Source organism: Rhodococcus sp. RDE2 (genome assembly GCF_020885655.1).
GTDB lineage: Bacteria > Actinomycetota > Actinomycetes > Mycobacteriales > Mycobacteriaceae > Rhodococcus > Rhodococcus pyridinivorans.
The window spans coordinates 3,553,775-3,669,117 of the sequence record NZ_AP025186.1 but is presented as its reverse complement, the minus strand read 5'-3'; the positions used below and the strand labels follow the sequence as shown (position 1 = coordinate 3,669,117).

Here is a 115,343-nt window from a genome sequence, read left to right as displayed (position 1 = left end):
GATCGTGGCGACGGGGATCCCGAAACTTTCGACCGCGGCCCGCCAGCCGGACCCGAGGACGACGGCGACGGAGTGTTCGGCGACCCCCGTCCGTTCGGCGAGAGCGGCGGCTGCGGCGTCGGCGGCCGCTGCGGGGTCGAAGACGTGATCGGGTTCTCCCATGGCATCGGACCCTAATCGCTCACAGCATGTTACTCGCGGGTAAGTAGGCGCGGTATGCTCACGCGCATGCCTTACCTCGAACGTGACGGCGACGTCTTCGTCCTGCATCTCGGTGACCGCGATGTGGAGGTCTCCGAGAACCGGTTCCACCCCGACCGCCTCGTCGCGATCCACTCCCTCCTCGACGAGGTGGAGGCGCACGACGGGCCCGCAGCTCTTGTGACCGCGGCGACCGGCAAGTTCTGGAGCAACGGACTCGACATCGACTGGGTCGGCGCGAACCTGCCGGATCTGCCCGGCTATCTGGACTCCGTCCACGACCTCTACCTGCGGCTGCTCACCTTCCCCGCGGCGACGGTCGCGGCCGTGCAAGGACACGCCTTCGGTGCCGGCGCGATGCTCGCGCTCGTGCACGACTTCCGGGTGATGCGCGCCGATCGAGGCTACTGGTGCCTGCCCGAGGTGCAGCTGAACATGCCGTTCACCGTCGGAATGTCCGCGCTGATCCGTTCCCGTCTGCCGATCCAGACGGCGGTCGAAGCCATCACCACCGGTCGTCGCTACGGCGGTGAGGACGCCGTGACCGCGGGCATCGCCGAGCAGGCCGTCACCGGTGACGACGTGCTCGCCGCGGCGGTCGAGCGGGCCGCGGCGCTCACCGCCACCCGCGGACCGAATCTGTCGGGCATCAAGCGCGGTCTGCACGCACCGCTGATCTCGGCGCTGGAGATCCGGACCGACGCGTCGAACTTCCGGCTGGGCTGATCGCCCCCGCCGCGAAGTCGACGAACCGGTCGCACGCGCCGATCGATCGGGGCGCGGTGAGCATGACAGACTGGACCCCGTGACGACCGACTACGCCACGGCGATCGAGGCTGCTTCCGACACCCTCGTCGGCCTGTCGCATTCCATCCACGCCGAACCGGAACTCGCGTTCGAGGAACACCGGAGCGCCGCGAAGATCGTCGAGGTGCTGCGCGCCCACGATTTCGAGGTCACCACCGGCATCGCCGACCTGCCCACCGCCTTCGACGCGCGGTTCGGCAGCGGCGAACTCGTCCTCGCGTTCTGCGCCGAGTACGACGCGCTGCCCGGCATCGGGCACGCGTGCGGCCACAACATCATCGGGGCGTCGGCCGTGGGTGCCGGGATCGGCCTCGCCGCGCTCGCCGACGAACTCGACGTGACCGTCCGCGTCATCGGAACCCCCGCGGAGGAGACCGGCGGCGGCAAGGTCCTCATGCTCGAACGCGGCGTCTTCGACGGCGTCGGTGCAGCGATGATGGTGCACCCCGGCCCGTTCGACATCACCGGGGCGACCTCGCTCGCCCTCGCCGACATCGCCGTCGAGTACGACGGCCGCGAGGCGCACGCCTCCGCGGCCCCCGAATACGGGCTCAACGCCGCCGACGCGGCGACCGTCGCCCAGGTCGCGGTCGGACTGCTGCGGCAGCACCTGCATCCCGGGCAACAGATCCACGGGATCGTCGCGCAGGGCGGGACGGCCCCGAACATCGTGCCCAGCCACACCGAACTGCTGTACTACCTGCGGGCCGGGACGAGCGAACTCCTCGACGACCTCGTCGAACGCGCACGCAACTGCTTCGCCGCCGGGGCGCTGGCCACCGGATGCAACCACCGGATCCGGACGGTCTCGCCGACCTATACCGAACTCACTCCCGACCCGTGGCTGGTGCAGGCATATCGTGAGGAGATCATCGATCTCGGGCGCCGACCGCTGCCCGTCGAGGAGGAAGGAGCGCGCCCCCTGGGCAGTACCGACATGGGAAACGTGACGAACGTGGTGCCGGGAATCCATCCGGTCATCGGACTCGACTCCGGTGTCGCGGTGACACATCAGGCCGCATTCGCGGCCGCGTGCGTCACCGAGTCCGCCGATCGGGCAGTACTCGACGGAGCGCGTGCGCTCGCAGCGACCGCCGTACGCGCGGCGACAGACCCGGTCCACCGGGCACGGCTCCTCGAACAGGTCGGCCGCCGATGAACCCGTACGTCGAGAAGTGGTTGGACCGCCACACCGAGGACCTCTCGCTCTGGCGCCGTCACATCCATGCGAATCCCGAGCTCGCCCGGCAGGAGTACGCCACCACCGAGTTCGTCGCGAAGCACCTGCGCGCGGCCGGGCTGGACCCGAAGGTCCTGCCTCGCGGCACCGGCCTGATCTGCGATCTCGGCCCCGCCGACGGACCGCGCATCGCCCTGCGGGCCGACATGGACGCCCTGCCGATGCAGGAGGCCACCGGCCTGCCGTTCGAATCGACCGTCCCCGGCGTCTCGCACGCGTGCGGACACGACGCCCACACCACCGTCGTCCTCGGCGCGGGCCTGGCCCTCGCTTCGATGCCCGAACTCCCGACCGGTGTCCGGCTGGTCTTCCAGCCCGCCGAGGAGGTCATGCCCGGCGGAGCGCTCGACGTCGTCGCGGCGGGCGGGCTCGACGGGGTCTCGCGGATCTTCGCGCTGCACTGCGACCCGCGTCTCGAGGCGGGCAAGGTCGGTATGCGGGTCGGGGCGATCACCTCGGCCGCAGACACCGTCGAACTCGTCCTCGACTCACCCGGCGGGCACACCTCCCGGCCGCACCTGACCGGCGATCTCGTCTACGGCCTCGGTGCCGTCATCACGGGTCTTCCCGGCATGCTCAGCCGCCGCATCGACCCGCGGACCGGCACCGTGATGGTGTGGGGTGCGGTCAGCGCCGGCAAGGCACCGAACGCGATCCCGCGCACCGGCATGCTCGCGGGCACCGTGCGCACCGGCGACCACGAGACCTGGGAACTGCTCGAACCGATGGTCCGCGAGATCGTTCACGGTCTGCTCGCGCCGACCGGCGTCAGCTACGAACTGAACTACCGCCGCGGCGTCCCGCCGGTGGTCAACGACGAGGCGTCGGCGCGCATGTTCGAGGACGCGATCCGCGCGACCGGCCCCGACGCCCTCGCGGACACCCCGCAATCCGGTGGGGGAGAAGACTTCTCGTGGTATCTCGAACACGTCCCCGGCGCCATGGGACGGCTCGGGGTGTGGCCGGGGGTCGGGCCCGAACTCGACATCCACCAGCCCACCTTCGATCTCGACGAGCGGGCGCTCGCCGTGGGTGTGCGGGTGATGACGAATCTGGCGCTCGGCGCGAGCCGAGAGCGCTAGAAGCTGTCGGGCCGTCCCGGTCCGACGTTGCGGCTGTTGCGGGTCCGCAGATCCCGAACGTAGTCGGCGGGCGCTCCGGCGATCTCGGCCGCGTCGGCCATCACACCCAGATAGCGTGCCGACGGCAGGCCGCCCTCGTATCCGTCGACGACGTACAGCCACGCGAGGACCGGGCCGTCGGCCGTGTCGACGCGCACGCGGATCTTGCGGTGGAAACCGAGTTCGGCTCCCTCCCAGCGGTCGAGACTGCGCTCGTCGTCCTCCGGCACGTCGTAGAGCACGACGAACACCTTGGAATCGGGATCCTCGACGACCGTCGCGAGGGCACCCTCCCAGCCGATGTCGGCGCCGGCGAAGGTCAGTCGCCAACCGTGCAACCACCCGGTTCCCGCCATCGGCGAATGCGGGCAGCGCGTCAGCATCTGCTCCGGATGCATGTTGGACCCGTAGGCGGCGTAGATCGGCACGAGGATAAGGCTAACCCGTCGTCCACCGGAGTCGTCGGAGGGGCGGCGCAGGGACAGGCGAGGAGTGTCGGAGGACTCCGGCGGGCCGGGTCCACCGGTCCCTGTGCGCGAGGTGGGGGCATTGGCATAGCGTTAAGGCCGACGTGTGTGCCCACCAGGCGCCCACGTGCAGCCCGACCCGGCACCCTTCGGAATCGATACAGAGGAGAACAATGACCCGGATCGTCATCATCGGCGGCGGCCCCGCAGGATACGAGGCGGCGCTGGTGGCATCCCAGTACGGCGCGACGGTGTCACTGATCGATTCGGACGGGATCGGTGGCGCCTGCGTGCTCTTCGACTGCGTCCCCTCCAAGACGTTCATCGCCTCGACCGGCGTGCGCACCGACATGCGCCGCGCCGCCGACCTGGGCATCGAACTCGAACGCGCCGAGGTGTCGCTGCCGCAGGTCCACAGCCGTGTGAAGAGCCTGGCCCGCGCGCAGTCCGCCGACATCCGCACCAAGCTCGAGGCCGCGGGGGTGAAGCTGTACTCCGGTTACGGCGAACTCGTCGACACGCAGCCCGGCATGGCCGCCCACCAGGTGCGCGCCAAGCTGCTGACCGGTGAGGAGAAGGTGCTCGACGCCGACGTCGTGCTGATCGCGACCGGCGCGAGCCCGCGCATCCTGCCTGGTGCTGAGCCGGACGGGGAGCGGATCCTCACCTGGCGTCAGCTCTACGACCTCGAGAAGCTGCCCGAGCACCTCGTCGTTGTGGGTTCGGGTGTCACCGGTGCCGAGTTCGTCTCCGCCTACACCGAGGTCGGCGTGCAGGTCACCGTCGTCTCGAGCCGCGACCGGATCCTGCCGCACGAGGACGAGGACGCGGCCCTCGTGCTCGAGGACGTCCTCACCGAGCGTGGTGTGACCCTCGTCAAGCACGCTCGCGCCGACCGGGTCGAACGCACGGAGGACGGCGTCCGCGTGCTCCTCGCCGACGGCCGGATCGTCGAGGGCAGCCACGTGCTGATGACCGTCGGCTCGGTACCCAACACCCGCAATCTCGGTCTCGACAAGGTCGGACTCGAACTCGACCGGGGCGGTTACCTTCCCGTCGACCGGGTCTCCCGCACCGCCGTCCCCGGCATCTACGCCGCGGGTGACTGCACCGGACTGCTGCCGCTAGCGTCGGTCGCGGCCATGCAGGGCCGCATCGCGATCTACCACGCGCTCGGTGAGGGTGTCAGCCCTATCAAGCTGAAAACCGTTGCCGCCGCGGTGTTCACGCGACCCGAGATCGCCGCCGTCGGTGTCAGTCAGGCGACGATCGACAAGGGTGAGGTGCCCGCCCGCACCGTCATGCTCCCGCTCAACACCAACCCGCGCGCCAAGATGTCCGGCCTGCGGCGCGGTTTCGTGAAGATCTTCTGCCGCCCGGCGACCGGTGTGGTCATCGGCGGTGTGGTCGTCGCCCCGACCGCGTCCGAGCTCATCCTTCCCATCGCGCTGGCGGTGCAGAACAACCTGTCGGTCAACGACCTGGCGCAGACCTTCTCGGTCTACCCGTCGCTGAGCGGATCGGTCACCGAGGCCGCCCGCCAGCTGATGCGCCACGACGATCTGGACTAGACGTCGGACGGGGCGGGATCCGCAGCGATCCCGCCCTGCTCAGGCCCAGTCGTAGGTGCGTTCGACCGCCTTGTTCCATTCGCCGAACAGACGCTCGCGTTCGTCGACGGGCATCGCCGGTTCCCACGTGCGGTCCGCGGTCCAGTTGCGGCGGATGTCCTCCTCGTCCTCCCAGAAACCGACGGCGAGACCGGCCGCGTAGGCGGCACCGAGCGCGGTGGTCTCGGAGACGGTGGGCCGCACGACCGGCACACCGAGGATGTCGGACTGGAACTGCATGAGCAGATCGTTGGCGACCATGCCGCCGTCGACCTTGAGGGTGCGCAGGTCGACGCCGGAGTCGGCGTTCATCGCCTCGATGACCTCCCGCGTCTGGTAGGCCGTCGCCTCGAGTGCCGCCCGCGCGAGGTGGCCCTTCTCGACGAAGCGCGTCAGACCGGCGATGACGCCCCGCGCGTCGGGTCGCCAGCGCGGCGCGAACAATCCCGAGAATGCCGGCACGAAATACGCCCCGCCGTTGTCTGGGACGCTCGCGGCGAGCGCCTCGATCTCGTCGGCGGACCGGATGAGCCCGAGATTGTCGCGCAGCCACTGCACGAGCGAACCGGTCACGGCCACCGAACCTTCGAGGGCGTAGACCGCGGGGGCGTCGCCGATGCGATAACACACGGTGGTGATCAGGCCGTGCTCGCTGCGGACCGGGGTCGTGCCGGTGTTGAGCAACAGGAAGTTGCCGGTGCCGTAGGTGTTCTTCGCCTCGCCGGGGGACAGGCAGCCCTGACCGAAGGTCGCGGCCTGCTGGTCGCCGAGGATGCCGGCGATCGGAACCCCGGCGAGCGGCCCGCGTTCGCGGGCGTGCCCGTAGACCTCCGACGAACTGCGGATCTCCGGCAGCATCGACTCCGGGATGCCGAGTTCCGCGCAGATCTCCGGATCCCACTGCTGCGTCCCGAGATTCATCAACAGCGTGCGGGAGGCGTTGGTCACATCGGTGATGTGCAGTCCGGGCGGCTGGCCCTCCTCGCCGACACCACCGGTGAGGTTCCACAGGATCCAGCTGTCGATGGTGCCGAAGGCCAGGTCGCCGGCCTCGGCGCGCTCGCGGGCACCGTCGACGTTGTCGAGGATCCACCGCACCTTCGGCCCGGCGAAATAGGTCGACAGCGGCAATCCGGTGACCTCGCGGTAACGGTCGGGCCCGGCGTCACCGGCGAGCTCCTCGACGAGCCTGTCGGTGCGGGTGTCCTGCCAGACGATCGCGTTGTACACCGGTTTTCCGGTGGTGCGGTCCCACACCACCGTGGTCTCGCGCTGGTTCGTCAGGCCGATCGCCGCGATGTCGCTGCGCCGCAGATCCGCTTTGGCGAGCGCCGCGGCGCCCACCTCACGGGTGTTGAGCCACAGCTCTTCCGGGTCGTGTTCGACCCATCCCGACCGCGGGAGGAACTGGCGGTGTTCCTTCTGCGCGAGCGAGACGATGCGCCCGTCGTGGTCGAAGATGATGCACCGGCTGGACGTGGTGCCCTGGTCGATCGCCGCGATGAACTGGTTCACAGGTGGTCCTCGGGTGAAGGGGACAGCTCGGTTCGGCAACGCTTCCGCTGCGCGCTGCGGGTCCGAAGCTACTAGCCTTGATCGGGATACGTCGGCGACTCACGGGAGCGGGTGCGGTGACCAACCAATCGGGTGTGCAACTCCTCGGACCGCAACAGCGCGCCGACGCCTGGCGTCGTCTCGCCACCGAACAGTTCGACGTCGTCGTCATCGGCGGTGGTGTCGTCGGGGCGGGAGCAGCGCTCGACGCCGCGACCCGTGGCCTGCGGGTCGCTCTCGTCGAGGCCCGCGACTTCGCGTCCGGCACGTCGAGCCGGTCCTCGAAGATGTTCCACGGCGGCCTGCGCTATCTCGAACAGCTCGAATTCGGTCTGGTGCGGGAAGCCTTGCGCGAGCGCGAACTCGCGTTGACCACCCTGGCCCCGCACCTGGTCAGGCCGCTGAAGTTCCTCTTCCCGCTCACCCATCGGGTGTGGGAGCGGCCCTACGTCGCCGCGGGCATCTTCCTCTACGACCGTCTCGGCGGCGCGAAGTCCGTTCCGGCGCAGAAGCACCTGACCCGGTCGGGCGCCCTGCGGATGGTTCCCGGTCTCAAGCGCAATTCGCTCGTCGGCGGAATCCGCTACTACGACACGGTCGTCGACGACGCCCGGCACACCATGACCGTCGCGCGGACGGCCGCGCACTACGGTGCGGTCGTGCGCACGTCGACGCAGGTCGTCGGTTTCCTGCGCGAGGCCGACCGCGTGTCGGGTGTGCGGGTGCGCGACAGCGAGGACGGTTCGGTCACCGAGGTGCGGGCGCACGCGGTGATCAACGCGACCGGGGTGTGGACCGACGAGATCCAGTCGTTGTCGCGGCAGCGCGGCCGATTCCGGGTCCGCGCCTCGAAGGGTGTGCACATCGTCGTACCCCGCGACCGGATCGTCAGCGACTCGGCGATCATCCTGCGTACCGAGAAGTCGGTGCTGTTCGTCATCCCGTGGGGCAACCACTGGATCATCGGCACCACCGACACCGACTGGAATCTCGACCTGGCGCACCCGGCGGCGACGAAGGCCGACATCGACTACATCCTCGACCACGTCAACCGCGTGCTCGTCGTCCCGCTCACCCACGACGACATCGACGGTGTCTACGCCGGGCTGCGCCCGCTGCTGGCGGGGGAGAGCGACGAGACGTCCAAGCTCTCGCGTGAACACGCCGTCGCGCGGGTGGCACCCGGGCTCGTGGCCATCGCCGGCGGCAAGTACACGACCTACCGCGTCATGGCCGAGGACGCCGTCGACCTCGCGGCCGAGGACATCCCGGCCCGGATCGCGTCGTCGATCACCGAGAAGGTGCCCCTCGTCGGGGCCGACGGGTACTTCGCGCTGGTCAACCAGACCATGCACCTCGCCGAGCAGTACGGCCTGCATCCCTACCGCGTCAAGCATCTGCTCGACCGCTACGGCTCCCTTGTCGAGGACGTGCTGAGCCTCGCGAAGGGCCGGCCCGAACTGCTCGAACCGCTGACCGATGCCCCGCAGTACCTGCAGGTCGAGGTGGTCTACGGTGCGGCCGCCGAGGGCGCTCTGCATCTCGAGGACCTGCTGGCGCGCCGGACCCGCATCTCGATCGAGTACCCACACCGGGGCCTGCACTGCGCGGAGCAGACGGCCCGGCTGGTCGCTCCGGTCCTCGGCTGGGACGACGCGATGATCGACCGGGAGGTCGCGACGTATCGGGCGCGGGTCGAGGCGGAGATCGAGTCGCAGAACCGACCCGACGACGAATCCGCGGACGCGCTGAGGGCAGCGGCCCCCGAGGCCCGGCCGGAGATCCTCGAACCGGTGCCGATCACCTGACCGGCGTCGGTGCGCAGGTGCCGCCCCTCGCGACCGTCAGTGTGTGAGCACGACCTTCACGACGACGACGATCGTCGCGACCAGCGCGACTCCCACCGCGGCCACCACGGTCCGGTGGTTCGGTCTGCGGCCCTGCAGTCGGCGCACGACGAACACGGTCGAGCCGATACGGATCAGCACGGCGACCTCGGCGAGGATGTGCGCCGTACGGGGCTCGAGCCAGCCGATCCAGGCCGTGGCGAGCACGAGACAGGGCAACACCGCCGACGACAGGATGGGAACGGAGTCGCGGAGTTCCTCGATGCGTTCGCTGCGCGTGAGTTGTTCACCCGAACGAACGGATTGGGCGACCGACTCCGCGAAAACGTGGGCGATGAACGTCGAGAGCGCGGTGCCGACCACGATGGCGATCCCGATGTACTCGGGAGAGGTCGTGATGGGGACGAGCGCGGCCAGCACCAGGATGTTGCCGTAGACATAGGCGCTGATACGGGAGGCCGCCGAACTCGGCGGCAGGGGACGGCGCCGTCGGGACAACAGGTACGAGGGCGTGGACACCTCGATAGCGTGACACAGAACGCCCTCGTCGACGCCCCTACCGGCAGGACGCGTCAGGGTGAAACAGAAGTGGGACGGTGGTGATCCGTCACCTTCGGGCTGTAGTGCATCGGCGAGTCGCGGCGGTCGAGGGGCGGCAGGTTGCGCCCCGGTGTCTCGAGCAGGGCGATATCGGCGGGGATCCGCCCGAAGGCGCGGTCCCAGCCGGCCCGCGCCCGCGGGTGGTAGCGGTACCGCCACGGCACGAGTTTCGTGCCGAGTCCGATCGCGCGACCGACGAGAGCGTGCAGTGCCGCCTCCGGTCGGCTCCACCGGTAGCCGAGCAGCTCGCGCACCGGCGGGTCGTACAAGCCGACGGTGAGCCACAGGAAACCGGCGGTCACCGGTGGGCGGATCAACTTCCACACCCCTTCGGGGAACCACCGTAGGAAGGGCGGACGGTCGAGGTTCGACAGGTCGAGCACGTCGCGGGTGGCCTTGTTGTCCTCGAGCACGGTGCGGCACATGCGGTCCCAGTACTCGAGGAAGTCCTCCCAGGAGGCGGGGACCGAGTGCATCGGCATGCCGTACAGCCGGTACCACTGCACGTGCTCGTCGAACAGGCGGTGCTTCTGTTCGAGGGTGAGCGGGCCGTCGAACCACTCGATGGAGACGACGAGGCTCACAACAGTCGACGAGAAGCCCGATACTCCCTCATACTCACTGACACTTCTTCCGACCTCCTTCGCCCTCGAGGAGACCACGAAGTACCGCAGCATCCTGCGTAGCGCAGGTTCACATCCCCTGTTCGTCGAACCGGTTCCGATCACCGCACTATCGCAGAAACAACCCTCGTGTATCCAGGGACAACCCCGTCGCACACCACCCACGACGTAGTGGTGCGGGCCGAACAGAACATGTCGGTACCCCGCGATACCGTCACCGCCGAGAATCTGACACCGGCACTGCCGGAAAGGAACACGTGCGGCAGCCTGAGTGCAGCCCGCACCGGGGGCGACGAGGGGGGACGCGATGGCCGGCACCGACCCGACCGAGCGACGTCAGTTCGCGTTCACCACCCGCCCCCATATGGCGGTCGACGACACTACCGGCGATCCGATCGGGCTCGACGACCTCGACAGTCGCGTCCGGTGGCTGCTCGACCTGATCACCGGCGCCGAAACCGAACTGCTCACACGCCTGTGGCAGCCCGCCACCTTCGACACCCTCGCTGCCGGTCGTGAGGGTGACGGCCGGGCACTACCGAAACACGGGCACGTCGCCGCTGCCCGTCTCGGCTGGACCCCCACCTACCCCGACGACGTCTGTGTGCCGTCGCGAGTGTCGCGGGTGGTCACCGCACAGGCCACCGCGACGCTACGGACCTTGACCTACCGCGACACTGCGATCGCGTCGCTCTCGGCCCGGTTCGATCCCGCCACAGGACACATCGCCCCGCCTACCGGTGGGGAGGTATATGTGCCGTCGGGGTTCGCCCGCGGTGTACGACGGCAGTTGGTCGCCCGTACCCGCAGGGGCGACGAGGCGACCTCGGATGCTCCGACCTCGGATGTTGCGCAGCCCGAACGGCTGCGGATCACCGACATCCAAACACCACCGAAGGTCACCGCGATGGCCCGCCTCGCCGTCGCCGACAAACAACTCGCCGAGCTCACCGTCACCGACCGCACGATGGAGTTGACGGTGAAACTCCCGACCGCAGCGTCCCCCACCCGGCGAGCACACTGGCAACGAGTCCGGTTGACCGCTGTGCTTCCACCGCACCTGCACGGCCGCCCGATCACCGGGTGGCATCTGCCGACTCTGACCCTCGACGGTCGGGGGCTGTTGCTGCGCTGCGCGGCCACCGAAGCTGTCCCTGCACCGGATCTGCCAGCAGCAACGGTCGCGGTGGGGGTGGACTGGTCACCGGCCACTCTCGGAGCCGCCGCGATCACCACCGACACCGGCGACGGCCTGATCTCCGATCTGCGGGGTTACACCTACGATGACCGCGGACTCGGCATCAAACTGGCCCGCCTGCAGACCGAAGGCCAGTTCCTGCACCGCAAGGCCGCCCGCTTACGCCAACTGGCCGAGAACGCGCCACCCCAGGTGCGGTCGGAGTTGGAAGCGAAGATCGCCGTGCTCGACGAGAATCGCGCCGCGGTCGGTGCCAAGCGCGGCAAGATCAATCGGGAGCTGGCGTTTCATTTCGCGCGTCAGGTCGCCGACTACGCGGTCGCCGCCGATGCGACGATGATCGCCGTCGAAGACCTCGCGACCCTCGAGCCGCGTGGGCGTGGCCGGGTGAACAACAATCGGGCGGCGCAGTCCGCGCGCCACAAGGCCGCCGACGCGCTGGCGCATACTGCCGCACGGGTGGGTGTGGTGGTGGTGACGGTGCCGGCGAAGGGGTCGTCGGCGTGGTGTCCGGGCTGCAACGAGGAACTTGCCCGGCCGAAGGGATATCACGATGCCTGGTGCGGATCCTGCCGACTGGGTGGGAATCGTGATTATATGGCGGGGGTGAACCTCGCCAAACGCGGATTGTTGGGACGAGGGAAAGCGGTCCGCACCCGCGGCGGGGGTGTGAAGGTCCGGACCACCGAGCATGCTCCGGTGCGTAAATGTCGGGACAAGACCGGCCCGACACCGGGCAGGCCGCGGCATCGCCGTGTCCGCCATAGTGTTCCGGCCTCGACACCCGCTGAGGGGGTGAACACGTTGAAGTCTCGTCCTGCACCTGAAGCGTCGGTGTGGGACACGGTCGAGCCCGCGGCATCGGAAGATGTCTCGGGTAGCCGTGAGGAACGTGAGTCTGGGCCGCCTGGCACGTAGGTGGCAGGAAGTATCAGGTTTACGCAGACGCTGTAGAAGAAGGTCGCGTGCGCCCAGTAGAAGGTGTCGGGATCGAGCGCGTGGTACCTGCGGCCCTTCTTGTCGATCCCCTTGATGGTGTTGTGGTAGCCACGCACCTTCGCCGCGGTCTCCGGGGCGCGGGGGCCGTCGAAGACGACGCCGTAGATCGGGTACAGCGACCGGTAGAGCCGTTCCCATCGTTCGTCGAAGAACTTCGAGTGCTCCTCGACCCCGGCGCCGAGTCCGGGATGCATGTTCTGCATCGACCCCGCCCACGGCCCGAAGAGCATGCCGCGCCAGCCGCCGAAGTATCGCCAGGTCGAGGAATCGGGACCCAGGGGTTCCGGGAGGTCCGGCCGCGCAGGGCGCGGTGCCGCGTGGTGCGACGACTCGGCGGTGTCCGGCCCGACGGAACCCTGACTACGCATGTTGTCAGAGTAGGATTCGGCGGGCATGCAGTCAACGACGGGAAGCGACAAGGTGGACACCACGCGCCGCAGCTGGGCGGGCGTCGGCATCGACGAACGCCGTCGGCTGCGCAGGGAACGTCTCCTCGAGGTGGGCGTCGACCTGCTCGGAGCGCCCGACGGCGCGGCGGCGAACGTCCGGGCCGTGTGCCGGGCCGCCGAACTCACCGAACGGTACTTCTACGAGAGCTTCACCGACCGCGACACCTTCGTCCGCGAGGTCTACGCCCACGTCGCCGACCGCGCCCGCGACGCGCTGACCGAGGCAGTGCTCTCCGCCCCCACCCTCGGCCGGGCCGAGGCCGCGGTGCGGGCGTTCGTCGAGCTCATGGTCGACGATCCCGCGAAGGGACGCGTGCTCCTCCTCGCTCCGCTGCGCGAACCCGCGATCAGCCGGCGCGGTATCGAACTCGCGCCGGCCTTCGTCGCGCTGGTCCGCGACCAGCTACCACCGGGCGGCGACGAGGGGCAGCGCCACATGGTGGCCGTGGGTGTCGTCGGCGCCCTCACCAGCCTGTTCATGGGGTATCTCGAAGGCGACCTCGCGGTGTCGCGGGAGACCCTCGTCCGGCACTGCGTCGCGCTCGTCGAGGACGCCGGTAGGGCGGCGTGCCTGCAGGGCGATCAGGCCGGGGATCCTTCCGGGCGCGGCTGACATCGCGGGCACCGGTAGACCACCCGTTCGGGATCGGTCGCGGTGCCGATCTCGCCGAACCGGATCGGGGTATGGCAGCGTCTGCACGGCTTCCCGCGACGCCCGTACACCCACAGATTGCGACCCGGTCGCCGGTCGCCGGTGGTGATGCGGGTCGTCCGGTCCCGGTTCGCGACCAGCAACCGGTGCGCGAGGTCGACCCACGCTGCGGGATCCCCGGCCTGCGCGACCGGCGTCCACGGATCGACACCCCGCAGGAAGCACAGTTCGGAGCGGTACACGTTGCCGACGCCGGCCATGATGCGCTGATCGAGCAGGGCCACCCCGATCGGACGGTTCGGATCGTGCGCGAGATTCGCCGCCGCACGCTCGGGATCCCAGTCGGGACCGAGCAGATCCGGCCCGAGATGACCCACGGCGTCGTCCTCCCGGTCGCGAGCGAGTACCTCGACGATGCCGAGCTCGAAACCCACCGCCTGCACGTCCTCGGTGCCGAGCACGATGCGCGCCTTGTATCCGGGCTTGCGCCAGCGTGTTCCACGCGGGTAGACGTGCCATTCGCCTTCCATCTTCAGGTGCGAATGGATCGAGACGTCGGCTACACGGACGAGCAGGTGCTTGCCCCGCGAGACCACCTCGTCGACCGTGCATCCGGTGAAATCGGCGGTGGCGAAACGCGGCACCCGGAAGTCCGTCTCGGTGAGCACCTTTCCCTCCAGAGCGGTCCGGAGGCGGTGCGCGGCACGGAACACGGTGTCTCCCTCGGGCACGTCAGAACCTCAACCGGTAGCCGCGCGGCGTCGCCGAGAATCCCGCCTCGGCAAGATATCCGGCGAACTCGTGCCCGTGGATCGACTCACCGTCGACCTTCTCGACGACGATCTTGTCGACACCACCGCGTTTGACGGTCGCGGCGAGCGACGCGCACGCGTTGCGCAACCGGCCCGGATCGTCGTCGAAGGTGAGCAGTGTGCGTCCGCCGCGTTCGACGAACAGCACGAGCGCCCCGTCGACGAGCACCACGAGCCCACCGGCCTTGCGGCCCGGCCGGTGCCGCGGCCCGTCGTCGTCGGCCGACGACTTCGGCCACGGCAGCGCCGCACCGTACGGGTTGGCGGGATCGCACGCCGCGAGGGTGACGGCCGCGGTCTCGGAGTGCCGGCCCTCGATCGAATCCGAGAACGACCGCAGACGGTCGACGACCGACGGTGTCGAGAACTGCGCTCCGCCCAGCGAATCGACGAAATAGCCGCGACGGCACCGGCCGGTCTCCTCGAACCGGCTGAGCACCTTGTACATCGTCGCGAACCCGCCGGGCACACCCTCACCCACGACGACACCGCGGGTGACCACGCCGTACCGCTCGAGCAGCAGTTCGGCGGTGGTGTGCGCGCGGACCGTCGCGTCGGTCTCGCGCTCGGGCAGCATCGACCAGCGCCCGCTGACGGTCGGGGGCCCGGTGCGGCTCGGCAGGGTGGGCCGCGCTCGGTACATCCGGGCCCGCGGCGCCCGGCGCGGGGTGCGGTGGGCGGGCTTGGCGCGGGAGGTGTCGCCGATCAGGGCGCGCAGCGGGGCGAGGGTGTCGCCCGCGACGTGCCCGCTCCACACCAGCTCCCACAGAGCGTCGGCGACCGTCGTGTCGCTCGCCGTGGTGTGGAGGACGGTGACGGCGTCGACGAGTTGCCGGAAGAAGTACGCGCCGCCGCCCGCGAGCGACTCGAGGATCGCCCGGTGCACCGGTCCGAGCTCGATGTCGTCGACCGGAGCCAGGCTCACCGGGGCCAGATCGGCCGGATGCAGTGCCACCCAGCCGTCCTTCCCGGAGATGGACCCGGCACCCGACCACAGGACCTCGCCGGTCGTGGTGAGCTCGTCGAGCATCGTCGGCGTGTAGTCGCGCACACGCGGCGCGAGGATCAGCGGTTCGAGGGCGCTCGCGGGCACCGGTACCCCGGCGAGCTGTTCGACGACGGTGAGGACACCGTCGATGCCGTAGAGCGCACTCGTACCCGGGCCGGTGCCGAGGTGGTGCCAGTCGGGCAGGAATCGTCCGAGGGTCGTGGTGCTGACGGGTTCGACGTCCTGCCGGGCGGCGGCGAGCGACCGGCGCCGCAGCCTCCGGAGCACCTCCGTGTCGCACCATTCCGATCCGCTCGCGCCCGGACGGAATTCGCCTGCCGTGACACGCTTCTCGGCCGCCAGCCGGTCGAGGACGGATTCGACGACCGCCGTGCCCAGTCCGAACCGGGCGGCGGCCTGCGCGGTGGTGAACGGACCGTGGGTACGGGCGTGCCGGGCGATCAGATCGCCCAGCGGGTCGGGGACCGGCTCGACGAACACCGTCGGAACGCCGATCGGCAGGGGCACGCCCAGCGCGTCGCGCAGACGCGAGGCATCCTCGATCGCCGCCCACCGATGTTCACCGGCATACGAGACCCGCAACGCGCGACGCTGGGTCTCGAGGTCGGCGATCCACTCCGCCGGATCGTCGGTGGTGCGCTCGCGCAGTTCGGCGTCCGTGAGCGGACCGAGCAGGCGCAGCAGATCGGCGACGCCCTCGGCGTCTCGCGCCCGTCGCTGCGGGGTCAGTCGCTGCAGTTCGTGCTCGGCCTCGGTGATGACGTCGGCGTCGAGCAGTTCGCGCAGCTCGACCCGGCCGAGGAGTTCGGCGAGCAACGTCGAGTCGAGCGACAGCGCCGCCGCCCGCCGCTCGGCGAGCGGGCTGTCGCCCTCGTACAGGAACTCGCCCACATAGGAGAACAGCAGCGACGTCGCGAACGGTGAGGCCGTGGGGGTCTCGACCTCCACCAGTCGGATCCTGCGCTGGGCGATACTGCCGAGCAGGTCGCGCAGGGCGGGCAGGTCGTAGACGTCCTGCAGGCACTCGCGCACCGTCTCGAGCAGGATGGGGAAGTCGGGATAGCGGCGAGCGACGTCGAGCAGCTGCGCCGATCGTTGGCGCTGCTGCCACAGCGGGGCCCGCTTGCCGGGGTTGCGGCGGGGCAGGAGCAGGGCCCGCGCCGCGCACTCCCGGAAACGGGACGCGAACAATGCGGATCCGCCGACCTGTTCGGTGACGATGTCGTCGATCTCCTCGGTGTCGAAGACGAAGATCTCCGAGCCGGGTGGGGCGTCGTCGGTGTCGGGCAACCGGACGATGATGCCGTCGTCCGAGGGGGTGGGATGGGATTCGACGCCGTAGCGTTCGAGCAGTCGCGCGCCCACCGCGAGCGCCCACGGTGCGTGCACCCGCAACCCGAACGGCGAGTGCAGCACCAGCCGCCAGTCGCCGAGTTCGTCGCGGAACCGTTCGACGACGAGCGTGCGGTCGGTGGGCAGGTGCCCGGTGGCGGTGCGTTGCTCGTCGAGCAGACGGATGAGGTTGCCGGTGGCGTAGTCGTCGAGACCGCCCTTGCGGCAGCGGGTCTCGGCGTCCTCCGGTGAGGCGTGCCCCATCTCGCGGAGGAAGGCACCGAGCGCGGCACCGAGTTCGGCGGGGCGACCCTGACTGTCGCCGTGCCAGAAGGGCAATCGGCCGGGCCGGCCGTAGGCGGGGGAGACCAGCACCCGGTCGAAGGTGATCTCCTCGATCCGCCAGCTGGTGGCACCGAGCGCGAAGACATCGCCCACCCGCGACTCGTAGACCATCTCCTCGTCGAGTTCGCCCACCCGCGTGTTCTTCTCGCCGACCATGTACACGGTGAACAGACCACGATCGGGGATCGTGCCGCCGGAGGTGACCGCGAGTCGCTGGGCGCCGGGCCTGCCGGTGAGGGTGCCGGCCGTGCGGTCCCACACCACCCGCGGGCGGAGTTCGGCGAACTCGTCGGACGGATAGCGACCGGCAAGCAGGTCGAGGACGGATTCGTAGACACCGCGGGAGAGCGTCGCGAACGACCCGCTGCGCCGCACCGTGTCGAACCAGTCGTCGACCTCGACGGGTTCGAGGGCCGTGGCCGCGACCGTCTGCTGGGCGAGTACGTCCAGCGGATTCGCCGGGATCTGCAGCGCCTCGATGTGCCCCTCGACCATCCGCTCGACGGTCACCGCGCAGTGCACGAGATCGGTGCGGTGCTTGGGGAACAGCACGCCGCGCGAGGTCTCGCCCACCTGGTGACCGGCGCGGCCGACGCGTTGCAGACCGCTGGCGACCGAGGGCGGAGCCTCGACCTGGATCACGAGATCGACCGCACCCATGTCGATGCCGAGTTCGAGACTCGACGTCGCCACCACGCACCGCAACCGGCCCGACTTGAGGTCGTCCTCGATCAGGGCGCGCTGGTCCTTGCTCACCGACCCGTGGTGGGCGCGGGCGAGCACGGGGGCAGCACCGGCGGTGGTCTCGGTGGGCGACCCGAGCTGCGAAGGCGGTGCGCCCTCGCGGTCCACCTCCTCGCCGAGGCGTTCGGCGTGGATCTCGTTGAGCCGGGCGGTGAGACGTTCGGACAGTCGCCGGGAGTTGGCGAACACGATCGTCGACCGGTGCTCGGTGATGAGGTCGACGATCTGTTCCTCGACGTGCGGCCAGATCGACCCGGCCTGCGGTGTGGGGGAGAACGATTCCTCGTCGGGCTCGGAGACCCCGAGTTCGGTCATGTCCTCGACCGGTACGCGCACCGCGAGATCCCACGTCTTCGCCGAGGGCGGCGCGACGATCCGGATGGGGGCGGAACCGGCGAGGAACCGGCCGACCTCCTCGTGTGGCCGCACGGTGGCCGACAACCCGATGCGTTGGGCCGGCGCACGCAGGAGCTGGTCGAGACGCTCGAGCGACAGCGCGAGATGCGCCCCGCGCTTCGTACCCGCCACAGCGTGGACCTCGTCGACGATCACCGTCTCGACACCCACGAGGTTCTCCCGTGCGGACGAGGTGAGCATCAGGAAGAGCGACTCGGGCGTCGTGATGAGGATGTCCGGTGGCGTGCGGGCCAGGGCGCGACGATCGGCCTGGGAGGTGTCGCCGGAACGCACACCGACGGTGATGTCGGGCGGCGTCAGACCGAGACGTTTCGCGGTCTGCGTGATGCCGACGAGCGGCGAGCGCAGATTGCGCTCGACGTCGACGGCGAGGGCCTTGAGCGGCGAGACGTACAGCACGCGGGTGCGGTGCTCACGTGCGGCGTGTTCGTCGGCCGGGGTGGACGAGAGCCTGTCGAGCGACCACAGGAACGCCGACAGGGTCTTGCCCGAGCCGGTGGGGGCGACGACGAGCGTGTGGGCTCCCGAGGAGATCGAATCCCACGCGCCGAGCTGGGCCGGGGTCGGGGACTCGAACGCCCCGGCGAACCACGCCCGGGTCGGCGCGGAGAAACGATCGAGGATGTCGGTCACCATCCCATCGTCTACCCGCCGACCGACACACTCAGTCGTCGCAGGTGAACCCGCTCAGTCGTCGTACGCGAACCGGGCGATCTGCCGGCAGTGGTCGTCGGCCCAGGAGTTGCGTCCGCCGCGCATCAGTTCCGTCACGAGCGCTCGCGCCGGGGCCCGCCACGGCAACGCCTCGAACTGCTCCCGCGCGGTGGGTTCGTCGCTCCACACCACGGACACCACGGAGCCCTCGTCGACGAAGGAGAGGGCGGGGGAGTCCGCGGCGAGCTGTTCTCGGGTCGAGCCCGACGCCTTCTCCAGTTCGGCCCCCGACACGCGGACGTAGCCGGCGAGGCTGCGCTGCCCGTCCGAGAGATCGACGAACACCCCGGCGACCGCCATGTTGCCGGCGCGCACCGACACCAGCGGCTTCCGTGGGTCGTCCGGCTCGCCGGCGGGAAGGCACACGACGGACCAGTACTCGCATTCGCTCATGCGGGCGTTGGGCACGATCGACGACACGACGTCGCGGAGCCAGGCCGTCACGGAGCCGAACTCGGGATACTGTTCGAGCTCGCGGTACTTGGTCTCACGCAGCGGCAGGGCAGCCGTCGACGGGGGCACACGGGTGTTCACGCGACGATTATGACCGCTGCCGATGTGGCGCGGGCCATCAGATCACCACGCCGGGATTCAGGATCGCGTTCGGGTCGAGCGCGGCCTTGATCCGCTCGGTCAACGCCATCACGTCCGGTCCCACCTGATCGGGTAGCCAAGCTTTCTTGAGCCGGCCGACACCGTGCTCACCGGTGATGGTGCCGCCGAGTTCGATCGCGAGATCCATGATCTTCCCGAAGACCACCTGTGCCCTCGCCGTCATGTCCTCGTCGGCGGGGTCGTAGACGATCAGCGGGTGGGTGTTGCCGTCGCCGGCGTGGGCGATCACGGCGACGGTGACGTCGTGTTCGGTTGCGAGATCGGCGATTCCGCGCACCAGTTCCGGCAGTGCGGGGATCGGCACCCCGACGTCCTCGAGCAGCAGACTGCCCGTGCGTTCGACGGCCGGGATCGCCATGCGGCGGGCGACGGTGAACGCCTCACCCTCCTCGGGGTCGTCGGTCGCGAAGACGTCGTCGGCACCGGCCTCGCGGCAGGCCCGCACCATGATCTCGATCTCCTCCGCGGCGGCGCTGCCGGGTGCGTCGGAGCGTGCGATGAGCATGGCCTCGGTGGTGCGGTCGAGTCCCATACGGAGCATGTCCTCGACCGCCCCGATCGACGCCCTGTCCATGAACTCGAGCATCGCCGGTCGCAGGATCGCGGTGATCGCGACGACCGCGTCGGCGGCGGCCTGCACGGTGGCGAAGGTCGCGACCATCGTGGAGGCCGGTGGCGGCGGTGGGACGAGGCGCAGGGTCACCTCGGTGATGACCCCGAGGGTGCCTTCGCTGCCGACGAACAGCTTCGTCAGCGATAGCCCCGCGACGTCCTTGACCCGCGGACCGCCGAGCCGCACCGCGGTGCCGTCGGCGAGGACCACCTCGAGCCCGAGCACGTAGTCGGTCGTCACCCCGTACTTCACGCAGCACAGCCCACCGGCGTTGGTGGCCGCGTTGCCGCCGATCGTGCAGATCTCGAACGACGACGGATCCGGTGGATACCAGAGTCCGTGTTCGGCCGCGGCCTGCTTCACCTCGACGTTGAGCAGACCGGGCTGGACGACGGCGGTGCGGGTCGCGGTGTCGACGGTGATCGCCCGCATCTTCTCGGTGCTGAGCACGATTCCGTCGGCGAGCCCACCGGACCCGCCGGACAGGCTCGTGCCGGCACCGCGGGGCACCACCGGCACCCTGTGGGTGTTCGCCCACCGCAGTGTCGCCTGCACGTCCGCGGTGGACGTCGCGCGCACGAGCGCGAGCGGAACCGCGGCATCGGGGTCCTGCGCACGGTCCTGCCGGTAGCCGGCGAGGATGTCGGGATCGGTGACCAGCGCGCCGACGGGCAACTGTCCGGCGAGTTCGTCGAGCACCGGGGTCGTGTCGGTGTTCGGGCGGCTCATCCGCGCACCGGCTCCACGTAACGCGCCCGCAGCTTGTGTTTGACGAGCTTGCCCGTGGGAGTGCGCGGGAGATCGTCGGAGAAATCGATGCTGCGCGGCGCCTTGAAGTGCGACACGCGGTCGCGGACGTAGGCGAGCAGTTCCTGCTCGAGCTCCGGGCTCGGCTCGACTCCGTCGACGAGCTGCACGACGGCCTTGACCTCCTCACCCATCTCCTCGTTCGGCACGCCGATCACCGCGACGTCGAACACCTTCGGATGCAGCGTGAGGACGTTCTCGGATTCCTGCGGGTAGATGTTGACGCCGCCCGAGATGATCGTGAACGCGGCCCGGTCGGTGAGGTAGAGATATCGTTCCTCGTCCAGATAACCGATGTCGCCGCTGGTCGTCCACGTCGGATGCTCGGGATGCGTCGCCTCCTCGGTCTTCACCGGGTCGTTGTGGTACTCGAACGGACGCTCGTCGCGTTCCCACCACACCGTGCCGATCGAGCCGGTGGGCAGCTCCTGCCCCTGGTCGTCGCAGATGTGGACGGTGCCCAGGGCACCGTCACGGCCCACCGAGCCGGGATGGGCGAGGGCCTGGGCGGAGTCGATGAACGTCGCGCCGGCGCCCTCGGTGGAGGCGTAGTACTCGTTGATCACCGGCCCCCACCACTCGATCATCGCCCGCTTGATCTCGGGAGGGCACGGCGCCGCGGCGTGGATCGCGACCTTCATGCTCGACACGTCGTACTTCGCGCGGATCTCCTCGGGGAGCTTGAGCATCCGGACGAACATCGTCGGCACCCACTGGCTCGCCGTGACCGAGTAGCGGTCGATGAGCGCGAGCGCTTCCTCGGGATCGAAGTGGTCCATGAGGATCACGGTGCCGCCGACCGACTGGATCGTGCCGCAGAAGCGCAGTGGCGCAGCGTGGTACAGCGGTGCAGGGCACAGGTAGACGGTGCTGTCGTCGAATCCGTACATCGGGGCGAAGACCGCCGTGTAGGGGTCGGGGATGTCCTGGACCTGCCCGTCAGGGAGCTTCGGCTTGATGCCCTTGGGCCGGCCCGTGGTGCCCGACGAGTACAGCATGTCCTGGCCCCGGGGCTGGTCGTCGAGCGGTGTCGCGTCGAAACCGGCGAGCGCGGCGTCGTACTCCTCGAAACCGGCCGGCGACCCACCGAACGCCAACCGGTGGGTGACGCCGGGATACGCGCCGGGGGACAGGTCGACCGCACCGACGGCCTGCGCCGACACGACGAGGGCCTTCGCGCCGCAGTCGTCGACGATGTAGGCGGCTTCGGCCGGGGTCAGGTGCCAGTTGACGACGGTGATGTAGAGGCCCGAGCGCAGGGCCGCCCAGTAGACCTCCATGACCCGCAGGTCGTTGTTCGAGATCAGGGCGATGTGATCGCCGCGTTCGAGGCCGAGGGACCTCAGGTACTTCGCCAGCCGGATCGAGCGTTCGTCGAGTTCGCGATAGGTCAGCGACTCCCCGGTGGCGGGGCGGATGATCGCGGGTTTGTCGGGCGTGGTGGCGACGAAGTTCCCTGGATACATGCCCAAGGTCTACCACAGGATGTGTCACAGGCCACATATCCTCTGATTGGGCGCAGTGTCGTCGGGTACCCGTGCGGAAGGACCATGGAAGGAGAAGACGATGCCGAACCCGTCGATCAAGAACGAGAAGATGTACGAGGAGCTGCGCGAGGACGGCGCCTCGAAGGAGAAGGCAGCCCGGATCTCCAATGCCGCTGCGAACGAGGGCAAGTCGGAGGTCGGGAAGAAGGGCGGCAAGTCCGGCTCCTACGACGACTGGACGGTCGACGACCTGAAGAAGCGCGCGAAGGAACTGGGCATGACCGGTTATTCCGACATGAAGAAGGACGAGCTGATCGACGCACTGCGCAACCATTAGCCACCCGGACCCCGAGTTCGGATCAGCCGAACTCGACACCTTGGGCGAGCGGCAGCTCCGTCGAGTAGTTGACGGTGTTCGTCGCCCGCCGCATGTACGCCTTCCACGCATCCGATCCGGATTCGCGCCCACCGCCGGTGTGCTTCTCCCCGCCGAAGGCACCCCCGATCTCGGCCCCCGAGGTGCCGATGTTGACGTTGGCGATACCGCAGTCGGATCGAGCGAGGAACAGTTCGGCCTCCCGCTGGTCGAGTGTGAAGATCGACGACGAGAGTCCTTGCGGCACACCGTTGTGCAGGGCGATCGCCTCGTCGAGATCGTCGTAGTCGAGGACGTACAGGATGGGGGCGAAGGTCTCCTCGCGCACCACCTCGGTCTGCGCGGGCATCCGGACCAGCGCGGGCGAGACGTACACGCCACCACCGGCGACCTCCACTCGGTCGCCGCCGACGACGAGCGTGCCCCCGTCGGCCTGCGCGCGGTCGAGCGCCGCGGTCATCGCCTCGTAGGACCGTTCCGAGATGAGCGGACCCACGAGGACACCCTCGTCCAGCGGATTCCCCACCCGCAGACCCGAGTACGCCTTCGCGATGCGATCGACGAACTCGTCGGCGATCGACCGGTGCACGATCAGCCGACGTAAGGTGGTGCAGCGCTGGCCCGCCGTTCCGGCGGCCGCGAACACGACGCCCCGGACGGCGAGATCCTGATCGGCGGACGGAGCGACGATCGCCGCGTTGTTGCCGCCGAGTTCGAGCAGGCTCCGGCCGAACCGGGCCGCGACGCGCGGCCCGACGATCCGCCCCATCCGGCTGGAGCCGGTCGCACTCACCAGCGCGATTCGAGGGTCGTCGACGAGCGCTTCACCCACCGTGTGGTCGCCGAGGAGAAGATGGTGGAGTCCTTCGGGGGCGCCGACATCGGTGGCGGCGTGGCGCAGCAGCGCGTCGCAGGCGAGCGCGGTGAGCGGGGTGGTCTCCGACGGCTTCCACACCACCGGGTCGCCGCACACCAGCGCGATCGCGGTGTTCCACGACCACACCGCCACGGGGAAGTTGAACGCGGAGATCACGCCCACCACGCCGAGCGGATGCCAGATCTCCATGAGGCGGTGCCCGGGTCGCTCGGACGGCATCGTCCGCCCGTAGAGCTGTCGCGACAGACCGACGGCGAACTCGCAGACGTCGATCATCTCCTGCACCTCGCCTGCGGCCTCCGACGGGATCTTTCCCGCCTCGAGAGTGACGAGTTCGGCGAGATCCGACTTGTGTTCGACGAGAAGTTCGCCGAGCCTTCGCACCACGCGGCCGCGCACCGGAGCGGGGACGTCGCGCCACTGTTCGAAGGCCTGTGCCGCCGCTGTGATCGTCGCGTCGACCTCGGCGGCCGAGTGGACCGGGAGGTGCCCGATCACGCTGCCGTCGATCGGGCTGGTCACCGCGAGCGCCGCGTCGTCGGGCAGGGCGTCGACGCCGCACTGCCTCAGAGCGGTCGCCGCGCGATCGGCGAGATCGGTGGTCGCATTCATCGGTGAGCTCCTTTACTGCTCGGATACCCTGCGCTGGTGCCCGAATCCTCGAGAAACGACTCGTCGAAGGAGTCGCTGGACGACATCGATCGGATGCTGCTGCGCGAACTGGTCGCCGACGGTCGCGCGACGCTCGCGGCGCTCGCCGAGAAGGCAGGACTGTCCGTCTCGGCTGTGCAGTCGCGGGTGCGCCGACTCGAGGCGCGCAACGTGATCCGCGGATACAGTGCGCGCGTCGATCCCGAAGCGCTCGGGCTGATGTTGTCGGCGTTCGTGGCGATCACCCCTCTCGACCCGTCGCAACCCGACGACGCACCGGCCCGTCTCCGGCACATCTCCGCGATCGAATCGTGTCACTCGGTGGCGGGCGACGAAAGCTACATCCTCCTCGTACGTGTCGAGTCTCCTCGCGCTCTCGAACGGCTGCTGCAGGAGATCCGTGCGACCGCCAACGTCGCGACCCGCAGCACCGTCGTCCTGCAAACATTTTACGAACGATAGGCATCTACGCCGTAAGTGTTGCTGTGATACCGGGTTTGCCCCGTTGATTATCGCGTACGGTGGGGTCATGAGCACTGCATTCCGAAACCCGGACGGTGCCGAGAACCTCGCCCCCGACCGGGTACACAGCATCCTCGGCCGGCACATGCTCGCCGACGGTTTCGACCTCGTCCTCGATCTCGACCGTTCCCGCGGAGTACGCCTCGTCGACGCCCGGGACGGAACCACGTGGCTCGACATGTTCGGGTTCTTCGCGTCGTCCACGCTCGGGATGAACCATCCGGCGCTGACCGATCCGGAGGCAGCGCACGAACTCGCCGCCGTCGCGGCGAACAAGCCCAGCAACTCCGACATCTACACCGTGCCCATGGCACGCTTCGTCGAGACCTTCGTGCGCGTCCTCGGCGATCCGGCGCTGCCGCACCTGTTCTTCGTCGACGGTGGTGGGCTCGCAGTGGAGAACGCGCTCAAGGTCGCGTTCGACTGGAAGAGCCGCCTCAACGAGTCCCGTGGTCTGCCCGCCCACCTGGGCGGATCGGTGCTGCACCTGACCGAGGCCTTCCACGGCCGCACCGGGTACACCCTGTCTCTGACCAACACCGATCCGGTCAAGACCGACCGGTTCCCCAAGTTCGACTGGCCGCGGATCGACGCGCCCTATCTCGCCGAGGGACGCGATGTCGCCGCGGCCGAGGAGAAGGCCCTCGAACAGGCACGCCGCGCCTTCGCCGAACGTCCCCACGACATCGCGTGCTTCATCGCCGAACCGATCCAGGGGGAAGGCGGCGACCATCACTTCCGTCCCGAGTTCTTCCGGGCGATCGCACAGTTGTGCCGGGAGAACGACGCCCTGATGATCTTCGACGAGGTGCAGACGGGTGCCGGCACGACCGGCACCGCGTGGGCCTACCAGCAGCTCGGCGTCACCCCCGACATCGTCGCCTTCGGCAAGAAGACGCAGGTGTGCGGGATCATGGCCGGTGAACGCATCGACGAGGTACCCGACAACGTGTTCGCCGTGAGCTCGCGGATCAACTCGACGTGGGGCGGCAATCTCACCGACATGGTGCGGGCCCGCCGCATCCTCGAGGTCGTCGACCACGACAGGCTGATCGACCGCGCCCGGTTGAGCGGAGCGCACCTGCTGTCGGGGTTGCAGCAGATCGCCGCGCGACGACCGGTCGTCACCGAACCGCGGGGACGCGGACTGATGTGCGCCGTCGACCTCCCGACTCCGGAGATCCGCGACGAGGTGCTGCGACGGCTGTACCGCGACGAGCACGTCCTCGTGATCGGGACAGGCACGCGCGGCATCCGCTTCCGGCCGCCGCTGATCGTCACCACCCACGAGCTCGACGAGGCGCTCGACGCGCTCGACAGGGTGACCTCGCAGTACGAATGACGGGGCGGGTCCCCCTGTTCGGGGCCGCACGGCGGTAGCTTGTCGGATATGGCCGATTCACTGGACGAGACCGTGACCGGCGGCGAGTCCTTCGCGATTCCGTCGCTCGCCAACCTGAGGGACATCGGCGGTTGCCGTAGTTCGTTCGGCGGCGTGGTCCGCACCGGGGTGGTCTTCCGTTCCACCGACCTCAGCCGCCTGACCGACACCGACCTCGAGACCCTCGATGCCCTGAGTATTGCGACGGTCTTCGACCTGCGCACGCTCGAGGAGCAGCAGGCCCGTCCCGATCGCGTCCCCGACGGCGCCCGGCACCTCGGCCTCGACGTCCTCGCTGATCGTGAAGGCGGATCGATCGCGGCGGCGCTGCCGCAACTCGTGTCGAATCCGGAGTTGGTGTCGCAGATACTCGGCGACGGTCGCGCCACCGACTACCTACGTCAGAGCTACCGCGATTTCGTCACTCTTCCGAGCGCAGTGGCGTCGTACCGGACCCTGGCCGACACCGTCGCGCACGGCGACGTTCCGGGGCTCGTGCACTGCAGTGCCGGCAAGGACCGCACCGGGTGGGCGGCGGCGTCGCTGCTCCTGTTCGCCGGCGCCGACCAGGAGGCCGTGTTCACCGACTATCTCCGCACCAACGACGAACTGCTCCCGCACTTCGACGACTTCTTCGCCCGGTTCGCATCGCTCGGCGGTGACCCGGATCTGCTCACGCCCCTGCTCGGGGTGCGCCGCGAGTACCTCGAGGTGGCGATCGACGAGGCGCTGTCACGCTACGGAACCATCGAGCAGTACTTCGCCGCCGGACTCGGTCTCGACGACGACACCCTGCAGGCCCTGCGGACCCGGCTCGTCGATCCGGACGCGACCGCCTGACCGTCACCTCGGCACCGGTGTGCTCAGGGTCGGCACGGGGACCGGTCCGTAGCGTCGCCACCGCGGTCCGGGTGCGTAGGAGCGCAGCTCGTCGACTCGGCGTGCGACAGCGTCGGGATCGGCGAGTTCGGCGCGAGCGTCGGGGTCGCGGAGATAGTGGTCGAGCACGGCGTCGAGGAGTTCGGGTGCGATCTCGAACCGGCGCCGGTCGATGCGGGCAGTGCGGCCGGGGCCGCGCCGGGACGAGGGACGCAGGTCGCCGTCCTTGCGGTCGTCGATGATCCGCCACGGCAACGGAACTCGTGCGCTCGTCACGGCGCCCCACTGCGGCAGGGCGACCAGCACGACGTACAGGGGATCGGGTTGAACGCCGGATGCCGTGGCGTTCCAGGGTATCCAGGTGTCGGTGGCGTGATCGCTGAAGCGGATTCCGTCCACGGAGAGTGCGATCCGGCCGGGGCGCAGCGTCCGCCGGGCGACGAAGAAGTAGAAACCGACCTGCCACGAGCAGATGACGATCGTCATGATCACGTTCTCGCTCGTCCGGTCTCCGGCGTTCGGGGTCGTCCAGACGGCGGCGAGCAACATCAGCGTCAGCATCCCGATCTGAGCGGGAGCGGCCCAGAAGACCGAAGGTGACTGTCGCAGAACCAAGGCCGGGAAGTCGGTTTCGGTTTCCGCGACGATGTGCTCCGCTCGGGTGCGTGGGCTGTACATGAGGAAACCGATCACCGGATACACCAGAACCGTTGCCCCCAGAGCCAACAGGAAGGTCGTGCCGGTGGGTGCTTCGAGTGGCATTCCTACTGTTGCCTGTTCGACGAAGACGCCGACGAGAAGTGCGGGGAACAACAGGCCGACGACGGCTGTGAACACGATGACGTACAGTGCCCGCGGATTTCCGTAGGTGCGGAGGTCGGAACCGTCAGAAAACTGCATCGAGAACTCCTCGTCCCAGTCGCGTCACTCCACCGACGGTCGCGTCGAGGAGATCCGCCGTAGCGTCTGCTGCACCTCCGAGTTCGTTCACCCCGGCCATGACCGTTCCCAAGGCGGAGCTCGTGCCCGACTCGTAGATGTGGTCGACCATGCCGGATGTGAAGATTCCGCCGGCGGTTCCCGCCAGCACACCGATCACAGTGCCGACAGCGGTGCCGGCAATGGGAACGACCGATCCGACTGCGGCTCCTACCGCGGCGCCGGTCGTCATCGATGCCATCAGACCCGCGCTGTTGGAGGCCACAGCCTGTTCGAGCGACTCGCCGCCGGCGAAAAAGTCCAGCCCGACGCCGGCGACGAAACCGAGAGCGTTTGCGGCCCCTGCGACTCTGGCGGCAGTTCGGGACAGCGGTACCGCGTCGTCGAGGTGTCTGCCTGTGTCGGCGAGGTCTTGAAGCGGATGCTGAGCGATATCGAACAGACGTCGCAGTTCACCGTAGGGTGTGCCGTCCGGCAGTGCGAGAAATCGTTCCATCGACAGGAGTGCTGCGTTACGAAGACTCTCCCGAAGCTCGAGCAATGCCTTCACCCGACCACTCCGGTACAGGTCGGCGGAGTCGAACCCGGTGGTTGTCAGAAAAGTCGCGGACCACACGTGTCCGATCCAGGTGTTCACGGCAGTTGCGATTGCGACCGACCATCGAGCGTGCACCGCCTCGGCGGCTGCGCTCGCTTCTTGATACGCCGAGGTCCTTCGGAAAGCGGCTTCGTCGTCACCCGGGGGAGGATCGCTGATCGTGTTGCACACCACCGGCAGTCCCGCGGCCGCGGCGCGAGCGCGGATGTCGGCCATGTCGGACAGGGCGCGCGACAGTTCGCCCGCCAGGCCCGCGAAGACATCGGCGGTCCTCGATGTCCGCTCGTGGAAATCGTCGATGGCGTGGACGTGTTCGCTCGACCTGTCGAGGTAGGTCTCGGAAGCGTCGCCGTCCCAGGCGTCGTCGGCGATGCGACGCGCCCGGGCCGCGGCGTCGGCGACGTTCCCGATCGTGGTGCCCAGCGTCGTGCGAATCCAGTCCTCGACCCGTCGGATGTCGGTGGGGTTGCCGGCGATGAAGGTGTCGATCGGCACGGTCACTCCGACCAGGTCCGGACGAGCGCGGCGGCGGCCTCGTCGTCGGCGTCCCGGTACGTCTGCGCTGTGGTCGTCAGCAGGCCACCCGTTCCGCCGAGGAGCTCGACCATGCCGGCGAGGTCGGTGACGATCTGCGCAAGCATGCCGGTGAGCGGGCCGGTCGCGAGACCCGCGTCCACGCTTGTGGGGCAGGTGTCGACGAGATCTGCGGTGTCCGTGGCCGCACCCGTGTAGATGCCTGCGGCCCGATCGAGTTCGTCGGGATCGACGTACAGGCTCATCTCGCGTCTCCGGAGGCCGGGTGTCGACGTTCCGCTTCGGGTATCGGGACGTCGAGCAGCAGCGAATCCCACGGCTGTGCCTCACGCAGTCGCGGGAGCACGTGCGTGGGCAGCACCAGCCACGGTTGCCCGGCGCCGCAACAGGAGTGGAGACGGTCGAGTGCCGTGTAGGCGAGCAGCGCGATGCGGCCGTCGCTGAGATATCGATAGTCGACGGTGGCATCGGCCGGATCCGAGACCGCTTCCGCGCACGGTAGGTAGAGATACGGCGGGAGCACCGTCGGTAGTGCGTCCGCGACCTGTTCCTGCGACATTCGTTCCCCCGTGAGCAGCCCGTCCGATCCCCCGTCGGACTGTCGGCGCGGAGGAGGCTACCAGCGTCAGGGTTTGTGACGAATCACGGGTTGATGCTTACGGTTTCGACCGCGTGCGAGAACGTGAGCCGACGACCGCCGCGACGGCGAGACCGATCGCGACACCGGCAAGGTCGGCGCACCAGTCCCAGAACGATCCGGAACGCCGCACGGCCACCGTGGCCTGGAGGATCTCCGTCAGCACGCCGTAGAGGCCCAGCCACACGACGGTGAGCACAGGGGAGATCCGTGCGTAACGGGAGCAGAGCGCGAGCGCCACGAACATCAGCGCATGCGTGACCTTGTCGGCATGAGGAGGACCGCTCGGCACGGTTCCGCCGGGGGAGAGCAGCATCGCGGTGATGACGACGACCGCGACGATCAGCGGCAGGGCGCGGTGCCGGAGGAGCGTGGACGGCACGGTTCAGGCGTTCTTCTTCTCGTCCCGCCGGGCGTTGGTGCTGCCGTCCTCGGTACTGTGCCCGTCCCGATCGCGACCGGCGAACAGGACGATGCCCATTGCGGGGATCAGCAGGAAGAACAGCCACGAGTCGAAGGCGAAGAACAACACGAGCGCGACCAGCGGCGTCAGTCCCATCACGACCTCGCGCCAACGCTCGGGATCCTTCTTCGGAGCGATCACCGGAAGGTCGTCCCGGGTCGTGGCGGAGGAATCCGTGAGGTGGGCGGGCAGGTCGGTGAACAGCACCTGGAGATCACCCCGCGTCGTCGCGGCCGACGCCTTCGCGCTGCGTTCGTCGAACTCCGACAGCGTCAGCCGGCCGAGCGCGAAGTGCTCGCCGAGCAGGTCGAGCGCCTCACTGCGTTCTGCGTTGCCGATCCGGATGTCGGGGTGTTCGGGCATGCCGGTCACACTAACGTGTGCCGTCGGACCGGCGACAGGGACGGGTACCCCTCGGAATGCTGTGATCTCCGCGACATCCGAGGGCTGCGACCGCACACCGGAAGGTCAGGACGGGCCGCGTCCCTCACCGAGGAGCCGGTAGGCCCGGCGACCCGCCACGAACAGCACACCGAAGGCGATGAGCAGCGCGATCGGATGCCGGAAGACGACGATCACGAGCAAGGCGACGAGGACGAACGGAACCAGCGTGAGGAGTTGTTCCGCGAGATCGCGTGGCCCGGACGAGGAGGCCACCACGGCCGGCGCCGAGGGCAGGTCGGCGAAGAGGGGAACCAGGTCGCCGCGCACCGTGGCCTGCGTCGCGAGCGCGACCCGCTCGTCGAACTCCGCCAGGCTGAGGCGTCCCGCGGCGAAGTGCTCACCGAGCAGCGCTACGGCTTCTTCACGCTCGGCGGTGCCGATGCGGATCTCGGGGCGGTCGGCCATGTCTCCAGGCTAATCGCTTTCGCGCGCGGTAGCCGGATCGTGAGGCTCCCGAACGGCGAGGTCCCCCGCATCGTGAGCGATGCGGGGGACCGTCGGGGATCTGCCGTGTACTCGAGCGTCGCTCGAGCGGCGTCCTACTTGATCTCGGTGAGCACGGTGCCCTGGGTGACCGCGGCACCCGGCTCGACCGCCAGGCCGGTGACGACACCCGCCTTGTGGGCGTTGACCGGGTTCTCCATCTTCATGGCCTCGAGCACGGCGATGAGCTCACCCTCGGCGACCTCCTGGCCCTCGGCGACCGCGACCTTGACGACGGTGCCCTGCATGGGTGCGGTCACCGCGTCGCCCGACGCCTTGCCCGCGCCGCCGCCACCGCGCTTGCGGGGCTTCGGCTTCTTGCGGATCGCGCCGGCACCGCCGCCGTTACCGCCGAGCGAGAACTGGCCGGGCAGCGACACCTCGACGCGGCGTCCGCCGACCTCGACGACGACGTTCTGACGCGGCAGGGCCTCGTCCTCGTCCTCGATCGGGGCACCACCGGTGTACGGCTCGATGGTGTTCTCCCACTCGTTCTCGATCCACTTGGTGTAGACGTCGAACTTCTCGCCGTCGCCCACGAAGGCCGGGTTCTCGACGATGTGGCGGTGGAACGGGATGACCGTGGCCAGGCCCTCGACCTCGAACTCGGCCAGCGCGCGGGCAGCGCGCTGCAGCGCCTGCTCGCGGGTCTCACCGGTGACGATCAGCTTGGCGAGCATCGAGTCGAACTGACCGCCGATGACGTCGCCGGCGACGACGCCCGAGTCGACACGCACGCCGGGGCCCGTGGGCTCCTTGTAGACGGTGATCGGGCCGGGGGCGGGGAGGAAGCCGCGACCGGCGTCCTCACCGTTGATGCGGAACTCGAAGGAGTGGCCGCGCGGGGTCGGGTCCTCGGTGAGTTCGAGCTTCTCGCCGTTGGCGATGCGGAACTGCTGACGCACGAGGTCGATGCCGGCGGTCTCCTCGGTGACCGGGTGCTCGACCTGCAGACGAGTGTTGACCTCGAGGAAGGAGACGGTGTCGCCCTGCACGAGGTACTCCACGGTGCCGGCGCCGTAGTAACCGGCCTCGCGGCAGATGGCCTTGGCGGAGTCGTGGATGCGCTTGCGCTGCTCGTCGGTCAGGAACGGCGCGGGGGCCTCCTCGACGAGCTTCTGGAAGCGGCGCTGCAGCGAGCAGTCGCGGGTGCCGGCGACGATGACGTTGCCGTGCTGGTCGGCGATGACCTGGGCCTCGACGTGGCGGGCCTTGTCGAGGTACTGCTCGACGAAGCACTCGCCGCGACCGAAGGCGGCGACGGCCTCACGGGTGGCCGACTCGAACAGCTCGGGGATCTCCTCGATGGTCTGCGCGACCTTCATGCCGCGTCCGCCACCGCCGAAGGCGGCCTTGATCGCGACCGGCACGCCGTACTTCTTGGCGAACTCGACGACCTCGTCGGCGTTCTTGACCGGGTCCTTGGTGCCGGCCGCCATCGGAGCCTTGGCGCGCTCGGCGATGTGGCGGGCGGTGACCTTGTCGCCGAGGTCGCGGATGGACTGCGGCGAGGGGCCGATCCAGATGAGGCCGGCATCGATCACGGCCTGGGCGAAGTCGGCATTCTCGGAGAGGAAGCCGTAGCCGGGGTGGATGGCGTCGGCGCCGGACTTGGCCGCGGCGTCGAGGATCTTGTCGAACACCAGGTAGGACTCGGCCGAGGTGTTGCCGCCCAGTGCGAACGCCTCGTCGGCGAGCTTCACGAACTGTGCGTCTGCGTCCGGTTCGGCGTAGACGGCGACACTGCCGTAGCCCGCGTCCTTGGCGGCTCGGATGACCCGCACAGCGATTTCGCCGCGGTTCGCGACGAGCACCTTCGTGATCTGCGCGCTGGCATGACTGGGCACGGAGCCTCCTGTTGATCGATCGTTAGGTTATTTCCGTCGACGGGCAGTCTAAGCGCCGATCGGATCGACGATGTAACCGGATGCCCATATACATTACGGCGGCCGTTCGAGCGCACAATGCTACTCACCGGTAGGTGGGACTGCTGCCGTTTCCGGCCGCGCGATCCACGGCCCACCCACCGCGACCTCGTGCATCAGTTCGCGGGTGCGCGTGAGAAGGCTCGGGACGTTCTCGCCCGCGACCGTGTTGTCGGGGAATCGCGCCGACATGTTCACGCCCTCGGGCGTGCGATTGATCCACACGTAGACGTCGTGGGTGAAGCTGCGGCTCCGCAGCGCCTGGGCGTTCCATTCGGGCCACTGGGCCGCCATCGGCACGAACCGCACGTCCATGTACGAGACGACGAAACGGGGCCGGATGGGCACGCCGAGGAGTTCACCCACCCGCACGAACGGCACCCGTGCGCTCGCGCGGGTGCGGTGCAGTTCATCGCCGGCCCGCATCGCCAGGGTCTCGAAATCCGTTGTGTCCGTGAGCTTCAGATCGATCGGTCGCAGGCCGACGAACCAACCGAGCGAACCCGCCCAGATCGGCCCGGCGCGGGTGTGCGCGGGCGCGACGGTCCGGAACCGGTCCGCGCCGGTGAACTCGGCCGTCGCCCGGCCGAAACACGCCAGCACGCCGGCGAAGAAACCCGTCCCGGCGCGTCGGCAGCATGCGGCGAAGGCGCTCGCCTCGTCGTCGTCGAACCAGCGTTCCGACAGTCGCTGCTGGGGTGTGGCGTGTGCGGGTCGCGCACCGATCGGGAGGGGGAAGGCGGGCGGTTCGCCGCCGCATTCGGTGAGGGTCCGCCGCCAGATCTGCACGGCCTCGTCGTCGTCGTCGAGATGCGCGGACTCGTCGCGTTCGGCGGCGCCGAAATCGATGTAGCTGCCCACCGGGAACAGGTCGGCGGCGCGACCGGTGCGCTCCTCCTCGTAGAGCGCCGAGATCTCGTGTGCCACGAGCACCACGGAGTACCCGTCGATGATGGAGTGGTCGGCGCCGAAGAAGACCGTGAACCGATCGTCGGTGTCTTCCGTGCCGCCTGTACCGGCTGTGCCCGTCGTGCCGCCTGTACCGGCTGTGCCGTCCGGATTCCCGTCCGGTGTCCGCTCGAGCGTCGCGAAGACGTAGGACGGCCACAGATGCGGCGTGGTGTAGTCGTCGAACAGACCGAGCAGGTGGTCGTGGATGGTGTCGGGATCGGCGGGATCGTGCCGGATGGGTCGCACCGACACCCGGCCCGGGGGAGCGGTGCGCCGCACCAGACCGCCGCCGCTCTGCTCCTCGTCGAGGTGCGCGTGGCTGCGCAGCGGTTCGTGCCGGTCGATCCAGCGCTGCAGGGTCCGCCGGAACCGCTCGGTGTCGAGCGGCCCGGGGACCTCGAAGGCTGTGCCGAGCCAGGAGTCGCGGCCCCCGCCGTACCGGACCCCCGAGGTGCGCCTCAGATGCGCCTCGTGGATGTACGAGGCGGGGCGAGGGTCCTCGCGCCAGTCGTCCTCGGCCGCACACGGCAGCCATTCGGTGAGAACACCCGGGGGGATCCGGTAGTCGGCGAGCTCGGTGAACTCCATGACCGCGTCAGGTTCGGAGGTGCCGCTTGATGCGCGTGAGCATTGCGCTCATCCCTCGCAACCGCAGCGGGCTGACAGCCTCGGCGAGCCCGAGCGACGCGTAGAAGTCGTCGGGCACGTCGAGGATCTCCTGCGCGCTCAGACCGTCGAGTCCCTGCTGCAGGATCGACGCGAATCCGCGCGTGGTCGGCGCTTCGGCGGGTGCGCTGAAGTGGAGCTTCACCCGAGACCGGTCGGAGGCGTCGACGGACAGGAACAGCGGCGACTGGCACTCGGGTACCGGTTCCATCGCCGCCTCCTCCAGCTCCTCGGGAAGGGGCGGGAGTTCGCGGCTGAACTCGAGCAGCAACTGCAGCTTGTCCTGACCCTCGACGGCGGCGAAGTCGTCGACGATCTCGGCGAGCGGGGCGGGGATGCTCATACGGCCGGCACTTCTCCGGGCTCGTCGCCCTTGACGATGGGCACGCGGACGGCGTTGCCCCACTCGGTCCATGAACCGTCGTAGTTGCGCACGTTCGAGTAACCGAGCAGGTAGGTGAGGACGAACCAGGTGTGGCTCGAGCGCTCGCCGATCCGGCAGTAGGCGATCACGTCGGCGTCCTGGTCGATGTCGCCGTAGATCTCCTCGAGCTCGGGCCGCGCACGGAACCGGCCGTCCGGCGCCGCTGCCTTCGCCCACGGGATCGACACCGCGGTGGGGATGTGGCCACCGCGGAGGGCGCCCTCTTCCGGGTAGTCGGGCATGTGGGTGCGCTCGCCGGTGTACTCCTGCGGCGAGCGCACGTCGACCAGCGGGCCCTTGCCCAGGTGCGCGAGGACGTCGTCCTTGAACGCGCGGATCAGCGCGTCGTTTCGCTCGACGACCGGGTAACCGCTCGTCGTGGCGACGGGGATGTCGAGGGTGGTGTCGCGGTTCTCGGAGATCCACGCGTCGCGGCCACCGTCGAGCAGGCGGACGTCCTCGTGCCCGAAGAGAGTGAAGACCCACAGCGCGTAGGCGGCCCACCAGTTGGACTTGTCGCCGTAGATGATCACGGTGTCGGTGCGGCGGATGCCCTTGCGATCCATGAGCGCGGCGAACTGCTCGCCGTCGATGTAGTCGCGGGTGACGGGGTCGTTGAGATCGAGATGCCAGTCGATCTTCACCGCACCGGGGATGTGCCCCACGTCGTAGAGAAGGACGTCCTCGTCGGACTCTACGACCTTCACTTCGGGATGGCCGAGATGAGCGGACAACCACTCCGTCGACACGAGACGGTTGGGATCGGCGTATACCGCGAACGAAGGGTTGCTATCGGGTGCGACGGGCACATGGGCTCCTGAGGCTGTGGTGGCAGGTGCGCCGTCGATTCTAGGCGGTACCGTGACGGGACGTGACCCGCAGTGACACCCACCCCGACCGGCCGGCCCCGGTCGAGCTCGCATCGCGGGAGCACATCGACCTGCTCGTCCGGCGGTTCTACGAACGGGCCCTCGACGATCCCGTGCTCGCGCCGGCATTCGACGTCCTCGCCGTGGTCGGACTGGGCGACCATCTGGTGGTCGTCGGCGACTTCTGGGAGCAGATCCTCTTCCGCACGACCCGCTATCGCGGAGCATTCGTGCCGGTGCACCGGGCGTTGCACGGACACCACGGACTGACCCCCGCCCGGTTCGAGCGGTGGTTGCAGTTGTGGTGCGGGACCGTGGACGAGATGTTCCACGGTGTGGATGCCGAGCGCGCGAAGGCCAAGGCCGAGGCGATGGCGGGCTCGTTGCAGAAGACCCTGTACGGCGACCCGAGCCGATAGTGCCGGGTACGGCTCAGTTCTCGAGCGCCTCGACGGGGATCGCGGCGTTCTCGGCCCACAAGCGTGCGACGGAGATGCCGATTTCGGCGAGAAGACGCCGCACCAGCGGGAGCCCGATGCCGATCACCGACGACGGATCGCCCTCGATGCCCTCGACGAACCAGCCCCCGTGACCGTCGAGTGTGAAGGCCCCGGCCACCTCGAGCGGCTCACCGCTGTCGAGATACGCCTCGAGCTCCTCGTCGGTGGGGGTGCCGAAATGCACGACGGTGCCGCTGTGGTCGGCGGCCTCCGCGACGACCTCGTCGTCGCGGATACGGAGCACGGCATGGCCCGTGAGCAGCTCGCCGCTGCGGCCGGCCATCGTCCGCCAGCGCTCGCGGGCCGCCTCGACGGTGCCGGGCTTGCCCTGCAGAGCGCCGTCGACCAGCAGCATCGAGTCGCAGCCGATGACGACGGCGTCGCGCAGCTTCTGCTCGCGCAGGACGGGCAGGATGTCGGTGGCCTTGGCGCGGGCCAGCTCGGTGACGACCTGCGCCGGTGGCGTGCCGGGGCCGAGGGACGCGATGAGTGCGTCCTCGTCGACCTCCGACACCTGCACCAACGGCTTCACGCCCGCCGCGTGGAGAACCGCGAGGCGGGCGGGTGAAGCCGAGGCCAGGACGAGCCGGGGCATGTCAGCCGCGGTTCGGGTACGAATACGGCGAGAACGGCGCCCACTGCCGGTGCATCCGCGTCGGATCGCCCCAGGTCTCGGGCGGCCGGGTGTCGACCACCTCGTCGCCTGCCGACGCAGCGGCAGCGGCGAGCACGGCGACGAGAGCTGCGATCTCCTCGTCGGCGGGGTTGCCCTTGACGATGCGGATGGCGGCCGCGGTCTCAGCGACCGCGGTGCTCTCCTGGGCGGCTTCGGTCGCGTCGTCGGCGGCCGTGGCCTCGGCCGCGGGCGACTGCTCTTCGACCTCGAACTCGGTGATGATCTTGTCCTCTGCCGTCGCTGTCACAGGGCACCCCCCGGGTACGCGTCCACACGGGCATCGGATGCCCACCGGGTCGCTGTCATGTCGATCCCTCTCTCGGGTTCATCGCACGTCGTCGGCGACGTGCTACGCCGTACGGTCGCGGCAGGACCGAGCTGAGCCCGGTCCTGCCGCCGAGCGTCACAGCGGAATGTTTCCATGCTTCTTCGGCGGGAGCGAAACCATCTTCCGCTCGAGCAGGCGCAGCGCGGAGACGATCTGACCGCGCGTGTGCGACGGCGGGATCACCGCGTCGACGTAACCGCGCTCGGCGGCGACGTACGGGTTCACCAGGGTGTCCTCGTACTCGTTCTGCAGTTCGAGGCGCAGCGCGTCGACGTCCTCGCCGTTCTTGGCGGCCTCGAGCAGGCGCTTGCGGTAGACGAAGCCGACGGCGCCGGAGGCACCCATGACGGCGATCTGCGCAGTGGGCCATGCAAGGTTGACGTCGGCACCCATGTGCTTGGAACCCATGACGTCGTACGCGCCGCCGTAGGCCTTGCGGGTGATGACCGTGATCTTGCCGACGGTCGCCTCGCCGTAGGCGTAGAGCAGCTTGGCGCCGCGGCGGATGATGCCGTTGTACTCCTGTTCGGTGCCGGGCAGGAAGCCGGGGACGTCGACGAGCGTGATGATCGGCACGTTGAACGCGTCGCAGGTGCGGACGAAGCGCGCAGCCTTCTCGGACGCGTCGATGTCCAGGCAGCCGGCGAACTGCGTGGGCTGGTTGGCGACGATGCCGACGCTGCGGCCGTCGACGCGACCGAAGCCGACGATGATGTTCTTGGCGCGCTCGGCCTGGACCTCGAGGAACTCGTCGTCGTCGAGCAGGCGACGGATGACCTCGTGCATGTCGTACGGCTGGTTCGGCGAATCCGGGATCAGCGTGTCGAGCTCGATGTCCTCAGCGGTGAGGGAGTCCTCGATCGCACCCTCGATCGGGTCGCTCGGGGCGAGACGCGGCGCAGCGGCCTGGTTGTTGCTGGGGAGGTAGGACAGCAGGTCCTTGACGTAGTCCAGGGCATCCTGCTCGCCGTCGGCGACGTAGTGCGCGACACCCGACTTGACCATGTGGGTGTGGGCGCCGCCGAGGTCCTCCATCGTGACGTCTTCGCCGGTGACGGTCTTGATGACGTCGGGGCCGGTGACGAACATCTGGCTGGTCTGGTCGACCATCACGACGAAGTCGGTGAGTGCGGGGGAGTAGACGTGACCACCGGCCGCGGGGCCCATGATCAGCGAGATCTGCGGGATGACACCGGAGGCCTGCACGTTGCGGTGGAAGATCTCACCGTAGAGGCCGAGGGAGACGACACCCTCCTGGATGCGCGCGCCGGCGCCCTCGTTGATGCCGATCAGCGGACGGCCGGTCTTGAGGGCCAGGTCCATGACCTTGACGATCTTCTCGCCGTAGACCTCGCCGAGGCTGCCGCCGAAGACGGTGGCGTCCTGGGAGAAGACACAGACGTCGCGGCCGTCGATCGTGCCGTAGCCGGTGACGACGCCGTCGCCGAGCGGACGGTTGTCGGCCAGGCCGAAGTTGGTGCTGCGGTGGCGAGCGAGGGCGTCGAGCTCGACGAACGATCCTTCGTCGAGGAGCGCCTGGATGCGCTCGCGAGCGGTCAGCTTGCCCTTGGCGTGAACCTTCTCGACTGCGGCCTCACCGACCGGGACGCGGGCCTGTGCTTGACGGTTGCGCAGGTCGGCCAGCTTGCCGGCGGTGGTGTGGATATCGGGCGTACTCGCCGCCTCGGGCGCGGACGGCTCCTGGACAGTGGTCATGGCCAGTCAGCTTAGCGATCGTCATACAAGGCCGCTGCATCGAGGTCCCGAAGGCCGGACCACCGCTCCGGACCTACCGGCGGGTAGGTAGCGAAGGTCCACTTTAGGCTGTGTACATGGCATCCGACCGGCCCACGACCGATCTTCTCGCCCTCCGTACACCGCTCGACGAGGCGGCGCTGCGCGATGCCCTCGTCGGCGCCGAGCGCGAAGGCTTCTACACACGTCTCGACGTCGTCGCCGACACGGCGTCGACGAACGCGGATCTGCTCGCCGTCGCCGCGACCGGCGACGACCGTCGCGTGCTGCTCGCCGAGTTCCAGCACGGTGGCCGCGGCCGCCACTCGCGCACCTGGAACGGTGTTCCCGGCGCGCAGGTCATCGTGTCGGTCCTGCTGCGGCTGCCCGAGTGCCCGCTGCAGAACATCGGCTGGCTCCCACTGCTGTGCGGCATCGCCGCCGTCGACGCCGTGCGATCCGTGACCGGTGTTGCGGCGCAACTGAAGTGGCCCAACGACGTCCTCGTCGACGGGCGCAAGCTCGCCGGGATCCTCGTCGAGGTCGCGGCCACCTCGCCGGTGCCCACGGTCGTCGCGGGGATCGGCATCAACGCCACCCTCGGGCGCGACGAACTGCCCGTCCCCACCGCCACTTCGCTGCTGCTCGAGGACGCCACCGAACTCGATCGCACCCCGCTCGCGCAGGCACTGCTCGCCGGCTTCGGCGACCGGATCCGGGCGTGGGCCCGCGCGGGATGGGACACCGCCGAACTCGCCGCGGCCTACCGCGAACGGTGCAGCACGGTCGGGCAGCGTGTCCGCGCGATCCTGCCCGGCGACACCGAACTGCACGGCGTCGCGACCGACGTCGACGACCAGGGACGGATCGTGATCCGTCCCGACGGCGGGGGAGAGGCCGTGGCGGTCGCTGCGGGCGACATCACACATCTGCGACCGGTCTGAGCACCCTGCGACCGCTCGCATCGGTACAAGACCGACATATGCCATCGTGGGCGGTATGGGATATCCGGAGGACGCCCTCGCACCCGAGGAAGAGTTGCTGCTGCATCGGCATCCGCACTGGAAGTCTCTCGTGCTGCCGACGGCGACCTTTCTCGTGTCGACGATGGTCGCCGGTTTCCTGCTGGGACTCGTCCAGGCCCGGCTCGACGGCGCCGCCGCGACCTGGTGCGGTTTCGCCGTGGCCGCGGCGTGGATCGGCCTGGTCGGCTGGCGGTGCGTCCCTCCCTTCGTCGGGTGGCTCACCACGCACTTCATCGTCACCGACCGGCGCGTGCTCGTCCGCACCGGTGTGCTCACCCACACGGGTATCGACATCCCGATGGGCCGGATCAGCAACGTCCAGTTCCGGCACGGTCTCGTCGACCGGATGCTCAGGACCGGCACGCTCGTCGTGGTCTCCGCGGCGGACGATCCCATCGAGTTCGACGACATCCCCGACGTCCAGCAGGTGCATGCCCTGCTCTACCGGCAGGCCTTCGACGCGCAGGACCAGCGCCCCGACGACCGCCATACCACCCGCTATCGGCGCGACGAACACGAGCACCGCAAGGCCTGGTGACCGCGAGTCGCAGGTGTGCCGACACGACCCGCCGGTAATTCCGACAAAGCGAACCCCGATCCGTAGGCTGGCGTGGTGACTGCCGTTCTACTCGCCGAAGACGACGACGCAATCGCTGCACCGCTGTCCCGTGCGCTGGGACGCGAAGGGTACGAGGTGACCGTCGAGGACAACGGTCCGGCCGCGCTCGAACAGGCACTGTCGGGCAGGTTCGAACTGCTCATCCTCGACCTCGGCCTTCCCGGGATGGACGGACTCGAGGTGTGTCGCCAGATCCGGGCGAGCCGCTCCGATCTGGCCGTGCTCATGCTCACCGCCCGCACCGACGAGGTCGATTTCGTCGTCGGTCTCGACGCCGGCGCCGACGACTACGTCGGCAAACCGTTCCGTCTCGCCGAACTCATGGCGCGCGTGCGCGCGCTGCTGCGCCGGCGCGGCGGCCCGGAGAACGACGACGTCGTGGACGTCGCCGGGATCCGGCTCGAACGCGCCGCGCGCCGCGTCCTCGTGGACGGCTCCGAGGTGACTCTCGCCAACAAGGAGTACGAGCTCCTGCGCGTGCTGCTCGAGCACGCGGGGCAGGTCGTCTCCCGCGATGCGATCCTCGAGGAGGTGTGGGGCGACGCCGACCTGCGCGGTTCGAAGACGCTCGACATGCACATGTCGTGGTTGCGCCGCAAGATCGGCGACGAGGGACCGGCCGGGGAACGTCGCATCGCCACGGTGCGCGGTGTCGGTTTCCGGCTGAACACCGACTAGCGTCTCCGGCGTGCGCAGCCGCATCCTCAACGCCGTCCTGGCGACCGTGCTGCTCGTCGCGCTGTTGCTCGGCATCCCGCTCGCCTACACGGCGTTCCTGTTCGTCGAGGACACCGCCCGCCGCGACCTGCAGAACCGGCTCGAACGCATGGCCGACGAAATTATTGCCCAGGAGGGCACCGACGGATTCGTCGTCGGTGGCCTCGACACGAGCTCCCTGCGCCTGCTCGTTCCCACCGACGGGCGGGCCGTGGTGGTCTACCCGACGCCCGAGAACGTCGCGGCGCGCCTGGACATCGGCACGCCGGTGCTCGGGGCGTCGATCGTCGAGTCGTTGTCGATGGGGACGTCCGGCTCGCTGCTCATCGAGGTGCCCTCGGAGAGCATGCGCACCCTGCAGCAGCAGGTGCTCGCCGCGGTGAGCCTGCTGGTGCTGCTCTCCGTCGCGGCCGGAGCGCTGGTCGCGGTGGCGACCGCCCGACGACTCGCCGACCCGCTTCGCGACGTGGCGAACCGGGCGGCCCGCCTCGCCGAGGGCGACTTCCGCCCGGTGGCCCGGCGGCACGGCATCCCCGAACTCGACCGCGTCTCCGACGTGCTGGATTCGGCCGCCGTCGAGATCTCACACCGCCTGCAGCGCGAGCACGCGCTCGTCGGCGACGTCTCGCATCAGCTCCGCTCCCGGATGACCGCGATCCGGCTGCGGCTCGACGAGCTGTCCACCCACGACGATCCCGCCGTGGTGGAGGAGGCCGAGGCGGCCATGGCACAGGTGGACCGGCTGACCACCGCGATCGACGGCCTCGTGCGCCAGTCCCGCGACAGCAGCGCCGACCAGCGCACCGACGTGTCGGTGGTCGGCGAACTCACCGGTGTCGTCGCCGACTGGCGCGGCCCCTACGAGGAGGCGGGACGGGAACTGGTGCTGCGCGGCGACCCGTCGCTGCGGGCGGCGGTGACCGGTTCGCGGTTGCGTGAGGCGGTGGCGGTGCTCGTCGACAACGCGCTCGTGCACGGCGGTGGCACGTGTACGGTCTCGGTGCGGCAGGTCGCGACCCGCGGCGACGTCACGGTGTGTGTCGAGGTGGCCGACGAGGGGGAGGGCGTCAGCGACGAGGTCGCGCCGTACGTCTTCGACCGCGGCTTCTCCGGGGGCGGATCGACCGGGGTGGGACTGGCGCTCGCCCGCGCCCTCGCGGAGGCCGACGGCGGTCGTCTCGAACTGCAGCGACGCCGGCCCGCACTGTTCGCGCTGTTCCTCGGCGCGCCCCGCGATCGGGACGTCCCTACGCCGAACGGCACGCGCGAACCGCGCTAGACCTTCTCCCGGTCGGGCCCGGTCGAGATGCTCTGCTCAGGACCGGTCGAGCTGTTCGGTGGGTTCGTCGAGGGGAGCGTCCGGGACCATCTCCTCCGGGAAGACGAACTTCTTGAAGCAGTAGAAGCGGAAGATCATCTGGAGCAGGTTGCCGATGATGTACGCGCTGACGAAGTCGGCGATGTTCTCCGTCGCGAGGCTCACCTCGGGTACGCGCAGGTTGAAGACGTAACTCGAGATCCACAACGGGATGAACGAGAGCACTACCCCGATACCGCTGACGAAGAAGAACAGGAACGCCTCGTGGGCGCGCTCGCGGCCGCCGCGATTACGGAAGGACCATTCGCGGTTGAGGATGTACGAGCAGATCACCGCGACGACACCGGCGATGATCTTGGCGGTCACCGGCTTCTCGGACAGAACTGTGAGCTTGAGCGTGTAGAAGATCGCCGAGTCGATCACGAAGGTGGTGCCACCGACGATGGCGAATTTGATCAATTCGCGATGCCGGAGCAACAGCCCCCGGAAAGGCTGGGGAACTCTGCTCAACGCTTCATCGACGATTGTCACTTGGAGAAGTGTACGAAACGAAGATGTGAATTTCCGAAACCCGACCACACATGTCGGCATTCCCACACCGCCGCGCGGTCGGTGAGAGGTCCCTCGACGCTCGGCGGGGGAGCAGCGGAACGACGCCACGACATGCTGTGACACCATGGACAGCCGTGACAGGCAGACCTGAATCGTCCCCCAGATCCGACACGCCCCGCACCCTGACGACAAGCATGCCGGTCGTCACGATGATCGGTGGTGGACAGCTCGCGCGGATGACCCATCAGGCGGCGATCGCGCTCGGCCAGACGCTCCGCGTCCTCGCCGGGAGCGCCGACGAACCCGCCGCGCAGGTCAGCCCGAACGTGGTGCTCGGCAGCCACGACGACCTCGACGCCCTCCGCCGCGCCGCGACCGGCGCGCACGCACTCACGTTCGACCACGAGGGTGTTCCGACCGAACATCTCGAGGTCCTGCAGCGCGAAGGCGTCGCGGTACTGCCGCCCCCGCAGGCCCTGATCTACGCCCAGGACAAGATCGCGATGCGCAAGCGGCTCGGTGAGCTCGGCGCACCGATGCCGAAGTTCGCAGAGATCACCTCCGTCGAGGATGCCCGCGCCGCGCTCGACACGCTCGGCGATCCGTACGTGCTCAAGGCCGCACGCGGCGGCTACGACGGCCGCGGCGTGTGGATTCTCGACGACCACGCCGAACTCGAGCGGGTCGTCGCCGACCAGCTCGCCGCCGGTGTCCCGCTCCTCGCTGAGGAGAAGGTCGAGTGGACGCGTGAGCTGTCGGCGATGGTCGCGCGGTCCCCGTTCGGCCAGGGCGCGTCGTGGCCGGTCGTCGAGACCGTCCAGCGCGACGGCCAGTGCGCCGTCGTCATCGCCCCCGCCCCGAACCTGCCCGAGGACGTCGCCACCGCCGCCGAGCAGCTCGCGCTGCGCATCGCCGGAGAGCTCGGCGTCGTCGGTGTCATGGCGGTCGAGCTGTTCGAGACGCGCTCCGGTGAGCTGATCGTCAACGAACTGGCGATGCGTCCGCACAACTCCGGTCACTGGGGCATGGACGGTGCCCGCACCGGCCAGTTCGAACAGCACCTGCGCGCCGTGCTCGACTACCCGCTCGGCGACACGAGCCCGATCGCGCCGGTGACGGTGATGGCGAACGTGCTCGGCGCGCCCGAGGCGCCTGCGATGAGCATGGACGAGCGGCTGCACCACCTGTTCGCCCGGATGCCCGACGTGCACGTGCACCTCTACGGCAAGGGCGAGCGCAAGGACCGCAAGATCGGCCACGTCAACGTGCTCGGCGCGCCGTCCGGATCGATCGACGATCCCGAGTACGTCGCCGCCGTGCGCGAACGCGCGGAACGCGCGGCGCACTGGCTCTCGCATGCGGTGTGGACCGACGGTTGGAACGAACACACGGGAGAAAGCGGTGAGTGACGTGGCACAGGGTGCACAGGTCGGCCTGATCATGGGCAGCGACTCGGACTGGCCGACCATGCAGGCCGCTGCCGAGGCGCTGGTCGAGTTCGGGATCCGCTTCGAGGTGGGTGTCGTCTCGGCGCACCGCACGCCGCAGCGGATGCTCGACTACGCCAAGGACGCCGCCGGTCGCGGGATCAAGGTCATCATCGCGGGCGCGGGCGGCGCCGCCCACCTGCCCGGCATGGTCGCCTCGGCGACCCCGCTGCCCGTCATCGGTGTCCCGGTGCCGCTGAAGTACCTCGACGGTATGGATTCGTTGCTGTCGATCGTGCAGATGCCCGCCGGTGTCCCGGTCGCCACCGTCTCGATCGGCGGCGCCCGCAACGCGGGTCTGCTCGCCGCGCGCATCCTCGGTGCCTCCGATCCGGCGCTGCGCGAGCAGATGGAGAAGTTCCAGGCAGGTCTCGAGCAGATGGTGCTCGAGAAGGACGAGGCGCTGCGGCAGAAGCTGCTCGGCTGACGGAGCGGCGCCGTGCAGACGACCCCGCTGCTCGAACGCTGGAACCGGTGGGCCCGCGGGCACGCCGGAGTGATCGACGGGGCGTTCGCCGCGGTGCTCGCCCTGTTCGGGGTCGCCCTGTACGTGGCGGACGCGCGATCGGTGCCGGGACTGTCGGTCACCCTCGCGCTCACGGTGCCGTTGGCCTGGCGCAGGACCCGCCCGGTGGTGGCGGGTTCGCTCGTCGCGCTCGCCGCCTACGCGCACTTGCTCGTCCTGCCGGAGGTCCTCCCGATCTCGGCGATCGCGGTGCCGATCGCGGTGTACGCGCTCGCCGCCTACGCTCCGCGGTGGGCCGCCAACACCGCGCTGCCGGTCGCGGTCGCCGGCGGCGCACTCGCCGGGGTGCGCTATTTCGGGTACGACGGCCGCACCGCACTCGAAGCGTTCGTGACGGCCACCTTCGTCGCGGTCTTCCTCGCCGGTGTGTGGGCGTTCGGCCGGGTCCGCGGATTGCGGTTGCGCGAAATGGATTCGCTCACCGAGCGCAACCGGTTGCTCGAACTCGAACGTCTCAAGGAGGCCGAACTGGCCGCCACCCAGGAGCGCACCCGCATCGCCCGGGAGATGCACGACATCGTCGCGCACTCGCTCACGGCGATCATCGCGCAGGCCGACGGTGGTCGCTACGCCGCCGCGACGAACCCGGAGGCGGCCGTGGGGACGTTGACCACCATCGCCGAGACCGGGCGTCGCGCGTTGACCGACATGCGCGGGTTGCTGTCGGTGCTCCGCGAGGACACGCCGCGCGAGTTCACTACCACGCCCGGCGTCGGCGACGTGCCGGCACTCGTCGAGCAGATGCGCACGAGCGGGCTCGAGGTCGAGTTCTCGGTCGACGGGCAGAGCCGCGAGGTGCCCGAGGGACTGGGACTGTCGGTCTACCGGATCGTGCAGGAATCGCTCACCAACGTCCTCAAGCACGCGGGTCCCCGCGCCCGCACCGACGTCCGTCTCGACTGGCGGCCCGACACGCTCGTCGTCGAGATCGTCGACGACGGCAGGGGAGCGGCGGCGCTCGTCGAGGCGCGGCCGGGTGGGCAGGGGCTGACCGGTATCGAGGAGCGGGCCCGGCTGCACGGCGGTCGCGCGGTGGCCGGTCCGAGGGACGGTGGCGGCTACCGGGTCCGTGTCGAACTGCCCGCCCCGACGGTCTCCCCCTAGGGTGGCATCCGTGACCGAACCCGCCCGCGACACCCGATCCGACACGGCCATCCGTGTCGGGCTCGTCGACGACCAACAGCTCGTGCGCGCCGGTTTCCGCATGGTGCTCGAATCGCAGCCGGACATCGGGGTCGTCGTCGAGGCGTCCGACGGTGAGGCCGCCGTCGCCGAACTCGAACGGGTCCGCGCCGACGTCGTGCTGATGGACGTGCAGATGCCGCGGGTCGACGGGATCTCGGCGACGCGATCGTTGCTGCGCTCGGCCGACGCGCCGAAGGTCGTGGTACTCACCACCTTCGACAACGACGACTACGTCGTCCAGGCGATCGCCGCCGGTGCGAGCGGTTTCCTGCTCAAGGACGCGCCGCCCGAGGACCTGCTGGCCGCGGTGCGGACGGTGCACCGCGGCGACGCCGTGATGGCCCCGCGCGCGACCCGCTCACTGCTGCACCACGTTTCGCCGTTGCTCGACGGTGCGGAGCGACGCTCGGCGCCGGTCGCGGTGCCCGAGGATCTGACCCCGCGCGAACTCGAGGTGCTCGTCGCGATGGCGCACGGCCTGACCAACGGGGAGATCGCCGAGCGGTTCGTGCTCTCCGAGACGACCGTCAAGACCCACGTGGGCCGGGTGCTGGCGAAGACGGGCTCACGCGACCGCGTGCAGGCGGTGCTGTTCGCCTTCCGCGCCGGTCTCGTGCATCCCGACGATCTGCTCGGCTCGGGGGAGTAGGACCGTGGTGCCATCCCGGAGACGACCGCTCCTCCCGGGGTAGGACACCGGGGCGACGAAGATCGACTCGCGGGTCGATGTGCGTGCACCGCATCGCTTCTAGCGTCGAAGCATGACTTCGATCAGCTCTTTCGTACCGGCATGTTCGGCTCAGGGGGTCGTCCGCGTCTACGGGCGCGGCGACGCCGAGGTGCGTGCCCTCGACGGGGTGTCCGTCGCCTTCGAGCGGGGACGCTTCACCGCGATCATGGGACCCTCCGGATCCGGCAAGTCGACGCTCATGCACGCTCTCGCCGGTCTCGACGGTGTCGATTCCGGGCGCGTGATCCTCCACGGTGACGACCGCCGCGGCGACGTCGAGATCAGCACCGCCCCCGATGCGGTGCTCACCGAACTGCGCCGCGACCGCATCGGGTTCGTCTTCCAGGCGTTCAATCTGCTGCCCGTGCTCACCGCCCGCGACAACATCCTGCTGCCGATGGGTCTGGCAGGCTCGCGCCCGACGCCCGACTGGTTCGACGAGGTGACCGGCCGGCTCGGTCTGACCGAGCGGCTCGACCACCTTCCCCACGAGATGTCCGGCGGTCAGCAGCAACGCGTCGCCGTCGCGCGGGCGCTCCTGCCGCAGCCCGACGTGATCTTCGCCGACGAACCCACCGGAAACCTCGACTCGCAGTCCGGCGCGGAGGTGCTCTCCATGCTCCGGTCGAGCGTGCGGGAGACCGGCCAGACCGTGGTGATGGTGACGCACGATCCGGTTGCGGCCTCCTACTCCGATCGCGTGGTGCTGCTCGCCGACGGCCGGCTCGCCGGCGAGATCGCGCGACCCACAGCGGATTCGGTGATCGATGCGATGCGCGACCTGCGCACCTCCCGAACGGTGGTGCCGGTCCGATGAGACATCTCGTCCTGGCCCAGGCCCGCGCGCACCGGGGACGATATGTCGCGTCCGCACTGGCGGTCTTCGTCGCGGTCGCGTTCGTCGTCACCACCCTCGTGCTCGGCGACACGGTGAGCGCATCGGTCTCGAAATCCACCGCGGCCCGGTACGAGGGGGTCGCGGCCGTCGCTCTCCCCGCTGACTCCACCGCCGCACCCGACGAGGTGCTCACGCTGGTCGCCACGACACCGGACGTCGATGCGGCGGCACTGGACGTCACTGGGCCCGTCCGGCTGATCGACGCCGACGGGTCGTCCTCGAACGGCACTGCAACGAGCATTGCGCCCGAGGGGGCCCTGCGGTGGCAGCAGCTCGGGGACGGCCGCTGGCCGTCGAACCCGGGTGAGGTCGCCGTCGGCTCGTCGTCCGGCCGGGCGATCGGTGACGAGATCACCGTCGCCGACCTGACGGGTTCCGTCCCCCCGACCACCGTGGAGGTCGTCGGCGTCGTCGATCTCGACGGATCACCGCTCGCCCTGAGTCCGGGATCGGTCTTCGGCGACGTCGCGCAGGTGCGGTCGTGGTCCGGGGACACGACGGACTGGGAGGTCCGTGCCGTCGGTGACGCCGACGCCGTGCGAGCGGCACTCGCGCCGGTGCCGGGCGTCGATGTCGTGCCGGGTGCCGATCGCGCCACGGCGGTCGCCGACGACTACGTCGGGGACGTCGCCCTGCTGCGCAACGTCCTGCTGTGTTTCGCAGCGATCTCGGTGGTCGTGGCCGGCCTGGTCATCGCCAACACCTTCTCCGTCCTGCTCGCCGCGCGCACCCGCGAACTGGCCCTGATGCGCTGTGTCGGCGTGACGTCAGCCCAGGTCCGCCGCAGTGTCCGCGGCGAGGCGTTCGTCGTCGGTCTCGTCGCGGCCGTCCTCGGCGTGCTCGGCGGGTCCGGACTCGCCGCGGCCGTGGTGGCCGTGGCGCGGGCCGTGGACGCCCCGATCCCGCTCACGTCGGTCTCCGTGACGATCACGACGGTGGTCGCCGGTCTGATCGTGGGAACGGGCATGACGGTGGTCGCCGCGAACGGTGCCGCGCGGGCGGCGACCCGCGTGCGGGCGCTCGCGGCCCTGCAGCCCCTCGAGACCCGCCCCGAACCGGTGCGCGACTCGTGGGTGCGCCGCACCTGCGCCGCGCTGGCGATCGTCGGGGGCACGGCACTGCTCGCTCTCGGGGTGGTCATGGCGAACGTGCTCGTCGCGTGCCCCGGGGGGCTGCTGCTGTTCGTCGGCGTGGTGCTCGCCTCCCGCCGTCTCGTGCCCGCCGCGGTCGGTGCGGTGGGGGACGTGCTCGCCCGTACCGGTGGTCCGCTCGCGGTGCTCGCTGCCGGCAACGCGCGGCGCAATCCGCGCCGCACCGCGTCGACGGCCACCGCGCTGTTCATCGGGGTGACGTTGACCTCGACCCTCGTCGTGGGGATCGGCACGCTCAAAGGCGGGGCGCCCGACGTGATCGACGAGCAGTTCCCCGTCGACATGGCCGTAACCGCGCCCGGACGTGCCGGGCTCGCCCCGGAGGTGACCGAGCGGCTGACGGCGGTCGAGCGGGTGAGCAGCGGCGCCGAGCTCGCGACCGTCGACCTCACGATCGGTGGCACGGAGGCGTCGGTCCTCGGCGTCGATCCCGCGGCGATGGCCTCGACCGTCCGGACCGACGTGCGCCTGCCCGAGGCCGGGACGATCGTGCTCGAACGCTCCCTGGCGAGGTCGGTGGGCGTGGACGACGGAGCCGTCGTCACCGTCGGCGGCCCCGTGGGCACCCGCGAGCTGACCGTCGCCACGACCGAGCCGGGGATGCCCGACATGATCGAGTGGAGCGACCTGACCGCCGTCGCCGGTCCCGTCACGGCGGATACCGTGTGGCTGAAACTCGATCGGGGACTGTCGGACGAGGACCTCGTCGCCGTCTCCGACGACCTGTCGCGGATCGCCGCGGCCGAGGCTCCGGGCAGCGAGGTGGTCGGCGCGGTCCAGATGCGGCAGATGTTCGAGAAGATCCTCGACACGATGCTGCTGATCGTCGGCGGGTTGCTGTCCGTGGCCGTGGTGATCGCCCTGATCGGCGTGGGCAACACGATGGCGTTGTCCGTGCTCGAGCGGCGACGGGAGACCGCGATGCTGCGCTCGGTGGGTCTCTCGCGGGCCGGTGTGCGGAGTCTGCTCGTGCGGGAGGCATCGATCATCGCCGGCGTGGCGTCGCTTCTCGGCGTGGTGCTCGGGCTGCTGTTCGGGGCGGCCGGCACGGCCTCGGTGATCGGCCCGGGCCACATCGCACTCGGTTCGGTGCCGTGGTGGCAGCTCGCGGCGATTGTTCTGGTGGGCGGTGTCGCGGGCGTCGTCGCCTCGCTCGTCCCCGCCCAGCGCGCGAGCCGGGTGTCGCCGGTCGCGGCGATGGCGGGGTAACGGTCGGTCCTCCGCCCGACGGTGCTCCCGGTCGACCGGAACGCGCCCGAGTCCTTCCACGGCTCGGGCGCGTTCGTCGTCGAATCGGCGGTTCGAGACGACCGGCCGAGAATCGGGCCGACGAAGTCGGCAGAGGATCGGACGATCGAGTCGGCGTAGGCTCGAGCCGTGTCGGGACGGGACCGGAAGCGTGCCAGGGCGATACGCGCGTCGCGCGGCGTCCGGTCGGCGCGGTTCGTCACCGCACTCGCGACGGTGTGGGGCAGGGCCTGGGGCGGCTCGGTGTCCTTCGACGACGAGTTCGGCCTGTTCGTCTGCACCGGTATGCGCGGTGGCTTCGCGCGCGGCGGCACCACCGTCGGCGGGGTCTTCCTCACCCGGAAGGCCCCGCCGCGCCGGCTGTTGCGGCACGAGGCGATCCATGTCGACCAGTGGGCCCGCTACGGCATCGGCTTCGCGGCGCGCTATCTGTGGGAGGAACTCCGCAACCCGGGGTCCCGCAACAGGTTCGAGATCGAGGCGGGACTCGCCGACGGCGGCTACCGCGCGGAGCGCGGGATCACCCGTCCAGACGAACCGTGATCTTCTCGCTCGCGACGCGGCGTTCGGTGGCCTCCGGGTCGGGATTGCTCACCTGCACCAGCGACGCCCGGGCCGCGAGCACCGCGAGCAGTCCGGCGACGAGATCGTCGGGCTGCGACCAGGATCGGGACGACAACACGCGCTCGCCGCTGCCGATATCTGCCGCCGACGCCGACTCCGTGGCGGCAGCGAGCACGTCCGACTGTGAACGTCCGGCGAGCACCGCGTCGCCCGCACCGGAGGATCGGAACTGGTCGCCGTGCATCCGCACGTCCGTCGCATAGTCCGTGATCCCGGGCGGCAGGTCGCGCACGGGGGCACCGAAGGCGTCGAGCGACAACGCCGCGACCTCGGCAACCGTGTCGACTTCGTCCAGCCGGTCGGGGGTGACGAGAGCGAGATCGGCATCGGGGTCGGCCTCGAGCACGACCTCGGCGCCGGCCCACCACGCACCGAGCAGCACCGCTGCGCTCTGCCAATGCGCGGGCAGCAGCACCGCGACACGACCGCCGGGGAGAACGCCGAACTGATCGCGGATCATGTTGGCCGTCTTGGCGGCCCAGTTGGCGAGGGTGAGCGCCGACAATTCGATACGCGCGCCGGTCGCGTCGTCGTACCAGGTGATCCGCGGACCCGCCGGATCTTCGGCGAGGATCGGGTCGAGCAGTGCGTCGGTCAGGGTGGTCACGATGTCCTTCTTCTCGGCTGTCAGTTCACGCAGCGCGGGCCGTCGGAGCCCGCGTCGATGGGCGGCGCGGCGGGAGCCGGGGTGGCGGTGCCACCGGCCGGGCTCACGCCGATGTCGGAGGCGGATGCGGCGGTGGACGAACCGGAGTACGACGACGAGCCGGGGCCGGTGTAGTCGCCGGCGAGCACGACCCGCACGGTGCCGGCCGGGAGCGAGGGATCGGACTCGGTGGCGAGACCACCGAGCGCGGCGGCCACCGCGCGGGTCTCGTCGGAGTCCTCGTCGGCACCGAAGACCGTCGACGTGCCCACCCCTGAACCGGTGTAGTTGCCCACCTCGCCCTCGACGTAGCCCTCCTCGGACAGAGCCGTGGAGACCTGGGAGGCCAGGCCGGACACGGATCCGGCGTTCGCGACGTCGACCGTGACGGTCGACGCGTCGATGTCGGGAGCGGGCACCGGGGTCGAGGTGGTCTCGCTGCCGTCCGGTTCGCGGCCGATCAGCTCGGCGACGAAGGAGCGCACCTCGTCCGGATCGACCTGCACCACCGACTCGCCGTAGTCGGTCATCGCGTTGATGTCCTGCACCGGGATCGTCGAGAAGGTCACGTCGCCACCGGCGAGGCCCTGCAACTGCGTCGCGAGCGCCATGATGTCCCAATCGGAGTCGAGCACCACCGAACGCTGCACCGCGGCGGTCAGCTGACTCACCTTCGACGGGTTGGACAACGTCTTGGCGCTGAGCACTTTCTGTGCCAGCGACGCCATGAACACCTGCTGCCGCACGATCCGGTCGAGATCGCCGCGCGGCAGGTCGTGACGCTGGCGGACGAAGCTCAGTGCGTCCGAACCCTGCAGGGTCTGCTCACCGGCATCGAAACGGGCACCCGACAGCGGCTCGTCGACCGGTGCGTTCAGGCACACCTCGACACCGCCGACGGCGTCGGTGAGCAGCACGAAGCCGAGGAGTCCGACCTCGGCGTAGTGGTCGACGGTCACACCCGTCAGGTCGGCGACCGACTCGATGAGCGCCTCCCGGCCCGCCTGGGTCGATTCCTTCTCGAGTTCGGCCTCGGTCGCGTCGGCGTCCGCTTCGACGAGCTCGGCGCGCCGGTTCGCCTTCGTGGCGCCGTAGGCCGCGTTGATCTTCGACATCCCGATCTCGGGCACCTCGACGTAGGTGTCGCGGGGGATCGACATCGCGGTGGCAGACCGGCCGTCGTTCGGAACGCGGATCAGGATGATCGTGTCGGTGTTGTTCGCTACTTCCTCACCCGCGCGCAACGCGTCGAGCTCGCGCTGGGAGAGGGGATTGCCGTGCGCGTCGGTGCGGCTGTCCGTGCCCACCAGCAGGATGTCGACGGCGCCGTCCTCGCCGTCGCCGAGGGCCAGGCCGCGGACCGAGGCCAGCGACGACTGCAGCGCGTCGACGCTGCGCCACGCCACACCGGTGACGACCAGCACCAGGCACGCCGCGATCGCGACGGCGATCTGCCACGGCCTGCCGCTGTACACCCGCGCCTCCGCCGGTGCTCCGGGGCTGCGCGAGGGCGGCTCGCGCCGGGTGGAACGCCGGGACTGCCGGGGACCGGGATCCGACCCGTACCTGCCGTCGGCAGCTGTCGGATCGCCCGCGCGGGGGCGACGTCCCGTCGGATCGGGACGTCGGCCGGTGCGGCGACGCGGCTCTGGCGGCACCTGGTACTCCTCTTGTGGGTGGTACGGGGTCTGTGTATGTAGCTCTCGGTTGAAGGCTACTGGTGGGGACGCTCGCCCGGCGCGCACCACTCCGGCGTGCCAGACTTCTCCGAGTGCGTAGCGTTCTCGTCACCGGAGCCCGTGGCCAGCTCGGCCGTCATCTCGTGAACCGCGGCACCGCGGCGGGGATACCGATCCGCGGTGTCGGATCGTCCGAGGTGGACATCACCGATCCGCAGGCCGTGGCCGCCGCGGTCGAACCGGGATCCGTGGTGATCAACGCCGCCGCGTACACCGCCGTCGACGCGGCCGAGACCGACGAGGACCGGGCTGCTGTGGTGAACGGCACGGGCCCGGGCGTGTTGGCCGCCGTCTGCGCCGACAAGGGTGCCCGTCTCGTCCATGTCTCCACCGACTACGTCTTCGCCGGCGACGCGAGCGAGCCGTACCGGGTGGACGCGCCGACCGGCCCGCGCACGGCCTACGGACGCACCAAACTCGCAGGTGAGAGAGCGGTGCTGGAGGCGCTGCCCACCGCGCACGTCGTGCGCACCGCCTGGGTGTACACGGGCGACGGCAGCGACTTCGTCGCGACCATGCGGCGACTCGAGGGCGAACGCGAGACCCTGCGCGTCGTCGACGACCAGCGTGGTTGCCCCACCTATGCCCGCGACCTGGCGGACGGCCTGCTCGAACTCGCCTCCCGCGCCGACGGCGTCCCCGGTGGGATCCTGCACGCGACCAACGCCGGGGAAGCGACGTGGTTCGACCTCGCCCGAGCGGTCTTCGAGGAGATCGGCGCCGATCCGGAGCGGGTGCACCCGTGCAGCAGCGACGAGTTCGTCCGCCCCGCGCCCCGGCCCGCCTACTCGGTGCTCGACGACAGCGCGTGGATCGGCGCCGGCCTGACACCCTTCCGTCCGTGGCGGGAGGCACTGCACGAGGCGATCGCCGGTGACGGAGTCGTGCCGCCTGCACGATGACATCCGACGAAGCGGCCCGTGAGGTGTCGCACACCGTCGAGGTCGCTAAGGTGACCGGCGTGGAATCGACGCTGGCCGTGGTGACGGTGACCTACTCGCCCGGAGAGCACCTCGAGAACTTTCTCACCTCGCTCACCTCCGCGACCGTTCTGCCGACGCAGGTGATCCTGGCCGACAACGGTTCGACCGACGGTGCTCCCGAGGCCGCCGAGGCGGCACACGAGAACGTGCGACTGCTCCGGACCGGCGGGAACATCGGTTACGGCGGTGCGATCAACCGCGCGGTCGCCGAGGTCGACCCGTCCGCGGAGTTCGTCGTCGTCGCGAACCCCGACGTCCGGTGGCACCCCGGTTCGCTCGACGAGATGCTCGACGCGGCGCGTCGCTGGCCCCGCGCCGGCTCGCTCGGGCCGCTGATCCACGAACCCGACGGAAGCGTCTACCCCTCGGCGCGCACCGTCCCCACCCTCGCCTCCGGTGCCGGTCACGCGCTGCTCGGCACCGTCTGGCCGGCCAATCCGTGGACGCGCCGCTACCGCCAGGAGAACGAGGAGATCAGCGAACGCCCCGTGGGCTGGCTGTCCGGATCGTGCCTGCTGCTGCGGCGAGCGGCCTTCGATTCGATCGACGGCTTCGATTCGCGATACTTCATGTACATGGAGGACGTGGACCTCGGCGACCGGCTCGGCCGAGCGGGCTGGCTCAACGTGTACGTGCCGTCCGCGGTGGTCACACACGCCAAGGGCCACGCGGCCGGACGGCACCCCGAACTGATGCTCCCGGCACATCACGAGAGTGCCTACCGCTTCCAGGCGGACCGTCACCCCCACGGGTGGCAGGCGCCGCTGCGATGGGCGTTGCGGGCCGGGCTCGCGGTGCGATCGCGAGTGGCGGTCGCGGCGGCCGTGCGGGAGCGTCGGAACGGGAGGACCGACCAGAACATTCCGGTCGGCACGACAGTGAACAGGGGAGACGATGACGAGTGATTCGGCACCGCACACCGATGCGGTGATTCTGGTCGGCGGACAGGGCACGCGGCTACGGCCGCTGACGCTGTCGGCACCCAAGCCGATGCTGCCCACCGCGGGGGTGCCCTTCCTCACCCACCTGCTCGCGCGGATCCGTGAGGCGGGCATCAAGCACGTCGTGCTCGGCACCTCGTTCAAGGCCGAGGTCTTCGAGGAGTACTTCGCCGACGGGTCCGACTTCGGACTCGAGATCGAGTACGTCACCGAGACCGAGCCGCTCGGCACCGGCGGTGGTATCCGCAACGTGCTGCCGAAACTGCGTGCCGACAACGTCATGGTCTTCAACGGCGACGTGCTCGGTGGCACCGATCTCGGCGCCGTGCTCGACACGCATGTGCGCACCGAGGCGGACGTGACCCTGCACCTGGTGCGGGTGAGCGATCCGCGTGCCTTCGGCTGTGTGCCGACCGACGAGGACGGCCGGGTGACCGCCTTCCTCGAGAAGACCCAGGATCCGCCGACCGATCAGATCAACGCCGGCTGCTACGTCTTCCGCCGCGAGATCATCGAGCAGATCCCCGAGGGCCGCCCGGTCTCGGTGGAGCGCGAGGTGTTCCCGGCGCTGCTGACCGAGGGCAAGAAGGTCTACGGACACGTCGACGCCGCCTACTGGCGCGACATGGGCACCCCGGAGGACTTCGTCCGCGGCTCGGCCGATCTGGTCCGTGGTATCGCCCCGTCGCCGGCGCTTCCGCCGCAGCGCGGCGAGTCGCTCGTGCATCCGGGTGCCTCCGTGGCTCCCGGCGCACTGCTGATCGGCGGCACGGTCGTCGGCCGTGGCGCGGAGATCGGCGCCGGCGCCCGCCTGGACGGCGCGGTGATCTTCGACGGCGCGCGGGTCGAGGCCGGCGCGGTGATCGAGCGGACCATCATCGGTTTCGGGGTGCGGGTCGGTCCGCGCGCCCTGATCCGCGACGGCGTGATCGGCGACGGCGCCGACATCGGCGCCCGATGCGAACTGTTGCGCGGTGCGCGGGTGTGGCCCGGGGTGAAGATCCCCGACGGCGGCATCCGTTTCAGCACCGACGTCTGAGTCGAGAGGACGAAGTGAGCTTCGAACGGTATGTGGCCCTCGGCGATTCGTTCACCGAGGGAGTCGGGGACCCGGATCCGTCGCGTCCCAACGGGTTGCGCGGCTGGGCCGATCTCGTCGCGGGTGAGCTGGCGCGGCACTCGGAGAACTTCGCGTACGCGAACCTCGCCATCCGGGGCCGGTTGCTGCGACCGATCATCGACGAGCAGCTCGAGACTGCCGTGGCGATGCGTCCCGATCTCGTGACGATCTACGCCGGCGGCAACAACCTCATGCGTCCGAAGCTCGACCTCGACGCGCTCGCGGCCGAGTACGACGAGGCGATCGGCAAGCTCGCCGCGACCGGCGCCCGCATCCTGATGTGGACGGCCTACGACGGCAGCTGGGCACCGGTCTTCGGGATGCTGCGCGGCCGCTGGGCCGTGTACAACGAGCTCGTCCGGGAGATCGCCGACCGGCACGGGGCGACCATCGTCGACTTCTGGCGGTTCGACGAGTACCGCGATCTGCGGATGTGGGACTTCGACCGGCTGCACATGTCCGCGGCCGGCCACCACAACATGGCGATCCGCGTGCTCGATCTGCTCGGCGTCGAACACGGTCTCGGACCGGTGGAGTTCGACGAGGCACCGGTCCTCACGCGGACCCAGGAACGCGCCGCGGACCGCGCATGGATGCGCGAGTTCCTCGTCCCCTGGGTGGGCCGGCGGCTGCGCGGGGTGTCCTCCGGCGACGGCATCACCCCGAAGTACCCCGAACTCGGACCGGTCCGGGTCTGACCTCACGGCCCGGTTCCGACCTCACGCTCGTCCCGGCGATCCGCTGGGACGAGCGTGGTCGTTCCAGGCCCGTCGGGCCGCCTCGGCTCAGGCCCGTCGGGCCGCGGCGAGCCGGACCATGTGCGTGATCGTCTCGTGCTCGGCCTCCGGCGGGAGCGCGTCGACGGGCCACCACTGCAGATCGGTGGATTCGTCGCTGCGCACCGGCCGGGCACCCACGGGTGCGGTCACCAGGAACCGCAGGTCGAGGTGACGGGTGGGCACCCCGAGGGAGCACGTGATCGGATGCGTATGCGCCGAGAGCAGTTCCGGATCGATCACCAGATCGGCGATGCCCGATTCCTCGGTGGCCTCGCGCAGGGCCGCGTCGACGACGGTCTCGTCCGACGGCTCGCAGTGCCCGCCGAGCTGGATCCACCGCCCCACCCGCGGATGCAGGGTGAGCAACACGTTGCGGTGGTCGGCGTCGAGCACGATCGACGACGCCGTGATGTGCCCGGGCACGTGTTCGCGCAGGCACCCGTCGGGCGCCGAGTCGAGGAACGCCAGCATCGTGTGCCGCAGCGATTCGGCGTCCTCGGAGTCGGTGCGCCAGGCGGTGAGCCGGTCGATCGCCGAGGCGTGCAGGGAACGCGCCGACACGACTACAGCTCCACGAGGGCGTCGCCCGGGTCCGCGGGTTCGCGCGGCTCCGGTTCGGTGAGCGGGTAGCCGACGGCGACCGCCCCGAGCGGCGACCACTCGGCAGGAAGCCCGAGTTCCTCGCGAACCACCTCGGGCGCGAAGATCGTCGAGCCGATCCAGCAGCTGCCGAGCCCGCGGGTGGCGAGGGACACGAGCAGACCCTGCACCGCGGCGCCGGCGGCGACGGTGAACATCGTGGCCTCGGCCGCGGTACGACGGGCATCCGGATAGTGGTGTGCGCCGTCGGGCACCCAGAAGGGGACGATCACCTCGGGCGCGTCGTAGAGGATCGCGCCGCGGGAGATCCGGCGTTCGACGGCCACCGGGTCGAGTCCGTCGCCGTGGAGATCCTCGGCCCACCTGTCGCGCATGCGGTCGAGGAGCCGGCGGCGCACCTGCTCGGTGCGCACCCACACGAACCGCACCGGGCGGGTGTGATGGGGTGCGGGTGCGGTGAGGGCCTCGGCGACCGCTTCGCGCAGATCCTCGGGATCGACGGGCTCGGCGGCGAACTGCCGCACCGACCGGCGCAGCAGCAGTGCCTCGCGCCGACCGCGTTCGAGGGCTTCCTCGGTGCCGAGCCAGAACAGGTCGTCCTCGCCGCTGCGGATCAGGGCGCGGGCGGTGGATCCGTCGTCGGGCAGGTCGAGTCCGCGCACCACGGCGACGGGCACACCGCCGAGCTTGCCCTTGACCAGATCGCCTGCGGCGGCGATCTCGTCGGCGACCGCCACGGAGGTCACCTGCAGTTCGTTGCCCTGCGAGTCGTGCGAGCCGGCGTAGCCGTGCAGGACGGGAAGCCCCGACGAGCCGATCGCGGCGTCGGTCTGGCCGTTGCGCCAGGCGCGGCCCATGGTGTCGGTGACCACCACGGCGACCCGGACGCCGAGCAGCGCACCGAGCCGCTCGCGGAGGGCCGCTGCGCTCGCGTCGGGATTCTCGGGCAGCAACGCGAGTTCGGCGCTGTCGACGTTCGATCCGTCGATGCCGGAGGCCGCCTGCACGATGCCGAGCTTGTTCTCGGTGATGAGGGTGCGGCCCTTGCGTGCCAGCACGCGCACGGCTTCCTCGTTCACGAGGCGGCGTCGGAGCGCGTCGCGGGCGTCGGGATCGGTGGGCGCGGCGACGATCCGTCCCTCGACCTTCGAGACCACCTTGCTGGTGACGACGAGGACGTCCCCGTCGGCCAGCCACGGTGCGGCCTGCGCGAGGGCCTCGGCCAGGTCGTCGCCGGGCCGGAATTCGGGAAGCCCGGCGACGGGCAGGATCTCGATCGGGCCGCCCGGCGCGTGGTCGCGCACTGCGGGGTCGGCGACGGCGTCCGGCATCACAGGGTCACTCCGGCGAGGTCGAGGGCGGCGTGGGCCATGTCGGCCGTGGCGTCGGTGTCGGTCATGAGCAGGGGAACGGATCGGACCTCGACGCCCGGCACCTCGGCACTGTCGGTCGAGTGCACGAGCCAGCCGTCGAGAATGCCTGTGCCCGAGCGGGCGCCGTAGTACCGGCCGACGGCCTCGGCGGTGGTCTCCACTCCGATGACGTCCAGGCACGCATCGGCCATGCCGCGCAGGGGCTTGCCGTCGATGACGGGGGACAGGCCGACGACCTTCGCCGACGTGGTGCGCAGCGCGCCGCGGATACCGGGGATCGCGAGGATCGCCCCGACGCTCACGACGGGGTTCGACGGGGCCAGGACGACGGCGTCGGCGTTCTCGATCGCCTCGAGCACACCGGGAGCCGGTTTCGCTTCTTCTGCGCCGATGTGCGCGAAGCTGTGGGTGGGCACCTGGGCGCGGTGGCGGACCCACCATTCCTCGAAGTGCACGGCCCGCTGTTCACCGTCCTCGGGATCGGTGATGACGACGTGGGTCTCGCTGCGGTCGTCGGAGACCGGCAGCAGGGTCACACCGGGCTTCCACCGCGCGCACAGTGCTTCGGTGATCGCGGAGAGCGGGTAGCCGGTCCGCAGCATCTGTGTCCGGATGAGGTGGGTGGCGATGTCGCGGTCGCCGAGACCGAACCAGTCGGGGATCGCCCCGTAGGCGGCGAGTTCCTCCTTGGCGTTCCAGGTCTCGCCGGCGCGGCCCCAACCGCGTTCGGTGTCGATCCCACCGCCGAGGGTGTACATGCAGGTGTCGAGGTCCGGACAGATCCTCAGACCGTGCATCCACACGTCGTCGCCGACGTTGACGATCGCGGTGATGCGGTGTGCCGCGTCCGGATTCGGCTCCACGCCCGGGGAAATATCGAGAAGTCGGCGCAAACCTGAGAGAAAACGCGCCCCACCGACACCTCCGACCAATACAGTCACATTCACGGCCCAAGCCTAAGCGGTGCGTCGTCTACCCGGTCGCGCACCGTCCGAAACGCGTTTCGGCAAAGCGGCCGATGATATGTGAACAACGCCGCTCCGCTTGACCGCGACACACCCGAAGTGTCTAATCACATACATGTCATTCGATAATCGAATTCGAGATCCCTTGCGGTGAACCCGCATTCGAACGAGTATTCGAAGGATGGCAGCGGGTTGATCCCCGGTCATGATTCGGCGCTGCAGGTGAGGAGGGACAATGGCCGGCGAGCGCGACAGCTTCGAGCTCACTCGAAGCGATACTGCAGTCGAGGCTGTCTGTGACTACCCGGACGTCGGGGTGCCCGTCCTGAGTTTGATCTCGGGATTCGGCGACCCAGCGGATGGCGAGGAGCAGTGGCAGGAGCGTGCGCTCTGTGCGCAGACCGATCCGGAGGCATTCTTCCCAGAGAAGGGTGGCTCCACCAGAGAGGCCAAGCGCATCTGCATGGGGTGTGAGGTCCGGGACGAATGTCTCGAATACGCACTCGCCCACGACGAGCGGTTCGGTATCTGGGGCGGGCTTTCCGAGAGGGAACGCCGTCGCCTCAAGCGCGGAATAGTCTGACGAGGGGTTCGGCCCGGTACGGGGAGTACGGGACCGAGTGAAACGCCGAGTCGGACGACGAAGGTCGGGTTGCGGCCGTGGGGGACGAGCAACCCGGCCTTCGTCATATCCGGATGTCGTTCAGTCCTCGTCGTCCTCACCGAGTGTCGGATCCACCACTTCCGGCTCGACGCCGAGATAGGTGGCCACCTGGTGCACGAGGACGTCGTGCACCAGATCCGTCAGATCGTCCGGATCCTTCGCGCGCACCTCGAGCGGCCGGCGGAACAACACGATCCGCGCCCGGGTGGCAGCGCCTCGTCGATCGATCCCTGCCGGCACGAGCCGGGACAGCGGCACCGGCCCGTCGGCGACCACCTCGTCCGGCCAGTTGACCGAGTCGGGGTCGCGTGCCCGGATCTTCGGGACCTCGTCGACGGCGATGTCGAGCTTGGTGAGGCGGTCGTGCCAGCGCGCATCGATCGGCGCGAACGCCCCCAACACGAGCAGGTCGAATTTCTCGGCGCGGGTCTTCCACGCCGGCAGGCTCTGCGGGAACAGGGGACCGCGGATTCCCCTGCCGCGGCGTGCCACGGAACGGGACGACACAGGGCGGGAACGTCGTGCGCGGACCATGCCATGGACACTACGACACGAAAATCGCTCCACCCTTTCGGTGTGTCCGAATAGTCCTGGCGCGTCCGGCGCGCTACGCTCCCAGTCGTGAGAACACTGCGTCGATGCTGCCGGCCTGGGTGCAAGAACCCTGCTGTTGCGACGCTGACCTACGTGTACTCGGACTCCACTGCCGTTGTCGGTCCCCTGGCGACCGTCGCGGAACCGCACTCGTGGGATCTCTGCGAGATGCACGGTTCGCGCATCACGGCACCCAAGGGCTGGGAACTCGTCCGATACGAGGGAGCGTTCTCGTCGGCCACCCCCGACGAGGACGATCTGACCGCCCTCGCAGAGGCCGTACGCGAGGCCGGCCTGGGGGAGCGTTCCCGTTCCGACTCGAGCGACGACGACGCCGAGGAACCCCAACGGGCCGTCGTGCCTCCCACCGCACGCACCGGTCGACGCGGCCACCTGCGTGTTCTTCCCGATCCCACGTCCTGAGCCGTTCGCACTAGGCTGAGCGAGTGCGATGTCGCGGAGGACGGCATCGCGCGAGTCGAGTTCAGGAGCTAATACAGTGGCGAGAGCTGCCGAGTCGGTGTCAGCAGTCATCAAGGCCTACGACGTACGGGGAGTCGTCGGAGAGCAGATCGACGAAGAGTTCGTTCGCGAGGTCGGAGCGTCGTTCGCACGCCTGTTGCGCAGTGAGGGCAGCGCGGACCGTGTGGTGATCGGGCACGACATGCGTGCCTCGTCCCCCTCGCTGTCGCAGGCCTTCGCCGACGGGGTCACCGCCCAGGGACTCGACGTGGTGCTGATCGGCCTCGCGTCCACCGACCAGCTCTACTTCGCGTCGGGTCTGCTCGACGCACCCGGCGCGATGTTCACCGCCAGCCACAATCCCGCGAAGTACAACGGCATCAAGCTCTGCCGTGCCGGTGCCAAGCCCGTCGGTCAGGACACCGGTCTGGCGCAGATCTCCGCCGATCTCGTCGAGGGTGTGCCCGCCTACGACGGCGAGCGCGGCAGCATCACCGAGCAGGACGTCCTCGGGGACTACGCCTCGTTCGTCCGTGGCCTGGTCGATCTCGCGGAGATGCGGCCGCTGAAGGTGGCGGTCGACGCCGGCAACGGCATGGGCGGTCACACCGTCCCCGCCGTCTTCGGCGCTCTGCCCGTCGATCTCGTGCCGCTGTACTTCGAACTCGACGGCACCTTCCCGAACCACGAGGCCAACCCCCTCGACCCCGCCAACCTCGTCGACCTCCAGCGTCTGGTCGTCGAGTCCGGCGCCGACGTGGGCCTGGCCTTCGACGGCGACGCCGACCGCTGCTTCGTCGTCGACGAGCGCGGCGAGCCGGTCACCCCGTCCGCGGTCACGGCGCTCGTCGCCGCCCGCGAGCTCGCCAAGGAACCCGGTTCGACGATCATCCACAACCTCATCACCTCGCGTGTGGTGCCCGAACTCGTCGCCGAGCAGGGCGGCAAGCCGGTGCGCACCCGGGTCGGGCACTCGTTCATCAAGCAGCAGATGGCCGAGACCGGTGCCGTCTTCGGCGGGGAACACTCGGCGCACTACTACTTCCGCGACTTCTGGGGTGCCGACTCCGGCATGCTCGCGGCCCTGCACGTCCTTGCCGCACTCGCCTCGCAGGACGGTCCGCTCTCCGAGCTGATGAGCTCCTACAACCGGTACGCGGCGTCGGGCGAGATCAACTCGACGGTCGCCGACGCGGCCGAGCGCACCGAGGCCGTCGTCGCGGCGTTCGAGGATCGCGCGGTGTCGGTGGACCGGCTCGACGGTGTCACCGTCGACCTGCCCGACAACGCATGGTTCAACCTGCGCGCGTCCAACACCGAGCCGTTGCTGCGGCTCAACGTGGAGGCCCGCACGGACGGTGAGGTCGAGGCATTGGTGAAGGAGATCCTTTCCGTCGTTCGTGCGTAGACGGAGGGACAACGGGAATAATCGAAGTGCCGGTGCATGGCGTGCCGGGCTCGGTCAGGTGGCTCGCCGAGGTCGCGGCGGCGGAAGGAAGGTGATGCGGTCGTGACGGCACCCTCACCGCTGTTCGACTTCGACGATGCGGGCGGCCTGCTCGCTGCCGATGTCGACGGCATCCTCAGGAGCGCGGCCCTCGGCGGCGCTCAGATGCGCGCGGTCGCCGCGGCGGTCGACGAAGGTCTGCTCGGCCGGCTCACCGACATGCACCCCCGCAGTGTGGTCTTCGTCGGCACCGACGCCCGCGCCCGGTCGGCCGCGGAACTGGTCGTCGCGATGTTCGGTGGACAGGCCGGTGTACCGCTGGTCTCCGCCCCTGCCACCCCGCCCTGGGTCGGCGCGCTCGACGTCGTGGTGGTCTCGGGGAACGACGCGGGCGATCCCGAGCTGGCGCGCAGCATCGACGCCGGGCTGCGGCGCAGTGCGGAGGTCGTCGTCGACGCTCCGGACGAAGGTCCGGTGCGGGCGGTCTCGGCCGGTCGCGCGATGTCGTTGCCGCCGCGCGTCCGGGTCCAGACCCGGTACGTGCTCGCCCGACACGTCGCGGTGTTCTGTGCGGTGCTCGGCGTGTTGCAGCGCGCTGTCCGGATCACCGGTGTCCCGCCGCTCGCCGAGGTCGCCGACACGGCCGACGAGGAAGCGGCGCGCAATCACCCCGCAAACGAGGTCTTCCACAATCCCGCAAAGTCCCTCGCGGTGCGCATGCAGTCGCGTCGCGTGGTGTTCGCGGGAGATTCCGCCGCGACGACGGTGCTCGCCCGGCACGCGTCGGAGTCCCTGCTCCAGGAGGCGGGTGTGGTCGCCGGCGCTGCGGCACTGAGCGACGTGCTGGTCGCGCGCGACCGGCTCACGAACGTCGTCACCGCGAGCGGCGAGAACTACGACCCGTTCTTCCACGACGAGGAGCTGGACGGACCGGCACCGATCGCACCGGCGCGGGTGTTCGTACTCAGCACCGACCCCGACCGCTCGGCGGCGCAGCGCAGGACGGCGGCACTTCCGGATGTGGAATTGATGTCCGTGATCGGAGAATTCGAATCGAGCACGGTTCCGACCGTGCTGGAACAGGTGGCAGTGTTGACCGTCCGCACAGAGATGGCGGCCGCATATCTCGGACTGGCAGGGGGGAGATAGTGCACCGACTCGAAGGTGCGGTGCGCTCGTATGCCTGGGGGTCGCGGACCGCGATCGCCGCCCTGCGTGGCCGCAATGTGCCGTCCCATCATCCCGAGGCCGAGTTGTGGCTCGGTGCGCACCCGGCCGATCCCGCCAGGCTGGTGGATCCGGACGGCGACGAGCACTCGCTGCTCGACGTGCTGTCGGCCGATCCGCAGCGACACCTCGGTGATCGCACGGTGGGGGCGTTCGGTCCCCGGCTGCCCTTCCTCCTCAAGCTGTTGGCGGCGGAGGAACCGCTCTCACTGCAGGCGCATCCCAGCGCCGGCCAGGCGGCCGAGGGCTTCGCTCGTGAGGAAGCACTCGGCATCCCGGTCGACTCACCCGTCCGCAACTACAAGGACGCCAGCCACAAGCCCGAACTCGTGGTGGCGCTGACCCGGTTCGAGGCCCTGGCCGGCTTCCGCGATCCGAAACGGACCGTGGAGCTGTTCGAGGCCCTCGCCGTGCCGGAACTCGACCCCTATGTGGGACTGCTCGCGGGCCAGCCCGATTCGAGTGGTCTGCGGGCGCTGTTCACCACCTGGATCACGTTGCCCCCGCCCGCTCTCGCGGCGCTGCTGCCGCGTGTGCTCGACGGTTGCGTGACCTATCTCGCGGCCGGACGGGACGGCGAGCGCGGTTTCGTTCCGGAGGTGCGCACGGCCCTGCAGCTGGCGGATTTCTATCCCGGCGACGCCGGAGTGCTGGCCTCGCTGCTGCTCAACCGCATCACGCTGCAACCGGGCGAGGGCCTGTACCTCGACGCGGGGAATCTGCACGCCTATCTGCACGGCATGGGCGTCGAGATCATGGCGAACTCCGACAACGTGCTGCGCGGTGGTCTCACCCCGAAGCACGTGGACGTGCCCGAACTGCTGCGGGTGCTCGACTTCGGTGCGGCCTCGGTACCGATTCTCGAAGCCGTACCGGAGGCGTCGGCGGAGTCCGGGCCGGGGCAGGGCCCGATCGAACGCCGTTACCGCACGCCGGCGCCGGAGTTCGCGTTGTCGCGCATCGATCTCGGCGCGGGCGACACCCTCGGGGTCGGCGCCGACGGTCCGCAGATCCTGTTGTGCACCGCAGGCGATGCCCGCGTCGAGTGCGACGGCGAGTCGGTGACGCTGAGACCCGGCGATTCGGCGTGGTTGTCGGCGTGCGACCGGAATCCGACCGTCCACGGTTCTGCCGCAGACACGCAGGTCTTCCGGGCCCGTCTCGGCGAGATACCGGGAGCGGTGACCGACGAGTCCTGAAACAGGGTCCTTGTAGGGACGGAATCGAATCGAAGGCGAGCCCGCACGGGCTCGCCTTCGTCGTTTCCGGATGCACCTTCGTGAGATTTACAAATTCCTCCAAATGTCTAGACCTCGGACGAATGACGGCCTAGAGTCAAGATATGAGTGGTGTGCGTCACCGAGTGGTGGCGTGCCCGGCGCCATCGACGGTGATGAGGAGACCCGACATGAGTACGGCATCCGCGGATTCGGTGGATCGACCCGATCTCCAGTGGCGCGACCGGAAACGCCATCTGTGGCTTCTGGGGTTGGTACCCCCGACAGCACTGTTCGTCGCCACCGCGCTGGTGTGGGCTGGTAACGGACTCGGTCTGCAGAGCGTCACCCCGGTCCTGTGGTGGATCGGCCCCCTGCTGATCTACGTCCTCGTCCCGCTGCTCGACCTGTTCGTCGGGCCCGACGGCGAGAACCCACCCGACGAGTTGTTCGAGCAACTCGAGAACGACCGCTTCTACCGCTACTGCACCTACCTCTACCTGCCGTTCCAGTTCGCGTCGCTGGTCTTCGCCTGCTACCTCTGGTCGGCCGAGAATCTGTCCTGGCTCGGCATCGACGGCGGGCTCGGCGTGATGTCGAAGATCGGTCTCGCGATCTCGGTCGGCGTGGTCGCGGGCATCGGTATCAACACGGCGCACGAACTCGGCCACAAGAAGGTCGAATTCGAACGGCGACTGTCGAAGTGGGCGCTCGCCCCGTCGTTCTACGGGCACTTCTACATCGAGCACAATCGCGGTCACCACGTGCGGGTCGCCACCCCCGAGGACCCGGCCTCGGCCCGGTTCGGGGAGAGCTTCTGGCGATTTCTGCCCCGCAGCGTCGTCGGCAGCCTGCGGTCGGCATGGCGCCTCGAACGAGCACGCCTCGAACGGCTCGACAAGCCGGTGTGGAGCGTGCACAACGACGTCCTCAACGCGTGGGCGATCTCCGTTGCGCTGTACGCGGTGCTCCTCGGCGTCTTCGGCCTGTCGATCGCGCCGTATCTCGTGATCCAGGCGGTCTTCGGGTTCTCGTTGCTCGAGGTCGTGAACTATCTCGAGCACTACGGTCTGCTGCGGCAGAAGACCGCGAAGGGGCGCTACGAGCGCTGCTCGCCCGCACACAGCTGGAACAGCGACCACCTGGTGACGAACATCTTCCTGTACCACCTGCAGCGGCACAGCGACCATCACGCCAACCCCACGCGGCGCTACCAGACCCTGCGCAGCATGGAGATCTCACCGCAGCTGCCCGCGGGCTACGCGACGATGATCACCCTCGCCTACATCCCTCCGCTGTGGCGCAAGGTCATGGACCACCGCGTGCTCGACCACTACGACGGCGACCTCACCCGCGTCAACATCGAGCCGCGTCGACGCGAGAAGATCCTGGCCCGCTACGGAGCATCGAATCCCGCGGCCGCGGAAGGGAAGTGATCGTGGCGTCCTACCGCTGTCCCGTCTGCGAGTTCGTGTACGACGAGACCACCGGTGTTCCGCGGGAGGGCTTTCCGGCCGGCACCCCGTGGTCCGACGTGCCCGACGACTGGCCGTGTCCCGACTGCGGAGTCCGGGAGAAGATCGATTTCGAGGAGTACACCCCGTGAGCACCGACTACCGCTTGTTCCGTTGTCTCGTGTGCGGATTCGAGTACGACGAGGCCGAAGGATGGCCCGACGAGGGCATCGAACCCGGCACCCGATGGGAGGACATCCCCGACGACTGGTCCTGCCCGGACTGCGGCGCCGCCAAGGCCGACTTCGAGATGGTCGAGATCGTCCGCCGGTGAACCGCTACCCGGTGGATCACTGCCCGTGTTGCTTTGACGCGCACATCCGTGCGTGAGAGCGTTCCCACCATGTCGAACGCGCGGGTTCCCTTCCACGAGGCCAGTCGGGTGCTGCTGCGCTCGACGATCCTCGACGCGATGCGCGAGCTGCTGCTCGAACGCGACTGGTCGGCGGTCACCATGAGCGACGTCGCCCGCGCCGCCGGTATCAGCCGGCAGACCCTGTACAAGGAGTTCTCCTCCCGGCAGGGGCTCGCCCAGGGATATGCGTTGCGTCTGGTCGACGAGTTCGTCGATGCCGTGGCCGATTCGGTGTACGCCCACGTCGGCGACGCGCGGGCCGCGCTCGTGGACGGATTCACCTTCTTCTTCGAGGCGTCCGCCGCCGACCCCCTGGTGCAGTCGCTGCTGAGCGGGGAGGCCAAGCCCGACCTGCTGCGGTTGATCACCACCGACGCCGCCCCCATCCTCGAGCGGGGCGCGGGTCGCCTCACGGAGACCTTCCACCACAGCTGGATCGCGGCGTCCGAGTCCGACGCCGGGATCCTCGCGCGCGCCGTCGTGCGGGTCGCGCTGAGTTTCGTCTCGATGCCCCCGGCCTCGGGGCGCGATGTCGCCGCCGACCTCGCCGATCTGCTCGTGCCGTTCGTCGAACGGGCCGCTGTCCGCGGCTGACGAACGGCCCGCTGTCCGCGGCCGGCGGCTGCGGATGCACCGCGAAGGCGGTGGATTCCGTCGGGAGACGATCTGCCGGGCCTCTTCTTGCGCAGGTTGTATAGCCTGGAACCAACATCGTCTGCCGACAGGAAGAGGCATCTGCACGTGTCTGACACCACGCTCGTAGCCGACCGGGTCAACGGTCTCGATTTCAAGGTCGCCGATCTTTCCCTCGCCGAGTTCGGGCGCAAGGAGATCCGGCTCGCCGAACACGAGATGCCGGGCCTGATGGCGCTGCGTCGCGAGTACGCGGAGGTGCAGCCGCTGAAGGGCGCACGGATCTCCGGCTCGCTGCACATGACGGTCCAGACCGCTGTGCTCATCGAAACGCTCGTCTCCCTCGGCGCGCAGGTGCGCTGGGCGTCGTGCAACATCTTCTCCACCCAGGACCACGCCGCCGCGGCCGTCGTCGTCGGCCCGCACGGCACCCCCGAGGAGCCCAAGGGCGTCCCGGTCTTCGCCTGGAAGGGCGAGACCCTCGAGGAGTACTGGTGGGCGGCCGAGCAGATGCTCACCTGGCCCGGCGAACCCGCCAACATGATCCTCGACGACGGCGGCGACGCCACGATGCTCGTGCTCAAGGGCGCCCAGTTCGAGAAGGCCGGCGTCGTCCCGCCGATCGACGACGAGCAGGACTCCGCCGAGTACAAGGTCTTCCTCGAGCTGCTGCGCCGCTCGCTCGCGGCCGATTCGAAGAAGTGGACCACCGTCGCCGAGTCCGTCAAGGGCGTCACGGAGGAGACCACCACGGGCGTCCTGCGCCTGTACCAGCTCTCCGCGGCCGGCGAACTCGCGTTCCCCGCGATCAACGTCAACGACTCGGTCACCAAGAGCAAGTTCGACAACAAGTACGGCACCCGGCACTCGCTGCTCGACGGCATCAACCGCGGCACCGACGTCCTCATCGGCGGCAAGGCCGCGCTCGTGTGCGGCTACGGCGACGTGGGCAAGGGCTGCGCCGAGGCCCTGCGCGGCCAGGGCGCACGCGTCTCGGTCACCGAGGTCGACCCGATCAACGCCCTGCAGGCCATGATGGACGGCTACGACGTCGTGACGGTCGAGGATTTCATCGGCCAGGCCGACATCGTCATCACCGCGACCGGCAACAAGGACATCATCACCTTCGAGCACATGAAGGCGATGAAGCACCAGGCCATCCTCGGCAACATCGGCCACTTCGACAACGAGATCGACATGGCCGGCCTCGAGCGGGCCGCCGACGTCACGCGGATCAACATCAAGCCGCAGGTCGACGAGTTCACCTTCGCCGACGGTCATTCGATCATCGTCCTGTCGGAGGGCCGCCTGCTCAACCTCGGCAACGCCACGGGCCACCCCTCCTTCGTGATGAGCAACTCGTTCGCCAACCAGGTGATCGCCCAGATCGAGCTGTGGACCAAGCCCGACGAGTACGACAACGAGGTCTACCGCCTGCCCAAGCACCTCGACGAGAAGGTCGCGAAGATCCACGTCGAGGCGCTCGGCGGACAGATCACGAAGCTGACCAAGGAGCAGGCCGAGTACATCGGCGTCGACGTCGAGGGCCCGTACAAGCCCGAGCACTACCGCTACTGATCCCGGCAACTCGACGGGAAACACGAAGCGCATGAGTGATCCGGGATCACAGGGCACATGGGCGATCTGATCGTCGTCGAGGGTCTCGACGGGGCCGGCAAACGGACGTTGTCCGCCGGACTCGTCGAGACCTGGCGCGAGGCCGGACGGAAGGTCGCGACGCTGGCCTTCCCGCGATACGGGCAGTCGATCCACGCCGATCTGGGCGCGGAGGCGTTGCGCGGGCAGCACGGCGACACCGCCTCGAGCATCGAGGCGATGGCGTTGCTGTGGGCGCTCGACCGTCGCGATGCTGCCGACGAGTTGCGGAAGCTGCTCGCCGACAACGACATCGTGCTGCTCGACCGGTATGTCGCGTCCAACGCCGCGTACACCGCGGCGCGCCGGAACCAGGGCGCGACCGGCCCGGCGGTGGAGTGGATCCGCCATCTCGAGTTCGAACGGTTCGGGCTCCCGGTGCCCGATCTGCAGGTGCTGCTCCGCGTTCCGGTGGCCCTGGCCGCGGAGCGTGCCCGTAACCGCGCCGCGACCGAGGCCGACCGCGATCGCGACGCCTACGAGCGCGATACCGGTCTGCAGCACCGCACCGGCGAGGTCTACGACGAGCTCGCACAGCAGCAGTGGATGTCTCCGTGGGAGGTCGCAGGCCCGCAGACCTCTCCGCGACAACTCGCCGTTGACATCTCAAATCTGCTTCACGACGGTCGAGGGGTGACACGATAGAGGCTATGAAGCCGAGGATTCTGGTAGTCGACGACGACACCGCGCTTGCCGAGATGCTCACGATCGTGCTGCGCGGCGAGGGATTCGAACCGTTCGTGGTGGGGGACGGCACCCAAGCGCTGGGCGCCGTGCGGGAGATCCGGCCCGACCTCGTCCTGCTCGATCTCATGCTCCCCGGCATGAACGGCATCGACGTCTGCCGTGTGCTCCGTGCGGACTCCGGTGTGCCGATCGTGATGCTCACCGCCAAGTCCGACACCGTCGACGTCGTGCTCGGCCTCGAATCGGGCGCCGACGACTACATCGTCAAGCCGTTCAAGCCGAAGGAGCTCGTCGCACGTGTGCGGGCCCGGCTGCGTCGCACCGAGCAGGAACCGGCGGAGGTCCTGACGATCGGGGACATCACCATCGACGTCCCCGCCCACAAGGTCACCCGTGGGGACGAGGCGATCTCGCTCACGCCCCTCGAGTTCGACCTGCTCGTGGCGCTCGCGCGCAAGCCGCGCCAGGTGTTCACCCGTGAGGTCCTGCTCGAGCAGGTCTGGGGCTACCGGCACGCCGCCGACACCCGGCTCGTGAACGTCCACGTCCAGCGTCTGCGCGCGAAGGTCGAGAAGGATCCCGAGAATCCCGAGGCGGTGCTCACGGTGCGGGGGGTCGGCTACAAGGCCGGACCGCCGTGATCCGAACCTACCGGCTTCGGCGGCGTATCACGCGTAGGACGCTGCCGCTGGTGAGGTGGTCGCGGTCGATGAGCAGCCGACTCGCGCACACCTGGCGACGATCGCTGCAGTTGCGGGTCGTGACCTCGACCCTCACGCTGTCGCTGATCGTCATGTTCGTGCTCGGAGTGGTACTCACGAGCCAGATCACCGACCGACTGCTCGAAGTGAAGATCGACGCGGCGACCGAGGAGATGGATCGCTCGCGTGCACTCGTCGAGGGGCAACTCGCGGGCGCCGACGACTCCGGGTCGCTCGCCGTCCGCCTCGACGGTGCCGCGGCGATCCTCACCAGCCGCGGCAGCGACGGGGGACAGGACACCGGCGTCGCCGGAACCTTCGATCCCGTCCTGATCGTTCCCGGCGACGGACCGCGGGCCCCCACCTCGAGCGGGCCCGCCGACCAGATCCCGCAGAACCTGCGCGCCTTCGTCCAGAACGGGCAGATCGCGTACCAGTTCGCGACGGTCGCCGATCCCGACGGCTACACCGGGCCGGCCCTGATCATGGGCAGTCCCACCGACTCCGACATCTCGACGCTCGAGCTGTATCTCGTCTTCCCGCTCGGCGGTGAGGAACGCACCCTCGCCCTCGTGCGCGGCACCCTGCTCGTCGGCGCGGTGGTCCTGCTCGTGCTGCTGGCTGCGATCTCGATGATCGTCGCGCGGCAGGTCGTGCTGCCCATCCGGTCGGCCTCCCGGATCGCCGTGCGCTTCGCCGACGGGCGGCTCAAGGAACGCATGCCGGTCCGTGGTGAGGACGACATGGCGCGGTTGGCGATGTCGTTCAACGAGATGGCCGAGAGCCTGTCGCGGCAGATCACCCAGCTCGAGGAGTACGGCAACCTGCAGAAACGGTTCACCTCCGATGTGAGCCACGAACTGCGCACCCCACTCACGACCGTCCGTATGGCCGCCGATCTCATCCACGACGGCAGCGACGACCTCGACCCCGTCCTCAAGCGGTCCTCCGAACTGCTCGTCGCCGAACTCGACCGCTTCGAGAGCCTCCTCAACGACCTGCTCGAGATCAGCCGGCACGACGCGGGTGTCGCCGAACTCGCCTCCGAGCGACTCGATGTGCGGATGTGCGCGCGTGCCGCCGTCTCGACCGTGCGGCACCTCGCCCGCGAGACCGCCACCGAGCTCATCATCGACCTGCCGGACGAGCCCGTCGAGGCCGACGTCGATCCCCGCCGCGTCGAACGCATCCTGCGCAATCTGCTCGCCAACGCGATCGATCACGGCGAGGGCAAACCCATCCTGCTGCGACTGCGCGCCGACGACGCCGCCGCGGCCTTCGTCGTGCGCGACCAGGGCGTGGGTCTGCGACCGGGGGAGGAGAAGCTCGTCTTCAACCGGTTCTGGCGCTCCGACCCGTCGCGGGTCCGCCGCTCCGGCGGTACCGGCCTCGGTCTCGCCATCAGCGTCGAGGACGCCAACCTGCACAACGGCAAGCTCGAAGCGTGGGGCGAACCGGGACGAGGCGCCAGCTTCCGGCTGACCCTCCCGCGCGAACGCGGACGTAAGGTGGGTCGCAGCCCCCTGCCACTCGTGCCCAGCGCCGCGAAGGCCGTGCAGGGCAAGCCCCCACCGGGTGACGACACCCCGGCGCAGCCGTCGACGGGAGAGATCCCGACCGGCCCTGCGAGCACACCGTCCGAAGGAGCCAGTACATGAGCCGCTCGACTCCGCGTGCAGCGGGCGTGCTCGTCGTACTCCTGACCGTGGCCGGGCTCGTGCTGTCGGGATGCGCCACGCTGCCCGATTCCTCGTCACCGCAGGCCATCGGAACCCTCGAACGCGGCCCCACGACCACCGAGGTCGCCGCACCCGTGCCCGGTCGCGAACCCGACCTGCTCCTACGCGACTTCCTGCAGGCGAGCACGGATCCGACCAACCGCCACCGCGCGGCCCGGCAGTTCCTCACACCCGCGATGTCCGAGTCCTGGGACGACGCGGCGAGCGCGACGATCGTCGACAAGGTCGACGTCCTCGTCGAGGAACGCGACGGCGACAGGGCCACCTACGTGGTGCGGGCGAGCACCGTCGGCTATCTCGAGGAAGGCGGCATCTACCGTCCCGCCGACGGGGAATTCGAGGCACGGTTCTCCCTGGTCCGCACGGACGGGGAGTGGCGCATCGACCGGTTGCCGGCCGGCGTCATCATGGACCGCCCACGCTTCCTCAACACCTATCAGCGCCGCTCGCTGTACTTCCTCGACCCGACCGGCAACGCCGTCGTCCCCGACCCGCGCTGGATCACGGGCACCCCCGAACAGACGGCGTCGCAGCTGATCGGCTTGCTCGTCGAAGGGCCGAAAGAGGTCCTCGCGCCCGCGGTCAAGAACCTCCTCGAGGACGTCACCGTCATCGGCTCGGTGACGAAGGCGGACGGTCGCACGACCGACGTCGGTGTCGGACTCGGCGGCATCCGCATCGACTTCCAGGGCGTCGGCTCGATGGGCCGGCAGGATCGCGAACTGCTCGCCGCGCAGGTGATCTGGACCCTCGCCAACGCAGACATCAGCGGCCCGTACCACCTCCTCGCCGACGGCCAGCCCCTCGACGAACGGTTCCCGAACGGGTGGACCACCGCCGACGTGGCGTCGATGAACCCCCTCGCCGCGTCGAGCGTGACGGTGGGTCTGCACGCCCTGCTGGACGGGGCGCTCGTGAGTGTCGCCGAGACCGGTGTGACGCCCGTCCGCAGCTTCTTCGGCACGGCCGACGACCTGCAGTCCGTCGCTCTGTCGCTGGACGGGGAACTCGTCGCCGCGGTCGAGAACACCGGGAAACCCACACCGGAGCCGGCCGTGCAGCTGATGGTCGGTGCCTACAGCGAAGGCGCCGCCGAACCCGCGGTCGACGGCGAGTCGATCACCCGTCCGTCCTGGTCGCCCAACAACAACTCGGTGTGGGCGGTCGTCAACGGCACCGCGGTGGTGCGCGCTGTACGCGAACCCGGCACCGGGCGGGTCACCGTGGTCGGCGTCGAAGCGGGTGCGATCCGCGCCCTCGGGGGCCGCATCACCGAGCTGCGCCTGTCGCGCGACGGTGTCCGCGCCGCCCTGATCATCGACGGGCGGGTCTTCGTCGCGACGGTCGTACCGACCACGACCGGCGAGTACTCGCTCACCAACCCGCGCGAGATCGGCTTCGGCCTCGGCGGTCCCGCGCTCGCCCTGGACTGGAGCACGGCCGACACGATCGTCGTCTCCCGCGCGTCGGCCGACGTGCCCGTCGTGCAGGTCGCGGTGGACGGCTCGCGCATCGACGCACTCCCGAGCCGCAACCTCACCCCTCCGGTGGTCGCGGTCGAGGCGTCCACGGCCAGCGAGTTCGTCGCCGATTCCCGGACGGTCTTCCAGCTCAACAACCGCGATCCCGCGGGCGACCGGTACTGGCGCGAGGTCCCCGGACTGGCCGGGATGGCGGCCATCCCCGTCCTTCCGGGCTGAGCCTGCCGACTGTGACCTCCGGTCGTCGGTGACTTCGGGCACACTCCCGGTGTGCTCACGGCCCTTCTCGACCTCGTCCTGCCCGCCCGGTGCGGTGGCTGCGCCGCTCCCGGGACGAGCTGGTGCCGGGCGTGCGCACGCGAGTTGTCCGACCATCCCGTGGTCGTCGCGCCGCGCGTCGAACCCGGGGTCCCGGTGTGGAGTCTGGGCCCGTACACCGGCCCCAGGCGCCGCGCGGTGATCGTCGCGAAGGAGCGTGCCCGCCGCGATCTCGCCGAGCCGCTCGGGCTCGCGTGGGCCGTCGCGATCGCGCGGCTGCGCCGATGGAGCGAACTGCCCGAGGGCCCGATGATCGTGGCGCCCGCCCCCACCCGGGCGCGTGCGGCGCGGGCCCGCGGAGGCGATCCCGTCACGCGTGCCGCCCGGGCCGCCGCCACCCACGACCGTCGCCTCCACGTCCACCCGATCCTGAATGTGGCGGCCGGGGTACGCGACTCGGTGGGGCTCTCGGCAGCCGACCGGCAGCGCAACCTCGCCGGTCGTGTCGGGGTGCGCGCCGACGGGCTGCCGCGCACGATCCCGGTCCTCGTCGTCGACGATGTGCTCACCACCGGAACCACCGCGCGCGAGTCGGTGCGGGCACTCCGGCGCGCCGGATTCGACCCTCGCGCAGTGCTCGTGATCGCCCACGCGTGAGCCTGTGGGCGGGCCCGGAAAGTGCCCCGCCGGGTGACCGGAAGACGACGCGACGTGAAATCGCGCGGGAACGGTGGCACACCTCCGCGTTACGTACTACCGTCGCCATCAGACCCGGAAACAACAAGGTAGACGGGTGGAAACGCCTGTTCTTCCGATTCCGGGCGAGCGCGCTCTCGCGCTCATACATCATGCCGGCGCGCGGGCTGCGCCGGCCGTAACTCGGGAGGTACGCGTGACGACCCCTTCGAAGTCCAGAGGTTCCGTTGCAGAGGCCGATGCCGCCACGGAAGGCCCCCGTGCCGACGTTGTCGTGAAAGGACGCAACGTCGAGGTCCCCGATCATTTCCGGATCTACGTCTCCGAGAAACTCGCTCGGCTCGAACGTTTCGATCCGACGATCTTCATCTTCGATGTCGAGTTGCAACACGAACGCAACCGGCGTCAGAGGAAGAGTTGTCAGCGGGTCGAGATCACTGCCCGCGGAAAGGGACCTGTCGTACGCGCCGAGGCCAGTGCCGACAGCTTCTACGCTGCCTTCGAGTCCGTGATCAGCAAGCTCGAATCGCGGCTGCGACGGACGAAGGAGCGCCGCAAGGTCTCCTACGGTGAGAAGACACCCGTGTCCGTGGCGGAAGCCACCGCGGCCCTCGCCCAGGACGACGAGCTCGCGATCTCGCCCGACCTGTCGCTCGGCGACAGCGAGAAGGAACCCCAGGACGGTCCCGGTCGCATCGTCCGGACGAAGGAACACAACGCTCAGCCGATGACCGTCGACGACGCCCTCTACGAGATGGAACTCGTCGGTCACGACTTCTACCTGTTCCACGACAAGGAGACGGACAAGCCGTCCGTGGTCTACCGGCGACACGCCTTCGACTACGGTCTGATCAGGCTCGTGTGACACTGCCGGGAGTGACCGAAGGCACCTCGCCATCGCGGTCACTCCCGCGCAGCGCCTACCATGGAATCCGGCCGGGGTCCGACAAGGCCTCGGCCGGATTTCTTGTCCGTGCAGGTACCCGAGATTGAGGACGAACACACCAGTGCTGTCGCTGACGAAGCTGCTCCGGATCGGTGAAGGTCGCATGGTCAAGCGGCTCAAGCACATCGCCGAGCATGTCGATTCCCTCTCCCCGGACTTCGAGGCCCTGACCGACGCCGAGCTCCGGGCCAGGACGGACGAGTTCCGGAGTCGCTACCGGGACGGCGAGACGCTCGACGATCTGCTTCCGGAAGCCTTCGCGACCGCCCGCGAGGCGTCCTTCCGTGTGCTCGGCCAGAAGCACTATCTTGTCCAGATCATGGGTGGCGCGGCGCTGCACTTCGGCAACATCTCCGAGATGAAGACAGGTGAGGGCAAGACCCTCACCTGTGTGCTGCCGGCCTACCTCAACGCGATCTCCGGCGACGGCGTCCACGTCGTCACCGTCAACGACTACCTCGCCAAGCGCGACGCCGAGTGGATGGGCCGCGTGCACCGTTTCCTCGGCCTCGAGACCGACGTGATCCTGTCCGGAATGACCCCGGCCCAGCGCCGCGCGGCCTACTCCGCCGACATCACCTACGGCACCAACAACGAGTTCGGCTTCGACTACCTGCGCGACAACATGACGCACTCGCTCGACGACCTCGTGCAGCGCGGCCACAACTTCGCGATCGTCGACGAGGTCGACTCGATCCTCATCGACGAGGCCCGGACGCCGCTGATCATCTCGGGTCCCGCCGACGCGTCGAGCAAGTGGTACTCCGAGTTCGCGCGCATCGCCAAGTTGCTCAAGCCCGAGGTGCACTACGAGATCGACATCCGCAAGCGGACCGTCGGTGTGCACGAGGCCGGCGTCGAGTTCGTCGAGGACCAGCTCGGCATCGACAACCTGTACGAGGCGGCCAACTCGCCGCTCGTGAGCTACCTCAACAACGCCATCAAGGCCAAGGAGCTCTACGCCAAGGACAAGGACTACATCGTCCGCAACGGCGAGGTCGTCATCGTCGACGAGTTCACCGGCCGCGTCCTGTCGGGTCGCCGCTACAACGAGGGCATGCACCAGGCGATCGAGGCCAAGGAAGGCGTCGAGATCAAGGCCGAGAATCAGACGCTCGCCACGATCACGCTGCAGAACTACTTCCGCCTGTACGACAAGCTGTCGGGCATGACCGGTACGGCCGAGACCGAGGCCGCCGAGCTCCACCAGATCTACAGCCTGGGCGTCATCCCGATCCCGACGAACCGTCCGATGGTGCGTGTCGACCAGGGCGACCTGATCTACAAGACCGAGGAAGCGAAGTTCGCGGCCGTCGTCGACGACGTCGTCGAGCGTCACGAGAAGGGCCAGCCGGTCCTCATCGGTACGACGAGCGTCGAGCGGTCGGAGTACCTGTCGCGGCAGTTCACCAAGCGCGGTGTTCCCCACAGCGTGCTCAACGCGAAGTTCCACGAGCAGGAAGCACAGATCATCGCGCAGGCGGGTCGGTCCGGGGCGGTGACGGTCGCGACGAACATGGCCGGTCGCGGTACCGACGTCGTGCTCGGCGGCAACCCCGACATCCTCGCCGACATCGAGCTGCGCAAGCGCGGCCTCGATCCGGTCAACACGCCGGAGGAGTACGAGGCGGCCTGGGACGAGACCCTCGAGCGGATCAAGCTCGAGTCGAAGGCCGACGCCGAGAAGGTGCGCGCGGCCGGTGGTCTGTACGTGCTCGGCACCGAGCGGCACGAGTCGCGTCGTATCGACAACCAGCTGCGTGGTCGTTCCGGTCGCCAGGGCGACCCGGGCGAGTCGCGGTTCTACCTCTCGCTCGGCGACGAGTTGATGCGCCGGTTCAACGGCGCCGCGCTCGAGTCGATCATGACGCGTCTGAACCTGCCCGACGACGTGCCGATCGAGGCGAAGATGGTCTCCAAGGCCATCAAGAGCGCGCAGACGCAGGTCGAGCAGCAGAACTTCGAGATCCGCAAGAACGTCCTCAAGTACGACGAGGTGATGAACCAGCAGCGCACCGTCATCTACGAGGAGCGCCGCCGGATCCTGCGCGGCGAGGACCTCGAGGGTCAGGTGCAGCACATGCTCACCGACGTGATCACCGCCTACGTCGACGGTGCCACCGCCGAGGGCTATGTCGAGGACTGGGATCTCGAGCAGCTGTGGGCGGCCCTCAAGACCCTCTACCCGGTAGGTGTCGACCACAAGACGCTCGTCGCCGAGAACGAGGATCTCGACCGCAACGGCCTGCTCGAGGTTCTTCTCGAGGACGCCCGCGCCGCCTACACGCGTCGCGAGGCCGAACTCGAGGCCATCGCCGGGGAGAACGCGATGCGCGAACTCGAGCGTCGTGTGCTGCTGTCGGTCCTCGACCGCAAGTGGCGTGAGCACCTCTACGAGATGGACTACCTCAAGGAGGGCATCGGCCTGCGCGCGATGGCCCAACGCGATCCGCTCGTCGAGTACCAGCGCGAAGGCTTCGACATGTTCACCGCGATGCTCGAGGGTCTGAAGGAGGAATCGGTCGGATTCCTGTTCAACCTCCAGGTCGAGGCCGCGCAGCAGCAGCAGCAGTCCGCGGGTGTGGCGGTCACGCCGGCCTCCGCGGCGGCCGCCGCGCAGGCGGCCCCGAGCCTCGCCAAGGCGGCTCCCGCCCGACCGGCACAGCAGCCCGCTCGGACGGCACAACCGGCGCAGGCGGAACCCGCTCCGGCCGCGCTGCGGGCCAAGGGTCTCGACGAGACCGAGCGGCGCCTGACCTACACCGGCCCCGACGAGGACGGCCGCGCTCACGTCGCGCGTACGACCGCCGGTGCCGACGCGGGCTCCGCGCCCCGGCAGGCCGGCACCCGCAAGGAGCGTCGTGCCGCGGCCCGCCGCGACGCGAAGACCAACCGGCGGCGCTGAGTCGAAGACTCACATGGAGCGATCACCCCACGACCCTGTGGCTCACCCGAGCCACAGGGTCGTGATCGTCCAGCGGTGCGGAGCACGAGGACGGGGACGCTTGCGCACCATGCGGCCGGCGAAGGCGAACACCCGGTCCCCGCGGCCGTAGCTGCCGAACAATTCCACGGTGTCGGCGTCGACGGGACGAACTCGTGTCCGCAGCAGCACCGCGGTGCTGCGTCCTGCACGCGGAGGCCGGCCCGCGGTGATCGTCGCGACCAGACGTGGATCGAGGACCGCGGTGGACTGCACGGCGGGGCGGCGGCCGTCGACCACTTCGAGGACCAGGCGCACCGCCGTCTCCGCGACCCGCACGACACCCGGATCGAGCACGATCGCGGGCCGGTCACCCGGTGTCGCGACCGGACCTTCGGTGCCTCGGGCAACCGCCGGACGTTCGATTCCGTCGCGGTGGACCGGGGCGCGCCCCGAGCGTCCGTCGTGCGGCGTGGGCCGACGGGTGACGTGGCTGCGGGGGTGTTGGCAGGGTGCCTCGACCGGGGGTTCGAGGCGGGTGAGGCGGCGCACGTAGCGCCCGGTGTGATGCGACATGGGCTCTCCCGAAGGGCATGAGAATGGGATCGGCACGGTCGACACCGTGCCGGTGAAGCGGTTCGGGAGAGGACGAACCGCGCACATGATGCCACATTTCCGGAAGACGGTCCCGGTTCGACGCGCACGGGTTGCGCTGCGCGAGCGGGACGTCCGGGACCTACGGTGGTGTCGTGATGCGAGGACTCGTACTCGATGTCGGTGGCGTCCTGGTCGGGCCGGGAAGCGACCCCGGCACGTTCGGCGCGGCGGTGACGGTCCTGCGTGCACGCGGTGTGCGGACCGCTCTGTTGAGCAACGACCCCGGTGGGCCCGGCGCGCAGTGGCTGCGCGATCTCGAGGGCCCGTTCGTCGATCGAGTGGTGCTCTCGGGGGACGCGCGTGTCGCCAAACCGGATCCCGAAAGCTACCTGCTGGTCGCCCGGCTGCTGGACCTCGAACCCGGCGAGTGCGTCTTCGTCGACGATTCGGTCGGCAACGTGCGAGGCGCCGCCGCTGCGGGGATGGTCGGCGTACACCATGATGGTTCACACGACGCGCCGGGCGAACTGGCCGTACTCTTCGATCTCGATCCCGAGGAGATCGGGAGCGGAGCCACGGAGGGCGCCGGGTCGTGGTGGCGGCGCTCGGGAGGTTCGGGTCAGGAGGGGGAACGGGGTCGATGACGAGCCGGATGACAGCGCAGGACGCGTCGTACTACTACCTGGAGACGAGCAACACGCCGATGCACGTCGGGTCGCTCGCGATCCTCGAACCCCCCGAGGGCGGTCTCGACTACGAGAGCGTGCTCCGGTTGGTCGAGCAGCGACTGCCCGAGGTGCCCCGCTACCGGAAGAAGGTGCGGGAGGTCGCATTCGGGCTTTCGCGACCCGTGTGGGTCGACGACCGCGACTTCGACATCACCTACCACGTGCGACGCTCCGCGCTGCCGAAGCCGGGCTCCGACGAACAGCTGCACGACCTCGTCGCGCGTCTGGTCTCGAGGCCGCTCGACCGCACGCGACCGCTGTGGGAGATGTACCTCGTCGAGGGACTCGCGAACGATCGGGTGGCGTTGTTCACGAAGTCGCATTCGGCGCTCGTCGACGGCGAGGAGGCCCTCGACATCGTCCAGGTACTCTTCGACAAGGAGCCGGTGCCGCGTGAGGTCCCCGAGGAATTGTGGATGCCCGAACGCGAACCGTCGGAGTCCGCTCTGCTCGTCGGAGCGCTCGCCGAACTCGTCGCGCGCCCGGGGGAGGGGATCGCCGCCGTGCGATCGGCCGTGGGCGATCTCACGGCGACGCTCACCGAGACCGTCGACGCGGTGGGCAGGATCGCCCGCACGGCTGCGCAATCGGCGCCCGAGACTCCGCTGAACACGCAGATCTCGCGGAGCCGCCGGTTCTCCGTGGTGCGCTCCGATCTGGAGCCCTACCGCAAGATCCACTCCCGCTACGGCTGCACGATCAACGACGTGGTGCTCGCGGTCCTCGCGGGGGCGCTGCGCTACTGGCTGCTCTCCCGCGGGGAACCGGTGACCGAGGCGACCGTGGTGCGGGCGATGGTCCCGATGTCGGTCTACACCCAGGATCCGGACGACTGCGGCGACAACGACACGATCCAGGTGCACCCGCAGGGTGAGGTGTCGTCCTTCCTGCTGGATCTGCCGGTGGGGGAGCCGAACGCGGTGGTCCGGTTGTCGCACATCGCGCACGCCGGCGAGGCCTACTCGCGGCAACGGCGGCGCGTGGCGGCGCAGACGATGGTCCGCTTGTCGGGCTTCGCTCCGGCGACGATGCACGCGGTGGGAGCGAGGGTCGCGATGGGTTTCTCGCAGCGGATGTTCAACCTCATGATCACCAATGCGCCGGGTCCGCAGCACCCGCTCTACCTCACCGGGGCCCGGTTGCTCGAGATCTTCCCGGTCTCGCCGCTGCTGAAGAATCAGTCCTTGAGCATCGCGTTGACGTCCTACGACGGCAAGATCTACTACGGTTTGAATGCGGATCGTGATGCGATGCCCGATGTGGACGTGGCAGCGACGCTGATCCAGGAATCTCTCGAGGAGTTGACGGATGCCGGCAGGTGAGAAGTGACGCGTGTCTATGTACCGGCAACGCTCGCGATGTTGCAGGGCCTCGTCGCCGACGGTGAGGTCGACGCGGTGGGCCGAACGGCCTTCGCGGTGACCCCCGCTCTGCGCGAGGCGTATACGGCGGGCGACGACGAGGAACTCGCCGAGGTCGCGATGGCCGAGGCGGCACGCGCGTCGCTGCGGTTGCTCGGCTCGGAGGAGCCGAACGATCATCCGTCCTTCGCGTCCCGTCGGGTGGTGATCGCCGCCGACGTCGACGAGGTGAAGCCGCGCCCGGATCTCGACGACGCGGTCGTCAAGCTCACCGGTCCGATCACGATGCGTGCGGTCGCGTCGGTGCACATCGACCTGCAGGAGGCGGAGGCCGACGTCGCGCGGGCACGCGAGATCGTCGATGCGGCCGAACTGGGCGACGAGGAGGCCGAGTTCGTCCTCGGCGACGCGGAGGACCACGAACTGGCGTGGTACGCGGCGCAGGAGTTGCCCTTCCTGCTCGAACTGCTCTGACCTCGCATATCGCCACGTCATCGGTGTGACGGCCGTCTCCTGCTCAACCTACGCTTCCGTAACCTCTGATAACCTACGGAGGCGTAACCGGAGTGAGGAGAAACGGTCGGATGGGCCTGAAGGAATGGATCGAGAAGCCTGCGGCACACGTCGCGCCAGGGGAGAAGTCGCTCTCCAACGTCCTGCGTGGCGCGGTGGCCCGGCTGACCACCCCTCTGCTTCCCGACGACTACCTGCATCTGGTCAACCCGCTGTGGTCCGCCCGTGAACTGCGCGGTCGCGTCGTCTCGGTGCGTCAGGAGACCCCCGATTCCGCGACGATCGTCATCCGTCCGGGCTGGGGCTTCGACTTCGGATACGCGCCCGGCCAGTACATCGGCATCGGTCTGCACATCGACGGTCGCTGGCACTGGCGCTCGTACTCGCTGACCTCCTCGCCCACCTGGGACGACAAGGTCATCTCCATCGCCGTGAAGGCGATGCCCGAGGGCTTCCTGTCGAGCCACCTCGTCGGTGGTGTCCCCGAGGGCACCGTCGTGCGCCTCGCGGCCCCGAAGGGCGATTTCGTCCTGCCCGACCCGCCGCCGGCGAAGATCCTCTTCCTCACGGCCGGCAGTGGCATCACGCCGATCATGTCGATGCTGCGGACGCTCGACCGGCGCGCGGTCGAACGCGAACTCGACCTGCCCGACGTCGTGCACATCCACTCGGCGCCGACAGCCGAGAACGTGATGTTCCGGTCCGAACTGGAGCATTTCGACGCCACCCACGATCGCTTCCGGGTGCACGTGCGTCACACCCGTGAGAAGGGCAAGTTCGCGCTCTCCGAGCTCGACGAGGTGTGCCCCGACTGGCGCGAGCGCCAGACCTGGGCGTGCGGTCCCCAGCAGATGCTCGACGACATCACCGCGCACTGGACCGCGGAGGGTATCGAGGATCAGGTCCACCTCGAGCGTTTCGCCGTCAGCCGCGCCGACACCTCGGGATCGGGTGGAACGATCACGTTCGCGAAGTCCGGCAAGACCGTCACCGTGGACGGCGCCACGACGATTCTCGAGGCCGGTGAGAGCGTCGGTGCGCTGATGCCCTTCGGCTGTCGCATGGGAATCTGTCAGACTTGTGTTGTGCCGCTCGAGAAGGGGCACGTCGTCGATCTGCGATCCGGCAAGGAGCACGCAGAGGGCGAGCGCGTCCAGACCTGCATCTCCGCCGCTGCCGGCGACTGCACACTGGACGTGTAGACACCGACAGCAATCTCCGAAGGATCCCGCTTGGCCATCACCGACATCCGCGCGTTCTCGCATCTGACCGAAGACGATATCGTTGCTCTCGCAAACGAATTCGACGCGATTCGACGGGATGTGGAGAATTCGCGCGGCCCGCGGGACGCCCGCTACATCCATTCCGTCATCCGTGCGCAGCGTGTGCTGGAGGTGGTCGGACGCTGCGCGCTGTTCGGTTCGCGTCGACGGTCGCGCTGGATCATCGGTACCGCTGCGCTGTCGCTCGCGAAGATCATCGAGAACATGGAACTCGGGCACAACGTGATGCACGGGCAGTGGGACTGGATGAACGACCCCGAGATCCACTCGACCTCGTGGGAATGGGATCAGACCGGTCCGTCCGAGCACTGGAAGCGCGCCCACAACTACGCGCACCACACCTACACGAACATCGTGGGCATGGACGAAGACGTGGGATTCGGTATCCTGCGGATGACGCGCGACGAGAAGTGGCGTCCGCGCAATCTCGCGCAGCCGATCGCGAACATCGTCCTCGCGCTGACCTTCGAGTGGGGGATCGCGCTGCACGACCTCTCGGCGAAGAAGGAACTCGAGGGCGTCCCGCCCGCGCAGTGGAATTCGGGGCCCAACAAGGAATTCGCGGCGAAGGCCGGCCGGCAGATCGTCAAGGACCTGGTGTTCTTCCCGGCGCTCACCGGCCCGGCCTGGCGCAGCACGTTGTCGGCGAACCTCACCGCTAATGTGATCCGCAACATCTGGGCGTATCTCGTGATCTTCTGCGGCCACTTCCCCGACGGCGCAGAGAAGTTCACGACCGAGCACTACGAGAACGAGACGCGCGGGGAGTGGTATCTGCGCCAGTTGCTCGGCAGCGCAAACATTTCCGGTGGGCGTGCGATGGATTTCCTCACCGGGAATCTCAGTTACCAGATCGAGCATCACCTGTTCCCGGACCTGCCGAGCAACCGCTACCCGGAGATCGCCGCCCGTGTGCGGGCGCTGTGCGGCAAGTACGACCTGCCGTACACGACCGGCTCGCTCGCCCGGCAGTACTGGCTCGCCCTGCGCACGATCCACAAGCTCGCCTTGCCCGACCGGTTCCTCAAGGCGACGGCCGATGACGCCCCCGAGACCTCCTCCGAGCGCAAGTTCGACAGGTGGCGCCCGGACGTGCCCGCGGTGGTCACCGAGGCGTCCACCGGACGTCGCCGGGGTCTGCTCACGGCGCTGCGGGTCCACGCCGAGCATGCGGTAGCAGAGCGTCGTCGTCGCAGTGGTGAATCGCGACCTTCCGCCACTGTGTGATTCGCGACACAGCTCCGAATTCGGCTAACCTACGGGCCCGTAACCTACGGTAGAGTAGCCCGCATGGCGATATCGGATGTCAAGGAGTACGCGCACCTGACGGAGGCGGACGTCGAGGCCATCGGCCGCGAACTCGACGCCATCCGGCGCGATATCGAGGAGTCCCGCGGTGAGCGCGACGCTCGATACGTCCGCAACACGATCCGGCTGCAGCGCGGCCTCGAGATCGGCGGGCGCCTCGTGCTGCTCGGCTCGAACAAGCGTCCGCTGTGGCTGCTGGGCACGGGCATGCTCTCCCTGTCGAAGATCATCGAGAACATGGAGCTCGGGCACAACGTGATGCACGGGCAGTGGGACTGGATGAACGACCCCGAGGTGCACTCGGCCAACTGGGAGTGGGACAACGTCGACCCGTCGGCGCACTGGAAGATCACCCACAACTACCTGCACCACAAGTACACCAACATCCTCGGCATGGACGACGATGTGGGATACGGCCTGCTGCGCGTCACCCGCGACCAGCGATGGAAGCCGTTCTACCTCGGCAACGTCGCGTACAACGCCATCCTCGCAGCGCTGTTCCAGTACGGCATCGCCATCCAGCTGCTCGAGCTCGGCAAGGTCATCCAGGGACGCGACGACCGCGAGCTCACCAAGGCACGCGGCAAGGAGGTGCTCGCCAAGCTCGGCAAGCAGCACCTCAAGGACTACGTGATCTACCCGGCGCTCACCGGCAAGTCGTGGAAGTCCACGATGAAGGCCAACGCCACGGCCAACTTCGTGCGCAACATCTGGACCAACGCGGTGATCTTCTGCGGTCACTTCCCGGACGGTGCGGAGAAGTTCACGAAGCAGGACATCGAGACCGAGACGCGTGCCCAGTGGTACCTGCGTCAGATGCTCGGCTCCGCGAACATCTCCGGCGGCAAGGTCATGGACTTCATGACCGGCAACCTGAGCTACCAGATCGAGCACCACATCTACCCCGACCTGCCGTCCAACCGGTACGCGGAGATCGCGGTGCGCGTGCGTGAGCTGTGCGAGAAGTACGACCTGCCGTACACCACGGGTCCGCTCGCGGTGCAGTACTGGAAGTCGTGGCGCACCATCGCCAAGCTGTCGCTGCCCGACAAGTACCTCAAGGACGACCGCGACGCCGCTCCGGAGACCGCTTCCGAGCGGGGCTTCGGCGGAGCGCCGGAGATCGATCCGGCCACCGGTCGCCGCGTGGGTCTGGCCACCACCATCGAGAAGACCCGCAAGCGTGGATTCATCCGCCGCGCGCTCGGCATGCGCTGACGGTCACGAGAACGAGCACGAACCCCGGCACCACACGGTGCCGGGGTTCGGTGCGTTCGGCCGGGGTTCGGCGGTTCACCAGGGGTCGTTGGACGCGAGCGCCGTGAGCAACTCGCGCACGGCCATCGCCCGGTTGTGCGACTTGCCCTCCAACGAGTCGAAGGCGCATTCGGGATCGGCGGGCGGGCCGAGATGCGTGCATCCGCGCGGGCAGTCCTCGACCGCTTCGGCCAGGTCCCCGAACGCCGCGACGACGTCGTCGGGCCCGATGTGCGCAAGCCCGAACGATCGGATGCCCGGGGTGTCGACGACCCACCCGCTCTCGGGTAGGTGCAGGGCCACCGACTGGGTGGAGGTGTGCCGTCCCTTGCCCACCCCGGAGACCTCACCGGTGGCGCGGTCGGCGTCGGGAACGAGCCGGTTCACCAGTGTCGACTTGCCGACCCCCGAGTGCCCGATCAGGGCGGTCACGCGACCGTCGATCCGCTCGTGCAGGGCGGTGAGATCGTCGTCCTGACCGACGAGCAGCACCGGGATGTCGAGATCCGCGAAGTGCGCGGCGAACTCGTCGGGATCGGCGAGGTCGCTCTTGGTCAGTCCCAGCAGGGGAGCGAGACCGCCGGCATAGGCAGCGACGAGCGCGCGTTCGACGAGTCCGGTCCGCGGTGGGGGATCGGCGAGCGCGACCACGATGAGCAACTGTTCGGCATTGGCGACGACGATGCGCTCGAACGGATCGGTGTCGTCGGCCGTGCGCCGCAGGACGGTGCTGCGGTCCTCGACCCGCACGATGCGCGCGAGCGTGTCGGGGCGACCGGAGAGATCGCCGACGACACCCACCTGATCGCCCACCACGATCGGGGTCCGGCCGAGCTCACGTGCCCGCATCGTCGTCACGATCCGATCGGGATCACCGCCGAGCGCGACACCCCATCGCCCCCGGTCGACGGAGACGACCATGCCCTCCTCGGCATTGCGGTGGGCCGGGCGGTCCTTCGTGCGCGGCCGCGAGCCGCGCCCGGGACGGACCCGGACGTCGGACTCGTCGTACTCCCGCCGCCTCAGGAGTCGCTCCCCGTCAGCAGCGACTCCCACAGACCCTCGAAGTCGGGGAGGGTCTTGGCGGTGGTGCCGATGTCCTCGACCTCGATCCCGTCGACGACGAGCCCGAGGATCGCCCCGGCCGTGGCCATCCGGTGGTCGGCGTAGGAGTGCCAGATGCCGGCGTGCAGCGGAGCCGGCTCGATGTGCAGTCCGTCCTCGGTCTCGGTGATCGAACCGCCGAGACGGCCGATCTCGGTGGCGAGGGCCGCGAGCCGGTCGGTCTCGTGACCGCGCAGGTGCGCGATGCCGCGCAGGTCGGAGGGCGAGGCGGCGACCGCGGCGAGGGCCGCGACGGTCGGCGCCAGTTCACCGACGTCGTGCAGGTCCACGTCGAGGCCCCGCAGTTCGTCCGGGCCGCGCACGGTCAGCGTCCCGTCGGCCCAGGTCACCTCGGCGCCCATCTGCTCGAGGATGCCGCGGATCGCGTCGCCGGCCTGGGTGGTCGACTCGGGCCACAGGGGCACCGAGACGACACCACCGGTGACCGCCGCCGCCGCGAGGAAGGGAGTCGCGTTCGACAGATCGGGCTCGACGGTGACGTCGACGGCCTTGATCGTCGTCGGGGGCACCCGCCAGGTGTCGGCCTCGGAGGTGTCGACGGGGACTCCGGCCGTGCGGAGCATCTCGACCGTCATCTCGATGTGCGGCATCGACGGCACCGGTTCGCCGGCGTGGTGGACCACCACACCCTCGTCGAAGGCGACACCGGACAGCAGCAGACCCGAGACGAACTGCGAGGACGCGGACGCGTCGATGGTGACGGAACCGCCGCGCACCGAGCCCCGGCCGTGCACGGTGAAGGGCAGCCGGTCGCCGTCGATGTCGGTGCCGAGGGCGCGCAGGGCGTCGAGCACGGTGCTCATCGGGCGGACCCGGGCCTGTTCGTCGCCGTCGAAGCGCACGTCGCCGTCGGCCAGTGCTGCCAGCGGCGGTACGAACCGCATGACGGTGCCGGCCAGCCCGCAGGCGACGTCGCCTCCGCGCAGGGGTCCGGGGGTCACGTCGAGGGTGGTGCCGCCGTCGCGTTCGGTGACGGTCGCGCCGAGAGTGCGCAGGGCCCCGATCATCAGGTCGGTGTCGCGGCTGCGCAGTGCGCCGGTCAGGGTGGACGGCCCGTCGGCGAGTGCGGCCAGGATCAGGGCACGGTTGGTGATCGACTTCGATCCCGGCAGCGTCACCGACGCTCGAACCGGGGACACGGCGCGGGGTGCTCTCCACAGACTCACCCGACCATCTTCGCCCATCCGCACCGGTGCGGGCACCCTCGCCCACCCGGTGCGCGCCGGTGTCGGTTCCGTCACCCGGCGATGCCACACTCGACGGCATGTGCGGAAGGTATGTCTCCACGGCCGACCCGGCGACGCTCGCCGTCGAACTCGACGCACTCGACGAGACCGGCGACGGCGGCCGGGACGAGCGCGGGCCCGACTACAACGTCGCGCCGACGACCGAGGTGCTCACCGTCGTCGCCCGGCACGACGGGGAGGATCCCGACGGTCCCGTCCGCCGCCGTATCCGCCGCATGCGCTGGGGACTCGTGCCGCCGTTCGCCGAGGAGGTCGGCGGAAGCGCACCGCTGATCAACGCACGATCCGAGTCGGTCGCCACCAAGCCGAGCTTCGCGCGGTCGCTGCGCCACAAGCGGTGCCTCGTCCCGATGGACGGCTGGTACGAATGGCAGGTCGAACCCGCGCCGGACGGCAGACCCCGCAAGGTGCCGTATTTCATGGCGCCGGCCGACGGATCGCGGATCTGCATGGCCGGGGTGTGGGCGGAGTGGCGCGACCCGCGGAACCCGAAGGCGCCGCCGCTGTCGAGTACGGCGATCCTCACCGCACAGTCGGTCGAGCAACTCGGCAACGTGCACGAGCGGATGCCGCTGATCCTCCCGCCGGAGCGGTGGGATGCGTGGCTCGACCCCGACAGTCTCGGCCATCCGGATCTGATCGTGCCGAGCGTCGAAGCGATCTCGGCGATCGAGATCCGCCGCGTGTCCGCGAAGGTCAACAGCATCCGCAACAACGGCCCCGAACTGCTGCAACCCGACGACGGTGCCGGCGACCAGATGGTGCTGCTGTAGACGCCACCGGACTCTACGGCCCGGCCGTGATCGGGGCCCTACGGCCCGGCCGTGATCGGTGCCCTACGGCCCGGCCGTGATCGGTGCCACGACCGCGCCGGTCAGCCGGATCAGATCGCGCGGATCCAGTTCGATCTCGAGCCCGCGGCGGCCCGCGCTGCACAGCATCCGGTCCCACTGCTCGGCGGAGGCGTCGATCACGGTGCGCAGACGCTTGCGCTGCCCGAGCGGGGAGATGCCACCGACGACGTATCCGGTCGCGCGTTCGGCGGCGGTGTGCTCGGCCATCACGGCCTTGCCGCCGCCCAGCGCCCCCGCTGCGGCCTTGAGCGACAGCGTCGCCGGGACCGGGATCACCGCGACGGCGAGCTTGCCGTCCGACAGAGACACCACCAGCGTCTTGAAGATCTGTTCGGGGGAGACCCCCAGGCGTGCGCCGAGTTCCTCGACGGCTTCGGCGCCGAAGGACGACGATCTCGGGTCGTGTGCGTACTCGTGGACCCGGTGCGCGACCTTCTCGCGCTTCAGCAACACCGTCGCGGGAGTGGATGTCGAGGCCATCCGATCACTCTAGGAAACCGGAGGGGGGGAACAAGTGCGGTGGGTACGGCGTTGCACACCGACGGGTGGATCCACCGGCCACCCGACACCCGACGATCGGAGAATTCGTGGCAGTGCTGTGCCCGCCTCGACCGGACGCCGCCGGACGTCCCGCCGATCCGGACGCCGTCGGACCGGTAGCCTTCTCGACAGGCGTCGATGAAGGGATCGGTGTGATCGAGGAGTCTGTGGAAGAACTGACCGAGCGGTTCGAGCGGGATGCACTTCCCCTGCTCGATCAGCTCTACGGCGCTGCGCTGCGGATGACCCGCAATCCCTCCGACGCCGAGGACCTCGTGCAGGAGACCTACATCAAGGCGTTCTCCGCCTTCCGGTCGTTCCGCGAGGGCACCAACCTCAAGGCCTGGCTGTACCGGATCCTCACCAACACCTACATCAACTCGTACCGGAAGCGTCAGCGGCAGCCCGCGCAGTACCCGACCGACGAGATCACCGACTGGCAGCTCGCAGCCACGGCCGAGCATTCGTCGACCGGTCTGCGATCCGCGGAGGTCGAGGCGCTCGACGCGCTTCCCGATGACGACATCAAGGCGGCGCTGCAGGAGCTTCCCGAGGAGTTCCGCATGGCCGTCTACTACGCCGACGTCGAAGGGTTCCCCTACAAGGAGATCGCCGAGATCATGGGGACGCCGATCGGCACCGTGATGTCGAGACTGCACCGGGGTCGCAAGCAGTTGCGGGGCCTGTTGGCCGACGTGGCGCGCGATCGCGGTTTCATGCGGGAGAAGGCCGTGGACGCGACAACCGGAACTTCGGATCAGACCGAGAGCGGAAAGGGAGCACCGCAGTGAGCGAACCCGACTTCGATCGACTCGACTGCTCGGCGGTCATCGCGGACGTCTACCTGCTTCTCGACTCCGAGTGCGACGCCGGTTCCCGCGAGAAGCTGCAGCGGCACCTCGACGAGTGCGGCACCTGCCTCGAGGCCTACGGGATCGAGGAGAAGATCAAATCGCTGCTCAGCCGCAAGTGCGGCGGGGAACACGCACCCGAGGGCCTGCGGGAGCGGCTCATGCTGCAGATCCGCCGCACCGTCGTGATCACCGAGACGGACATCACCGAGTCGTAGGCGAGTTCGACTCGCACCGAGTGCTGGGCGAGTTCGACTCGCACCGAGTCGTAGGCGAGTTCAACTCGCACCGAGTGCTGGGCGAGACCCCCGAACGTGACAGGGGCCGAAAAGCTGCTGCTTTCCGGCCCCTGTCCGCGTCTCAGGCGTTGGGACGCTTGCCGTGGTTGGCGGCGTTACCCTTGCGGCTGCGCTTCTTGCGACCTCGCTTACCCATGGTGGGATCTCCTTTCTCGTTCATTACAGTGTTTCACGTGCGGTCGAGTGGTCCTGTCGGCAGGTCCGCCGCCGGAGCGTGAAACGAGGTGTTCGATGGCGGAAGACGTACGCGCGGAGATGGTATCGACCGTGTTCGAGGTCGTCGTGCGAGAGGGTGACGTGGTGGCCGAAGGCGACACACTGGTGATCCTCGAGTCGATGAAGATGGAGATCCCCGTGCTCGCAGAGTCGGCGGGCACCGTGACCTCCGTCGGTGTCTCGGTCGGGGATGTCATCCAGCAGGGTGACCTCATCGCCGTGATCTCCTGACGGCGGACAGTCTGAGTACGAAAGCGGTTCCCGTGTCCACACTCAGTTCGTTGCTCGCGAGGTACACGGATCTTCCGGGCGCGGCCGTCGATCACCTCCAACGTGTCGTGGGCGAGTGGCAGTTGCTCGCCGACCTGTCGTTCGCCGACGTCCTCCTGTGGGTCGACGCGGCGCCGTCCGGAATCGTGTGCGTCGCACAGTGCCGGCCCACCACCGCCTCGACCGTCATCCCTGAAGACGCTGTCGGCACGCTCGTCTCCGACAACGAACATCCTTACGTCCGTGAGGCTTTCGAAACCGGGGAGATCGTCGACGTCAAGTCGGCCCCGGGTGCGGGGATCAACATCCGTCAGGCCGTGCCGGTGCGTTGGGACGGCCGGGTCGTCGCGGTGCTCAGCCGCGACGCCGCCCGCGTGTCGCGGCGGTCGGCCAGCGCGCTCGAGACGGCCTATCTCGAATGCGCCGACGACCTCTACCGGATGATCAGCGAGGGCACCTTCCCCACACCGGAGGCGCGCTCGGACACCAAGTCGAGTCCGCGCGCGGGCGACGGGTTCATCCGGCTCGACCGGGAGGGCAAGGTCGTCTACGCCAGCCCCAACGCGCTGTCGGCCTACCACCGGATGGGTCTGAACTCCGACCTGATCGGTCAGGACCTCGTGGAGACGACCCGCGCACTGGTCACCGACCCCTTCGAGAGCCGCGACGTCACCGACTACCTCCGCGGGGCCGTGGAGGGCCGTCTGGGGCAGCGCATGGAGATCGAGGCACGCGGTGCCACGGTTCTGATCCGTGCGTTGGTCCTGAATCCGGGAGGCAGGATCCGGGGCGCCGCGGTGATCGTCCGCGACGTCACCGAGGTCAAGCGACGCGACCGGGCACTGCTGAGCAAGGACGCGACCATCCGCGAGATCCACCATCGCGTCAAGAACAATCTGCAGACGGTCGCCGCACTGCTGCGCCTGCAGGCGCGCCGGACCGGGAACGCCGAGGCCCAGCAGGCGCTCGGCGAGGCGGTCCGCCGGGTGACGTCCATCGCCCTGGTGCACGAGGCGCTGTCGATGTCCGTGGACGAGGAGGTCGATCTCGACGGTGTCTTCGACCAGCTGATCCCCATCGTCGTCGACGTGTCGACGGTGGGCAGCCAGATCCGCGTGCTGCGGGAGGGGAATCTCGGTGTGTTCCCCGCCGATCGCGCGACGCCCCTGGTCATGGTGCTGACCGAACTCGTCCAGAACGCCGTCGAGCACGCCTTCGATCCGGGCGTCAACGGCACGGTCACCGTCAATGCCCAGCGTTCGGCCCGCATGCTCGACGTCGTGGTCCGCGACGAGGGGAAGGGTCTTCCCGACGGATTCAGCCTCGAGGCGTCGAACCGGCTCGGTCTGCAGATCGTCCGGACCCTCGTGGCCGCCGAACTCGGCGGATCGCTGGAGCTGACGTCCAACGAGGCCGGCGGGACCGACGCGCGCCTGCAGTTACCGCTGGGCAAGGTGCCGGTCGCCTGATCGTTTCCGTCCGGGCACGTAAGAAGGCCCGGCCTCCCCGTGGGGGAGCCGGGCCTTCGAACGTCTGTCGGAGTTGCTCAGACCGCCGTGCGAGCGCGGGTGCGTGCGTTGCGACGCTTGAGAGCGCGGCGCTCGTCCTCGCTCATACCGCCCCAGACGCCGGCATCCTGGCCGGACTCGAGCGCCCAGGAAAGGCATTCGGCGGTGACGGGGCAACGGTTGCACACGAGCTTGGCATCCGCGATCTGCGCGAGAGCCGGGCCGCTGTTTCCCACGGGGAAGAACAGTTCCGGATCCTCGTCGCGGCAGATGGCCTTGTGGCGCCAGTCCATGCTTCTACTCTCCTTCGATGGTGCGTGTGCACCGGCTGATCGGTCAATGCGTGTTCACGCCTGTGGCACGGAGTGTTTCCGCGCGGTTACTTGTGAATGCTTTCACGAACGAGCGTGGAGTCAATAGAATCGGCCACGATCGTGGGGAAGCTCACGCTGTTGTGAGCTACGAGTTCGCCAATCCCTATTTCTACTCCACTCGAGCCGAGAAGGTAGTGGTAATCACAGAATTCGTGCTTCTCTTTCTGTCGCTGTCCCGCTAGAGGGGATGGTCAGCGGGGCGCGACGACATCGAGGATCGACGGCACGGCCACGAACTCGACCTCGGTGCGGAGTCCGAGATAGTCGCCGTCGACCTGAAGTCCGATCGGGCGCGAGGCCCGGGCGCGCACGCGCTCGACATCGTCCGCACGCACCAGATGCGGTGACGCCGGCTCGCCACGGGCGGCCAGGAGCTGCCTCACCACCCGCAGGCTCGGAAATACCCGGGTCGTCGTCATGGCAAACACACCCAATCCGGTGTCGAACGAGGTGCCGGGATTCGTGTGCACCGGACGGGACTCGAGATAGGTCCACGGACTCGAGTTCGACACGAACGCGTAGTGCACCCCCGGTACGGGTTCGGATCCGGGCATCTCGAGCGTGAGCGCCGGCTCGTCCCGCTTCGACGCGAAGAATCGGGCTACGGCATGCCGCACGTAGCGCGCCGTCGTGACCTTCTTGCCCTCGGCGCGGCTCAGATCGATGGCCTCGCACACCTGGGCGTCGAGACCGAGGCCCGCGTTGAAGGTGAACCACCGGCCGTCGCAGTGGCCGAGGCCGATCCGGCTGGTCCTGCCCTCCTGCAACGACTCGAGCACCTGCTCGGTGGCCTCGAGCGGATCGGCGGACAACCCCAGGGACCGCGCGAACACGTTCGCCGAGCCGCCGGGCACCACCGCGAGTCGCGGGAGGCTCGGATCGGCGCTCCGATCGGGGGAGGGGCCGAGCAGACCGTTGACGATCTCGTTGACGGTGCCGTCGCCCCCGTGCGCGACGACGACGTCCATCCCGTCGGCGTGCGCCGAGCGCGCCAGTTCGGCGGCGTGACCGCGGTGGGTGGTGTGCGCGACGGTCAGTGCGAGCCGGCCCCTCAGGGCATGAGCGAGGCGGTCGCGACCGGCCGGGGTGGTCGTCGTCGCATTCGGGTTCACGATCAGCAGGGCGCGCACGGAACATCAGCCTAAGTGGTGCCCGGCGGGTCCACTACGCTGGACGGGTGCCTCTCGAAACACCTCGCAGCAGCGTCCCGTCGACCGTGCGTGCCGCCGGCTGGCTCGTCGTCCTCGAGGGCGTCGTCGCGATGGGGTTCGCGGTGTACTCGATCATCCGCGCCGCCTCGGGCGAACACGATCAGTCGGTCACCAACGGTTACGGCTTCGCGCTGTGGCTGTTCGTCCTGTTCGGCGGGGTGCTGGCCGGCGGGATCGCGCTCGTGCGCGGCGTGCGCTGGGGACGTGCCGTGGCGGTACTCGCGCAGTTGTTGTTGCTGCCGGTGGTGTGGTCGCTGTTGACCGACTCGCACCAGCCGATCATCGGCACCGTGCTGGCGCTCGTCGTGGTCCCGACGCTCGTGCTGCTGTTCAGCCCGCCCACGACGCGGTGGCTCGCGCACGAGTACGCGCCCGACGTCGACGAGTGATCCGGCTCAGCTGCCGAGTGCCTGCAGTGCGGCGCCGCTGAGCCTGAACGTCGTCCACTCGTCCTGAGCGACGGCACCGAGCGAGCGGTAGAAACCGATGGACGGCTCGTTCCAGTCCAGCACCGACCAACTCAGGCGGGTGTAACCGCGCTCCACGCACTCGTGGGCGAGCGCCGCGAGCAGAGCGCGTCCGTGTCCCCTGCCGCGGTGTTCGGGACGGACGAACAGGTCCTCGAGGTAGATGCCGTGCACGCCGTCCCAGGTGGAGAAGTTCCGAAACCACAGCGCCACCCCGACGACCTGCCCCTCGGTGCCGTCCGCACCGGATTCCTCGGCGACGTGCGCGTACACCGAGGGTTGCGGCCCGAACAGGGCCTCGTGGATCTGCTCGGGCACCACGGTGCACTCGTGCCGGGCCTTCTCGTATTCGGCGAGGTCGTAGATCAGCCCGGTGATCGCGGGGACGTCCTCGGGTGTGGCTCTGCGGATCACGACGGGCTGCCTCCTGCGGTCTCGTGGGCGGATTCACCTCGCGCTGCGCCGCCGAGTGCGCGAGGATCGGGGTCGTGGCAACGGTACTTGCAGTGGCAAATCAGAAGGGTGGCGTCGCCAAGACGACCACCGTCGCGTCGTTGGGGGCCGCATTGTCGGCGCTGGGCCGGCGGGTGCTCGTCGTCGATCTCGACCCCCAGGGGTGCCTGACCTTCTCCCTCGGACACAACCCCGACAAGCTCGAACAGTCCGTGCACGACGTGCTTGTGGGCGGCGTCGAGACGAAGGACGTCCTGCTCGACACCGCGGAGGGGATGTCGTTGCTGCCGGCGACCATCGACCTCGCGGGTGCGGAAGCGATGCTGCTCATGAAGCCGGGACGCGAATACACCCTCAAGCGGGCCCTGGCGTCGGTCGAGGACGACTACGACGTCGTCGTGATCGACTGCCCGCCCTCCCTCGGTGTCCTCACGCTCAACGGCCTCACCGCGGCGCGGTCCGTGCTCGTTCCGCTGCAGTGCGAGACACTCGCCCACCGCGGAGTGGGGCAGCTGCTCCGCACCGTCGACGAGGTCAGACAGATCACCAACCCGGATCTCGAGCTGCTCGGCGCGCTGCCGACCCTGTACGACTCGCGGACCACGCACAGCCGCGACGTGCTCGCCGATGTCTCCGATCGATACGACCTGCCGGTGCTGGCCCCGCCCGTACCCCGCACGGTCCGCTTCGCGGAGGCCTCCGCCTCGGGCGCGACGGTGCTGGCGGGACGCAAGAACAAGGGCGCCGAGGCCTACCGGGCGCTCTCCGAGAACCTGCTGCGCTACTGGTCGGGGGAGGCGGAACTCGAGACCTTCGAGACCGCCGTCGCGGACTGAACCGGCCCCACAGTCAGTACCTACCGGGGACGGCTCGCCGTCAGCGCAACGCCACGAGTTCGTCGCCGCGCTGCTCGACCACGACGTCCCCGGCGACAGCGACGTTCACTGTGGAGACCGCCCCGCGCTCGACGTCGATGCGCGGACCGGGTTCACCTGTCCGTGAGTCGACACCCACGAGGGCGTCCTCGACGGGAAGAAGCAGCGAACCGGCCATGATGTCGCCGTTGCCGAGGGTGTCCTCGACGGTCCACTGCGGAGCGAAATCGGTGGTGGACAGTGCGACGGTGTCGCGGCCGGTCCACCACACGAGCATGCCGCCGCGCTCGAGGGCGGGGTCGTCCGATTCGCCGGCAGGACGCGGCAGGGCGTGCGTGTCGACGAGGACGCCCTCGCTGTCGAAGACCTCGATGCGCGGCCCGTCGTTGTCGTCCGGGGCCAGATAGACCGCTGTGCGATCGCCGACCACCGCGACGATGCGGGAATCCCCGCCCGCTTCCGGCAGCACCGACGAGGCGAACTCCTCGGGCTTGGTGCTGTCGTCGGGGGTGGGATCGAGAAGGGTGAGCCGATTGGTCGGCTCGTTCGCGCACTGTTCGAGGACGGCCAGCACTTCGGCGCCCGAATCCGCCGAGAGCAGTTCGCAACCCGATCGTGGCTGGGCGTTCGGGTTCACCGGTGCGTCGACGCGCCCGTACTCGACCGTGCGCACCAGATCGGAGCGCCACATCTCGAGACGCGACTCGCCGAAGGCGATCAGGTGCGAACCGGCGTCGACGAGCCGGATCGGATCGTCGGCGTCGCTCGACCGTTGCGCGCCGCGAGCGCCACTACCGGCGTCGAGCGCGGTGACCTGCCCGCATCCCCGCGGGCCGCGGTAGGCCGAGACCACGTCGCCCCAGGCTTCGGTGACCGCGCACAACGCCCGGTCGCGGTCGTACCGCCAGCGTTCCTCGCCCGACTGCGGGTCGCGGCCGACCACCGCACCACCGTCGGCCGTGGCGATCGTTCCCCCGGACACCACCGGCGCAGTCGTCGCCGTACTCGGCGCACGCCACAGTTCGGCGAGAGTGCGCGGAAGCGCCTGTGCGGCAGCGGGAGTGGGGACGGGGCCGTCCCAGGTGGTCGACGTGGTGCCCCGCGCATCCGAGCTCAACCAGACGACACTCGCCGCCACCAGAGCGGTGACGACGAGTGCGGCTGCGACGAGAAGGTCGGTGCGGGTGCGGCGCTCGGGCGCGAGCACGTGGTTATCGGGCAGACGACGTCGAGACCGCTTCCACGTTCGACGTGTCCTGCTGCTCTGCGCGACCGGCCGGGCCCTCGCCCGAGCGGGTGCGACGGCGACGACGGCGACGACGTGCCGGAGCGGAAGCCCCGGTGTCCTCACCCGTCTCCGCTGCGGCAGACCCGTTCTCGGCCTTCGCCGAGTCGTCCGAACCGGTTGCGGTGGCATCCGTCGCGGAGCCGTCGGCCGACTTTCCGCGGACGGTGCGGCGACGGACCCGGTTGCGCTTCGGTCGGGATCCGGCTTCGCGCTCGACGCGCTCGCGCTTCTCACCGTTCTCGGAGGCGGCGGGAGTGGCCTTGCGGACGCGTCCGGTGGCGTCGGACGGGATGTTCAGCTCCTCGAACAGGTGCGGGGAGCTCGAGTAGGTCTCGATCGGATCCGGGATACCGAGATCGAGAGCCTTGTCGATGAGCTGCCAGCGCGGCACGTCGTCCCAGTCGACGAGGGTGATGGCGATACCGGTGCGTCCGGCGCGACCGGTACGGCCGATGCGGTGGACGTAGGTCTTCTCGTCCTCGGGGCACTGGTAGTTGATGACGTGGGTGACGTCGTCGATGTCGATGCCGCGGGCGGCGACGTCGGTGGCGACGAGGACGTCGATCTTGCCGCTGCGGAACTTGTCGAGGGCCTTCTCGCGCGCGATCTGACCGAGGTCGCCGTGCACCGCGCCGCACGCGAAACCGCGCTCGACGAGGTCGTCGGCCACCTTCTGCGCCGTGCGCTTGGTGCGGGTGAAGATCATGGTGGCGCCGCGGCCCTCGGCCTGCAGCACGCGGGCGACCAGTTCGGCCTTGTCGAGCGCGTGCGCCCGGTAGATGAACTGCTGGGTGCGCTCGTGCACGGCCGACGATTCGGCCTCCTCGGCACGGATGTGCGTCGGGCGGTTCAGGAACGTGCGGGCGAGGGTGATGATCGGGCCGGGCATCGTGGCCGAGAACAACATCGTCTGACGACGGTCGGGGACCATCGTGAGGATGCGCTCGATGTCGGGCAGGAAGCCGAGGTCGAGCATCTCGTCGGCCTCGTCCATGACGAGCACGCCGATCTTGCCGAGGATCAGGTGACCCTGGTTGGCGAGGTCGAGCAGACGACCGGGAGTACCGACGACGACGTCGACACCCTTCTTCAGTTCGTCGATCTGCTGCTCGTAGGGGCGGCCACCGTAGATCGACAGGACTTCGAGGCCCGACTTACGGCTGCCCGGCAGGTACTTGGAGGCATTTACGAGGTCGTTGGTGACCTGGATGCACAGTTCGCGGGTCGGGACGATCACGAGGGCACGGGGAGTGCCGTCGAGCGTGGTCGTGCCGGAACCCTCGGTGGCGATGCGGTGCAGGAGGGGAACGCCGAAGCCGAAGGTCTTGCCCATGCCCGTACGGGCCTGACCGATGAGGTCGTCGCCGGCGAGGGCGAGCGGCAGGGTGAGTTCCTGGATCGCGAAGGTGCGTTCGATGCCGACCTCGGCGAGGGCGCGGACGATCTCGTCGCGGACACCGAGTTCGCCGAAGGTGGGGGGTACGTGGGTGGAGTCGAGTTGTGCGGAGACGGTGGTTTCGCTCGCGTCGTCTTCGTGGTCGATGGTGATCTTGCTCAGGGGTCCGGCCTTCCTGGTCTCGGCACGCACGCACGAGGGGGAAAGGCGACCGGCCTGCACCTCAGCGCGAGCGGTTTCCACCAGGCTCGGCGAAGCGCGGCAGCGATCCGCAGTTCGGGTGCGCGCACATTATCTGGGAAGCTCGCGGGCCACGGTCGGCGGCTCGAAGCGCGGGCTTCCCGAACCATTGTACCGGTTCCGGCGCATTCCACGAGGTAGTACTACGCTTCGTCGTCATGGGAGCCGATACGCCGCAGTCCACCTCCGAGTCCGGCGCGACGCCGGACGGACCCGCAGTCCCCGCCGATCACCCCGGTGTCGCAGAGCTCTTCGCAGTGCTCGCGTACGGCGAGATCTCGGCGTTCTACCGCCTCGCCGAGGACGCCCGATTCTCCCCGTCCCTGCGCGGCCGGGTCGCGCTCGCAAGCATGGCAGCTGCGGAGATGAGCCATTTCGAGACACTCCACACGGCGCTCACCGATCGCGGCGTCGAGGTCTACGCGGCGATGGAGCCCTACCGCAAGGCGCTCGACGCCTACCACGCCTCGACCACTCCGTCGACGTGGCTCGAGGTGCTCGTGAAGGCGTACGTGGGCGACGGGATCGCCGCAGATTTCTACTGTGAGATCGCCGACATGCTCGCTCCCGAGGTGTCCACGGTGGTCCGGGAGGTCCTCGCCGAGACCGGCCACTCGGAGTTCGTGGTGCAGGAGGTCCGCGAGGTCGTCGAGCGCAGCCCGCTGCAGAAGGACCGCCTGATGTTGTGGGGACGCCGGCTGCTCGGTGAGGCCATCACCCAGGCGCAGTACGTCCTCGCGCAGAACGAGGAACTCGCCGAGCTGGTGATTCTCGCGTCCGGCGATCTGACGAACATCGCCGCGCTGTTCGATCGCATGCAGGTCGAGCACGCCGAGCGGATGTCGGTGCTCGGACTGCATTAGCCTGGGGCTGACAGCAGTACCAGCTCGGTTTCAACGCATGAGAATCGGAGGTCCACCGTGGAGGTCAAGATCGGCGTCGCGGACAGCCCGCGCGAAGTTGTCGTCGTCAGCGACCAGACGCCCGACGAGGTGGAGAAGCTCGTCCGGGCCGCGTTGAACGGCGCCGACGACGGGGTGCTCGCCCTTGTCGACGAGAAGGGCCGCAAGGTTCTCGTGCAGGCCGCCAAGATCAGCTACGTGGACATCGGTCCTGCCACGCTGGGCAAGGTCGGCTTCGCCGCCAACTGAGAGCGACCGACGAGAACGGGCCGGGGCATGTCGCCCCGGCCCGTTCGTCGTTCTCGGTATGTGTCGTCAGCGACGACGGTGCCGCACTGTCGTCAGCGACGGCGCCCCTGTGTCGTCAGCGACGACGGAGCTCCGGCTGCAGCGGCACGTGCTTCAGACCGCCCCAGGCCAGCGCGACCGTGGTGTCCACGGCGTCCTCCTTGGGGATGGGGCGCGCGGCGTCGAGCCAGTAACGAGCCGTGAACTGGCTCGTTCCCACCAGGCCGACCGCGAGGATGCGGGCCCGGTACGGATCGAGGCCCGAATCGTGGCTCACGAGGTCGAAGACGGCGTCGACGCACGCCTCGGTGGCCTGCTCGACCCGCCGCGACACCTGCGGCTCGCCCATGAGGTCCGATTCGAAGACGAGACGGAATCCCTGGCTGTCGTTGTCGACGAAATCGAAGAAGGCCTGCACCGCGGCACGCACACGCTGGCGGTTGTCGGTCGTGGACCGCAGGGCCTGGCGGACGCCGTTGATGAGGGTGTCCACATAGTTCTGCAGCACGGCGCAGTAGAGCTCGAGCTTGCCGGGGAAGTGCTGGTACAGCACCGGCTTGCTCACTCCGGCGCATTCGGCGATCTCGTCCATGCCGGCCGAGTGGTAACCGCGTGTGACGAAGACCTCACTGGCAGCCTCGAGCAGCTGTGCACGACGTTCGTCACGCGGCATCCGGGCGCCCCGTTTGCCGTTGTTACCCCGGCCGGATGCTCGTTCGGTGACGTCGGTCATGCTTGCTCCCAATCTGCACTACTCCGATAGTGGCGTGTGCCACCTCGGCGCTCCTCGTCTTTGCAGGTTACAGGTGAACCTGCGTATCGAACGGACCGGCCTACCGACCAGTATCCGTTCCCGGTGCACGGATGGGGGCACGCCTTCGAGGCTTCGGATATCGAAATGGTCTCGATATGACATCCTGACATCCGTGATCGAGCGTGGAGGAGTGCGCGAGAGCAGGGGGCCGCAGGGCTCCTCGCAGACAGATCCTTCCCCGACGTCGTCCGGTTCGTCCCGGTCGCGAGGAACGGAACGATCCGAGCCGGGTCGCCGGTCGCACCAGCCTCTACGTGCCGTGTGGGACCCGGTGGGACGGCCGGACCGGCCGCCTCGCCGACCGCGGCCCGAACGCGACGTCCGCAAGCAGACCCGCGTGGGCAGATTCGTCGCCACCTACGGCTGGCGCGCCTATGCCGTCCCGATCCTCGCCGTCGTGACCCTGATCGTGCTGTGGGACGCCGCGCGTGGGGGAGGAGCGGAGGAGCCCGCCGATCCGGTCGTCGCGAGCGAGGTCACCGAGATCATCGTCGAGGCCCCGCAGCCCGATGGGGCCTTCCCCGAGTCGCTCGAGTCCGGTGCCCTGCCGGACGGCGGGCCGTTCACGGAAGTCGGTGCGCGGCAGTGGCGGGTCGTGCCCGGCACCACCGGGCAGGTCGGTGCGGGGCAGACCCGCGTGTTCACCTACACGGTGGAACTCGAGGAGGGCATCGACACCACCGGTTACGGCGGCGACGCGGCCTTCGCGACCATGGTGGACCGCACCCTCGCCGATCCGCGGAGCTGGATCGGCGACCAGGCGGTCGCCTTCCGCCGCATCGACACCGGCGAGCCGGACTTCCGGGTCTCCCTCACCTCGCAGATGACCATCCGCGAAGGATGCGGCTACGACATCCCGCTCGAGGGATCGTGCTTCAACCCCTCGATGGAGCGGGTGTTCCTCAACGAAGCGCGGTGGGTGCGCGGAGCCGTCGCCTTCCAGGGCGATATCGGGTCGTACCGCCAGTACGTCGTCAATCACGAGGTCGGCCACGCCATCGGCCTGGCGCAACACGATGCGTGCACCACCGACGGCGGTCTCGCGCCGATCATGATGCAGCAGACCTTCGGCACCGCCAACGACGACATCGCGCGCCTGGACCCGGGTGGCGCGGTCCCCGCCGACGGGGCGCGGTGCCGGTTCAATCCGTGGCCGTACCCGCGGGCGTAAGCGCGGGCCGGGGTCGACGGGCCGGGCAGGGATGGCAGCGACCAATGGCACCATGGACGGTGACGCAGGACGCATCGCGACAGGAGAACCCGTGACCGCAACGACACCGTCGACGCGCCGATCCCTTCCGCCGCTGGTGGAACCCGGCCCGGAGCTCGGTCGCGAGGAAGTCGCCCGGTACAGCCGTCACCTGATCATCCCGAATGTCGGGGTCACCGGTCAGCGACGGCTGAAGAACGCGCGGGTGCTGTGCATCGGCGCCGGCGGGCTCGGTTCGCCCGCGCTGCTGTACCTCGCGGCGGCGGGCGTCGGCACGATCGGCATCGTCGAGTTCGACGACGTGGAGACGTCGAACCTGCAGCGTCAGGTGATCCACGGCCGCTCCGACGTCGGACGGCCCAAGGGGGAGAGCGCCCGCGACAGCATCCTGGCGATCAACGACAGCGTCACCGTGCGCCTGCACGAGACGCGGCTGGAGTCGGGCAACGCCGTGCAGTTGTTCGAACAGTACGACCTGATCCTCGACGGCACCGACAACTTCGCGACCCGCTATCTCGTCAACGACGCCGCCGTCCTCGCCGGCAGGCCGTACGTGTGGGGTTCGATCTTCCGGTTCGAGGGCCAGGTGTCGGTGTTCTGGGAGGACGCCCCCGACGGTCGCGGCCTGAACTACCGCGATCTCTACCCCGAGGCGCCGCCGCCGGGGATGGTTCCCTCGTGCGCCGAGGGCGGTGTGCTCGGTGTCCTGCCCGGCACCATCGGCACCGTCATGGCCACCGAGGCGATCAAGCTCATCACGGGGATCGGTGAGCCGTTGCTCGGCCGCCTCATGATCTACGACGCGCTCGCGATGTCGTTCCGCACGGTGACCCTGCGCCGCGATCCGGGACGGGTGCCGGTCACCGAACTCGTCGACTACGAGGCCTTCTGCGGCATCGTTCCCGACGCCGCCGCGTCGGCGCGATCGGCCGTCACCCCCACCGAACTGCGCCGCATGCTCGACGAGGGCCGCGACCTCGCGCTGATCGACGTGCGCGAGCCGGTCGAGTGGGAGATCGTCCGTATCGACGGTGCCCGGCTCGTGCCGAAGGACCGCATCCTCTCCGGTGAGGCCCTCGCCGACCTGCCGCAGAACACCCCGATCGTGCTGTATTGCAAGACGGGTATCCGTTCGGCGGAGGCGCTCGAAGTGCTTGCGCGCGCCGGATTCTCGGATGCGACACATCTGCACGGCGGCGTGATCGCGTGGGCGCAGCAGGTCGACACCTCGTTGCCGGTCTACTGACGGTGACCTCGTTGTGACCTGAAACAGCGGAGTGCCTTCCCGATCCGGGCGGTTTGCGGAGGTAGGTTGAGCGTCGTGAGCTCACCCGAACCGCCTCAGCACGTGTGCTCCACATTCGGTCTCCGCGATGTCGAACCGGTCCCGCTCGGGCCCGACTGGGACGGAGGTTTCCGGTGTGGGGACGTCGTGCTGTCCCGAGTCGCCGATCATGCCCGCGCGGCCTGGTCCGCCAAAGTGCGGGAGACCCTGACCGTCGACGGCGTGCGGCTTGCCCGCCCGGTGCGGTCCACCGACGGTCGCTACGTGGTCTCCGGATGGCGTGCCGACACCTACATCGTCGGCACGTCCGAGCCCCGGCACGACGAAGTGGTCTCGCTGTCGCTGCGGCTGCACACCGCCACCGCACAGCTCGAACGTCCCCGTTTCCTCATGCAGCCACCCGTCGCACCCTGGGAGGACGTCGACGTCTTCGTCGCCGCCGACCGTGCGGCCTGGGAGACCGTGCCCCTGCGCAGCGCCCGCGCCGCGGGTGCGCCCGAGACGGTGACCCCCGACGGCCGTAAGAGCCTCGACCTGATCAACCAGCTCGCGACCTTCCGCAAGCCTGTGCACCTGCCCGACCAGCTCGTCCACGGCGACCTGTTCGGCACCGTCCTGTTCGCCGGGCGCGCGGCGCCCGGGCTGACCGACATCACCCCCTACTGGCGTCCGGCCTCGTGGGCGGCCGCCGTCGCCGTCGTCGACGCACTGTCGTGGGGCGGTGCCGACGAAGGGCTCATCGGCCGCTGGGAGGACCTTCCCGAGTGGCCGCAGATGCTGCTGCGCGCGGTGATCTTCCGGCTGGCCGTGCACGCGCTGCACCCGCGTTCGACCGAGGACGCCTTCCCGGGTCTGGCGCACACCGCCGACCTCGTGCGGTTCCTCCTGTAACACCTCACAGGGCGGCCGGGGCCGGGGTGAGCAACTCTTGACGCGACGGTCACCGCGGGCAGCACCGTAGCAACACCCGTTTCCTACCTTTGGGATCAACACGGACCCGAGGAGGAACGGCGATGACGACCTTCATCGAAAATGAAAGTCTCAGAGACAAATTCGCACGCAACCACAACATCGAGCGTTGGGACGCCGAGGATGTGGAGGCGTGGGAGGCCGGCGGCAAGCAGGTCGCCAAGCGCAACCTGGTCTGGTCGGTGATCGCCGAACACGTCGGCTTCTCCGTCTGGTCGATCTGGTCGGTCATGGTGCTGTTCATGCCCACCGAGGTGTACGGCATCGACGCCGCCGGCAAGTTCTTCCTGGTCGCGGTCCCCACACTCGTCGGCGCGATCCTCCGCATCCCCTACACCGTCGCCACCGCCCGCTTCGGTGGCCGCAACTGGACCATCTTCAGCGCCCTCGTGCTGTTGATCCCCACCATCGGGGCGCTGTACCTGATGCTGAACCCGGGCCACTCCTACGCCACGTTCATGCTGGTCGCGGCGCTCGCCGGTGTCGGCGGCGGCAACTTCGCGTCGTCGATGACCAACATCAACGCCTTCTACCCGCAGCGCCTGAAGGGCTGGGCCCTCGGACTCAACGCCGGCGGCGGAAACATCGGTGTCCCGGCCGTCCAGTTGATCGGCCTGCTCGTCATCGCCACCGTCGGCAACACCGAGCCCTGGATCGTGTGTGCGGTCTACCTGGTCCTGTGCGCCGTCGCCGCGCTCGGCGCCGCCCTGTTCATGGACAATCTCCGTGACCAGAAGGCCGATCTGCGGGCCATGGGCGCCGCACTGAAGTTCCGCGACTCGTGGATCATCTCCTTCCTCTACATCGGCACCTTCGGTTCGTTCATCGGCTTCAGCTTCGCCTTCGGTCAGGTCCTGCAGATCAACTTCCTCGCCGGTGGCGACACCCCCGCCCAGGCCGCACTGCACGCCGCACAGATCGCCTTCATCGGCCCGCTCCTCGGATCGATCTCGCGCCCGCTCGGCGGAAAGCTCGCCGACCGCATCGGCGGCGGGAAGATCACCCTCTACACCTTCGTCGCGATGGCCCTGGCCGCCGCGGTGCTCATCGTCGCCGGCACCCTCGACGACCGCACCACCGGCGCCGCGACCGGCGGTGTGCTGACCGCCATGGTGCTCGGCTTCATCGCCCTGTTCCTGCTCTCCGGGCTCGGCAACGGCTCGGTCTACAAGATGATCCCGTCCATCTTCGAGGCCCGGGCGCAGGATCTCGACGAACTGGATCGCGACGAGAAGGCCGCCTGGTCGCGCAGCATGTCCGGTGCCCTCATCGGCTTCGCCGGTGCCATCGGCGGACTCGGCGGCGTCGGCATCAACCTGGTCTTCCGCGCCTCCTACGGCGGCGAGGCGCAGTCCGCGACGATGGCCTTCTGGGTCTTCGCGATCTTCTACCTCGTGTGCATCGCGGTGACCTGGTTCGTCTTCCTCCGCCGCCCCCACACCACCCCCACGAGCGAGCCGTCCACCGAGGCTCCCGCCCCGGCCCGCGTCGCAGTCTGACCGATCCCGGCACGAAGAAAGAGAACATCATGAGCCGCAAGAACGTCGTCGTCGTCGGACACGGAATGGTCGCCCACCGCTTCGTCGAAGCCCTGCGCGTCCGCGACGAGCAGAACAGCTGGTCGGTGACCGTGCTCGGCGAGGAGGCCGACGCCGCCTACGACCGCGTGGGACTGTCGTCCTACGTCGGAGCCTGGGACCGCAAGGAACTCGCCCTCGCCGGAAACGACTACGCAGCAGACGATCTCGTCGACCTGCGTGTCGGCACCCGCGCCGTGGGAATCGACCGCGCGGCCCGCACCGTCACCACCGCCGGCGGCGACGTTCTACCCTACGACAGCCTCGTCCTCGCGACCGGCTCGTACCCCTTCGTGCCGCCGGTGCCCGGCCACGACCTGCCCGGCTGCTTCGTCTACCGCACGCTCGACGATCTCGACGGCATCCGCGCCGCCGCCGAACGCGCCAAGGCCGCCGGCCTCGCCGGCATCGTCATCGGTGGCGGCCTGCTCGGACTCGAAGCCGCCAACGCGCTGCGCCTGCTGGGCGTGACCCCACACGTCGTCGAGTACAACAACCGGCTCATGCCCGCCCAGGTCGACGAGGGCGGCGGCCGTGTCCTCGACCGTCTCGTCACCGACCTCGGCCTCGTCACCCACACCGGAGTGGGCACCGAGAAGATCGAGTCCGGACCGGACGCCCTGCAGGTGTCCCTGTCCGACGGGTCCGTCCTCGAGGCCGGGCTCGTGATCTTCTCCGCCGGCATCCGTCCCCAGGACGAACTCGCCCGCGAGGCCGGACTCGAACTCGGCGGCCGCGGCGGTGTGCTCACCGACCGCACCTGCCGGAGCACCTCGGACGAGGCCGTCTACGCCATCGGCGAATGCGCCGCCGTCGAGGGCACCTGCTACGGACTCGTCGCCCCCGGCTACAGCACCGCCGAGGTCGTCGCCGACCGGCTCGTCGGCGGCACCGCCGAGTTCCCCGGCGCCGACATGTCCACCAAGCTCAAGCTGCTCGGCGTGGACGTCGCGAGCTTCGGTGATGCCCACGCGACGACGCCCGGCGCCCTCGAGGTCGTGCTGTCCGACTCCGCGAAGGGCACCTACGCCAAGCTCGTCGTCTCCGACGATGCGAAGACCCTGCTCGGCGGCATCCTGGTCGGCGACGCCTCCGCCTACGGCACGCTGCGGCCGCTGGTGGGCCGCGAACTGCCGGGTGATCCGGCCACTCTGATCTCCCCGGTGGGGGAGAAGCCGGGCGCCGGTGCGCTGCCCGACGACGCCGAGGTGTGCTCGTGCAACGGTGTCACCAAGGGCGCGATCTGCGGCGCGATTTCCGAGGGTGCCTGGGACATCGCGCAGATCAAGTCGTGCACGAGCGCCGGCACCACCTGCGGCGGCTGCCTCCCGAGCATCAAGCAGCTGCTCGCCCAGTCGGGTGTGCAGATGTCGAAGGCCCTGTGCGAGCACTTCGAGCAGTCGCGCGCCGAGCTGTTCGAGATCGTCCAGGCCACCGGCATCCGCACCTTCTCCGCGCTCATCGCCCAGTACGGCACCGGACACGGCTGCGACATCTGCAAGCCGGTGGTCGCCTCGATCCTCGCGTCCACCGACTCCGACCACATCCTGCACCCGAAGCAGGCCGGTCTGCAGGACACGAACGACCACTTCCTCGCCAACATCCAGAAGAACGGCACCTACTCGGTCGTGCCGCGCATGCCCGGTGGCGAGTGCACCCCCGAGCAGCTCATCGTGATCGGTGAGGTGGCACGCGATTTCGGTCTCTACGTGAAGATGACCGGCGGTCAGCGCGTCGACCTGTTCGGTGCCCGCGTCGAACAGCTCCCGCAGATCTGGAAGCGTCTCGTCGACGCCGGCATGGAATCCGGCCAGGCCTACGGAAAGTCGCTGCGCACCGTCAAGAGCTGCGTCGGCTCCACCTGGTGCCGCTACGGTGTGCAGGACTCGGTCGGCATGGCCGTCGCCCTCGAACTGCGTTACCGCGGACTGCGATCGCCCCACAAGCTCAAGATGGGTGTGTCGGGTTGCGCCCGTGAATGCGCCGAGGCACGCGGCAAGGACGTCGGTGTCATCGCGACGGAGAACGGCTGGAACCTGTACGTGTGCGGCAACGGCGGCCAGTCGCCCAAGCACGCACAGCTCCTCGCCGGCGGTCTCGACGACGAGACCCTCGTCCGCTACATCGACCGGTTCCTGATGTTCTACATCCGCACCGCCGACCGCCTCCAGCGCACGGCTCCGTGGCTCGACGCACTCGAGGGCGGCCTCGAGCACCTCAAGGAGGTCGTGTGCGACGATGCGCTCGGCATTGCTGACGATCTCGAGGCCGCGATGGCCAAGCACGTCGAGGGCTACAAGGACGAGTGGGCGGGCGTCCTCGAGGATCCGGAGAAGCTGGCGCGGTTCGTCTCGTTCGTCAATGCGCCCGAGCAGCCCGACCCCACGGTCCGCTTCGACGACAGCGGCCCCCGCAAGGTCCCCGTCCTCGTGGGTATGCCGGGCATCGGACCCGGAACCGGGGCGTGACGACCGCTTACCCCGAGGGAACGAGCGGGTAACGCGCTCGAAACACCGGACACCCAAACTTCAGGACAGCAGTTTCAAGGAGGACAGCGATGACCGTCATCGAGACGCATACCGTAGGGGGATCGACGCGCGACAGCGTGTTCGACGGGCGACTGGAATGGACCTCGGCCTGTCCGCTCAGCCATCTCATTCCGGGCCGCGGCGTGGCCGTGTTGTTGCGCGGCGGCGAGCAGGTGGCGTTGTTCCTGCTCGACGACGGAACGCTGCGCGCAGTGGGCAACTTCGATCCGTTCGGCCGCGCCGCGGTGATGTCCCGCGGCATCGTGGGCGACCGGGCCGGAGAGCCCACCGTGGCGTCGCCGCTGCTCAAGCAGGTCTTCTCCCTCGACGACGGCCGATGCCTCGACGATCCGTCGGTGCGTCTGCCCGTCTACGAGGTGCGCGTGTGGGCGGGAGTCGTCCAGATCCACAGCCTCGTCCCGCGCGACCAGCGGCGCGAGGGTGCGACCGGAGAGGGTTCGTGAGCGACGACACCGCGCCGTTGCGGGGATTCACCATCGGCGTGACGGCGGCTCGGCGCGCCGACGAGTTCGCCACGCTCCTCACCAGGCGTGGGGCCGAGGTCGTGCACGCCCCCGCCATCCGCATCATCCCGCTGTCCGACGACGACGAACTCGAGCGCGTCACGCGCTGCATCGTCGCGCAGCCCCCGGACATCACGATCGCCACCACGGCGATCGGGTTCCGCGGGTGGATGGGTGCAGCGGAAGGCTGGGGACTCGCCGACGACCTCGCGCAGGCACTCGGCTCGAGCCGGATCCTTGCCCGTGGCCCGAAGGTCACGGGCGCGATCCGGGCCGCCGAACTCCGCGAGGAGTGGTCTCCCTCCTCGGAATCGTCCGCCGAGGTGCTCGAGCTCCTGCTGAAGGAGGGCGTCGCCGGCCGCCGCATCGCGGTGCAGCTGCACGGTGAGCGCACCGAGTGGGAACCCGGCACCGACGTGTGCGAGGCACTGCGCGCTGCGGGTGCCGACGTCGTGCCCGTCCCGGTCTACCGCTGGACCGCCCCCGAGGACCTCACCGCGCTCGACCGGATGATCGAGCAGATCGTCGAACGCGGACTCGACGCCGTGAGCTTCACCAGTGCACCGGCCGTCGCGTCGATGCTCATGCGGGCCAAGGAGACCGGCTGGCTCGAACCGATGCTGCGGTCGTTGCGTACCGGCGTCACCGCGGTCTGCGTCGGTCCCGTCACGGCGGCGCCGCTCACCGAACTCGACGTGCCCGTCAGCATGCCCAACCGATCCCGGCTGGGTTCGCTCGCCCGGCACATCGCCGAGGAACTGCCCCGGCGGGCCGTGCGCATCGAGGCCGGCGGTCACGTGCTCAGCCCGCGAGGGCGCTGCGTGATCGTCGACGGCACCGTGCGGTGCCTTCCCCCTGCCGGGATGGCCCTGATGCGCACGCTCGTCGCGCGCGCCGGTCTCGTCGTCTCCCGCGAGGAACTCCTCGCCGCACTGCCCGGTGGTGGCGGCGACACCCACGCCGTCGAAACCGCGGTCGCCCGGGTGCGCTCGGCTCTCGGCGCACCGGCGATCGTGCAGACCGTCGTCAAGCGTGGCTACCGCCTCGCCGTCGACCCGGAAGGAATGCATCCATGACCGGTACACACACCGACCCGGCGCTGCTGCTCGTCGCGCACGGCACCCGCAATCCGCGCGGCGTCGACATGATCGCGGCGCTCGCCGAGGCCGTCTCCTCCCGCGTCGGCCCCACCCGCGTCGCCTTCGTCGACGTCCTCGGACCGTCGCCCTCGGAAGTCCTGCGCGACACCGACCGGCCGACCGTGCTCGTCCCCGCCTTCCTCGCCTCCGGCTACCACGTGCACACCGACGTTCCGCGCGAGGTCGCGGCCGGCGGGAACGACGCGGTGACGATCACCCCCGCGCTCGGCCCCGACCCTGCTCTCGCCCGCGTCCTCGTCGAGCGGCTGCGGCAGGCCGGCTGGGTCGAGGGCGACGACGTCGTTCTCGCAGCCGCCGGCTCGTCCGACCCTCGCGCCCGGCGCGACGTCCAGGTGACGGCCCGCATGGTCTCGTCGCTCGTGCAGACCCCGGTGCGGGTCGGATGGATCGCCACCGGCGAACCGCGGGTCGCGACCGTCGTCGACGAGGTCCGCGCCGGTGGCGCACGCCGGGTGTTCGTCGCGTCGTATCTTCTCGCCGACGGTCTGTTCCACCGTCGCCTGTCGGAGGTCGGTGCCGACGGCGTCGCTGCGCCGATCGGTGTCGCCGAACCCGTCGTCGACCTCGTGGTCCGGCGCTACCGCTCCGCCGTCGACGCGTTGCGTCTCGCGCCTGTGGCAGCGGCTCGCCACCGCGCCTGAATCAGCGGGGGAGCGGCAACAATTCGACGCGATCGCCGTCCGCCGCTCCCGGCGGCACCACGGCGATCGCGGTGCGCCCGATGAGGCCGGCGAGATGTGCCGTGCGAATCGTGTTGTCGCACAACCATCGTCCCTGCGCGTCCTGGCGGGCGGGCAACAACCGCGTGATGTCGCCGACGACCTCCGAGGCGTTCGCCAGCGGAGCGGTCACAGGAGTCGCCGGCGTGCGGAGGGTGCGGCCGTCGGCGATCGCAGGCAGCATCACCAGCAGGGTCGCCACCGCCGCCACCGGATTCCCGGGCAGTCCCAGCACGGCACGCCCGTCCGGCAGCGTCGCCGCGACCTGCGATCCGCCGGGCTTGCACCGGACCCGTTCGACGACCACCTGCGCGCCGGCCCGCGCCAGCGCACCGCGCAACTGGTCGGCGGCGCCACCACCCGTCGCACCCACGATGACGATCGCATCGGCATCGGTGCCCGTGAACAACGCGTCGAATCCGTCCGCGGTGTCCCGGAGATGTCCTTCACCGACCACCGTGGCGCCGCACCAGCGGACGAGGTCGGGGAGTACCGGACCCAGCGAGTCGCGGGTCTGCCCCTCGCGCAGAGGGCCGGTGCGGCGGATCTCGTCGCCGGTGAGCACGATGTGCACCCGCAGGGGACCGCGCACCCGAAGTTCGGTGACCTCACCGCTGGCGGCCGCGGAGACGACCGCCGGGCTCACGGCGGTGCCCGCCTCGGCGAGGACCGTCCCCGACTCCCAGTCCTCCCCGCGGCGACGCGCGTCGTCGCGCACGGGGGCATCGGGCAGTCGGGTGACGAGACCGCCCTCCACGCGGACGAACTCGTCGCGCACGACGGCGGTCGCGCCTGCCGGCAGGTGGGCGCCCGTCGCGATCCGGGCGGCTTCCCCGTCGCCGAGCGTGAGCGAACCTCCGTCGCCCGCATAGCGAATCTCGTTGCGCAGCACCCACGGTCCGTCGCCGGCCACCGCGTAACCGTCCATGGCCGAGGTGCGTACGCGAGGCAACGCCTCCGCCGCGACGAGTGGCGCCGCCAACGTGGCGTCCCGCGCCTCCTCGACCGGTACGGTACGGGAAGGCAAGGGTGACAACGCTTCCCGCAGAATCCTGCGTGCATGGTCGGGATCGGTGGCCACACGGGTGGTCGTGGACCCGGCGCGCGCTGCCTCCAGATCGGCCGGGGTGTCGCAGTCGGTCGACTCGGACACCGCGACGGTGACGTACCGCTCGGGCAGCAACGCCTTCATGGGCCGGTTCGCGACGTCCCCACCGAGGGAGTCCAGACGCGCGGCCAGCGCAGGTGTCCGCCACGCCGCGAGCAGGAACTGCACCCGTCCGGTGTCGTCCACCGCGAAGGCCGCCTCGGCCGCCGCATCCTCGTTCAGGGCTTCGAGCAGGGCCGCGACTGTCTTCGGGGTGACGAACGGAAGGTCGGCGGCGAGAGTGACCACGAGATCGGCGACCGGATCCGCCGCTGCCAGCGCCGCGACCGGACCCGCACCGGGCGGTGTCTCCTGGATCTGCAGCACGTGCGGGTCGAGATCGTCGCGGTGCGGACCCACCACGGTCACCCGCGCGCATCCCTCGACCGCGCCGAGGGCGGTGTCCAGCATCCTGCGGCCGCCGACGGTCAGAGCGGGCTTGTCGACGCCTCCCATCCGGGTCGCGCGGCCTCCCGCGACGATCACGGCTTCGACGTGGGTGAGCGTGCTCATGTCTTCATGCTGCCTCATCCGCCCCGCTCGTGAGCGCCCGCACTCGCCGTGCTGTAACCGATCGCACTGCCGTGTCCGGCACCGATCGCACTGCTGTGTCCGGCATCAATCGCACTGCGGTGTCCGACGTACTGCCGCATACATGTGGCGCGGATAGACTGCGCGGTATGTTCTTCGGCTGGCGGAACGGCGCGGCGGTGTTCGTCGTCCTCCTGTCCTGGCTCGTCGCCGCGGTCGTTCCGGTCACCGCAGGCTCCACCGCCGACACTGCCGGCCTGCTCCTCGGCCTGTTTGTGGTGGTCGTCGCGGCACTCGCGTTCGTCGCTGCCGCCGAGGATCCGCTGTTCGCCTTCGGTCGCAGCATCCGCGGCCCGACCTCCGAGGAACGACGTCTGCGCGGCGGGTTCCGCCGCCACTCCCATCCTGACACCGCCGGACGGCCACGTCCGCGCTCACCCGGTTCCGTCCTCGCCCTCGACACTCCGTCCGACGAGGAACTCCGGGAGATCTTCCATGTCCGATCCCTGCCCCCACGGCACACCCGCCGTGTCCGTCCGAAACGCCCACCGCTCGTTCGGTGACCTGACCGTCTTCACCGGGGTGGACATCGACGTCGCCCCCGGCCGATGTTGCGCCGTGGTCGGTGCGAACGGCACCGGTAAATCCACCCTGCTCGGATGCGTCGTCGGCGTCGACCGACTCGACGACGGCGTCGTCGAGATCCACGGCGTCCCCGTCGACGAGAGCTCGCCGACGCTGCGACGGCAGGTCGCCGCAGTTCTCGGCGAGGTCGCGACGTTCGCGCATCTCACCGCACACGAGCACCTGCAACTCGTCGCCACCGGTCACGGTGTGACCGACCCGTTCGACGCGGCGACACGGGTCCTCCAGGAGGTCGGTCTCGCTGCGTCGGTCGATCGACTGCCGCCGACCTTCTCGAGCGGGCAACGCCGCCGGCTCGCCCTGGCTTCCGCATTGGTACGCCCACGACGACTGCTCGTGCTCGACGAACCCGAACAGCATCTCGACGATGCCGGTCGCCGATGGCTGGCGTCCACGCTGGAGGCCGAGAAGCGCGCCGGTGGAACCGTGCTGATGGTCTCGCACGATGCCGTGTTGGTGGATGCGGTCGCCGACCAGGTGGTGGATGCGGACCGATGGCGCTGACCGGAACCGTCCGCGGCGCGCGTGATCTCCGCGCGCTCCGCCACGCCTTCGAGCGCCGGCACGCTCCGCTCGCGGATCGTCCGGCCCTCGCTGTGCTGGTCCTCCTCGGTCTGTACGTGGGCGGGGGGCTGGCGTGGTGGTTGTTCTCCCTGCCGTCGACGACCTTCGCGTGTGCGGACCCGATCGTGCGCGATCCGGCGTGCACCTCGGCGTGGGGATGGACGGTCGTCGCGATCGCGGTCGCTGCGGGGACGGCGTCCGCTCGGACCGCAGGCCCGGTGACGTGCGGTGCCGAGACGGCGTTCTGGCTGCTGTCCACGCCGGTGGATCGCGGTGCGGCACTCCGGCCGAGGGTTGCGGCGCTCCTGATCTGCGGTGCGATCGCGGGTGCTCTCGTGGGCCGGTTCGCGACCTTCGTGACCGCGCCGGAGGGACGCGTCGCGTTCACATGTCTTGCCGCCGCTCTCGGTGTCGGTGCCGTCGCCCTTCCGATGCTCGTGCAGTGCCGGGTACTCGCGCCCGCGGTCGTGCGGGTCGTGATCGGGCTGTGCCTCGTCGCCGTTCCGGGCGTGGTGACGGTCGCCGCCGTCGGCGTCGCGGTGTCACCGCCGGGACCGTTGTTCGTGGTGGGAGCATGGATCGTCGTTGCGGCACCGGCGGTCTCGGTATTGCATCGGTGCGGCAGGATCGCTGCACCGGAGTGGAGGGTGGGATCGGACACCGCGGTCGGTGC

Annotated in this window: 113 protein-coding genes and 2 pseudogenes (2 of these 115 running past the window's edge); 70 read left to right on the top strand and 45 right to left on the bottom strand. The window is 69.3% G+C overall.

Annotated elements, in window-relative coordinates; all coding sequences use genetic code 11:
- Positions 1-162: the 5' portion of a purine-nucleoside phosphorylase gene (locus LPH33_RS17130; protein WP_088897667.1), read on the bottom strand. 651 nt of this gene lie to the left of the window's left edge; 162 of the gene's 813 nt are visible here — the first part of the coding sequence; it begins with the start codon at positions 160-162; the stop codon falls past the left edge of the window.
- A 66-nt stretch (positions 163-228) separates the two neighbouring features.
- Here LPH33_RS17130 and LPH33_RS17125 point away from each other — a divergent pair, with 66 nt between their 5' ends.
- From LPH33_RS17125 to LPH33_RS17115, 3 genes are all read left to right on the top strand, one after another.
- Positions 229-927, top strand: coding sequence for an enoyl-CoA hydratase/isomerase family protein (locus LPH33_RS17125; RefSeq protein ID WP_229565222.1), 699 nt, complete (start codon positions 229-231; stop codon positions 925-927).
- 79 nt (positions 928-1,006) lie between these two features.
- Positions 1,007-2,167: a M20 family metallopeptidase gene (locus LPH33_RS17120; RefSeq protein WP_229565220.1), complete on the top strand. Its 1,161-nt coding sequence runs from the start codon at positions 1,007-1,009 to the stop codon at positions 2,165-2,167.
- Complete coding sequence (locus LPH33_RS17115; RefSeq protein WP_016692815.1) at positions 2,164-3,330, top strand: M20 family metallopeptidase; 1,167 nt, start codon at positions 2,164-2,166, stop codon at positions 3,328-3,330. Before LPH33_RS17120 ends, LPH33_RS17115 begins: the two co-directional genes overlap by 4 nt.
- Here LPH33_RS17115 and LPH33_RS17110 read toward each other — a convergent pair.
- Positions 3,327-3,797: a gamma-glutamylcyclotransferase gene (locus LPH33_RS17110; RefSeq protein ID WP_016692814.1), complete on the bottom strand. Its 471-nt coding sequence runs from the start codon at positions 3,795-3,797 to the stop codon at positions 3,327-3,329. The genes LPH33_RS17115 and LPH33_RS17110 overlap by 4 nt on opposite strands.
- A 212-nt stretch (positions 3,798-4,009) precedes the next feature.
- On the opposite strand from LPH33_RS17110, the gene LPH33_RS17105 reads away from it, so the two are divergent.
- Complete coding sequence (locus tag LPH33_RS17105) at positions 4,010-5,407, top strand: NAD(P)H-quinone dehydrogenase (RefSeq protein ID WP_016692813.1); 1,398 nt, start codon at positions 4,010-4,012, stop codon at positions 5,405-5,407.
- A gap of 39 nt (positions 5,408-5,446) precedes the next feature.
- Here LPH33_RS17105 and glpK read toward each other — a convergent pair whose 3' ends face one another.
- The gene (gene glpK, locus LPH33_RS17100) at positions 5,447-6,961 is read right to left on the bottom strand and encodes a glycerol kinase GlpK (RefSeq protein WP_088897669.1); all 1,515 of its coding nucleotides are present in this window, start codon (positions 6,959-6,961) and stop codon (positions 5,447-5,449) included.
- A gap of 116 nt (positions 6,962-7,077) precedes the next feature.
- Here glpK and glpD point away from each other — a divergent pair, with 116 nt between their 5' ends.
- Positions 7,078-8,808 carry a glycerol-3-phosphate dehydrogenase gene (glpD, locus tag LPH33_RS17095; protein WP_039584835.1) on the top strand — a complete coding sequence of 577 codons (1,731 nt, stop codon included), beginning with the start codon at positions 7,078-7,080 and terminating at the stop codon, positions 8,806-8,808.
- 36 nt (positions 8,809-8,844) lie between these two features.
- Here glpD and LPH33_RS17090 read toward each other — a convergent pair whose 3' ends face one another.
- Positions 8,845-9,366, bottom strand: coding sequence for a hypothetical protein (locus LPH33_RS17090; RefSeq protein ID WP_088897670.1), 522 nt, complete (start codon positions 9,364-9,366; stop codon positions 8,845-8,847).
- 53 nt (positions 9,367-9,419) lie between these two features.
- A pseudogene (locus tag LPH33_RS17085) lies at positions 9,420-10,010 on the bottom strand (oxygenase MpaB family protein); the annotation flags it as partial.
- A 367-nt stretch (positions 10,011-10,377) separates the two neighbouring features.
- Here LPH33_RS17085 and LPH33_RS17080 point away from each other — a divergent pair.
- Positions 10,378-12,186 (top strand): zinc ribbon domain-containing protein, encoded by a 1,809-nt coding sequence (locus LPH33_RS17080; RefSeq protein WP_160874326.1) that lies wholly within the window; start codon positions 10,378-10,380, stop codon positions 12,184-12,186.
- Positions 12,187-12,206: 20 nt separating this feature from the next.
- Here the strand turns inward: LPH33_RS17080 and LPH33_RS17075 are convergent.
- A pseudogene (locus LPH33_RS17075) lies at positions 12,207-12,497 on the bottom strand (oxygenase MpaB family protein); the annotation flags it as partial.
- Positions 12,498-12,660: 163 nt separating this feature from the next.
- Here LPH33_RS17075 and LPH33_RS17070 point away from each other — a divergent pair.
- A complete protein-coding gene (locus tag LPH33_RS17070; protein ID WP_160874324.1) occupies positions 12,661-13,329 on the top strand; it encodes a TetR/AcrR family transcriptional regulator in 669 nt (222 codons plus the stop codon).
- On the opposite strand, the gene LPH33_RS17065 is transcribed toward LPH33_RS17070, so the two are convergent.
- The 5 genes from LPH33_RS17065 to LPH33_RS17045 are packed head-to-tail and all read right to left on the bottom strand — an operon-like array spanning position 13,299 to position 22,242.
- Positions 13,299-14,099 (bottom strand): DNA-formamidopyrimidine glycosylase family protein, encoded by an 801-nt coding sequence (locus LPH33_RS17065; RefSeq protein ID WP_088897673.1) that lies wholly within the window; start codon positions 14,097-14,099, stop codon positions 13,299-13,301. The two genes, LPH33_RS17070 and LPH33_RS17065, sit on opposite strands and share 31 nt — an antisense overlap.
- A gap of 1 nt (position 14,100) precedes the next feature.
- Entirely contained in the window at positions 14,101-18,663 is a 4,563-nt protein-coding gene (locus LPH33_RS17060; protein ID WP_229565218.1) for an ATP-dependent helicase, read from the bottom strand.
- Between the two features lie 51 nt (positions 18,664-18,714).
- Positions 18,715-19,275: a hypothetical protein gene (locus LPH33_RS17055; protein WP_229565216.1), complete on the bottom strand. Its 561-nt coding sequence runs from the start codon at positions 19,273-19,275 to the stop codon at positions 18,715-18,717.
- A 37-nt stretch (positions 19,276-19,312) separates the two neighbouring features.
- Entirely contained in the window at positions 19,313-20,698 is a 1,386-nt protein-coding gene (locus tag LPH33_RS17050; protein ID WP_229565214.1) for an FAD-binding oxidoreductase, read from the bottom strand.
- Complete coding sequence (locus tag LPH33_RS17045; RefSeq protein WP_229565212.1) at positions 20,695-22,242, bottom strand: AMP-binding protein; 1,548 nt, start codon at positions 22,240-22,242, stop codon at positions 20,695-20,697. The genes LPH33_RS17050 and LPH33_RS17045 overlap by 4 nt, the downstream gene beginning before the upstream one ends.
- A 100-nt stretch (positions 22,243-22,342) precedes the next feature.
- Here LPH33_RS17045 and LPH33_RS17040 point away from each other — a divergent pair, with 100 nt between their 5' ends.
- Positions 22,343-22,600: a DUF7218 family protein gene (locus LPH33_RS17040; RefSeq protein WP_016692801.1), complete on the top strand. Its 258-nt coding sequence runs from the start codon at positions 22,343-22,345 to the stop codon at positions 22,598-22,600.
- A gap of 22 nt (positions 22,601-22,622) precedes the next feature.
- Here LPH33_RS17040 and LPH33_RS17035 read toward each other — a convergent pair whose 3' ends face one another.
- On the bottom strand, positions 22,623-24,128 hold the full coding sequence (locus LPH33_RS17035; protein ID WP_229565210.1) for an aldehyde dehydrogenase family protein: 1,506 nt from the start codon (positions 24,126-24,128) through the stop codon (positions 22,623-22,625).
- Between the two features lie 36 nt (positions 24,129-24,164).
- Between LPH33_RS17035 and LPH33_RS17030 the strand changes: the two genes are divergently transcribed.
- The 3 genes from LPH33_RS17030 (at position 24,165) to LPH33_RS17020 (ending at position 26,910) form a co-directional block, all read left to right on the top strand.
- Positions 24,165-24,629: an Lrp/AsnC family transcriptional regulator gene (locus tag LPH33_RS17030; RefSeq protein ID WP_016692799.1), complete on the top strand. Its 465-nt coding sequence runs from the start codon at positions 24,165-24,167 to the stop codon at positions 24,627-24,629.
- A gap of 67 nt (positions 24,630-24,696) precedes the next feature.
- The gene (lat, locus tag LPH33_RS17025) at positions 24,697-26,031 is read left to right on the top strand and encodes an L-lysine 6-transaminase (protein ID WP_229565208.1); all 1,335 of its coding nucleotides are present in this window, start codon (positions 24,697-24,699) and stop codon (positions 26,029-26,031) included.
- A 48-nt stretch (positions 26,032-26,079) separates the two neighbouring features.
- Positions 26,080-26,910, top strand: coding sequence for a tyrosine-protein phosphatase (locus LPH33_RS17020; RefSeq protein ID WP_229565206.1), 831 nt, complete (start codon positions 26,080-26,082; stop codon positions 26,908-26,910).
- 3 nt (positions 26,911-26,913) lie between these two features.
- Here LPH33_RS17020 and LPH33_RS17015 read toward each other — a convergent pair whose 3' ends face one another.
- The 11 genes from LPH33_RS17015 to LPH33_RS16965 all read right to left on the bottom strand — a co-directional run bounded on the left by LPH33_RS17015 (position 26,914) and on the right by LPH33_RS16965 (position 35,822).
- Positions 26,914-27,849: a hypothetical protein gene (locus tag LPH33_RS17015; protein WP_229565204.1), complete on the bottom strand. Its 936-nt coding sequence runs from the start codon at positions 27,847-27,849 to the stop codon at positions 26,914-26,916.
- Entirely contained in the window at positions 27,836-28,981 is a 1,146-nt protein-coding gene (locus LPH33_RS17010) for a hypothetical protein (protein WP_229565202.1), read from the bottom strand. The genes LPH33_RS17015 and LPH33_RS17010 overlap by 14 nt, the downstream gene beginning before the upstream one ends.
- 2 nt (positions 28,982-28,983) lie before the next feature.
- Complete coding sequence (locus LPH33_RS17005) at positions 28,984-29,265, bottom strand: hypothetical protein (RefSeq protein WP_059382293.1); 282 nt, start codon at positions 29,263-29,265, stop codon at positions 28,984-28,986.
- On the bottom strand, positions 29,262-29,579 hold the full coding sequence (locus LPH33_RS17000; RefSeq protein WP_059382292.1) for an SAV_915 family protein: 318 nt from the start codon (positions 29,577-29,579) through the stop codon (positions 29,262-29,264). Before LPH33_RS17000 ends, LPH33_RS17005 begins: the two co-directional genes overlap by 4 nt.
- A 97-nt stretch (positions 29,580-29,676) precedes the next feature.
- Complete coding sequence (locus LPH33_RS16995) at positions 29,677-30,039, bottom strand: VanZ family protein (RefSeq protein WP_160874299.1); 363 nt, start codon at positions 30,037-30,039, stop codon at positions 29,677-29,679.
- Between the two features lie 3 nt (positions 30,040-30,042).
- Positions 30,043-30,483, bottom strand: a complete 441-nt coding sequence (locus LPH33_RS16990) for a DUF1707 SHOCT-like domain-containing protein (protein ID WP_160874297.1) — start codon at positions 30,481-30,483, stop codon at positions 30,043-30,045.
- 105 nt (positions 30,484-30,588) lie between these two features.
- Positions 30,589-30,969, bottom strand: a complete 381-nt coding sequence (locus LPH33_RS16985; RefSeq protein ID WP_160874295.1) for a DUF1707 SHOCT-like domain-containing protein — start codon at positions 30,967-30,969, stop codon at positions 30,589-30,591.
- Positions 30,970-31,103: 134 nt separating this feature from the next.
- Positions 31,104-32,894 (bottom strand): acetyl/propionyl/methylcrotonyl-CoA carboxylase subunit alpha, encoded by a 1,791-nt coding sequence (locus LPH33_RS16980; RefSeq protein WP_016696124.1) that lies wholly within the window; start codon positions 32,892-32,894, stop codon positions 31,104-31,106.
- Positions 32,895-33,014: 120 nt separating this feature from the next.
- Positions 33,015-34,511 (bottom strand): condensation domain-containing protein, encoded by a 1,497-nt coding sequence (locus LPH33_RS16975; protein WP_229565199.1) that lies wholly within the window; start codon positions 34,509-34,511, stop codon positions 33,015-33,017.
- Between the two features lie 7 nt (positions 34,512-34,518).
- The gene (locus tag LPH33_RS16970; RefSeq protein WP_016696122.1) at positions 34,519-34,932 is read right to left on the bottom strand and encodes a SufE family protein; all 414 of its coding nucleotides are present in this window, start codon (positions 34,930-34,932) and stop codon (positions 34,519-34,521) included.
- Positions 34,929-35,822, bottom strand: a complete 894-nt coding sequence (locus tag LPH33_RS16965; RefSeq protein WP_016696120.1) for a sulfurtransferase — start codon at positions 35,820-35,822, stop codon at positions 34,929-34,931. The genes LPH33_RS16970 and LPH33_RS16965 overlap by 4 nt, the downstream gene beginning before the upstream one ends.
- 62 nt (positions 35,823-35,884) lie before the next feature.
- Between LPH33_RS16965 and LPH33_RS16960 the strand changes: the two genes are divergently transcribed.
- Positions 35,885-36,301, top strand: coding sequence for a group III truncated hemoglobin (locus LPH33_RS16960; RefSeq protein WP_160874289.1), 417 nt, complete (start codon positions 35,885-35,887; stop codon positions 36,299-36,301).
- A 13-nt stretch (positions 36,302-36,314) separates the two neighbouring features.
- Here LPH33_RS16960 and LPH33_RS16955 read toward each other — a convergent pair whose 3' ends face one another.
- The 3 genes from LPH33_RS16955 to LPH33_RS16945 form a co-directional block, all read right to left on the bottom strand.
- Complete coding sequence (locus LPH33_RS16955; protein WP_088897690.1) at positions 36,315-36,977, bottom strand: Maf family protein; 663 nt, start codon at positions 36,975-36,977, stop codon at positions 36,315-36,317.
- 1 nt (position 36,978) lies between these two features.
- A complete protein-coding gene (locus tag LPH33_RS16950; protein WP_088897691.1) occupies positions 36,979-37,305 on the bottom strand; it encodes an acyl-CoA carboxylase subunit epsilon in 327 nt (108 codons plus the stop codon).
- Between the two features lie 156 nt (positions 37,306-37,461).
- On the bottom strand, positions 37,462-39,102 hold the full coding sequence (locus LPH33_RS16945) for an acyl-CoA carboxylase subunit beta (protein WP_016694905.1): 1,641 nt from the start codon (positions 39,100-39,102) through the stop codon (positions 37,462-37,464).
- A gap of 116 nt (positions 39,103-39,218) precedes the next feature.
- On the opposite strand from LPH33_RS16945, the gene LPH33_RS16940 reads away from it, so the two are divergent.
- From LPH33_RS16940 to LPH33_RS16925, 4 genes are all read left to right on the top strand, one after another.
- The gene (locus tag LPH33_RS16940; protein ID WP_016694904.1) at positions 39,219-40,064 is read left to right on the top strand and encodes a biotin--[acetyl-CoA-carboxylase] ligase; all 846 of its coding nucleotides are present in this window, start codon (positions 39,219-39,221) and stop codon (positions 40,062-40,064) included.
- A 55-nt stretch (positions 40,065-40,119) separates the two neighbouring features.
- Positions 40,120-40,683, top strand: coding sequence for a PH domain-containing protein (locus tag LPH33_RS16935; protein WP_145693318.1), 564 nt, complete (start codon positions 40,120-40,122; stop codon positions 40,681-40,683).
- A gap of 75 nt (positions 40,684-40,758) precedes the next feature.
- Positions 40,759-41,442, top strand: a complete 684-nt coding sequence (locus LPH33_RS16930; RefSeq protein ID WP_026061725.1) for a response regulator transcription factor — start codon at positions 40,759-40,761, stop codon at positions 41,440-41,442.
- 10 nt (positions 41,443-41,452) lie between these two features.
- Positions 41,453-42,760 (top strand): sensor histidine kinase, encoded by a 1,308-nt coding sequence (locus LPH33_RS16925; RefSeq protein ID WP_016694901.1) that lies wholly within the window; start codon positions 41,453-41,455, stop codon positions 42,758-42,760.
- 36 nt (positions 42,761-42,796) lie between these two features.
- Here LPH33_RS16925 and LPH33_RS16920 read toward each other — a convergent pair whose 3' ends face one another.
- Positions 42,797-43,330, bottom strand: a complete 534-nt coding sequence (locus LPH33_RS16920) for a GtrA family protein (protein ID WP_088897693.1) — start codon at positions 43,328-43,330, stop codon at positions 42,797-42,799.
- Between the two features lie 155 nt (positions 43,331-43,485).
- On the opposite strand from LPH33_RS16920, the gene LPH33_RS16915 reads away from it, so the two are divergent.
- From LPH33_RS16915 to LPH33_RS16885, 7 genes are all read left to right on the top strand, one after another.
- A complete protein-coding gene (locus LPH33_RS16915) occupies positions 43,486-44,760 on the top strand; it encodes a 5-(carboxyamino)imidazole ribonucleotide synthase (protein ID WP_160874287.1) in 1,275 nt (424 codons plus the stop codon).
- A complete protein-coding gene (gene purE / locus LPH33_RS16910) occupies positions 44,753-45,265 on the top strand; it encodes a 5-(carboxyamino)imidazole ribonucleotide mutase (RefSeq protein ID WP_019288515.1) in 513 nt (170 codons plus the stop codon). The genes LPH33_RS16915 and purE overlap by 8 nt, the downstream gene beginning before the upstream one ends.
- Positions 45,266-45,277: 12 nt before the next feature.
- Positions 45,278-46,468 (top strand): sensor histidine kinase, encoded by a 1,191-nt coding sequence (locus LPH33_RS16905; protein ID WP_229565197.1) that lies wholly within the window; start codon positions 45,278-45,280, stop codon positions 46,466-46,468.
- A 1-nt stretch (position 46,469) separates the two neighbouring features.
- Positions 46,470-47,198: a response regulator transcription factor gene (locus tag LPH33_RS16900; protein WP_267499169.1), complete on the top strand. Its 729-nt coding sequence runs from the start codon at positions 46,470-46,472 to the stop codon at positions 47,196-47,198.
- A 112-nt stretch (positions 47,199-47,310) separates the two neighbouring features.
- The gene (locus LPH33_RS16895; protein ID WP_229565195.1) at positions 47,311-48,096 is read left to right on the top strand and encodes an ABC transporter ATP-binding protein; all 786 of its coding nucleotides are present in this window, start codon (positions 47,311-47,313) and stop codon (positions 48,094-48,096) included.
- The gene (locus LPH33_RS16890) at positions 48,093-50,537 is read left to right on the top strand and encodes an FtsX-like permease family protein (protein WP_229565193.1); all 2,445 of its coding nucleotides are present in this window, start codon (positions 48,093-48,095) and stop codon (positions 50,535-50,537) included. The genes LPH33_RS16895 and LPH33_RS16890 overlap by 4 nt, the downstream gene beginning before the upstream one ends.
- A 168-nt stretch (positions 50,538-50,705) precedes the next feature.
- Positions 50,706-51,119 carry a hypothetical protein gene (locus tag LPH33_RS16885; RefSeq protein WP_229565191.1) on the top strand — a complete coding sequence of 138 codons (414 nt, stop codon included), beginning with the start codon at positions 50,706-50,708 and terminating at the stop codon, positions 51,117-51,119.
- Here LPH33_RS16885 and LPH33_RS16880 read toward each other — a convergent pair.
- On the bottom strand, positions 51,097-51,807 hold the full coding sequence (locus tag LPH33_RS16880) for a TIGR03089 family protein (protein ID WP_229565189.1): 711 nt from the start codon (positions 51,805-51,807) through the stop codon (positions 51,097-51,099). The two genes, LPH33_RS16885 and LPH33_RS16880, sit on opposite strands and share 23 nt — an antisense overlap.
- Positions 51,808-51,827: 20 nt before the next feature.
- Positions 51,828-53,321, bottom strand: a complete 1,494-nt coding sequence (locus LPH33_RS16875) for an LCP family protein (protein WP_229568372.1) — start codon at positions 53,319-53,321, stop codon at positions 51,828-51,830.
- A gap of 296 nt (positions 53,322-53,617) precedes the next feature.
- Between LPH33_RS16875 and rfbD the strand changes: the two genes are divergently transcribed.
- Genes rfbD through LPH33_RS16855 form a run of 4 tightly spaced genes read left to right on the top strand, consistent with a single transcriptional unit; the run spans position 53,618 to position 57,327 of the window.
- On the top strand, positions 53,618-54,487 hold the full coding sequence (rfbD, locus tag LPH33_RS16870) for a dTDP-4-dehydrorhamnose reductase (protein WP_229565187.1): 870 nt from the start codon (positions 53,618-53,620) through the stop codon (positions 54,485-54,487).
- A gap of 59 nt (positions 54,488-54,546) precedes the next feature.
- The gene (locus LPH33_RS16865; RefSeq protein WP_120283531.1) at positions 54,547-55,473 is read left to right on the top strand and encodes a glycosyltransferase family 2 protein; all 927 of its coding nucleotides are present in this window, start codon (positions 54,547-54,549) and stop codon (positions 55,471-55,473) included.
- Complete coding sequence (locus LPH33_RS16860; protein WP_059382268.1) at positions 55,463-56,548, top strand: sugar phosphate nucleotidyltransferase; 1,086 nt, start codon at positions 55,463-55,465, stop codon at positions 56,546-56,548. The genes LPH33_RS16865 and LPH33_RS16860 overlap by 11 nt, the downstream gene beginning before the upstream one ends.
- Positions 56,549-56,562: 14 nt before the next feature.
- Entirely contained in the window at positions 56,563-57,327 is a 765-nt protein-coding gene (locus LPH33_RS16855; RefSeq protein WP_229565185.1) for an SGNH/GDSL hydrolase family protein, read from the top strand.
- An 87-nt stretch (positions 57,328-57,414) separates the two neighbouring features.
- Here LPH33_RS16855 and LPH33_RS16850 read toward each other — a convergent pair whose 3' ends face one another.
- From LPH33_RS16850 to cofD, 3 genes are read right to left on the bottom strand one after another with little or no spacing between them, the layout of a single operon-like run.
- The gene (locus LPH33_RS16850) at positions 57,415-57,969 is read right to left on the bottom strand and encodes an NUDIX hydrolase (protein WP_060651331.1); all 555 of its coding nucleotides are present in this window, start codon (positions 57,967-57,969) and stop codon (positions 57,415-57,417) included.
- A 2-nt stretch (positions 57,970-57,971) separates the two neighbouring features.
- The gene (locus tag LPH33_RS16845) at positions 57,972-59,339 is read right to left on the bottom strand and encodes a coenzyme F420-0:L-glutamate ligase (protein ID WP_016694886.1); all 1,368 of its coding nucleotides are present in this window, start codon (positions 59,337-59,339) and stop codon (positions 57,972-57,974) included.
- Entirely contained in the window at positions 59,339-60,328 is a 990-nt protein-coding gene (gene cofD / locus LPH33_RS16840; protein ID WP_088897701.1) for a 2-phospho-L-lactate transferase, read from the bottom strand. The genes LPH33_RS16845 and cofD overlap by 1 nt, the downstream gene beginning before the upstream one ends.
- A 334-nt stretch (positions 60,329-60,662) precedes the next feature.
- Between cofD and LPH33_RS16835 the strand changes: the two genes are divergently transcribed.
- Positions 60,663-60,929, top strand: a complete 267-nt coding sequence (locus LPH33_RS16835) for a WhiB family transcriptional regulator (protein ID WP_167414258.1) — start codon at positions 60,663-60,665, stop codon at positions 60,927-60,929.
- Between the two features lie 120 nt (positions 60,930-61,049).
- Here the strand turns inward: LPH33_RS16835 and LPH33_RS16830 are convergent, their stop codons facing one another.
- Positions 61,050-61,544, bottom strand: a complete 495-nt coding sequence (locus LPH33_RS16830) for a metallopeptidase family protein (protein WP_059382262.1) — start codon at positions 61,542-61,544, stop codon at positions 61,050-61,052.
- Between the two features lie 87 nt (positions 61,545-61,631).
- On the opposite strand from LPH33_RS16830, the gene LPH33_RS16825 reads away from it, so the two are divergent.
- The 16 genes from LPH33_RS16825 (at position 61,632) to secA (ending at position 79,528) form a co-directional block, all read left to right on the top strand.
- The gene (locus LPH33_RS16825; protein WP_172414905.1) at positions 61,632-62,027 is read left to right on the top strand and encodes a DUF3499 domain-containing protein; all 396 of its coding nucleotides are present in this window, start codon (positions 61,632-61,634) and stop codon (positions 62,025-62,027) included.
- Positions 62,028-62,103: 76 nt separating this feature from the next.
- Positions 62,104-63,474 carry a phosphomannomutase/phosphoglucomutase gene (locus LPH33_RS16820; protein WP_088897702.1) on the top strand — a complete coding sequence of 457 codons (1,371 nt, stop codon included), beginning with the start codon at positions 62,104-62,106 and terminating at the stop codon, positions 63,472-63,474.
- A gap of 102 nt (positions 63,475-63,576) precedes the next feature.
- Positions 63,577-64,662, top strand: a complete 1,086-nt coding sequence (locus LPH33_RS16815; RefSeq protein ID WP_088897703.1) for a tobH protein — start codon at positions 63,577-63,579, stop codon at positions 64,660-64,662.
- Positions 64,662-65,939: a mannose-6-phosphate isomerase, class I gene (gene manA, locus LPH33_RS16810; protein WP_145693169.1), complete on the top strand. Its 1,278-nt coding sequence runs from the start codon at positions 64,662-64,664 to the stop codon at positions 65,937-65,939. Before LPH33_RS16815 ends, manA begins: the two co-directional genes overlap by 1 nt.
- 209 nt (positions 65,940-66,148) lie before the next feature.
- Complete coding sequence (locus LPH33_RS16805) at positions 66,149-67,393, top strand: alkane 1-monooxygenase (protein ID WP_160874281.1); 1,245 nt, start codon at positions 66,149-66,151, stop codon at positions 67,391-67,393.
- A gap of 2 nt (positions 67,394-67,395) precedes the next feature.
- Positions 67,396-67,563, top strand: coding sequence for a rubredoxin (locus LPH33_RS16800; protein WP_172414906.1), 168 nt, complete (start codon positions 67,396-67,398; stop codon positions 67,561-67,563).
- Positions 67,560-67,745, top strand: coding sequence for a rubredoxin (locus LPH33_RS16795; protein ID WP_016694878.1), 186 nt, complete (start codon positions 67,560-67,562; stop codon positions 67,743-67,745). Before LPH33_RS16800 ends, LPH33_RS16795 begins: the two co-directional genes overlap by 4 nt.
- Positions 67,746-67,814: 69 nt before the next feature.
- Positions 67,815-68,420 (top strand): TetR/AcrR family transcriptional regulator, encoded by a 606-nt coding sequence (locus tag LPH33_RS16790; protein ID WP_145693167.1) that lies wholly within the window; start codon positions 67,815-67,817, stop codon positions 68,418-68,420.
- 147 nt (positions 68,421-68,567) lie between these two features.
- Positions 68,568-70,037, top strand: coding sequence for an adenosylhomocysteinase (gene ahcY / locus LPH33_RS16785; RefSeq protein ID WP_016694876.1), 1,470 nt, complete (start codon positions 68,568-68,570; stop codon positions 70,035-70,037).
- Between the two features lie 57 nt (positions 70,038-70,094).
- Complete coding sequence (locus LPH33_RS16780; protein ID WP_016694875.1) at positions 70,095-70,760, top strand: dTMP kinase; 666 nt, start codon at positions 70,095-70,097, stop codon at positions 70,758-70,760.
- Positions 70,761-70,765: 5 nt separating this feature from the next.
- Positions 70,766-71,443, top strand: coding sequence for an MtrAB system response regulator MtrA (gene mtrA, locus LPH33_RS16775; protein ID WP_006550216.1), 678 nt, complete (start codon positions 70,766-70,768; stop codon positions 71,441-71,443).
- Between the two features lie 68 nt (positions 71,444-71,511).
- The gene (mtrB, locus tag LPH33_RS16770; protein ID WP_037191750.1) at positions 71,512-73,161 is read left to right on the top strand and encodes an MtrAB system histidine kinase MtrB; all 1,650 of its coding nucleotides are present in this window, start codon (positions 71,512-71,514) and stop codon (positions 73,159-73,161) included.
- Positions 73,158-74,942: an MtrAB system accessory lipoprotein LpqB gene (gene lpqB / locus LPH33_RS16765; RefSeq protein WP_160874277.1), complete on the top strand. Its 1,785-nt coding sequence runs from the start codon at positions 73,158-73,160 to the stop codon at positions 74,940-74,942. Before mtrB ends, lpqB begins: the two co-directional genes overlap by 4 nt.
- A 51-nt stretch (positions 74,943-74,993) precedes the next feature.
- Positions 74,994-75,638, top strand: coding sequence for a ComF family protein (locus LPH33_RS16760; protein ID WP_160874275.1), 645 nt, complete (start codon positions 74,994-74,996; stop codon positions 75,636-75,638).
- Between the two features lie 235 nt (positions 75,639-75,873).
- Positions 75,874-76,542: a ribosome hibernation-promoting factor, HPF/YfiA family gene (hpf, locus tag LPH33_RS16755; RefSeq protein ID WP_060651341.1), complete on the top strand. Its 669-nt coding sequence runs from the start codon at positions 75,874-75,876 to the stop codon at positions 76,540-76,542.
- 184 nt (positions 76,543-76,726) lie between these two features.
- Positions 76,727-79,528: a preprotein translocase subunit SecA gene (gene secA, locus LPH33_RS16750; protein ID WP_229568371.1), complete on the top strand. Its 2,802-nt coding sequence runs from the start codon at positions 76,727-76,729 to the stop codon at positions 79,526-79,528.
- Positions 79,529-79,570: 42 nt separating this feature from the next.
- On the opposite strand, the gene LPH33_RS16745 is transcribed toward secA, so the two are convergent.
- Positions 79,571-80,122 carry an Rv3235 family protein gene (locus LPH33_RS16745; protein WP_160874271.1) on the bottom strand — a complete coding sequence of 184 codons (552 nt, stop codon included), beginning with the start codon at positions 80,120-80,122 and terminating at the stop codon, positions 79,571-79,573.
- Positions 80,123-80,298: 176 nt separating this feature from the next.
- Between LPH33_RS16745 and LPH33_RS16740 the strand changes: the two genes are divergently transcribed.
- From LPH33_RS16740 to LPH33_RS16715, 6 genes are all read left to right on the top strand, one after another.
- Positions 80,299-80,787, top strand: coding sequence for an HAD-IA family hydrolase (locus LPH33_RS16740; RefSeq protein ID WP_037190660.1), 489 nt, complete (start codon positions 80,299-80,301; stop codon positions 80,785-80,787).
- Entirely contained in the window at positions 80,784-82,193 is a 1,410-nt protein-coding gene (locus LPH33_RS16735) for a WS/DGAT/MGAT family O-acyltransferase (RefSeq protein ID WP_160874269.1), read from the top strand. Before LPH33_RS16740 ends, LPH33_RS16735 begins: the two co-directional genes overlap by 4 nt.
- A gap of 3 nt (positions 82,194-82,196) precedes the next feature.
- The gene (locus LPH33_RS16730; RefSeq protein ID WP_016693392.1) at positions 82,197-82,706 is read left to right on the top strand and encodes a DUF6912 family protein; all 510 of its coding nucleotides are present in this window, start codon (positions 82,197-82,199) and stop codon (positions 82,704-82,706) included.
- Between the two features lie 110 nt (positions 82,707-82,816).
- Entirely contained in the window at positions 82,817-83,947 is a 1,131-nt protein-coding gene (locus tag LPH33_RS16725) for a ferredoxin reductase (protein ID WP_160874267.1), read from the top strand.
- 30 nt (positions 83,948-83,977) lie between these two features.
- Positions 83,978-85,255, top strand: a complete 1,278-nt coding sequence (locus LPH33_RS16720; RefSeq protein WP_160874265.1) for a fatty acid desaturase family protein — start codon at positions 83,978-83,980, stop codon at positions 85,253-85,255.
- Between the two features lie 63 nt (positions 85,256-85,318).
- Entirely contained in the window at positions 85,319-86,554 is a 1,236-nt protein-coding gene (locus LPH33_RS16715) for a fatty acid desaturase family protein (RefSeq protein ID WP_059382247.1), read from the top strand.
- A gap of 75 nt (positions 86,555-86,629) precedes the next feature.
- Here LPH33_RS16715 and rsgA read toward each other — a convergent pair whose 3' ends face one another.
- Together rsgA and aroA are read right to left on the bottom strand one after the other, a co-directional pair.
- A complete protein-coding gene (gene rsgA, locus LPH33_RS16710; RefSeq protein ID WP_160874263.1) occupies positions 86,630-87,649 on the bottom strand; it encodes a ribosome small subunit-dependent GTPase A in 1,020 nt (339 codons plus the stop codon).
- A complete protein-coding gene (gene aroA, locus LPH33_RS16705; RefSeq protein WP_229568369.1) occupies positions 87,616-88,902 on the bottom strand; it encodes a 3-phosphoshikimate 1-carboxyvinyltransferase in 1,287 nt (428 codons plus the stop codon). The genes rsgA and aroA overlap by 34 nt, the downstream gene beginning before the upstream one ends.
- 80 nt (positions 88,903-88,982) lie before the next feature.
- On the opposite strand from aroA, the gene LPH33_RS16700 reads away from it, so the two are divergent.
- Positions 88,983-89,738 (top strand): SOS response-associated peptidase, encoded by a 756-nt coding sequence (locus LPH33_RS16700; RefSeq protein ID WP_229565183.1) that lies wholly within the window; start codon positions 88,983-88,985, stop codon positions 89,736-89,738.
- A 63-nt stretch (positions 89,739-89,801) separates the two neighbouring features.
- Here LPH33_RS16700 and ybaK read toward each other — a convergent pair whose 3' ends face one another.
- Entirely contained in the window at positions 89,802-90,299 is a 498-nt protein-coding gene (gene ybaK, locus LPH33_RS16695; protein WP_229565181.1) for a Cys-tRNA(Pro) deacylase, read from the bottom strand.
- A 206-nt stretch (positions 90,300-90,505) separates the two neighbouring features.
- Here ybaK and LPH33_RS16690 point away from each other — a divergent pair, with 206 nt between their 5' ends.
- A complete protein-coding gene (locus tag LPH33_RS16690) occupies positions 90,506-91,150 on the top strand; it encodes a sigma-70 family RNA polymerase sigma factor (RefSeq protein WP_390889799.1) in 645 nt (214 codons plus the stop codon).
- Positions 91,147-91,428 carry a mycothiol system anti-sigma-R factor gene (rsrA, locus tag LPH33_RS16685; RefSeq protein ID WP_145693157.1) on the top strand — a complete coding sequence of 94 codons (282 nt, stop codon included), beginning with the start codon at positions 91,147-91,149 and terminating at the stop codon, positions 91,426-91,428. The genes LPH33_RS16690 and rsrA overlap by 4 nt, the downstream gene beginning before the upstream one ends.
- Before the next feature lie 142 nt (positions 91,429-91,570).
- On the opposite strand, the gene LPH33_RS26995 is transcribed toward rsrA, so the two are convergent.
- Positions 91,571-91,645: a 50S ribosomal protein bL37 gene (locus LPH33_RS26995; RefSeq protein WP_022597109.1), complete on the bottom strand. Its 75-nt coding sequence runs from the start codon at positions 91,643-91,645 to the stop codon at positions 91,571-91,573.
- Positions 91,646-91,740: 95 nt separating this feature from the next.
- Between LPH33_RS26995 and LPH33_RS16680 the strand changes: the two genes are divergently transcribed.
- Entirely contained in the window at positions 91,741-91,956 is a 216-nt protein-coding gene (locus LPH33_RS16680; protein ID WP_006550234.1) for a biotin/lipoyl-binding carrier protein, read from the top strand.
- 32 nt (positions 91,957-91,988) lie between these two features.
- Positions 91,989-93,464 (top strand): sensor histidine kinase, encoded by a 1,476-nt coding sequence (locus LPH33_RS16675; protein WP_229565179.1) that lies wholly within the window; start codon positions 91,989-91,991, stop codon positions 93,462-93,464.
- A gap of 77 nt (positions 93,465-93,541) precedes the next feature.
- Here the strand turns inward: LPH33_RS16675 and LPH33_RS16670 are convergent, their stop codons facing one another.
- Together LPH33_RS16670 and LPH33_RS16665 are read right to left on the bottom strand one after the other, a co-directional pair.
- Positions 93,542-93,796 carry a WhiB family transcriptional regulator gene (locus LPH33_RS16670; RefSeq protein WP_006550236.1) on the bottom strand — a complete coding sequence of 85 codons (255 nt, stop codon included), beginning with the start codon at positions 93,794-93,796 and terminating at the stop codon, positions 93,542-93,544.
- 272 nt (positions 93,797-94,068) lie between these two features.
- A complete protein-coding gene (locus tag LPH33_RS16665; RefSeq protein WP_016693379.1) occupies positions 94,069-95,007 on the bottom strand; it encodes a diacylglycerol/lipid kinase family protein in 939 nt (312 codons plus the stop codon).
- Positions 95,008-95,054: 47 nt separating this feature from the next.
- Here LPH33_RS16665 and LPH33_RS16660 point away from each other — a divergent pair, with 47 nt between their 5' ends.
- Positions 95,055-95,477 carry a hypothetical protein gene (locus LPH33_RS16660; RefSeq protein ID WP_026061396.1) on the top strand — a complete coding sequence of 141 codons (423 nt, stop codon included), beginning with the start codon at positions 95,055-95,057 and terminating at the stop codon, positions 95,475-95,477.
- Between the two features lie 6 nt (positions 95,478-95,483).
- Here the strand turns inward: LPH33_RS16660 and LPH33_RS16655 are convergent, their stop codons facing one another.
- Positions 95,484-95,969 (bottom strand): GNAT family N-acetyltransferase, encoded by a 486-nt coding sequence (locus tag LPH33_RS16655; RefSeq protein WP_160874253.1) that lies wholly within the window; start codon positions 95,967-95,969, stop codon positions 95,484-95,486.
- Between the two features lie 74 nt (positions 95,970-96,043).
- Between LPH33_RS16655 and LPH33_RS16650 the strand changes: the two genes are divergently transcribed.
- Positions 96,044-96,844 carry a ParA family protein gene (locus tag LPH33_RS16650; protein WP_160874251.1) on the top strand — a complete coding sequence of 267 codons (801 nt, stop codon included), beginning with the start codon at positions 96,044-96,046 and terminating at the stop codon, positions 96,842-96,844.
- A 40-nt stretch (positions 96,845-96,884) separates the two neighbouring features.
- On the opposite strand, the gene LPH33_RS16645 is transcribed toward LPH33_RS16650, so the two are convergent.
- Both LPH33_RS16645 and LPH33_RS16640 read right to left on the bottom strand, forming a co-directional pair.
- Positions 96,885-98,090 (bottom strand): hypothetical protein, encoded by a 1,206-nt coding sequence (locus LPH33_RS16645; RefSeq protein WP_160874249.1) that lies wholly within the window; start codon positions 98,088-98,090, stop codon positions 96,885-96,887.
- A gap of 4 nt (positions 98,091-98,094) precedes the next feature.
- Positions 98,095-99,759: a DEAD/DEAH box helicase gene (locus tag LPH33_RS16640; protein WP_160874247.1), complete on the bottom strand. Its 1,665-nt coding sequence runs from the start codon at positions 99,757-99,759 to the stop codon at positions 98,095-98,097.
- 206 nt (positions 99,760-99,965) lie between these two features.
- Here LPH33_RS16640 and LPH33_RS16635 point away from each other — a divergent pair, with 206 nt between their 5' ends.
- Positions 99,966-100,670 (top strand): ferritin-like fold-containing protein, encoded by a 705-nt coding sequence (locus tag LPH33_RS16635; RefSeq protein WP_016693373.1) that lies wholly within the window; start codon positions 99,966-99,968, stop codon positions 100,668-100,670.
- Positions 100,671-100,727: 57 nt separating this feature from the next.
- Positions 100,728-100,958, top strand: a complete 231-nt coding sequence (locus tag LPH33_RS16630; RefSeq protein WP_006550244.1) for a DUF3107 domain-containing protein — start codon at positions 100,728-100,730, stop codon at positions 100,956-100,958.
- 115 nt (positions 100,959-101,073) lie between these two features.
- On the opposite strand, the gene LPH33_RS16625 is transcribed toward LPH33_RS16630, so the two are convergent.
- Positions 101,074-101,730: a TetR/AcrR family transcriptional regulator gene (locus LPH33_RS16625; RefSeq protein ID WP_120279840.1), complete on the bottom strand. Its 657-nt coding sequence runs from the start codon at positions 101,728-101,730 to the stop codon at positions 101,074-101,076.
- Between the two features lie 193 nt (positions 101,731-101,923).
- On the opposite strand from LPH33_RS16625, the gene LPH33_RS16620 reads away from it, so the two are divergent.
- The 8 genes from LPH33_RS16620 (at position 101,924) to LPH33_RS16585 (ending at position 111,705) form a co-directional block, all read left to right on the top strand.
- Positions 101,924-102,982, top strand: coding sequence for a DUF3152 domain-containing protein (locus tag LPH33_RS16620; protein ID WP_419957080.1), 1,059 nt, complete (start codon positions 101,924-101,926; stop codon positions 102,980-102,982).
- Between the two features lie 52 nt (positions 102,983-103,034).
- Positions 103,035-104,267: an adenylyltransferase/sulfurtransferase MoeZ gene (gene moeZ, locus LPH33_RS16615; RefSeq protein ID WP_237451125.1), complete on the top strand. Its 1,233-nt coding sequence runs from the start codon at positions 103,035-103,037 to the stop codon at positions 104,265-104,267.
- A gap of 75 nt (positions 104,268-104,342) precedes the next feature.
- A complete protein-coding gene (locus LPH33_RS16610) occupies positions 104,343-105,197 on the top strand; it encodes a TIGR02569 family protein (protein ID WP_026061392.1) in 855 nt (284 codons plus the stop codon).
- Between the two features lie 122 nt (positions 105,198-105,319).
- Positions 105,320-106,774: a nitrate/nitrite transporter gene (locus tag LPH33_RS16605; RefSeq protein ID WP_160874243.1), complete on the top strand. Its 1,455-nt coding sequence runs from the start codon at positions 105,320-105,322 to the stop codon at positions 106,772-106,774.
- 29 nt (positions 106,775-106,803) lie between these two features.
- A complete protein-coding gene (gene nirB, locus LPH33_RS16600) occupies positions 106,804-109,320 on the top strand; it encodes a nitrite reductase large subunit NirB (protein ID WP_160874241.1) in 2,517 nt (838 codons plus the stop codon).
- 89 nt (positions 109,321-109,409) lie between these two features.
- On the top strand, positions 109,410-109,844 hold the full coding sequence (gene nirD / locus LPH33_RS16595; protein ID WP_026061390.1) for a nitrite reductase small subunit NirD: 435 nt from the start codon (positions 109,410-109,412) through the stop codon (positions 109,842-109,844).
- Positions 109,841-110,980 carry a uroporphyrinogen-III synthase gene (locus LPH33_RS16590; protein ID WP_229565177.1) on the top strand — a complete coding sequence of 380 codons (1,140 nt, stop codon included), beginning with the start codon at positions 109,841-109,843 and terminating at the stop codon, positions 110,978-110,980. The genes nirD and LPH33_RS16590 overlap by 4 nt, the downstream gene beginning before the upstream one ends.
- On the top strand, positions 110,977-111,705 hold the full coding sequence (locus tag LPH33_RS16585) for a sirohydrochlorin chelatase (protein ID WP_088899757.1): 729 nt from the start codon (positions 110,977-110,979) through the stop codon (positions 111,703-111,705). Before LPH33_RS16590 ends, LPH33_RS16585 begins: the two co-directional genes overlap by 4 nt.
- Before the next feature lies 1 nt (position 111,706).
- Here LPH33_RS16585 and LPH33_RS16580 read toward each other — a convergent pair whose 3' ends face one another.
- Positions 111,707-113,443 (bottom strand): NTP transferase domain-containing protein, encoded by a 1,737-nt coding sequence (locus LPH33_RS16580; RefSeq protein WP_160874237.1) that lies wholly within the window; start codon positions 113,441-113,443, stop codon positions 111,707-111,709.
- Between the two features lie 167 nt (positions 113,444-113,610).
- Here LPH33_RS16580 and LPH33_RS16575 point away from each other — a divergent pair, with 167 nt between their 5' ends.
- The 3 genes in view from LPH33_RS16575 to LPH33_RS16565 are tightly spaced (each overlapping or abutting the next) and all read left to right on the top strand, a layout consistent with a single transcriptional unit that may run on beyond the window.
- Positions 113,611-114,024: a DUF6412 domain-containing protein gene (locus LPH33_RS16575; protein WP_037190656.1), complete on the top strand. Its 414-nt coding sequence runs from the start codon at positions 113,611-113,613 to the stop codon at positions 114,022-114,024.
- Positions 113,990-114,610, top strand: a complete 621-nt coding sequence (locus tag LPH33_RS16570) for an ABC transporter ATP-binding protein (RefSeq protein WP_229565175.1) — start codon at positions 113,990-113,992, stop codon at positions 114,608-114,610. Before LPH33_RS16575 ends, LPH33_RS16570 begins: the two co-directional genes overlap by 35 nt.
- On the top strand, positions 114,601-115,343 hold the 5' portion of the coding sequence (locus LPH33_RS16565; RefSeq protein WP_229565173.1) for a DUF6297 family protein. It continues 622 nt past the right edge of the window; only the first 743 of its 1,365 coding nucleotides appear in the window; the start codon lies at positions 114,601-114,603; its stop codon lies beyond the right edge, outside the window. Before LPH33_RS16570 ends, LPH33_RS16565 begins: the two co-directional genes overlap by 10 nt.

Bases quoted from the DNA above. Each gene is read 5' to 3' on its own strand.
- LPH33_RS17125 (WP_229565222.1), top strand. From the start codon at position 229: ATGCCTTACCTCGAACGTGACGGCGACGTCTTCGTCCTGCATCTCGGT.
- LPH33_RS17115 (WP_016692815.1), top strand. From the start codon at position 2,164: ATGAACCCGTACGTCGAGAAGTGGTTGGACCGCCACACCGAGGACCTC.
- LPH33_RS17105 (WP_016692813.1), top strand. From the start codon at position 4,010: ATGACCCGGATCGTCATCATCGGCGGCGGCCCCGCAGGATACGAGGCG.
- LPH33_RS17080 (WP_160874326.1), top strand. From the start codon at position 10,378: ATGGCCGGCACCGACCCGACCGAGCGACGTCAGTTCGCGTTCACCACC.
- LPH33_RS17070 (WP_160874324.1), top strand. From the start codon at position 12,661: ATGCAGTCAACGACGGGAAGCGACAAGGTGGACACCACGCGCCGCAGC.
- LPH33_RS17060 (WP_229565218.1), bottom strand. From the start codon at position 18,663: ATGGTGACCGACATCCTCGATCGTTTCTCCGCGCCGACCCGGGCGTGG.
- LPH33_RS17050 (WP_229565214.1), bottom strand. From the start codon at position 20,698: ATGAGCCGCCCGAACACCGACACGACCCCGGTGCTCGACGAACTCGCC.
- LPH33_RS17045 (WP_229565212.1), bottom strand. From the start codon at position 22,242: ATGTATCCAGGGAACTTCGTCGCCACCACGCCCGACAAACCCGCGATC.
- LPH33_RS17040 (WP_016692801.1), top strand. From the start codon at position 22,343: ATGCCGAACCCGTCGATCAAGAACGAGAAGATGTACGAGGAGCTGCGC.
- LPH33_RS17035 (WP_229565210.1), bottom strand. From the start codon at position 24,128: ATGAATGCGACCACCGATCTCGCCGATCGCGCGGCGACCGCTCTGAGG.
- lat (WP_229565208.1), top strand. From the start codon at position 24,697: ATGAGCACTGCATTCCGAAACCCGGACGGTGCCGAGAACCTCGCCCCC.
- LPH33_RS17020 (WP_229565206.1), top strand. From the start codon at position 26,080: ATGGCCGATTCACTGGACGAGACCGTGACCGGCGGCGAGTCCTTCGCG.
- LPH33_RS17015 (WP_229565204.1), bottom strand. From the start codon at position 27,849: ATGCAGTTTTCTGACGGTTCCGACCTCCGCACCTACGGAAATCCGCGG.
- LPH33_RS17005 (WP_059382293.1), bottom strand. From the start codon at position 29,265: ATGAGCCTGTACGTCGATCCCGACGAACTCGATCGGGCCGCAGGCATC.
- LPH33_RS17000 (WP_059382292.1), bottom strand. From the start codon at position 29,579: ATGTCGCAGGAACAGGTCGCGGACGCACTACCGACGGTGCTCCCGCCG.
- LPH33_RS16990 (WP_160874297.1), bottom strand. From the start codon at position 30,483: ATGCCCGAACACCCCGACATCCGGATCGGCAACGCAGAACGCAGTGAG.
- LPH33_RS16985 (WP_160874295.1), bottom strand. From the start codon at position 30,969: ATGGCCGACCGCCCCGAGATCCGCATCGGCACCGCCGAGCGTGAAGAA.
- LPH33_RS16975 (WP_229565199.1), bottom strand. From the start codon at position 34,511: ATGGAGTTCACCGAGCTCGCCGACTACCGGATCCCCCCGGGTGTTCTC.
- LPH33_RS16970 (WP_016696122.1), bottom strand. From the start codon at position 34,932: ATGAGCATCCCCGCCCCGCTCGCCGAGATCGTCGACGACTTCGCCGCC.
- LPH33_RS16955 (WP_088897690.1), bottom strand. From the start codon at position 36,977: ATGCCCCGGCTCGTCCTGGCCTCGGCTTCACCCGCCCGCCTCGCGGTT.
- LPH33_RS16945 (WP_016694905.1), bottom strand. From the start codon at position 39,102: ATGACCACTGTCCAGGAGCCGTCCGCGCCCGAGGCGGCGAGTACGCCC.
- LPH33_RS16940 (WP_016694904.1), top strand. From the start codon at position 39,219: ATGGCATCCGACCGGCCCACGACCGATCTTCTCGCCCTCCGTACACCG.
- LPH33_RS16935 (WP_145693318.1), top strand. From the start codon at position 40,120: ATGGGATATCCGGAGGACGCCCTCGCACCCGAGGAAGAGTTGCTGCTG.
- LPH33_RS16895 (WP_229565195.1), top strand. From the start codon at position 47,311: ATGACTTCGATCAGCTCTTTCGTACCGGCATGTTCGGCTCAGGGGGTC.
- LPH33_RS16890 (WP_229565193.1), top strand. From the start codon at position 48,093: ATGAGACATCTCGTCCTGGCCCAGGCCCGCGCGCACCGGGGACGATAT.
- LPH33_RS16860 (WP_059382268.1), top strand. From the start codon at position 55,463: ATGACGAGTGATTCGGCACCGCACACCGATGCGGTGATTCTGGTCGGC.
- LPH33_RS16845 (WP_016694886.1), bottom strand. From the start codon at position 59,339: ATGCCGGACGCCGTCGCCGACCCCGCAGTGCGCGACCACGCGCCGGGC.
- LPH33_RS16830 (WP_059382262.1), bottom strand. From the start codon at position 61,544: ATGGTCCGCGCACGACGTTCCCGCCCTGTGTCGTCCCGTTCCGTGGCA.
- LPH33_RS16805 (WP_160874281.1), top strand. From the start codon at position 66,149: ATGAGTACGGCATCCGCGGATTCGGTGGATCGACCCGATCTCCAGTGG.
- LPH33_RS16790 (WP_145693167.1), top strand. From the start codon at position 67,815: ATGTCGAACGCGCGGGTTCCCTTCCACGAGGCCAGTCGGGTGCTGCTG.
- LPH33_RS16780 (WP_016694875.1), top strand. From the start codon at position 70,095: ATGGGCGATCTGATCGTCGTCGAGGGTCTCGACGGGGCCGGCAAACGG.
- mtrA (WP_006550216.1), top strand. From the start codon at position 70,766: ATGAAGCCGAGGATTCTGGTAGTCGACGACGACACCGCGCTTGCCGAG.
- mtrB (WP_037191750.1), top strand. From the start codon at position 71,512: ATGAGCAGCCGACTCGCGCACACCTGGCGACGATCGCTGCAGTTGCGG.
- lpqB (WP_160874277.1), top strand. From the start codon at position 73,158: ATGAGCCGCTCGACTCCGCGTGCAGCGGGCGTGCTCGTCGTACTCCTG.
- secA (WP_229568371.1), top strand. From the start codon at position 76,727: ATGGTCAAGCGGCTCAAGCACATCGCCGAGCATGTCGATTCCCTCTCC.
- LPH33_RS16745 (WP_160874271.1), bottom strand. From the start codon at position 80,122: ATGTCGCATCACACCGGGCGCTACGTGCGCCGCCTCACCCGCCTCGAA.
- LPH33_RS16740 (WP_037190660.1), top strand. From the start codon at position 80,299: ATGCGAGGACTCGTACTCGATGTCGGTGGCGTCCTGGTCGGGCCGGGA.
- LPH33_RS16735 (WP_160874269.1), top strand. From the start codon at position 80,784: ATGACGAGCCGGATGACAGCGCAGGACGCGTCGTACTACTACCTGGAG.
- LPH33_RS16725 (WP_160874267.1), top strand. From the start codon at position 82,817: ATGGGCCTGAAGGAATGGATCGAGAAGCCTGCGGCACACGTCGCGCCA.
- LPH33_RS16715 (WP_059382247.1), top strand. From the start codon at position 85,319: ATGGCGATATCGGATGTCAAGGAGTACGCGCACCTGACGGAGGCGGAC.
- aroA (WP_229568369.1), bottom strand. From the start codon at position 88,902: ATGGGCGAAGATGGTCGGGTGAGTCTGTGGAGAGCACCCCGCGCCGTG.
- LPH33_RS16700 (WP_229565183.1), top strand. From the start codon at position 88,983: ATGTGCGGAAGGTATGTCTCCACGGCCGACCCGGCGACGCTCGCCGTC.
- ybaK (WP_229565181.1), bottom strand. From the start codon at position 90,299: ATGGCCTCGACATCCACTCCCGCGACGGTGTTGCTGAAGCGCGAGAAG.
- LPH33_RS16680 (WP_006550234.1), top strand. From the start codon at position 91,741: ATGGCGGAAGACGTACGCGCGGAGATGGTATCGACCGTGTTCGAGGTC.
- LPH33_RS16670 (WP_006550236.1), bottom strand. From the start codon at position 93,796: ATGGACTGGCGCCACAAGGCCATCTGCCGCGACGAGGATCCGGAACTG.
- LPH33_RS16635 (WP_016693373.1), top strand. From the start codon at position 99,966: ATGGGAGCCGATACGCCGCAGTCCACCTCCGAGTCCGGCGCGACGCCG.
- LPH33_RS16625 (WP_120279840.1), bottom strand. From the start codon at position 101,730: ATGACCGACGTCACCGAACGAGCATCCGGCCGGGGTAACAACGGCAAA.
- moeZ (WP_237451125.1), top strand. From the start codon at position 103,035: ATGGACGGTGACGCAGGACGCATCGCGACAGGAGAACCCGTGACCGCA.
- LPH33_RS16605 (WP_160874243.1), top strand. From the start codon at position 105,320: ATGACGACCTTCATCGAAAATGAAAGTCTCAGAGACAAATTCGCACGC.
- nirB (WP_160874241.1), top strand. From the start codon at position 106,804: ATGAGCCGCAAGAACGTCGTCGTCGTCGGACACGGAATGGTCGCCCAC.
- nirD (WP_026061390.1), top strand. From the start codon at position 109,410: ATGACCGTCATCGAGACGCATACCGTAGGGGGATCGACGCGCGACAGC.
- LPH33_RS16585 (WP_088899757.1), top strand. From the start codon at position 110,977: ATGACCGGTACACACACCGACCCGGCGCTGCTGCTCGTCGCGCACGGC.
- LPH33_RS16580 (WP_160874237.1), bottom strand. From the start codon at position 113,443: ATGAGCACGCTCACCCACGTCGAAGCCGTGATCGTCGCGGGAGGCCGC.
- LPH33_RS16575 (WP_037190656.1), top strand. From the start codon at position 113,611: ATGTTCTTCGGCTGGCGGAACGGCGCGGCGGTGTTCGTCGTCCTCCTG.